Raw genomic sequence first — 110674 nt, forward strand, 5'->3', positions numbered from 1 at the left:
TTTGGTCTTAGCTTTCCGCCGTCAGGAGAGTCGGCCCGCAGGAAAAAGAAACGCGATCTTGGCCAGCGGCACGCCGCCGATGCGCTCTTTCACCCGGGCCTGCGGCACGCCGCCGAGCGCCTCGTAGAACCCGCAGGCTCGCTCGTTGTCCGCCAGCGCCCAGACCGCGACCCGGTCCATGCCGCGGTCGTGGAGATCGTTGCGCACCGCCTGGAACAGGCGCCGCCCCAGCCCGACGCCCTGATATTCGGGCAGGAGATAGAACTCGTCAATCTCGCCCTCGGCGGGCAGGGACCGGTCGCGGCACCGCCCGTAGGAGATGTAGCCCGCAACGCCCTGCCCGAGATCGATCACCACCAGGGGCCGCCCGCGGCTCACCGTGGAGCGCCACCAGCGCGGTCCGCGCCGGGTCAGCATCTTCTCCAGCGCCACGCCTGGGATGATGCCACGGTAGGCCTCGCGCCACGCGGATTCGAACACGTGGGACAAAGCCTCGGCGTCGCTGGGCTTGGCGTGGCGGATGCTGACGAGAAGGTCGCTCATGGAACGGCTTCGTGGAAGGAACGCAGGGTCGAAGTCTCCGACCGGCAGGGTTAACGGTGGGTTAATAGCTCGTCGCCCTTTGGTCGCAGAAGCCTGGCCTTATAAGCGGAACCGGGTCGTGGGAGGACAGGCAAAACGCCGCAAGTCGATCGTGGCTCCATGCTGCCTCGCGAGGTCGAACGGCCGGGAATCGCGGGCCGCCGATGCGATAAGGTCTTGCGACAGCGAATGGCAGTCTCTAGAAGTTATAACATAACCTAATCGAGCGCGCGTCATGACCCTGATCACCACCAGCCTCTCCACCACTGCCGATTTCGACCACGCCTACAGCCTCTCCGACGGCGAGAGCGTCACGGTCGGTTCCGGCCTGACGATTTCCGCAGGCGGCGCAGGCGCCGCCGCCCTGCACGCATCCGGAGCCGGTTCCGTGACGCTCGGATCCGATGTCATGGTCGTCAGCGGCCTCTTCGATGGGATCTCATTCGGCGGCGCCGGTCGTGCGACCATCAACGCCGGCAGCACCGTGTCAGCCCACGGCTTCGGCATTCTCTTTGCGGGCAGCGGCAACTCCCTGCAGAATTTCGGCTCGATCGCCGGCGGAACCGCCGTCCGTGCGAACGGGCCGACTCAGATCTTCAACGAGGGGGCACTGACCGGCCTGAACGGACATGGCCTTCAGATCGAGGGCAGCGGCGTCTCCCTCTTCAATTTCGGAAGTATCGGCGGAAGTCAGGCTGCAATCCTTGTCGGCGCGGCTGCAGGCGTCGCCGCCATTACCAACAACGGCACCATCACGGGCGGAAGCCAGGGGGCCATCCGCGTCGCCGGTGCGACTGCCGTCATGTTCGGCAATCACGGCCATGTGATCGGGGACGTCAGTTTCGGCGACGGGAGCGACATCTACGACGGCCGGGGCGGGTTCGTCTCGGGTTCGGTGCTTCTCGGTGGCGGAGACGACCGCGGTTATGGTGGCGAAGCGCTGGAGATTTTCGAGGGCGGATCGGGCGAGGACACGATCGACGGCGGAGGCGGTAATGATACCGCGCTCTATTCGGGAAGCCGCGCCGACTATGTCGTATCTGCCGCCAACGGCGTGACGACGATCGCCGACAAAAGGGCTGATGCCGACGGCACCGATACCCTGACCAACGTGCGCTTCGCCAGGTTCCTCGGAGACAACTCGATCAGCGTCCTCGCCAACGCCGCCCCCGACGGCGTGAAACTGTCGGTCTCGGCAGTGTCGGAGACGGCTCTGGTGAACACGGCGGTGGCGAGCGTGTCGGCGCATGACGGCGACGGCGATACGCTCACCTTTGCGCTGTCCGATCCCTCGGGCGCCTTCCGCCTCGACGGATCCTCGCTCGTGCTCGCCCGGGCGCTCGACTACGAGACCGGTCCCCGCCACTACGGCCTCACCGTCACCGCCAGGGATGCCTTTGGAGGAAGCACCACGCAGGCCCTGTCGGTGACGGTGGGCAACGAGGTCGAGTTCAACCCGCTGACGCTGATCGGCACGGCCCTGGCCGATGGCCTGACGGGCGAGGCCGGCGCCGATGTGATCAAAGGCCTGGCAGGCAACGACACGCTCAAAGGCGAGGCCGGCAACGACAGGATCCATGGCGGGCTCGGCAACGACATGCTCTCCGGCGGTCTTGGCAAGGACGTGTTCGTGTTCGATGCCAAGCTGGCGAAGACCAACGCACTCAACAGGAAGCAGAACCTCGACAAGGTGCTCGACTTCAAGGTCGTCGACGACACGCTTCAGCTCGCCAAGGGCGTGTTTTCCAAGATCGCCAAGAAGGGCGTGCTCGCCAAAGGCGCATTCCACATCGGCACCAAGGCGCACGATGCCGACGACCGGATCGTCTACAACAACAAAAGCGGCGCGCTTTTCTACGATGCCGACGGCATCGGCACCAGGCAGGCGATCCAGATCGCCACGCTCTCGAAGAACCTCAAGATGACTGAGAAGGACTTCTTCATCGTCTGAACAGGTCGCGGCGACCGACGGGAAGGTCCCCCACGAAGGGTGGCGGTCAAGAGAAAGGCCGATGGTGAGGTGAATGCCCGGCAGAGGCGATGGGCCGTCGGCTCGTTCCCGGGGCGTGAGCCTGGCCCTGGAAGGACTTGGGCGTTGGCCGGGAGTGGCGATCAGGACGCAAGCAGCCAGGTCAAGACGTCAGAATGCGGGATGGTAATGAGGCCTTGAACACGATAAAAGCAACGCTATAAAGTCTCATAAAGCCAGTCTCAGGCCATCCAAGCCCTAGGGACGCCCGCCAGCAATGAAGTCTACCACCGCGTAAAACCATATCACAGCCGAGAAAACCCTAAATACTAAAATACATTTCCCGAGGAGCAAGAGAATGACCTTTCCGGATCACTGGAGCTTTACATTAACGATCGGGGACACGCATACCAATACTTTCATCCCGATCCTGAATACAGCTATCCTGCGTGACGGCTGGATCGTTTCGACGTGGCGGGATGCCACGACCAAGACTTACAAATGTCAAATCGTCAGCGCCGACGGCAGTCCATTCGGTCAGGCCTTCGACATCGGCGTTCCGGGAGAAGCCGCCAACGAATGCCCCTCCATCGTCGCCATGCCTAACGGGCAGTTCATCGTCGCCTATGTCAAGGAGACTCAGGGCAATCTCACCATCGTGCAGGAAACATGGGATGTCTTTGGTGGCAAGGCAGACTCCAACGCAATATTCACACGTCCGATAAAAGCCGGAATAAAACTCGACCCAGCTATTTGCGCATTCGAGGATGGGTCGTTCTACATAACCTATACGAGCCTGGATGCCCAACAGATCGCTAATGGCGTGAGTTACTTTAGGTACGCCAACGATTCTGCCAGTTACGGGAAGCTGGACTCTACCCTTCAAGCTGAGAGCTTAGGAAAAATTGCAGCGAGCACGGACCGGTTGGCGAATTTGGAGAGAAGCTCCCAGGATGGCTACCTGTATCTGAATCTCGCAAAGTCCGACGGAACCGAAATTTCACGCACAGCCGTCGCTCCAGTTTCAACTGTTGCAGGCGAATACGCAAATGTTGCCGCACTGAAGAACGGTAATTTTGCAGTTACATATTCCGAGGCCGTGTCTGGGGGTGTTGTATTAAAGTCAAGCATAATTTCGCCGCATGGAACTGTCCTGCAAACATTTGATCTCCATACGATAAGCAACGGGAACGGTTTCGGTTCAATTTCGATAACCGCTCTATCGGAGAGTGATTTTGCTTTTGCCGCAGTGGATTTGTACGGCATTTATGTTGGAATTTACAAAAATGGCGTTGCCAACGTGACGCATATAGATGCGGAATATCCCCAAAATGCTGTGATCAAGTCCCTGAACGACGGCCGTATCCTGGTGGAGTGGACCGAACAGAATGGTTTGAATTTCGGAATTCTCAAGGCCCAGATCTACGATCCGCGCACGGACGCCGTCGACTGGCATGGTGGGGATATCGGCCAGCAATATGCCGGCACGAAGTTCGCCGACGGGCTCCATGGCGGCAGCGGGAATGACACCCTGTTCGGCGGTGCCGGCAACGACGTGCTCGAAGGCGGCGGCGGCAGCGACCGTCTCGACGGTGGCGCCGATTGGGACGTTGCCTCCTACCTCAATACCCCGGCGAACCAGGGCGGCATCATCCTCAACATGACCACGGGCGAGACCGGCGGTGCGGCCACGGGCGACGTGCTGGTCAATATCGAGGTCGTGCAGGGCACGAACACGGACGATACCATCACGGGCCTGGACCGTGGGAACGGCCTGGGCGTCGCACTCTACGGCATGGGCGGCAAGGACACCCTGATCGGCAAGGGGGGCGGCGATCTTCTCTATGGCGGCGACGGGAACGACTGGCTCTCCGGCGGCGCCGGGGGCGATGTTCTCGACGGCGGCGCCGACTGGGACATGGTGTCCTATCATGGGATGGCAACTGGCATCGTCGTCGACATGACCACGAACCAGAACAGCGGCGCAGCGGCCGGCGATACACTGACCGATATCGAGGCGGTGCAGGGCACCGAATCCGCCGACATCATCACCAGCATCCATCGGGGCAACGGCATCGGTGCCGAGCTCTACGGTGAAGGCGGCGCCGACACCCTGATCGGAAAGGAAGGCGGGGACCGCCTGTTCGGCGGCGCCGGCGACGACTGGCTCGTTGGCGGCGCCGGCAACGATTTCCTGGACGGCGGCGCCGATCAAAACACCGCAGTGTTCACAGGGGCCCGGCAGGGATACCTCATCACCAAGAACGCGGATGGCACCTTTACCGTCTCGGGCCAGGACGGCACCGACACGTTGATGAATATCAATTACGCAAGGTTCGACGACCAGACCGTGCTTCTTGCGGACATGACCGCAAGCCAGAACCCCGACGTCCTGACCTTCACGGACGGGTCCAACTCCAAGGCTGTCGACGATGACGATGTCATGCCCGATCTGGGAATACTGAAGGCGCACGATCCGGACGATTCTGAGAACGCGCTGCTATTTTCCATCGATGCCAGTGATCAGAACCAGGGCAAGTTCCACATCCTCAACGGCAACGTCCTTGCCGTGGCTTCCGGCACCCTGGCGGCCGGCACCTACACCGTGAAGGTGAGGGTCTCCGACATTCAAGGCGGCGTCCTGGTCAAGGACTTCACCATCACGAGCACACACGCCAACGTGGCGCCTGTGGTCGATGGGGTGGAGGGCTGGGGCTCTGGCCATGCCGGTTCCGGCGCGGATGCGGGTAAGATCCTGGTCAACGAGGATATCGGGCCCTGGATTGTCGCCCGGATATCGGCGCACGACACCGACGGCGGCACGATCGGCTACGCACTGGCCAGCAACCCCAACGACATCTTCAGGATTGACCAATCCGGCTACATTGCAGTCAAGAATACTGCGGCGCTGCAGGTGGCGCAGGACACCGACTACACGCTGAAGGTGCTGGTCTCCGACGGGCAGGGCGGCACCACGACCCAGGATGTCGCCATCAAGGTGAAGGACGTCAATCGCGCGCCGGTTGTGGATTCTCTCTCCAGCTCCCAAGTCGATGAAGGCTCCGATATTTCAACGCCCATCGGCGTCTTCTCGGTCCATGATCCCGAGGACGGTCAGACAGGCCTCGTGTTCGAACTCAAGGATTCGGCGGGGAACCCGGCTGATGCCAACGGCCTGTTCGCGGTCGACGCTCTGGGGCGCCTCACCGTGGCCCAGAAGCTTCCGGAGGCGAATGGCGATCAGGCCTTCGGCATCACCCTGAAGGTCTCGGACAAGAACAAGGGTCCGGGTTCCGTGGCGTCCTACTATCAAGTCCAGATCACAGTGAAAGATGTGGTGGACGGCAATCATGCGCCGAACCAGCTCACGCTGAACAACGGCACGTTCCTCACGATCAATGAGAATGCCGCCTTCACCGGCACTCTGTCGGCACAGGACAGCGACGGCGACAAAGGACTGACCTGGACCTTCGACAACACGGTCGCGGGCCATGCCAACAACCGGTTCGAGATCGTTGACGGCGGCAACGGCACCAAACAGCTCAAGCTGAAGGCGCCCTTGGACTATGAAGAGCTGCAGTTCGATCGGAAATACGTCACGGTCTATCTCAAGGCGTCCGACGGAAAGGAAGGCGGCACCAGCGCCACCCAGGCCTTCAGGATCTACGTCGCCGATGTCAATGAGACGAACCATGCCCCTTCGGGGGTGGCGCTGTCGGGGGGCCGGTCCGCGGCGGAATATGCCGCGGCGGGGACGCTGATCGGCTCCCTCTCGGCCACCGACGCGGACGGCGATGCCCTGTCCTATGCGCTCACCGACAATGCCGGCGGCCGCTTCGTGCTCTCCGGCCACAACATCCTGGTCGCCGACGGCTTCCGCCTCGACTTCGAGCAGGCCCGCTCCCACGCCGTCACCGTCCAGGTCTCCGACGGCCATGGCGGGGTCGCGAGCCAGACCTTCGCGATCGGCGTCACCGACGTCGCCCGCGAGGTCACGGCGGGCACGGCCGGCCACGACGTGTTCAAGGCCGGCAAGTACAACGACAGGCTCGGCGGCGGGCTTGGCAACGACAAGCTGTGGGGCGGGCTGGGCAACGACCAGCTCACCGGCGGCAAGGGCAGGGACACCTTCGTGTTCGACACCAAGTTCCATAAGTCGAAGAACAAGGACCTGATCCGGGACTACTCGGTCAAGGACGACACGATCTGGCTCGACAATGCCCTGTTCAAGGCGAACAAGACGCTCTACGCCGCGATCAAGAAGGGCAGCGAGACCAAGCCGCTGAAGATGGCGTCGAAGTTCTTCAGTCTCGACCACGCCAAGGACAAGGACGACTTCTTCGTCTACGACAGCCACAAGCGGGTGCTGTACTACGATGCCGACGGCTCCGGATCCAAGGCCGGCATCGCCATCGCCAGCTTCACCAGCAACAAGGCCTTGAAGAACTTCACCTACAAGGAATTCTTCTTCGTCTGAGCGCATCGGCCAAGACTAAAATGCCCGCCCCTCGGCCGAGGGGCGGGCATTTTCGTTCAGGAGGCTGCGGGCCGTTACGCCGCGAGCTGGCGCAGCACGTATTGGAGAATGCCGCCGTTGCGGAAGTATTCCAGCTCGTCGAGCGTATCGATGCGGCAGACGAGCGGGACCTTCTTCACCGAGCCGTCCGCGGAGGTGACTTCCATCTCCATGCGCTGGCGCGGCTTCAGACCTTCCGCGAGGCCGCGGATGGTGATCGTCTCGTCGCCCTTCAGGCCGAGCGATGTCCACGATGTGTCGCCTTCGAAGACGAAGGGCGCCACACCCATGCCGACCAGGTTCGAGCGGTGGATGCGCTCGAAGCTCTCGGCGATGACGGCGCGCACGCCGAGCAGGTTCGTGCCCTTGGCCGCCCAGTCGCGGGACGAGCCGGTGCCGTATTCCTTGCCGGCGAGAACGATCAGCGGCACGCCTTCCTTCTGGTAGCGCATGGCGGCATCATAGATGAACATCCGCTCGCCGGAGGGCTGGTGGATGGTGTAGCCGCCCTCGACCACGTTGCCGGTCTCGTCCGTCACCATCTGGTTCTTGATGCGGATATTGGCGAAGGTGCCGCGCATCATCACCTCGTGATTGCCGCGCCGGGTGCCGTACTGGTTGAAGTCGGCCACCGCGACCTGATGCTCCTGCAGGTATTTTCCGGCAGGGGAGTTCACGCGGATATTGCCGGCGGGCGAGATGTGGTCGGTGGTGATCGAGTCCAGGAAGAGGCCGAGGATGCGGGCGTTCACGATATCCGTGACGGGCTTCGGCTCCTTCGTCATGCCCTCGAAATAGGGCGGGTTCTGGACATAGGTCGAGCCGATGTCCCACTCGAAGGTGAGGCCCGGCTCCACCGTGACCTTCTTCCAGTTGGCATCGCCCGTGAACACGTCCGCGTAGCGGGACTTGAAGAGTTCGCTCGTGATCGTGCGGTCGATGAACTCCTGCACCTCGGTCGAGGAGGGCCAGATGTCCTTGAGATAGACCGGCTGGCCGTCGGATCCGGTGCCGAGCGGCTCCGTCGTGAGGTCGACCAGCATCGAACCGGCAAGCGCATAGGCCACCACGAGGGGCGGGGAGGCGAGGTAGTTCGCCCGCACGTCCGGATTGACGCGGCCCTCGAAGTTGCGGTTGCCCGAGAGCACCGACACGGCGACGAGATCGTTGTCGTTGATCGCCTTCGAGACATTGTCCGGCAGCGGGCCGGAATTGCCGATGCAGGTCGTGCAGCCGAAGCCGACGAGGTTGAAGCCGAGCGCATCGAGGTCCTTCTGCAGGTCGGCCTTCTTGAAATATTCCTCGACGATCTGCGATCCGGGCGCCAGGGAGGTCTTCACCCATGGCTTGGTCTTGAGGCCCTTCCGCACCGCATTGCGGGCGAGGAGCCCGGCGCCGATCATCACGCTCGGGTTCGAGGTGTTGGTGCAGGAGGTGATCGCCGCGATCACCACGTCGCCGTGGCCGAGGTCGAAATTGGCGCCCTCGACCTTCACCCGCTTGCCGATCTCGGCAGCCTTGCGGAATTCCTTCTCCATCGCATGGCGGAACTCGACGTTGGATGTGTCGAGCGTCACGCGGTCCTGCGGACGTTTCGGACCGGCAAGCGAGGGCTGCACGTCGCTGAGGTCGAGTTCGAGGGTGTCGGTGAAGACCGGGTCCGGCGTCTCCGCCGTGCGCCACATGCCCTGTTCCTTGGCATAGGCCTCGACGAGGGCGATGCGCTCGTCCGTGCGGCTGGTGGTCCTGAGATAGTCGATCGCCCGCTGGTCGATCGGGAAGAAGCCGCAGGTCGCGCCGTATTCGGGGGCCATGTTGCCGATGGTGGCACGGTCGGCCACCGTCATGTCGGTGAGGCCGGGGCCGTAGAATTCCACGAACTTGCCGACCACGCCCTTCTTGCGCAGCATCTGCGTGACCGTGAGCACCAGGTCGGTGGCGGTGACGCCTTCCTTGAGCTTTCCGGTGAGCTTGAAGCCGATCACTTCCGGGATCAGCATGGAAATCGGCTGGCCGAGCATGGCGGCCTCCGCCTCGATGCCGCCGACGCCCCAGCCGAGAACCGCGAGGCCGTTCACCATGGTGGTGTGCGAATCGGTGCCGACGAGGGTATCGGGATAAGCGACTTCATTGCCACCGGCGACATCCTTGCGGGTCCACACGGTCTGCGACAGGAACTCGAGATTGACCTGGTGGCAGATGCCGGTGCCTGGGGGCACGACGGAGAAGTTCTCGAAGGCTGTCTGGCCCCATTTCAGGAAGCGGTAGCGCTCGCCGTTGCGCTGGTATTCCAGCTCGACGTTGCGGTCGAAGGCGCGCGGCGTACCGAACTCGTCGACGATCACCGAATGGTCGATGACGAGGTCGACGGGGACGAGGGGATTGATCTTGCGCGGGTCGCCGCCGAGGTTCTTCATGGCGTCGCGCATCGCGGCAAGGTCCACCACCGCCGGAACGCCGGTGAAGTCCTGCATCAGAACGCGGGCGGGACGATAGGCGATCTCGACCTCGGCCTTGCCCTTGTTGACGAGCCACTCGGCCACGGCCTGGATATCGGCCTTCTTGACGGTGCGGCCGTCCTCGTAGCGGAGCAGGTTCTCGAGCAGCACCTTCATGGAGAAGGGCAGTTTCGAGATTCCCTTCAGGCCGTTCTTCTCGGCCTCGGCGAGGGAGTAATAGGTATAGGACTTGTCGCCTACCGTCAGGGTCTGGCAGGCATTGAAGCTATTGGAGAGCGTCACGGCGAATCCTCGCGTGCATTTGGGTTACGAACAGGTTGTTCGGCCGAAAGCGCGATAAGCGCGCGCCGCTCCGGGGGTGCCCGGACAGGGGAAAAGCGCGCGAAGCGGGTTGGACGCCATGGCGCGCGGCGCAGCCGAGGGTGGTATAGATCATTTCCGACGACCCCGCTACACGGTTTAGAACCATTCTGGGGTGGATTCAGGGCATGATGCGGAAAAGTGGTGATCGGCTTTCGGGCGACACCGTGCTCCGCCTCGTGAGCGAGGGGCAGGGGCGGCGGTTTGCGTCTTCACGTTGAGAATTTGGTGTGCATCCGGGGAGAGCGGCGCATTTTCGAAGGCGTCTCCTTTGCCCTTCAGCCCGGCGACGCCCTCGTGGTCCTGGGGAGGAATGGGGCCGGGAAATCGTCCCTTCTCGATATCCTCTCCGGGAGGCTCGCGCCTGCGGACGGGACCATCACGCTGGGCGAGGCAGGCGACCGGACCTTGCCGGAATGTCTGCACTATGTCGGCCATCGCGATGCCCTGAAGGCGGCGCTGACAGCGGAGGAGAACCTCGCCTTTGCGCGCGACTTCCTCGGCTCCCCGGCCTTGCCTCCCGGCGAGGCCTTGGCCGTGCTGGGCCTCGCCCATGCGTCCCGCCTGCCGGTGGCCTATCTTTCAGCCGGGCAGCGCCGTCGGGTGGCGCTGGCCCGCCTTCTCGTGGCCCGGCGATCCCTCTGGCTCCTCGACGAGCCGACGGCGGCGCTCGATACGGCCTCGCAGGAGATCCTCCACGGGCTGATCGCGAATCACCGGGCCGAGGGCGGCATCGTCATCGCGACGACCCATCAGCCTCTCGCCCTGACCGAGGCGAAGGCGATCCGGATCGAGCGCGTGCGGCCAGGGGCGCCGGAGGACGGCCTCCTGCAGGAGGAGCGGCCATGATGCGCCCGTTCCGCGCCCTCCTGATTCGCGACCTGAAGCTCGCCGCCCGCGTCGGCGGTTCCGGGCTCATGGGCCTGGTCTTCTTCCTTTCCATCGTGACCCTGATCCCCTTCGCTCTCGGACCCGATCTCAATCTTCTCTCGCGAATCGGCCCGGCCATTCTCTGGATCGCCGCCCTGCTCGCCACCCTCATCGGGCTCGACCGCCTGTTCCAGGCGGACCAGGAGGACGGCTCCCTCGACCTCCTGCGCCTTTCGCCGACCCCCATCGAGATGGTGGTGCTGGCGAAGGTGACGGCCCACTGGCTCGTGACCGGCCTCCCCCTCGCCCTTGCCGCGCCCTTCTTCGGGCTCCTCGTGGCCCTGACGCCGGATGCGATGCTGGCCATGGTCGCGACGCTCCTCGTCGGCACGCCTGCCCTCACCTTCATCGGCGCGGTCGGAGCGGCGCTCACGGCCTCCCTGCGGCGGGGCGGGCTGATCCTCGCCATTCTCGTTCTGCCCTTCATGATCCCGACGCTGATCTTCGGGGTCTCCGCCGCCAATGCGGCGACGGGCGGCACGGTGCCCTTTGCCACGCCCTTCCTGATCCTGATCGCCCTGTCCCTGATCGCCGCGGTGGTCGGCACCATTGGCGCCGCCGCCGCCCTGCGATCGGGAGATTAGGGCATGACAGGGAAGACCCGCCTCAGAATGACGGAGCATCCCGGGCGCATCAGGACAAAGTTCCCGCTTGCGGCAATCCACGCGTTGCAGGCGCACGCGCGGGTCGCTACATCGGTCCCATGATCCGCGATCTCGCCAACCCGACCCGTTTCATGTCGTTCAGCGGCCTGCTGCTGCCCTGGGTGGCGGGCGCGGCGGCGCTGGTGCTGGGCCTCGGGCTCTACATGACGTGGTTCACCGCCCCTGCCGACTATCAGCAGGGCGAGACGGTCCGGATCATGTATCTGCACGTGCCGGCGGCGTGGCTGTCCCTGTTCTTCTACATGATCATGGCCGTCTCGGCGCTGGGCACCCTGGTCTGGCGCCATCCCCTCGCGGACGTCTCGCAGAAGGCGGCCGCGCCCATCGGCGCCGCCTTCACCTTCATCTGCCTCGTCACCGGGTCCCTCTGGGGCAAGCCCATGTGGGGCACCTACTGGCAATGGGACGCGCGGCTCACCTCCATGCTGGTGATGCTGCTGATCTATCTCGGAATCATGGCCCTGTGGCGCGCCATCGAGGAGCCCAACCGTGCCGCCCGGGCGGTGTCGATCCTCACCCTCGTCGGAGCGGTCAACGTGCCAATCGTGAAGTTCTCCGTCGATTGGTGGAACACCCTGCACCAGCCGGCCTCCGTGTTCCGCCTCGGCGGCCCGACGATCCATCCCTCGATGCTGATCCCGCTCCTGGTCATGGCCGTGGGATTCACCCTCCTCGGCGTGGCCTTGCATCTCTCCGGCATGCGCACCGAGATCCTGCGCCGCCGGGTTCGTACCCTCACCATTCTCGAGGCCGAGCGCCTCGATGCGCAGGCCGCCTGACCATGTCCTCCCACGCCCTCTTCATCGCGAGCGCTTACGCGATCACCGCCTTGGTCGTGGCGGCGCTGATCGTCCGCGCCTTCGTCGATTACCGCATTCAGCGGCGCGCGCTTGCCGATCTCGAGGCGCGGGGCATCGGCCGGAGGTCGCGCCGTGGCTGAGGAAGCGGCCGCCGCGCCGCGCAACCGCCTGCTCTATATTCTACCGGTCCTCGTCTTCGTGGCGCTTGCGGCGCTCTTCGTCTTCCGCCTTGGCGGCGGCGATCCTTCGAAGATTCCCTCCGCCCTCATCGGCAAGCCGGTTCCGACCTTCAAGCTCGAACCGCTCGAAGGGCTGATGGCCGCCGGCAAGCCGGTGCCCGGATTCTCCAGCGAGGATCTCAAGGGCCAGGTGACGGTGGTCAATGTCTGGGCGTCCTGGTGCGCTCCCTGCCGTCAGGAGCATCCGCTCCTCGTGGATCTCGCCAAGGATCCGTCGATCCGCGTGGTGGGGATCAATCAGAAGGACAATCCGGACAATGCCCGCCGCTTCCTCGGCACGCTGGGCAATCCCTTTTCCGCCGTGGGCGTCGATCCCAACGGCCGCGCCTCCATCGACTGGGGCGTCTACGGCGTGCCGGAAACCTTCGTCGTCGGCCCTGACGGCACCATCCGCTACAAGCAGATCGGCCCGCTGACGCCGGAGAATTTTTCCGCGTTCAAGGAGAAGCTGAGGCAAATCCCGCGCGCCTGAGCCGGACGATTGCCAGATCGAGCGCGGAGAGAAAAGCCGAGCGATCCTTTCCCGAGAACGGTTTCGGTCCGCCAGTCACGTCGCCCATGGCACGCAGGTCCTCCATCAGGTTGCGGGTGGCCAGCGCCATGCCGATGGAGGCTTCCGTGAAGGGTTTTCCCGTGGGGCCGATCACATCGGCGCCGGCTGTCACGCAGCGATGGGCGAGGGGAATGTCGGCGGTGACCACGACCACGCCGCGCCGGGCACGCTCGGCGATCCAGTCGTCGGCGGCGTCGAACCCGTTGGTCACGAGGACGCGCTCGATCAGGGGGCTTTGCGGAATCAGCATGAAGCTGTTCGCCACGACATAGACCTTGGTCCGGTGGCGCTCCGCGACCTTGTAGATCTCGGCTTTGACCGGACAGGCATCGGCATCCACATGGATTTCGATGGTCCCTGGCGTTGCGGTCATGAATTATTCCCTCATCAATCGCGAAGTCGGCGCTGTTGTGCCAAAATCGGGTGACAGGCGCTTGGTGTAGAGGGGTTCGCGCTTGTGCGGAATCTCAAACCGCTCTGAATCCTCGGCCTGCCGCATTTTCAGGCGGAGAACCGGTGTCCGGCGTCCCTGAATTTGCCAGAGTTCGAATGGAAGTCTGTGCCCATGAAAAGTCGCGTTTCGTCCGCCTGGACATCGCTCCGCACCCTGGGGTCGAAGCACGCCCTGAGTGATGCGACAGACCGGCTCATGCGCGAGGCCGACGTCGCGGCCCTGCGCCGGGCCGGTTTCGCGCGGGTGGTCGTGTCCGGCCTCCTGCTCATCGCCGTTCTCATCGCCACGGAGGACGTGCCCTCCGGCAGCCTGATGGCCATCCACCAGATCCACGCTGCCGAAATGACGCTGACCCTGCTCGGGGCCGTCGGGCTCGGCAGCGCCTGGCTCGCCTCGCGCCGCGTGGCCATCACGTGGCTTCCCGGCATCACCGCCGCGCTGGATGCCCTCCTCGTCTTCGTCAATCTCGGCTACAGCCACTGGGTTCTCGGCGTTCCGGGAAGTTTCTTCTTCGCGTTTCCGGGGGTCTGGGTCATCCCGATCACCATGGCCGCCAGCGCCATCCATTACAGTCCGCGCCTCCTGGCCTTCGTCGCCGCCCTTTATGTGGGCGGCCTCGGAGCGCTGGCCTTCGCCGGCGCTTCACTGAGCTTCGAGGAGCGCCAGCGTGCGCTCAGCGAATTTGCCGGCCAGTTCGGCTGGGAGGCCAACACGGTGCGCATCGCCATGGTGCTCTCGGCGGCGCTCATCCTGATCCTCGTGGCGCGGCAGGGCCAGCTGCTGCTCGAGCGGGCGGTGCGGGAGACGACCCTGCGGCTCAACCTGACGCGGTATCTTCCCCGCGAACTGGCGCCGATCCTTTCGGAGCGCGCCTTCGCATCCTTGAGGGCAGGGCGGCGCATTCCGGTCACCCTTCTCTTCGTGGACATGCGCGACTCCTCCGCCTACGGCGAAACCATGGACCCGGCGCGGCTCGCCGTCTTCATCTCTTCGTTTCGCCGCCGCGTCATGCGCGCCGCGGCGAAGCATGGCGGCGTCATCGACAAGTTCACCGGCGACGGAGCATTGGTCCTGTTCGGGGTGCCGACCGGTTCCGGCTCGGATGCCGCCCGCGCCATCGCCTGCGGACGCACCCTGATCGAGCTGATCGCGCGCTGGAACGCCAAGCGCGGCTTCGCGCCGCCGGTGCGCGTCGGCATCGGCATCCATACCGGAGAAGTGTTCTGCGGTGTCGTCGGTGACGAGGACCGGCTCGAATTCACCGTGCTCGGCGAGGCCGTCAACACCGCGGCGCGCATCGAGCAGGCGACGAAGGCAGTGGATTGCCCGTTCCTCGTCTCGACCGAATGCATCACGGCCGCGGGCGAGAAGGACGGCTGGATCGCCATCGAGCATCCGCCCCTGCCCGGCGTGACGCGGCCGATCCAGTTGATGAAGCCGGTGTCGTAGCGCCATGGCCAGCGTACCCGGCTGCCCGCGCCCGTGTCTTTTCCGAGGCGGCCCCCGCTCTTGCAGAACGGATCCTCGCCGTCATCCCGGGCTCTCGCGCCACTCGCCCCGGAATGACGGCCGGGGGCCGCAGCTCAGGCCTCGTCCGCCTTCTTGCTGGAATCGTAGCGCAGGAGCAGCGGCGTCTGGGCGAGGGCGAAGACGATGGTGAGCGGCATGATGCCGAAGACCTTGAACCCGACCCAGAAATCGGTCGTCTGCGTCCGCCAGACGATTTCGTTGAGGATGGCGAGGGCGAAGAAGAACAAGGCCCAGCGGAAGGTCAGCTTGCGCCAGCCCTCCTCCGTCAGCTCGAACATGCTGTCGAGCACGAACTCGAGCAGCGGCTTGCGGAAATAGAGACCGCCGAGCAGGACAAGCCCGAACATGGCGTTCACGATGGTCGGCTTCAGCTTGATGAACATGTCGTTCTGCAGAAACAGCGTCAGCCCGCCGAAGACCACCACCACCACGCCGGAAACGAGGGGCATGATCGGCAGCTTGCGGATCAACGCGTAGCTGATGCTCAGCGCCACCAGTGTCGCGACGATGAACAGGGCGGTCGCGACATAGATGCGCTGCTCCTGCGCGAAGCCGAAACGGTCCGCATAGGCGTTCGCGAAGAAGAACAGGGCCAGCGGGCCGAGTTCCAGCACGAGCTTGACGAGGGGCGGGAGACGCTTCGCGTCCGACTTGGTTTCGAGGATGCCGTCGGTCATGCCGCTTCTTCCAATCCGGCGATGGCGCGGGCGAAATCCCGGGCCTCGAAGGGCTCCAGATCGTCGACGCCTTCGCCCACGCCGATGAAATGAACGGGCAGGCCGAACCTGGCGGCGAGCGCCACCAGGATGCCGCCCCGGGCGGTGCCGTCGAGCTTGGTCATCACGAGGCCGGTGACGCCGGCGGCCTTCTGGAACAGTTCGACCTGGCTCGCGGCATTCTGGCCGACGGTGGCGTCGAGCACCAGGAGAGTCGCATGCGGGGCGGTCTCATCGAATTTCTTCATGACGCGGACGATCTTTTCGAGCTCCGCCATGAGCCCTGCCTTGTTCTGCAGCCGCCCGGCGGTGTCGACGAGAAGCACGTCCATTCCGGCGGCCTTCGCTTCCTGCAAGGCGTCGAAGGCGAGCCCCGCCGCATCGGACCCTTGGGCGCGGGCGATTACCGGCACGCCGACCCGCTCGCCCCACACCTTCAGCTGCTCGATGGCGGCGGCGCGGAAGGTATCGCCCGCGGCGAGCATGACCTTGAGCCCCTGGGCCCGGAATTTCTGGGACAGCTTGCCGATCGTGGTGGTCTTGCCCGCCCCGTTGACGCCGACCATGAGGATCACGAAGGGTTTCCTGTCGCGAGCGATCGCCAGGGGCCGGGCGACAGGCATCAGCGTCTTTTCCACCTCGCCGGCGAGGATCGTCTTCACCTCCTGCGGGGAAATTTCCTTGTCGTAACGTCCTGCCGAGATCGCCTCGGTGATGCGCAGCGCCGTCTCGACGCCGAGATCGGCCTGGACGAGGGCATCCTCCAGCTCCTCCAGCGTGCCGGCGTCGAGCTTGCGCTTGGTGAACAGGCCGGTGACGCTCTCCGACAGGGAGGACGACGTGCGCCGCATCCCCTGCGTCAGGCGCTGCCACCAGCCCAGTTTTTCGGACGGAGGCGGGGCGGGGACGATCTGCGCCGGTTCCGGCTCGGGGGCGGGCTGCTCGGCCACAAGCTGGGGATGGATCTCCTTCAGGCCGGTCTCGGGCTCCGCGCCTTCGACGGGCTGAAGGTCGGCGCCGGTCAGCTCGGCCGCCACCTTGTCCTCCGCGGGCGTGTCGGGAGACGCGGCCGTGACGGTCGGGGGCGCCGGGATGAGGTCGTCGGCCGCCGTCGCGGGCGGAGAGGGCATCGCCTCGGGCTCGCCCCCCACCTGGGGCTCCGGCGCCGCCTGCGGGACCGTCTCGGCCTTGCGCCCGAACAGACGGGACAGGAATCCGGGCTTGTCGGGCTTCGGTTCGGCCATGGGTCTCTCGTTCGCCTCTTGCTTTAACGCCTTCGCCTCGATAGCCGAGGCATCATGAATGCGGAAGAGATAGTGTCGAAGATCCTGTATCGCGATGCCCTGATGCTCGTGATCGACAAGCCGGCCGGGCTGCCCGTGCATCCGGGCCCCAAGGGCGGCGAGACCCTGTTCCAGCATCTCGACGCCCTCCGCTTCGGTTTGCCGCGCCGCCCGGAGGTGGCGCACCGCCTCGACAAGGACACGTCGGGCTGTCTCGTCCTCGGCCGCCACCCGAAGGCGATTGCCCGCCTGAACGAGCTCTTTCGGAAGGGCGAGGTGGACAAGGTCTACTGGGCCGTGGTCGAGGGCGGCCCCGAAGGTGAGGAGGGCAAGGTCGACCTTCCGCTCGCGCCGAAATCGCCGGATCGCGGCTGGTGGATGAAGGCGGATCCGAAGGGGCAGCCTTCATTGACCAAGTGGCGGGTGCTGGGGCGGTCTGCGGGACTGACCCTGCTCGAACTGCGCCCCATCACCGGCCGCACCCACCAATTGCGGGTTCATTGCGCGGCGTCGGGCTTTCCGATCCTGGGCGATCCGATCTACGGCACGGCCCCGCGCTTCGGTGGTCCTGGCCTGCATCTGCATGCCAGACGCATCACGGTGCCGCTCTATCCGAAGAAGCCGCCGATCACGGTGGAGGCGCCGGTGCCGGCGCATATGCGCGAGCAAGTCGGATCATGTGGTGTCATCCCGGACGGCGGAGCCGATCCAGGACTGTCGGCAGGATAAGGCATTCCTGAGTGGCTTGTGCGTCCGGGTCCCGCTTCGCGGTCCCGGAATGACGGCGCGGTCACGCCGCCAGCAGATCCTTCCCGTCATGGCCGGCGATGGTGACCGGCAGGATCTCGCCGGGCGCGACGGGCTTGGCGAAGCGTACCACGGTGAAGCCCTCGGTGCGGCCGAGCTGGCCGGTCTCCACGAGGACGCTGCGCCGGGCTCCGACCTCTTCGGCCAGATGCTTCAGCAACGCTGCCTCGCCCATCTCGCGCAGGCGCCTCGCGCGGTCCTTCACCACGTCGCGGGCCACCTGCGGCATGCGCGCGGCGGGGGTGCCGGGACGGGGGGAGAAGGGGAAGACGTGGAGATGGGTCAGGCCGCATTCCTCGACGATGTCGAGGGAGCGGGCGAACATCTCCTCGGTCTCGGTCGGGAAGCCTGCGATGATGTCGGCGCCGAACACCATGTCCGGGCGAAGCCGCTTCACCTGCTCGCAGAAGGCGATGGCATCGACGCGCAGGTGGCGGCGCTTCATGCGCTTGAGGACCAGGTCGTCGCCGGCCTGCAGCGAGAGGTGCAGGTGCGGCATCAGGCGGCTCTCGTGCGCGATGGCGTCGAGCAGATCGTCGTCCGCCTCCACCGAGTCGATGGAGGAGATGCGCAGCCGTTCGAGCTCGGGGATGTGCCGCAGCAGGTTCTTCACGAGCGCGCCGAGCTTCGGCTCGCCCGGCAGGTCCTTGCCGTAGCTGGTGATGTCGACGCCGGTCAGCACCACCTCGCGGGAGCCGTGCTCCACGAGGGTGCGGACCTGATCGACCACCGCGCCCATGGGCACGGAGCGGGAATTGCCGCGGCCGTAGGGGATGATGCAGAACGTGCAGCGGTGGTCGCAGCCATTCTGCACCTGCACGAAGGCGCGGGTGCGGCCGCGCATGCCGTCGATGAGGTGCACGGCGGTTTCCTTCACCGCCATGATGTCGTTGACGAGAACTTTTTCACTCAGACCGACGCCGAAATCGCGCATCGAGCTCCAGGTGTCGGCTTTCATCTTCTCATGGTTGCCGACAACCTTCGCCACCTCCGGCATGGTTGCGAAGGTCTCCGGTTCGACCTGCGCCGCGCATCCGGTGACGACGATCCGCGCGCCCGGCTTCTCACGCGCGATCCGGCGGATCGACTGGCGCGCCTGGCGCGTCGCCTCCGCCGTGACGGCGCAGGTGTTGACGATCACCACTTCGCCGAGGCCCGCATCCTCGGCGTGGCGCTGCATGGCCTCCGACTCGTAGGTGTTGAGGCGGCAGCCGAAGGTGACGACGTCGACGCCCATCAGGCGGCCCCCGCGAACAGGGCCGGGGAGAAGACGCCCTCGTGCTCGAGTTCGGTCGGCCCGGTCATGAGCACGTGGTCGTCGGCCTCGCGCCATTCGATCTGGAGATCGCCGCCGGGCAGGGAAACCGTTGCCTTGCGCCCGGTCAGTCCCTTGCGCGCCGCGGCGACGAGGGTGGCGCAGGCGGCGGAGCCGCAGGCGCGGGTGATCCCCACCCCGCGCTCCCAGACGTGCAGGACGATGCGGTCCGGTCCGACGACCTGGGCCAGTGAGATGTTCGCCCGCTCCGGGAAGACCGGGTCGTGCTCGAATTTCGGTCCGATCCTGGCCAGGTCGTAGGCAGCCGCATCGGCGACCCAGAAGATGGCATGCGGGTTGCCCATGCTCACCGCCGAGGGACCGACGAGGTCCGGCGCCTCGGGCAAACGGGTCTTCAGGTCGATGGTCCGGGTATCCGCGAAGGGAATGCTCAGGGGAATGTCCTGCCAGCCGAAGCGGGGAGGGCCCATATCGACCGTGAACACGCGCTCCGAGACGCGCTCCGTCGGCAGGCGGCCCGCCTGCGTTTCCAGGACGAGGTGGCTGCCCTGGGGGCGGCTCATGACCGGATCGGCCGTCATGGCCCAGGCGACGCAGCGGGTGCCGTTGCCGCAGGCTCCGGATTCCGAGCCGTCGGAGTTGTAGATGCGCAGATAGGCATCCGTGCCAGGGCTGGCGGGATCGTGCAGCACCATCAGCTGGTCGAACCGCGAGCTCGGATCTGCGGCAATCGCGCGCGCCTCCGCGGCGCTGACGCGCAGGGGCGTGCCGCGCAGATCGAGCACGGTGATCTCGTTGCCGAGACCGTTCATCTTGAGGAAGCGGTGGTTTGCGAGGGCGCTCATGGCGGCTATATGGCCCAATTTCAGGAAAATCGCGAGAGGGAACGACGTTTGCGGCATGGGCGGGCGGATGACGACATGTCTTTCCCTCGTCCGGTCAGCCCGAAGGGCCTGACCCAGCGGCATGGCCTCGCCGCTCTCCCGAAAGGCCTCTATGGTGCGCCGAGACGTCCCTTCCTGATTCGGTGACACCCCCGATGCGGCTCCGTTTGTCTCTCATTTGTCTCCTGGCCTCGCTTTGCGCCGGGCCTGTCCTCGCGCAGGCGCCGATGCCCGCAGCAAATCCGCCGGCACCGTCGGGCGATGCCGGCCTGCCACCGCCGCCCGCGCCGGCGCCGGTGACGCTTCCGTCTGCGGACAAGGCGACTCCGACCGCGCAGGCGGAGAGCCCGGCCCCGGCGGCGCCCGCGCAACCGGCGCCACCCATGCCAGGGGCTCCGGCCACGGCGCAGCCCGTCCCGGCAAACCCTGCAAGCCCGGCACAGGCGCCCTCCGCTTCCGCGACCTCGCGACCGGCCCTGATCCCGACCCAGGGCGACCCGACGGGGGTCGAGGAGGTGGTCCTGCCCGGCAAGCCGGCTGCCATCGTGACCGGCATGAGCAACTGGGAGGATGCCTTCGCAAACCTCAAGGGCGTGTTCCGCAGGATCGAGGATTCCCTGACCCGTGCCGGCATCGCACCCGCCGGAAAGCCGCTCACGGTCTTCGTCCAGACCGACGACAAGGGCTTCCGCTACGAGGCGATGATCCCGATTTCCCAGGCGCCGGAGGGCAAGACCGAGCTCACGCCCGAGATCAAGTTCGGCAAGACCCCGGAGGGAAAGGCCATGCGCTTCGTACACAAGGACGCCTATGACGAGATCGATGGCACCTACGAAACCATCACCGCCTATCTCGACGCCAAGGACATCGTGGCAAAGGACGCCTTCATCGAGGAATACGTGTCGGAGATGACCGAGCCCTCGGACACCAATCTCGAAATCAACATCTACGTGCAGCCGAAGGAATAACGGCCCTCCATGATTGCCCTCTTCGACCTCGACGGGACTCTGACGGACCCGAAAGCCGGCATCACCCGCTCCATTCAATATGCCCTGGAACGGCTGGGCCGCCCGGTTCTCGACGCGGACGCGCTGACCTGGATGATCGGCCCGCCGCTGGTGACGGGCTTCACGAAGCTTCTCGGCGGAGCAGCGGACGTGCCCGAGGCCATCCGCCTCTACCGCGAGCGCTACAGCGATGTCGGCCTCTTCGAGAACGAAGTCTATGCCGGCATCCCGGCCGCGCTCGAGAACCTTCAGGAGGAGGGGGCGCTCCTCTACGTCGCGACGTCGAAGCCTCATGTCTATGCGCGGCGGATCGTCGAGCATTTCGGCCTGGCGTCGTACTTCCGCGAGATCTACGGCTCCGAGCTCGACAACCGCAACGCCGACAAGCGCGATCTGCTCCGCCATGTGCTCGGCATCGAGCGCTTTGACCCCGCGGCCGCCGTCATGATCGGCGATCGGGAGCATGACGCCATCGGCGCCCGGGCGAACGGCCTTGCCGCCATCGGTGTCACCTGGGGCTACGGATCCCGCCAGGAACTCCTGGAGGCAGGGGTCGCCTGTCTGGTCGACCGGCCGGCTGCCTTGGAGGTGCCCGTTCGGAACCTCACGTCGGCGCCCATGTCTCTCCGGGCCGCAGGGGCCTGAACCGCTCTGCCGGAACGGAGGCCTCTGCCAGGGCCGAGGCAAGGGCCCTTGGGGGCTCGTCCACGCCCTCGTTCGTCAGCCGGAAGGTGCCCCAATGGTGGCCGAGGGCCTGTTCGGCTCCGAGAAGCAGGAAGGCCTGAACCGCATCCCCGGGATTCATGTGCTGCGGCTTCATGAACCAGCGCGGCTCATAGGCGCCGATGGGCAGGTGTGCGAGACGCGGCGGTCCGAAACGCGCGCGCACGTCGCGAAAGATCTGACCGTCGCCGAAACCGGTATCGCCCACATGGTAGATAGTGCCCGATGGCGTGGTGAGCACATAGGCGCACCACAGGGCCATGCGCCGGTCCTTCATGCCCCGTGCCGACCAATGGTAGGCGGGGGTCAGATGGGCGGATACTCCCTGTCCGAGATCGAACGACCCGCCCCAGTCGCCCGTCTCGACGACGATCTCGGGATGCCGCGCGCGAATGATGGCATCGTTGCCGAGCGGCGCCAGGACCCGCGGCCGGTGATCGCGCCAGATCCGCGCGACGGCTGAAAGGTCGAGATGGTCGTAGTGGTTGTGGGTGATGAGCACGGCGTCGATGGGCGGCAGGTCCGCGAAAGCGATTCCGGGCGGATTGACCCGCTTCGGGCCGGCGAAGGGCACCGGGCTCGCCCGCTCGGCGAAGACCGGATCCGCGAGGACATTGAGTCCCGCCACCTGGATCAGGAACGATGCGTGGCCGATGAGCGTGACCCGCATATCCGCGACCCGGTCCGGCGGCCGGTCCTGAAACGGGCTTGGATTGCGCTTCGGCCAGGCCGTTCCTCCGCCCTCGCGCCGCCAGCGCAGCAGATCCTTCAACGTCTTGTCCGGCGGCTGCACCGGCGAGAAGAAGCGAAGGCCGTCGAAATGATCGCTGACGGGGCCCGAATAGTAGCGATTCTGGCGGGGTGAGGCTTGGGGAGGCTTGCGCAATGTCATCAGCGGTCAGGGGTGAGACGTGGCCTTAAGCGTGGGGACGCGATGGGGTCCCTGCAAGGGGAACGCTCACCATCGTCGTTCCGAAACCGGTCCCGCGGGCCGGGCTCGCCCGCCGCGCCCGGACTGCAGGACGCTACCCCTGCACCGGCGCGTTGAGGCTGCGGGCCAGGCGCTCGATGCGCTCGGCGGCTTTATGGACGCCTTCCGCAAGCCTCGCCTCGATGGCCTGGCTGCGCTCGTCGCCCTGGGAGGCGAAGCGCCGGAGCTCCGCCAGCTCGGCTTCCATGGCAGCGAGACGCTTCCTGGTTTCATGCATCTCGTCCGCGAGCGTAATGGCTGCCATGACGTGGAGGCGCATGTCGCCGATCTCGCCGAAGGACCGCCGCATCTCCTCGATCTTGGCATCGAGATCGGCGGCGAGGGATTCGAGATGCTGCTCCTCGCCGTCGCCGCAGGCGATGCGATAGGTCTTGCCGGCGATGGTCACCGTGACCTGGGCCATCTCACCCCTCCTCCGGCTCGAGCTGTCCCGCCTGGGTCAGGACGGACTGGATCGCCCCGATGGCCTGACGGACCCGGCGGCTCACATCGTCGGTTGCCGCCTCGAAGCGCTGAAGGCGGGTCACGGCGCCATCGAGTTCGACCGCGAGCCGGGCCCGGTCGTCCTGCATGAGCTGGAGTTCGGTTTCGAGGTCGCCGCGGCGCTTTTCCGCGTCCAGGCGGCGCGAAACCGAGGCCTCGAGGAGCCCCAGGGCTCCCTCGAGCCGTTTCAGCGCATCGTCCAGAATGGGGGTCATCGTGCCTCCGGGAATCGCTCACGACACTAGCGCATCGCGCGGAAAAGTGGACCTCCGTTTTCCGCAACCAACGATGCGCCACCCGAAGCGGGAGCATCGGATCGATCCCGAAAGGGGAGTCCCCCTTGGGCGCGGAGCTCCCGGGCCGCCGGGAATTTCAGGTGCTTGAGCTTTGACTCGCCCCTGCCCCGTGTTAAGGAGCCCACGCTCTTTTCGATAGGCCTGCCCCCTTTCCGGGCCGCCATCAGGATTTGTGGATCAAGCCGTGCCCCATACCGTTTCCGCCGATCGTGTCACCCACTCCGATCTGGCGAACGCCGTCCGCGTTCTCGCCATGGACGCCGTGGAGAAAGCCAAGTCCGGGCATCCGGGTCTGCCCATGGGCGCCGCCGACATGGCGACGGTCCTGTTCACCAAGTTCCTGAAATACGACGCCACCGACCCGACCTGGCCCGACCGGGACCGCTTCGTGCTCTCCGCCGGCCACGGCTCGATGCTGCTCTATTCCCTGCTGCACCTGACCGGCGTGAAGGGCATGACGATCGACGAGCTGAAGCGCTTCCGCCAGCTCGATTCGAAGACCCCGGGCCATCCGGAGAACTTCATGACCCCCGGCGTCGAGACGACGACCGGCCCTCTCGGCCAGGGAATCGCCACCGCGGTGGGCATGGCGCTCGCCGAGCGCATGCTCAATGCCGAATACGGCGACGATCTCGTCGATCACCGGACCTATGTGCTGGCTTCCGACGGCGACCTGATGGAAGGCATCAGCCAGGAGGCGATCGCGCTCGCCGGCCACCTGAGGCTGAACCGGCTCATCGTCCTTTTCGACGACAACGGCATCTCCATCGACGGTCCGCTGTCGCTGTCCGATTCCGTCGATCAGGTGAAGCGTTTCGAAGCATGCGGCTGGCGCGCCGTGCGTGTCGACGGCCATGACGAGAAGGCCATCGCCCGGGCCCTGTCGCGGGCCCAGAAATCGGACCGCCCGACCCTGATCGCCTGCCGGACCACCATCGGCTTCGGCGCGCCCAAGAAGGCCGGCACGTCCAAGGCCCATGGCGAGCCCCTCGGCGCCGAGGAACTGGCCGGCGCCAAGGCGGCGCTGGGCTGGACCTCCGCTCCGTTCGAGATTCCCGACGGCATCCGCGAGGCCTGGGCCAAGGCCGGCAAGAAGGGCCGCCGCCCGCGCAAGGCCTGGGCCGAGCGCCTCAAGGCGCTGCCGGCGGAGAAGCGCGCCGAGTTCGAACGCCGCGTGAAGGGCGTGCGCCCGCAGGGGCTCTCGGATGCGGTCGCCAGGCTGAAGGACCGGCTCATCGCCGAGCCGCAGGCCGTCGCGACCCGCAAGGCCAGCGAGATCGCGCTCGAGGTCATCACCGAAGCCGTGCCGGAACTGGTGCTGGGCTCGGCCGACCTGACGCCCTCCAACAACACCAAGACCAAGAACCTCACCGATATCGCGCCGGGTCAGTTCGCCGGTCGCTACATCCATTACGGCATCCGCGAGCACGGGATGGCGGCGGCGATGAACGGCATCGCGCTTCATGGCGGCTTCGTTCCGGCGGGCGCGACCTTCCTGGTCTTCACCGATTACGCCCGCCCGGCCATGCGCATCGCGGCGCTCGCCGGCATTCCGGCCGTCTATGTGATGACGCACGATTCCATCGGCCTGGGCGAGGACGGACCCACTCACCAGCCGGTCGAGCATCTCGCCGCCCTGCGCTGCATGCCGAAGATGCGGGTGTTCCGCCCCGCGGACGCCATCGAGACCGCGGAATGCTGGCAGCTCGCCCTGGAGCGCACGGACGGCCCGTCCGTGCTGGCCCTCACCCGCCAGAACCTGCCGCAGGTCCGCAAGGATTCCGGCCGCGAGAACCTTTCCGCGACGGGTGCCTACGAGCTGTCACCGGCACAGGGCAAGGCCCGCGCCACGATCTTCGCCACCGGCAGCGAGGTCGAGATCGCCCTCGACGCCCAGAAGATTCTCGCCGAACAAAGCTTCGCCGTACGCGTTGTCTCGGTGCCGTCGCTCGACCTGTTCCTGTCTCAGCCCGAGAAGGTCCGCGCCCGCGTCATCGGCGATGCGCCGGTGAAGGTGGCGGTCGAGGCGGCGGTGCGCTTCGGCTGGGATGCGGTGATCGGGCCGGACGGGATCTTCGTCGGCATGCACAGTTTCGGCGCCAGCGCGCCATACAAGGATCTCTACAAACACTTCGGCATCACCGCCGAGGCAGTTGCGGAGCATATCCTCAGGACCCACAATCTCTGAGGTTCAGGCGTTTCAAGCCCATCGCATAAGGGAGCTAAGGCTATGACGGTCAAGGTCGCGATCAACGGGTTCGGTCGCATCGGGCGCAACATTCTCCGCGCGATCGTGGAGAGCGGCCGCAAGGACATTCAGGTGGTCGCCATCAACGATCTCGGCCCGGTCGAGACGAACGCCCACCTGCTTCGCTTCGACTCCGTCCATGGCCGCTTCCCGGCCGAGGTGAAGGTCGAGGGCGAGTTCCTCGTCGTGAACGGCCAGAAGATCAAGGTCACCGCGATCAAGGACCCGGCGACGCTGCCGCACAAGGAGCTCGGCGTCGACATCGCCCTCGAGTGCACCGGCATCTTCACCTCGAAGGAGAAGGCCTCGGCGCACCTGCAGGCCGGCGCGAAGCGCGTCATCGTCTCGGCCCCGGCGGACGGCGCCGACCTTACGGTGGTGTACGGCGTCAACCACGACAAGCTGACGAAGGACCATGTCGTCATCTCGAACGCCTCCTGCACCACGAACTGCCTGGCCCCGGTCGCGAAGGTGCTCAACGACACCGTCGGCATCGAAAAGGGGTTCATGACGACGATCCACTCCTACACCAACGACCAGCCGACCCTCGACCAGATGCACAAGGACCTCTACCGCGCCCGCGCGGCGGCCCTGAACATGATCCCGACCTCGACCGGCGCCGCCAAGGCCGTCGGCCTCGTCCTGCCGGAACTCAACGGCAAGCTCGATGGTTCGTCGATCCGCGTGCCGACTCCGAACGTCTCCGTGGTCGACTTCAAGTTCGTCGCCAAGAAGACGACGACCAAGGACGAGGTCAACGACGCGATCAAGCGCGCGGCGGAGCAGGAGCTGAAGGGCATTCTCGGCTACACGACCCAGCCCAACGTCTCGACGGACTTCAACCACGATCCGCACTCCTCCGTGTTCCACCTCGACCAGACCAAGGTGATGGAAGGCAACTTCGTGCGCGTCCTGTCGTGGTACGACAACGAGTGGGGCTTCTCGAACCGCATGGCGGACACCGCCGTCGCCCTGGCGAAGCTCATCTGACGGAGGCTCGCATGACCGCCTTCCGCACGCTCGACCAGGCTGACGTCAAGGGGAAGCGCGTTCTCGTCCGGGTGGATCTCAACGTCCCGATGGAGAACGGCAGGGTCACGGACGCGACGCGTATCGAGCGCGTCCTTCCCACCATCCAGGAGATCGCCGACAAGGGCGGGAAGGTGATCCTCCTCGCCCATTTCGGACGCCCGAAGGGCCGCGATCCCAAGGACTCCCTGAAGCCGGTTGCGGAGGCGGTCGCGAAGAGCCTCGGAAAACCCGTCGCCTTCGCCGATGACTGCATCGGCGAAGCGGCGGCCAAAGCCGTTGCCGCCCTCAAGGACGGCGACGTCCTCCTCCTCGAGAACACCCGTTTCCATGCGGGCGAGGAGAAGAACGACAAGGCCTTCGTCGCGGAACTCGCAAAGCTCGGCGACATCTATGTCAACGATGCCTTCTCGGCGGCGCACCGGGCCCATGCCTCGACGGAGGGCCTCGCCCATGCACTCCCCGCCTATGCAGGCCGCACGATGCAGGCGGAGCTCGACGCGCTGACCAGGGGCCTCGAGGCCCCCAAGCGCCCGCTGGTCGCCATCGTCGGCGGCGCGAAGGTCTCGACCAAGATCGACCTGCTCGAAAACCTGGTCCAGAAAGTCGATGCCCTCGTCATCGGCGGCGGCATGGCGAACACTTTCCTGCATGCCACCGGCCTCAATGTCGGCAAGTCGCTGGCGGAGAAGGATCTCGCCGACACGGCGATGCGCATCATCGAAAAGGCCCGCGACTCCAACTGCGCCATCATCCTTCCCGTGGACGGGGTCTGCGCCTACGAGTTCAAAGCCGGCGCCCACCACCACACCTATGGCATCGACGCGATCCCCGAGGATCAGATGATCCTGGACGTGGGCTCGCAATCGGTCGAGCGCGTCAACGCGGCGATCAACGATGCGGCCACCCTCGTCTGGAACGGCCCGCTGGGCGCCTTCGAGATCACCCCCTTCGACCAGGGCACCGTCGCTGCGGCCCGCCACGCGGCAGAGCGCACGAAGGCCGGGAAGCTGGTCTCGGTGGCCGGCGGCGGCGATACGGTCGCGGCGCTGAACCACGCTGGCGTTGCCGAAAGCTTCACCTATGTATCCACGGCAGGCGGCGCCTTCCTCGAATGGCTGGAAGGAAAGCCGCTGCCCGGCGTTGAGGCTTTGAGAGCTTAAGCCACCGTTCAGCTTCGGCGCGCTTGATAGGCGCGCCCAATCAGGAGGAAGAGATGGCGCGCATTACCTTGAGGCAGCTTCTGGACCACGCCGCCGAGCACGATTACGGCGTGCCTGCCTTCAACATCAACAACATGGAGCAGGCGCTTGCCATCATGGCCGCGGCCAGCGAGGTCGATGCGCCGGTGATCATCCAGGCCAGCCGCGGCGCGCGCTCCTATGCCAACGACGTCATGCTCAAGCACATGATGGACGCGGTGACCGAGATCTATCCGCAGATCCCGGTCTGCGTGCATCTCGATCATGGCAACGAGCCTGCCACCTGCATGACGGCGATCCAGGCCGGCTTCACCTCGGTGATGATGGACGGCTCCCTCAAGGCCGACGGCAAGACCCCGGGCGACTGGGACTACAATGTCGGCGTCACCCGGAAGGTGGTCGAGATGGCCCATCTCGGCGGCATCTCGGTGGAGGGCGAGCTCGGCGTGCTCGGCTCCCTCGAGACCGGCATGGGCGACAAGGAGGACGGCCACGGCGCCGAGGGCAAGCTGTCCCACGACCAGCTCCTCACCAACCCGGACGAGGCCGTGAAGTTCGTGGCCGAAACCAAGGTCGACGCGCTGGCCATCGCCATGGGCACCTCCCACGGCGCCTACAAGTTCACCCGCAAGCCCGACGGCGCGATCCTCGCCATGAATGTCATCGAGGAGATTCACAAGAAGCTCCCCAACATGCATCTCGTGATGCACGGCTCTTCGTCGGTGCCGCAGGACCTCCAGGACATCATCAACACCTTCGGCGGCCAGATGAAGCCGACCTGGGGCGTGCCGGTCGAGGAGATTCAGCGCGGCATCAAGCACGGCGTCCGCAAGATCAACATCGACACCGACAACCGCATGGCGATGACGGGCCAGATCCGCAAGGTCCTGACCGAGAATCCGGGAGAGTTCGACCCGCGCAAGTACCTGAAGCCCGCCATGGAGGCGATGACCAAGCTCTGCAAACAGCGCCTCCAGGACTTCAACACCGCGGGCCAGGCTTCCAAGATCAAGCGGATCTTCACCCTCGCGGAAATGGCCAAACGCTATGCCGCGGGCGAGCTCGACCCCAAATTCGGCGCGAGCCGGCAGGCGGCCGAGTAGCCCATCAGGCTTTCGCCTCAATCCCATCCCAGAAACGGGGCCTCGCAAGACGGCCCCGTTTTCGTTATGGCGTAGCTGTCCGAAATTTCTTGAACCCGTGGATCATGGCCGAGTCGTCAGCCCGTCTTTATCTCGTCACGCCCGTCCTGGAGGACGCCTCCTTCGCGCCGCCCCTCGTCGAGGCCTGTGCCGGCGGCCATGTGGCCGCCGTGCTTCTGCGCCTCGCCGCTGCCGATGAACGGACGCTTATCAATCAGGTCAAGGCGCTGAGTCCCGCCATCCAGGAGACCGGGACGGCCGTGATCGTCACGGCTCCGGGCGAGGTCGACCTTGCCACTGTCGCGGCGCGAGGCGGGGCCGACGGGGTCCACGTCACGGCCAACGCGTCCGGGATCCGGGACCTGCGCGAGCGCCTCAAGGCGGAGCGCGCCCTCGGCGTCGGCGGCATCCGCACCAAGGACGATGCCATGACCATGGGCGAGGCCGGCGTGGACTACCTGATGTTCGGCGAGCCCCGGCCCGATGGATCCCTCCCGGCGCTGGACAGCGTGTCGGAAAGGGCGTCCTGGTGGGCGGAAATCTTCGAGACTCCCTGCGTCGCCTACGCCCCGAACCTCGAAGCCGTGAAAACCCTCGCGGCGACAGGAGCCGAGTTCATCGCCCTCGGCGACGCCGTCTGGTCCTCACCCGAGGGCCCCGCCAGCGCCGTGGCGGCGGCGGCGAAGCTGATCGGCGAGCAGGAGGCCCTTCCCTGATGCGCGTCGTATCGCTTCTCGCAGCCGCTCTGCTCGGCGCATTCGTGACGGCAGCCCAGGCCGAGCCCGATCTCGCCTATGGTGCCTATCAGCGCGGCCAATACCTCGCCGCCTTCCGCGAGGCGACCCTGCGGCTTGAGAAGAACAAGGACGATGCCCCGGCGATGACCCTGCTGGGCGAGCTCTACAACCAGGGGCTCGGTGTGCCCATGAGCCCCGAGAAGGCGGCCGACTGGTATCGCCTCGCCGCTGCGCGCGGAGATGCCCATGCTCTCGCCTCCCTCGGCCTGATGGCCCTCGACGGGCGCGGCATGAAGAAGGATCAGGCGCAGGCGAAGGCCTGGCTGGAACAGGCGGCCGCCAAGAACGAGCCGACCGCCTGCTACAACCTCGCGCTGATGCTCCTGACGAGCAGCAGCGACGATGACCTGCGCCGCGCCGCAACCCTGCTGCGCCAAGCCGCCGGGGCCGAGATCCCGGATGCCCAGCATGCGCTCGGCGTCCTCTATCTCCAGGGCCGCGGCGTCGAGCGCGACCTTGCCCAGGCGGCGCATTATTTCGAGCGCGCCGCCAGGAACGGCAGCTCCGTCGGCGAGGTGGAATACGCGATTCTGCTCTTCAACGGCGAAGGCATCGCCAAGAACGAGGCCAAGGCTGCCCGCTATTTCCGCAGCGCCGCGGCCAAGGGCAACGCCATCGCCCAGAACCGGCTGGCACGCATGCTGGCGGCGGGCCGGGGCGTCGCCCCCAACAAGGTCGACGCCGCCGCCTGGCATCTCCTCGCCTCGGCGCAGGGACTCAGCGATGCATGGCTCGACGATGTCCTGAAGGACATGTCGCCCGACGAGAAGACCCGCGCCGAAAAGGTCGCCGCCGAGCGCCTCGGGATGCGGTGACCCGCAACGCTTGACGTCCGCCCCCTGCCGTGGTCCATCCGGACCACATCCCTCCCGCCGTTTCAGGACTGTCCGACCATGATCCGCTCGCCCCTCATGACCGTCATGACCGATGCCGTAATGAAGGCATCGCGCTCTCTCAAGCGCGACTACGGCGAGGTCGAGAATCTGCAGGTGTCGCGGAAGGGTCCGGGCGATTTCGTCTCCGCGGCCGACCGCAAGGCCGAGAAGATCCTGCGCGAGTCCCTGGAGAAGGCGCGGCCCGATTATGGCTTCGTGATGGAGGAAGGCGGCGTCGTCGAAGGCAGGGATCCCACCCACCGATGGCACATCGATCCCCTCGACGGCACGACCAACTTCCTCCATGGCCTGCCGCATTTCGCCATTTCCGTCGGCCTGGAACGGGAGGGACAGGTGGTCGCCGGCGTGGTCTACGATCCGGTGAAGGACGAACTGTTCATCGCCGAGCGGGGCAAGGGCGCCTTCCTCAACAACCGCCGCATCCGCGTGGCGGCCCGCACCGAGATGGCCGACGCGGTCATCGCCTGCGGCCTGCCGCATATCGGAAAGGGCGACCATGCCCTGTTCCTGCGCGAATCCGCCCTCGTCATGGGGTATGCCGGGGGCATGCGTCGCTGGGGCGCAGCAGCCCTCGACCTCGCCTATGTGGCCTGCGGCCGCCTCGACGCCTATTGGGAGCGCGGTCTCAATTCGTGGGATGTATCCGCGGGCATCCTGCTGGTCCGCGAGGCCGGCGGCTTCACGTCCGACGCGGACGGGGGGAGCAATCCGCTCGTGGCGGGAAGCGTGGCCTGTGGCAACGAAATCCTGCACCGCGAGCTGGTGAAGCTCTTGAAGAAGGCAAAAGGCTGATATTTCTGTTTGTGGGACCCGGTGATCGAGCGGCGACGCTTGATCCCGATACCCCGTCCGGTCACATTGGAACGGTCGAGGGGCATCAGCGAGCAGGATCCAGATGGAAGACCAGACCCTTACCCCACCGCGGATCTATCTCATCCGCATGGCGGTTTTCCTGATTCTGGCGGGGTTTGTCGCCTTCATCCTCTACAAGCAAGTCTGGAATGCCTTTCTCGCCAATCCCGGCCTCAACAGCCTCATCATCGGCGTGATGTTCATCGGCATCGTCCTGGCCATCCGCCAGGTCTGGCGGCTTTTTCCGGAGGTGCGCTGGGTCAACACCCTGCGGCAGACCGAGGAAGGGCTGATCCAGCCCTCGTCTCCGGTCCTTCTCGCCCCCCTCGCCGCCTTCATCGGCAACCGGTCGTCGCAATCCTACCTGTCCGTCGCCGCGACCCGCTCGCTGCTCGATTCGATCGGCGCGCGCCTGGACGAGAGCCGTGAGATCCTGCGCTATCTGGCGGGCCTCCTGGTCTTCCTCGGCCTGCTCGGCACCTTCTGGGGCCTGATCGATACGGTTGGCTCGGTCGGCCGGATCATTTCTTCCCTCCGGACGGGCCAGGACACGGCGGTCCTCTTCGACGAGCTGAAAAATTCCCTCGCCGGTCCGCTGCAGGGCATGGGCCTGTCGTTCTCGGCCTCGCTCTTCGGCCTCGCCGGGTCCCTCGTCCTGGGGTTTCTCGACCTCCAGGCCGGTCAGGCGCAGAACCGCTTCTACACCGAGCTCGAGGACTGGCTCGCCACGTCCACCACGGACACGGCCACCCCCGACCTGTCCCTGCGCGCCGGCGCACCGGCCGACATCACTCTCGCCCTCAACCGCCTCACCGCGGCCGTCAACGACGGAGCCGGGGGCCGTGCTTCGACCCAGGCCATGGCCAATCTGGCCGAGGGCGTCCAGGGTCTCGTGCAGCATATGCGCGCCGAGCAGCAGATGATCCGCGACTGGGTGGAGGCCCAGGCGGCCCGTGAGAAGGAGCTCAAGCAGGTGCTTGATCGCATCGTCCGCGAAAGACTGCCCTGATGCCGACCTCCAGCATGGGAGGGCGTCGGCGTGGACGCCAGGGGCAGCTCAACTACTGGCCCGGCTTCGTCGACGCGCTTTCGACCCTGTTGCTGTCCATCGTCTTCCTGATCTCGGTCTTCATGGTCGGGCAGTTCTTTCTGTCGAGGGAATTGTCGAGCCGCGACACTGTCCTCGACCGCCTGAACCGCCAGATCGCCGAGCTGACCGACCTCCTTGCCCTCGAGAAATCGAGCCGTCGTACCACGGAGGAGAACCTCAACGCGTTGCAGAGCACGCTCCAGGCCGCCGAGATGGACCGGGCGCGTCTTCAGAGCCTGATCGACAGCGGCGGCGACGCGCAGGCGCGGGCGAGCGAGCTGAATTCAGCCCTCGACGCGGAACGCCAGGCGACAGGCCGTGCCCTCAGCCAGGTCGAAATCCTCAACCAGCAGATTGCGGCCATGCGCCGCCAGCTCGCGGCGCTGGAGGAGGCGCTCGCCGCCTCGGAGAGTCGCGACAAGGAAAGCCAGGCCCGGATCGCCGATCTCGGCAGCCGCCTCAACGTGGCGCTGGCGCAGCGGGTCCAGGAACTGGCTCGCTATCGCTCCGACTTCTTCGGCCGGCTGCGCCAGATCCTCGGCAACCGTCCGGACGTGCGCATTGTCGGCGACCGCTTCGTCTTCCAGTCCGAAGTGCTTTTCCCCGCGGGCCAGGCCACCTTGAAGCCCGAGGCTTCGGACGAGATCGACCGCATCGCCAGCGCCCTCGTCGAACTGCAGAAGCAGATTCCGCCGGACATTCCCTGGGTGGTCCGGGTCGACGGCCACACGGATTCCCGCCCGATCGCGACGTCGCAGTTTCCGTCGAACTGGGCCCTGTCGGCCGCCCGCGCCATCGCCGTGGTTCAGGCCCTCGCATCGCGCGGCGTCCAGCCCCAGCATCTGCTCGCGGCCGGGTTCGGCGAGTTCCAGCCCATCGACCTGGGCACGACGGAGGAGGCCTATGCCCGGAACCGGCGCATCGAGCTGAAGCTGACGGAGCGCTGACCGTCGCCTCGTCTTACCGTGTCTTGCCGAGCGCCTTGGCCACATCGGCCACCTGGACGCCGACGCGCCTGACCGTATCCATGAGCTGCTGGCGGGACACGTTCCACTTGCCCGTCCAGTAGCGGACCTCCCAGTCCTCGTGGATGTTGATCCGGGAGGCATCCTGCGGATGCCGTTTGCTCATGTCGTCCGTCATTTCCAGTCTCCCTGAAGCATGGCCGGGTACCTCCCGGCCTCTCTTCAACTTCCGGAAACTCCTACGGTTCGATCCGCCTATTCCGCCGCCTGGGCACGGCCGCCCTCGTCCGTGAACTGGAGATGGGCGAGACGGGCGTAGAGGCCGCTGGCGGCGAGAAGGCTGTCATGGGTGCCCTCCTCCACGATCCGGCCGCCGTCCATGACCAGGATCCGGTCGGCAGAGCGCACGGTGGCGAGACGATGGGCGATCACGAGGGTCGTCCGCCCCTGCATCAGCCGGTCGAGAGCCGCCTGGACCTTCTTCTCGCTTTCCGCATCCAGCGCCGAGGTCGCCTCGTCGAGAAGAAGGATCGGCACGTCCTTCAGGATGGCGCGGGCGATGGCGAGGCGCTGGCGCTGCCCTCCCGAGAGGGTGACGCCCCGTTCCCCGATCTGCGTCGCGTAGCCCTGCGGCAGGGCACGGATGAACCCGTCGGCCGAGGCGAGCTCGGCCGCGTGGCGGACCTCCGCCTCCGTGGCCTCGGGGCGCCCGTAGCGGATGTTGTCGAGGACGCTCGCCGCGAACACCGTCGGCTCCTGCGGCACGAGCGCCATCCGGCGACGCAGAGCGAGTGGATCGGCCTCCCTCACCGGTACCTCGTCCACGAGGATGGCGCCCTGCTGCGGATCGTAGAACCGCAGGAGAAGCTGGAGGACCGTGCTTTTGCCGGCGCCCGAAGGACCGACGATGGCGACCCGCTCGCCCGCCGCCACCCGGAAGCTCAGGCCGTGAAGGGCCCGCTGTCCGGACCGGGTCGGGTAGGAGAAGTGCACGTTCTCGAAGGCCATCGTTCCGAGGGGCGGCTCCGGAAGCGCCCTGGGATGGGCCGGGGCCTCGATGGCGGGCTCTGCCGCCAGGATCTCGCCCAGGCGCTCGGCCGCGCCCGCCGCCTGCGCAAGCTCGCCATAGACCTCGGAAAGCTGGCCGAGCGAGCTCGCGGCGAACACCGCGTAGAGCACGAACTGGGAAAGCTGGCCGGCGCTCATGGTGCCGGCGATCACGTCCTGTGCGCCATACCAGAGGACGCCAACGACGCTGGCGGAGACGAGGAAAAGTCCAATTCCGGTCAGGAAGGCCCGCATGGTCGTGGACAGGCGGGCCGCATCGAACGCCTCCTCCGCGGCCTCCGCGAAGTGTCGTGCCGTGGAAGTCTCCATGCCGAACGCCTGCATGGTCCGCACGGCCCCGACGGCCTCCGCGGCGTAGGCCGAGGCGTCGGCGAGCCGGTCCTGCGCCGCCCGGGAGCGGCGGCGAACGGCCCGGCCGGAGATGACCAGGGGCAGGACGATCACGGGAATTGCGAGAAGAACCAACGCGGAGAGCTTGGGACTCGTCACGATCATCAGGGCCGCGGCCCCGAAGAAGAGAAAGAGGTTGCGCAGGGCAATGGAGATGCTGGCGCCGAAGGCCGCCTTGACCTGGGTGGTATCGGCGGTGAGTCGGGAGACGATCTCGCCGCTCTTGGTCTGGTCGAAGAAAGCCGGATCAAGGGCGGTAAGGTGCCGGAAGACGGCGGAGCGCAGATCCGCCACCACGCGCTCGCCGAGGGTGATGACGAAATAATAGCGGGAGGCGCTGGCGAGAGCGAGGATGCCGACGACGAGGAGCAGGACGCCGAAATAGGCGTCGATGAGGCCTCGGCCCTGATCGGTGAAGCCGAGGTCGATCACCCGCCGGACCGCGATCGGCATGGCCAGGGTCGTGGCGGAGGCGACCATGAGCGCGGCAAGCGCTGCCAGGATCCGGCCCTTGTAGGCGAGCGCGTAGGGGACGAGCGGCCTGAGAGCGCTCAGGGCGGCTTTGGGACGTTGCGAACCGTCTGGGTCAGAGGCCATATCAGATATCGTTTCCGGGACGTCGGGCGCTCAAGGGGCTGGGTTCCTTGTCCCGGCTTGTTTCAGGGTTCCAAGTAAGGTATAGGCCCGCAACCTTTCAAGACAGGCTCGATTACAGGCTGCGGGCACCAGGCTGGCGGACCGCAAGAGGATATGGCAATGGCGCGCAAAGAAACCGATCACCCCGATTACCACTTCATCAAGGTCGTGATGACCAACGGGTCCGAGTTCACCACCCGGTCTACCTACGGCAAAGAGGGCGATACGCTCAACCTCGATATCGACCCGAACACCCATCCGGCCTGGACCGGCGGCCAGCAGCAGCTGCTCGACCGCGGCGGCCGTCTGTCGCGCTTCAACTCGAAGTTCGGCAATATTTCGTTCGGCAAGAAGTAAGCCGTTTTACGCATTCTGGGTCTTATGGCCCCGACGGCACAAGCCCCGCTTCGGCGGGGCTTTTCGTTTTGACCAGACAGGATGCCGCACCCCCGGTGCTCCCGAAAATGCCCTGCGGGCCGGGTCCGGGCGACGGTCGGGATCCGGGGACTGCGCCTGTGAGGGCGAGGATCATGCCGGCCACCGTGGGGGGCACCGTCCGGAATCGCCGGGTGGGCAGGCCGTGCCCTCCCGGGATGCCACCTTTCCTTGACTTTGCCGTGTTTCTCTCTTACGTGCTGCCCTCAAATCTGTAGAGCGAGCCCATGAGCCGCCGCCCAGCCCGAGAGGCTGGAGGTCAACGCCCGACAGCGCGATGCGCCCTCGGGCGCGTTCTCATTTGGGCTTTGGCCGAGAGGGATACGGATGTCGGACGACGCATTGCGCATCGAGGATGCGGTCAACGAGACCTGCCCGTGGTCGGGAAAGCCGATCGCGGCGGACTCGCTCACCCTTTATCGCGGTGCGGTCGTCGGCTTCTGCAACCCAGGCTGCCGCGACAAGTTCGAGGCCGCCGTCGAGCACTTTGAAAAGGCCCTCGCCGCACGCGATGTTCCTCTCATCGCAAAAGGATTGGATTGATCATGTTCGAAGGCCTCTCCGACAAGCTTTCCACGATCCTCAATTCGCTGACGCGCCGCGGCGCGCTGACGGAAGAGGACGTGAACGCGGCCCTGCGCGAGGTGCGCCGCGCCCTGCTCGAGGCCGACGTGGCGCTCGAAGTCGTGCGCTCCTTTACCGACAAGGTGCGGGCCCGTGCCGTCGGCGCCGAGGTCATCAAGTCGGTCTCGCCGGGCCAGCAGGTGGTCAAGATCGTCCATGACCAGCTCGTGGAGATGCTGGGCGCCCAGGCCGAGATCATCGACCTCAATGCGGCGCCGCCGGTCGGCATCCTCATGGTCGGTCTCCAGGGCTCGGGCAAGACCACCACCACCGCCAAGGTTGCCAAGCGCCTGACCGACCGCGACAAGCGGCGCGTCCTCATGGCGTCCCTCGACACCCGCCGCCCGGCGGCCATGGAGCAGCTCGCCGTCCTGGGCAAGCAGGTCGGCGTCGACACCCTGCCCATCGTGGCCGGCCAGTCGGCGGTGCAGATCGCCCGCCGCGCCATGGAGGCGGCGCGCCTCGGCGGCTACGACGTGGTGATGCTCGACACCGCCGGCCGCGTCACCGTCGACGAGGGCCTGATGATGGAGGCCGCCGACGTGAAGGCGGCCACGGGCCCGCACGAGGTGCTCCTCGTCGCGGACGCGCTCACCGGCCAGGACGCGGTCAACACCGCCCGCGCCTTCGACCAGCGTCTCGGTGTCACCGGCATCGTGCTGACCCGAATGGACGGCGATGCCCGTGGCGGCGCGGCGCTCTCCATGCGCGCCGTGACGGGCAAGCCGATCAAGCTCGTCGGCACCGGCGAGAAGGTGGACGCGCTGGAGGAGTTTCATCCCTCCCGCGTCGCCAACCGCATCCTCGGCATGGGCGACATCGTCTCCCTCGTCGAGAAGGCGGCGGAGAACATCGACCAGGAGAAGGCGATGGCCCTGGCGCAGAAGATGCGCAAGGGCAAGTTCGACCTGGAGGATCTGCGCGACCAGCTGGCCCAGATGGAGAAGATCGGCGGCATCGGCGGCATGCTCGGCATGATGCCTGGCATCGCCAAGATGAAGGCGCAGCTCGAGAGCGCCAATCTCGACGACAAGGTCATCAAGCGCCAGCGCGCGATCATCGACTCGATGACCCCGGCCGAGCGCCGCAATCCCGACATCCTCAAGGCCTCGCGCAAGAAGCGCATCGCGGCGGGCTCGGGCATGAAGGTCGAGGACATCAACAAGCTCTTGAAGATGCACCGCCAGATGGCCGACGTCATGAAGATGATGGGCGGCGGCAAGGGCAAGGGCATGGCCGGCGCGCTGGGCAAGATGTTCGGCCTCGGGGGCGGCGGCATGGGTGGAATGGGCGGCATGCCCCAGCCCACGCCTGAGCAGATCGAGGCGCTGCAGAAGCAGATGGGCGGCAAGCTGCCCGAGTTTCCGGGCGGCGCCGGCGGACTTCCGCCAATGCCGAAGGGCATGCCGGGCCTCCCCGGTCTCGGCGGGCCGAAGATTCCCGGATTGCCGGGCATCGGCGGCTCTCCGTTCGGAGGCAAGAAGAAGTGAGTTTCTGATATTCGCCGTCATCCCGGGGCCGCGCCAGCGGAGCCCGGGATCCATAACCCTGCCGGTTTCCGATCCGGTGCCGTCAGCGGTTATGGGTTCCCGCCTTTGCGGGAATGACGGGGAGAGGTTTGATCGAAGGACACTGATAAGGAGAAACCCATGTCCCTCAAGATCCGTCTGACCCGTGGTGGCGCGAAGAAGCGTCCCTACTACCGCATCGTCGTCGCGGATTCGCGCTCCCCGCGCGACGGCCGCTTCATCGAGAAGGTCGGCACCTACGACCCGATGAAGCCGAAGGACGACGCCGGCCGCGTCATTCTCGACACCGAGAAGGTCCAGGCCTGGCTCGCCAAGGGCGCCCAGCCGACCGACCGCGTCCTGCGCTTCCTCGACGCCGCCGGCCTCCTGAAGCGTTCGCCGCGCAACAACCCGCAGAAGGCGGTTCCGGGCAAGAAGGCCCAGGAGCGCGCCGAGGCGAAGGCCGCCGCGGCCGCCGCTCCTGCCGAAGGCGAGGCTGCGTAAGCGCCTATGCGGAGACAGGGTGAGCGCCATCACCCCTCCCGACAGGAGGGGTCGACGCATGCGAGTGCGGCGGGTGAGGGGCGTGTCCTTTCCGGACAGCCCTCACCCCTCACCCGGACCTCCGGTCCGACCTCTCCCCCTGGGAGAGGCGACACACCGCGGGACGATCTCGTCCTCGTCGGCGAGTTCGGCCGCGCCCATGGCCTCAGGGGCGAGGTGCGGCTGAAATCCTTCACAGGGGATCCGGCGGCGATTGCGACCTACAATCCGCTGGTCACGGCCCAGGGCCGAAAGCTTGCCCTGAAAAGCGTCCGCCCCGCCGGGGGCGCCGCGCCCGACATGCTGATCGCGCGCATCGACGGCGTTTCCTCGCGCGAAGCGGCGGAGGCGTTGAACCGCGTCCCGCTTTTCGTCGAGCGCAGCAAGCTTCCTCCACCCGAGGAGGAAGACGAGTTTCTTCTCGCCGATCTCATCGGCCTCGCGGTCGAGGACGAGGCCGGCGCGGCGGTCGGCACCATCGTCGCCGTGCCGAACTACGGCGGCGGCGATCTTCTCGACATCAAGTCCGCAGCGACCGGCGCGACCGCGCTGCTGCCGTTCACGAAGGCCTTCGTTCCGGTGGTCGACATCGCCGCCAGGCGCGTCGTCGCCGCGCTGCCGGAGGACTTTTTCGCACGCGCTCGTCCCGGACCCGAGGACGAAGCGTGACGTTCAGCGCGACGATCCTCACCCTTTACCCCGAAATGTTTCCCGGACCGCTGGGCCTCTCGCTGTCCGGTGACGCGCTGGCGCGGAGCGTCTGGTCTCTGGAGGCGCGCAACATCCGCGATCATGGGCTGGGCCGGCATCGCAACGTGGACGACACCCCGGCGGGCGGCGGCGTCGGCATGGTCCTGCGCTGCGACGTGATGGCGGCGGCACTGGACGCGGCGGTGGCGCCGGACGACCCGCGTCCGAAGCTGCTCATGAGCCCGCGGGGCAAACCGTTGACTCAAGGTCGTGTGCGCGACCTCGCGGCCGGTCCGGGCGTGGTGATCGTGTGCGGCCGGTTCGAGGGGGTCGACGAGCGGGTGATCGAAGGACGCAACCTCGAGGAGGTCTCCATCGGCGATTACGTGCTCTCGGGCGGCGAGATCGCCGCCCTGGTCCTGCTCGACGCCTGCGTGCGGCTTCTTCCCGGCGTCATGGGCAAGGAAGCCTCGGGCCATGAGGAGAGCTTCGAGGGGAATCTCCTCGAATATCCGCAATATACGCGCCCCCGCGAATGGGAGGGGCGGCCGATCCCCGAGGTCCTGCTCAACGGCAACCACGCCGCCATCGAGAAGTGGCGGCGGGCAGAAGCGGAGAGGATCACGAGGGAGCGCCGGCCGGACCTGCTGGACAGGCCCGGCGCTTAATCCCCCGCCGCGAGCGGCCGCAAGGGCCGGCTCAGACGGAGCTTCCATTTGAGATTGACGCCTGCGCTGCCAAGCAGAATCAGCGCGATGCCGGCCCACTGGGCCGGGGCAAGCTCGCGCCCATAGGCGACATAATCGACCAGGATCGCAACCGCAGGATAGACGAAGGACAGAACCGCGACGCGCGCCGTGGGCAATTTCTGAATGGCGGAATAAAGCAGGATATACATGATGCAGGTATGTCCGACGCCGAGGATCGCGAGATAGAGCCACTGGATCTCCCGGGAGGGAAGGGCCGAGAAATCGGCGAACGGCGCCAGCATCAGCGTGCCCAGGACTGCCTGCACCAGTGCGATCAGGTGCGGCGGGATCTCCTTCAGATGCTTGGCGACGATGGACGTGACCGCGTAGAGACCGGCGGCGCCGAGCGCGAGGCCGAGGCCCGCGAGATAGCCGCCGGCGAGCGAGAAGCCCGTGGCGTCGATCTTCACCACCATCAGTAGCCCCGCGAAGGCGATGGCAATGAAGCCCCAGGCGTCGCGGCTCGGATACTCGCCGAACAGGACCATGCCCAGCAGAATCAGGAAGAAGGGCTGCATGTTGTAGACGGCCGTGGCGATGGAAATGGAGGTCAGCGCGTAGGCCGAGAACAGCAGGACCCAATTCAGCACGATGGCGGCCCCACCCAGGAGGGCCAGAAGGAACGTCGTCCGGGTGAAGCGCCAGGGAAGGAGAAGCCCGCGCCAACTGCAATAGGCCAGGAGGCCGAACGCGCCGAAAAGGCAACGGAAGAACACCACGTTCCAGATCGATTGTCCGGATTCGATGACGAAGAAGCCGATGGTGCCCGACATCGCCATGGCGCCTACCATTTCCAGCCAACCGCCGCGCTCTGCCCGTCCCGTCATTGGAGCCTCCTGTGATCCGGCATGACTTTACCGGCGGAGCAGCGAGGCGTACCTTGGAGTTGTAAGGCGAAAGTCGGAAAGAGGTTTTGAAGCAATGGCTCTCTCGTCAAAAAGGCTTCGAAATGAAAGTCCGGTGCTCGATGACGTCGACAGGGCGCTTGTCGAGGCCCTGGCGGCCAATGCCCGCCTGTCCCTGGCCGATCTGGCCCGGGCCGTCGGCCTGTCGGCGCCGAGCATCGCGGAACGGCTGCGCCGCCTCGAGGAGACCGGTCTGGTGAACGGCTACACGGTCGATCTCGACCCCAGGGCCCTGGGCTATACTCTCACCGCCATCGTGCGCGTCAGGCCCCTGCCGGGCCAGCTTCACATGGTCGAGAAACTCCTGACCGAGAGCCCGGAGGTCATCGAGTGCGACAAGGTCACGGGGGACGACTGCTACATCGCCCGCTATGTCCTGCGCAGCATCGACGAGCTCGACCCGATCCTCGACAAGATCGCCCAGCGGGCGCAGACGAGCACCTCCATCGTCAAGGCCACGCCGGTCAAGCGCAGGCTTCCGCCTCTGGCCATCCCGTGAGGCAGTGATTGCCCATCGACAAAGCCCGGGAACTCCTGTATAGCCGCCCGCAATTCACAACAGGACGCCGAAATCCCGCAGGTCCCGAGATCGCTCGAGGCCATGCAACGGCAGGAGTTTAGACATGAACCTCATTCAGCAGCTCGAGCAAGAGCAGATCGCCAAACTCGGCAAGACCATTCCGGACTTCCAGCCCGGCGACACCGTGATCGTCAACGTCAAGGTGAAGGAAGGCGAGCGTTCCCGCGTGCAGGCCTATGAAGGCGTCTGCATCGCCCGCTCCGGTGGCGGCCTCCACGAGAGCTTCACCGTCCGCAAGATTTCCTACGGCGAGGGCGTCGAGCGCGTCTTCCCGATCTATTCGCCGATGATCGATTCCATCAAGGTCGTGCGCCGTGGCGCCGTCCGCCGCGCCAAGCTCTACTACCTGCGCGACCGTCGCGGTAAGTCCGCCCGTATCGCCGAGCGCGCCGAGCGTCAGGACAAGAGCGACGCCGCTTCCGCCGCCAAGTAAGCGGCTTTCGCGAACAGCGAATTCAGGAAAGCGCGGTCCAAAGCCGCGCTTTTTGCTTATCTGGCTTAGGCCAGCTCCAGGCTATCGCGGCGTTCTAAAAATTTTGTTGCGTGGCGCGGCTTGCCCGCTATGCATTGATTTCAACGCCGTGCGCTCCCGGGACGCCTTTTCGTCGTCCGCGAGACCGGCTAAACACCCGACCGTACTCTTTTGGCGTATGTTGGATCGAGAGAAACCATGGCAGACCCCCGCACCCTCTATGACAAGATCTTCGACGAGCATGTCGTCGACCGGCAGGATGATGGGACGTGCCTCCTCTACATCGACCGCCACCTCGTCCATGAGGTAACGAGTCCACAGGCCTTCGAGGGTCTGCGCATGGCTGGCCGGAAGGTGCGCCAGCCGGGCAAGACCCTGGCGGTGGTCGACCACAACGTGCCGACCACGGACCGCTCCAAGGGCATCGACGACCCTGAATCCGCCATGCAGGTGGAGACCCTCGCCCACAACGCCGAGGAATTCGGCGTCGAATACTACAACGAGCGCGACACCCGCCAGGGCATCGTGCACGTGGTCGGGCCGGAGCAGGGCTTCACCCTGCCGGGCATGACCATCGTCTGCGGCGACAGCCACACCTCGACCCATGGCGCCTTCGGGGCGCTCGCCCACGGCATCGGCACGTCGGAGGTGGAGCATGTGCTCGCCACGCAGACCCTGATCCAGAAGAAGGCCAAGAACATGCGCGTGACCGTGGACGGGCAGTTGCCCGCCGGGGTCACGGCGAAGGACATCATCCTCGCCATCATCGGCGAGATCGGCACTGCCGGCGGCACCGGCCATGTGATCGAATATGCCGGCGAGGCCATCCGGGCGCTCTCCATGGAAGGCCGCATGACGGTCTGCAACATGTCGATCGAGGGCGGTGCCCGCGCCGGCATGGTCGCCCCGGACGAGAAGACCTACGCCTATCTGAAGGACCGCCCCAAGACGCCGAAGGGCGACGCCTGGGAGGCGGCCCTGCGCTACTGGGACACCCTGCGCTCGGACGAGGGCGCCTTCTTCGATTCCGAAATCCGCCTCGATGCTGCGAACCTGCCGCCGATCGTGACCTGGGGCACCTCGCCGGAGGACGTGATCTCGGTCACGGGCGCGGTTCCGAACCCGGACGACATCGCGGACGAGAACAAGCGCCGCTCCAAGTGGCGCGCTCTCGACTACATGGGCCTCAAGCCAGGCCAGAAGATCACCGACATCGCCCTCGACCGGGTGTTCATCGGCTCCTGCACCAATGGCCGGATCGAAGACCTGCGCGCCGTCGCGAAGGTCGTCGAGGGCAAGCGCGTGGCGGAAACCGTCAACGCCATGATTGTCCCAGGCTCCGGCATCGTGAAGATGCAAGCGGAAGCGGAAGGCCTCGATCGCATCTTCAAGGCCGCCGGCTTCGAGTGGCGCGAGCCTGGCTGCTCCATGTGTCTCGCCATGAACGCGGATCGCCTCGCCCCGCAGGAGCGCTGCGCCTCGACCTCGAACCGCAACTTCGAGGGCCGCCAGGGCTTCAAGGGCCGCACCCATCTCGTCTCCCCGGCCATGGCGGCGGCGGCGGCGATCGCGGGACGGTTCGTGGATATCCGCAGCTGGGCTTGAGCCCGGGCTTGACCCGGGGACTGGCCGATTCACGACACAACAAAAAGCGGCGATCCGGATGGGTCGCCGCTTTTTGTTGTGAAGGGGAGCGAGGCTTAGTCGACGTAAACCCGACGTCCGCCGCCGACGACCTGGCGGCACACCTCCGTCGGGCGACGAACGACCACGCCGCTCGGGCGGACATGCTCGCGCATCACCGTGCGGCACACGGTGCGCGACCGGGCCGGACGCTCGACCACCCGCCGTTCGATGACACGCTCGCGATAGCCAGGACGATAATGGTCGCGCTCGATGCTCACGCCGCCGGGGCCGACGCGCACATTCATGTCCTGGGCCGAGGCAACGCCGGAGCCGAAGACCACCAGCCCGGCCGCAGCCAGGATTCCGAGAAATTGACGCATGAGAACCTCATCTCTGCTAAATGATAGTCGGGACGGACAACGTCAGGCTTCGCAACCCGTTCCCTAACGTCAGCGGGCGATGATGCGCGAGGAGGGCTTCATGGGCGACAGGCAGGAAGAATCCCGCAAGATCCTCGAAGGCGTTGAGCGGGATACGGAAACTATCGGCTCGTCCTCCCTCCATCGCATGAGCCGGCGCATGGCGGATCATTTCGGCGGGCGCGATGCCATCGGCGAAGCGGAGGGCGGCGGCACCGACCCTGTCGAGCTCTGGGGCCGCCGGATCGGACGCAGCTTGTCGGTGATCGGCTTCGTGGTTCTCGTCTATTGGCTCGCCGTTCAGCTCCGGCTTCTCTGATCCCTTACGACCATGAAACATCTCGCATCCCTGCACGCGCCGTCCATTGCCGATTTCGAGGCCCTCGCGCACGAGGCCTATGCGCGCCTGCCGCAGGAATTCCGGCAGCTCTGCGAGGGCGTTGTGATCCGCGTCGAGGATTTTCCCGACGATGAGACCCTGCGGGACATGGAATGCGAAACGCCGTTCGACCTGCTCGGCCTGTTTCGCGGCATCGGCCTCGCGCAAGGCCATGCCGTGATGGCGACCGGTCAGTTCCCGAACATGGTCTGGCTCTACCGCCGGCCGATCCTCGATTACTGGGCCGAGCACGAGGAAAGCCTGGGGGATCTCGTCACCCACGTGCTGGTGCACGAGATCGGCCACCATTTCGGTCTCTCGGACGAGGACATGGAAGCGATCGAGGCCGCAGCGGGGTGAGGCCCCGCTTGTCGAAGGAAGAGGATTTGTGCCGGGAGCGGCCGCGTCGAATTCTCCTGCTTCGAGATTCCGTCCGTCCTATCGTCCCGTCGCGATCCGCTCGAGAAATGCGGCCGGCTCCAGCCGGTTGGCAACGAGGAAGTCGCGATAGACGCCGGCGGCCTGCGCGCGATGTCTGTCATAGGCATCGGGATCGAACTTGATCAGGTTCCTGAGGCGCGTCCGTGTGAGGGGTGCAACGAGTTCGCCGGCCTCGACATGTGGCACGCCGGTGTTCTCGCAGAGCTCACGGGTACGGGAATCGATCGTGACCGTCAGGCCCATGCATTCGGCCTGCAATGCGAGGGCGACGCCATGATAGCGGCAGCCGATCGTCAGATCGTGGCGGCGAAGGGCGTCCATCCACGCCGGGACGTCATAGAATGACCGCATGTAGTTGCGGCACCACGCCTTGAACTCCTCCGCGGAATAGTGCGGAACCGTATGGTCGTGGATGGCTTGCAGGGCCTGAGGCTCGATGGCGTCGAAGAGACCGCGCGAGGCCTTGATCATCTCGCCCATGGATTGGACGACGTATTGGCCCGGAGCGATGGGATCCATCATCAGTCCGATGAGCTGATGTTCGATCTCGCGCGTCTTCAGCCAGGATTGATGGCCGGCCGTGACGGAGATCGCACGGGGCAGGGCGACGTGCTTCCAGCGCGCCGCGATCCTGCGGCCCAGCCCAGGCTCCTGATGGATGAAATAGGACGGGCAGCCGCCCGGCAGCGAGCCTTTGAGATCCAGCTTGTCGAGTTGTGAGCTCGTATAGGCGCCGCGCGTGTAGATGTTCGACGATGTCGAGGACGGATTGGAGCGCGCAATGACCTGGGCCCATCGCAACGTGCCCGGATTGAGCGCGATGTCATGGTCGTAGCTGTCGGCCTGGGCCCCAAGGCCGATGGCAACGACGGGCAGCCCCGATTCCTCGAGGTTCGTGGCCATGCGGCCGTAATCCGTATGGCGGCCAAGCTGATTGGCACAGGGGATCACGACGATGTCCGCGTTGTCCTGCAACGTCTTTGCGGAGACACCCCACCCATAGAACTTGACCGGATTGACGATCTGGCTTGCGACCGCATGGACGAATGCGAGATTGCCATTGTTATGCCCGATCCCGGTATAAAGCTCCTCGAACGAGGCATTGGAATAGAGGCCGAGAGACGGGGTTTTCCAGAGCATGGCGACGCGCCGTGGCGCCGAGGTCGGCTTCCGGATCGGCCTGTCCTGTCCGGCCACCGTCTCCAGCGTCGTTGTCTGCAGCATGTCCGCTCACCTCATCGCTTCCAGAAACACCTCTATGGAAGCTGGGGGAGGACGGCAAGTATCAATCCATCACATGGACTGTATTGACGCAGTAACAATGCTCCTAACAGGAAAATAGAAACGATTTAATTCGAAAATCGAAATAGTTTTCGGACATGGTTGCTGTTTTCAGGTCGTCCTGGCCGACACGGGATGCGGCCGCTGAGTCTACCGGGGCCGGCTTAACGCAGGCTCGATCTCATCGCCAATCGTTCCTCTTCATCGAGCTGTTCAAGCAGTGCCTTATGGCGCTCCGGAAGCTGCAATTCGGGAATATTCGTATAGTGCTCGCGGAGAAGATGGCCGATTACGAGGGCGACATGATTGCTTGGAACCTTGAGAGTATTGGGGAGTTGCAGCCCCCTGATCTGACTTTCATTCACCGGCATGGCATCGCTCCACCATTCTACTGTCGCTTGACCGTCAGTAAGCCAACTAAGACGATCCGGATCGGTTTCAGCGTAGCCGCCGCCAGACTTCAGCCTTGTCTTCGAGGGGGCCATCCGGAATGCGCGAGATCGAGTGCCGAGCGACCGGTCGAGTTCCGCTGCCGACCCGGAACGTTTCGAACGGGCAAATTTGCCTTCTGGCTGGATTGGATCCGCGCTCCTATCGGAGGAGACGATAGCTCACCGGATCGTCCGGGCAGATATTCGGACCGCATTCGACGAACGTGCCGACGACGTTTGCGAGGGTGATGGCGATGACGAGGAACACCGCCGTCGTCTCGAACGCACCAATGCGCGGCGCTTCGGCCGTCTCCTTGAACTGCCGGTCGGACAGGAGCACGGCGGCGATCAGCAGGATCGCGGCGGCGAAGCACAGAAAGGCCCATGTGTAATAGTGATAGCCGAGCACGGCGGAGCCGTAGCCCGGATCCCCCGGCATGATGTGCAGGAGAATCTGGCGCATGGCGATGCCCGCGCCCAGCAGGGCGGCGAGGAGCGACAGGGCGTAGTGGCTCGGTCTCGGACCGAAGCGGACATTGAGGATCGGCCCGACGGCGAGCCCCGCGAAGGCCACGCGCTGCAGGAGACACAACGGGCAGGGCAGTTCGTGCAGCCAGAACTGCATGACGAAGGCCGCCAGGAGGATCAACGCGACGGCATAGAGGCCGAGGGCATTGAGAGTGACGGCAAGGCGCGGCGTCAGCATCGGATCGACCTCAGAAGGACAGTGGCAGCTTGTCGGTGGCGTGGTGCAGGTAATCGGCCACGCTCAGAACCAGCGACAGGCCGAAGAGACCGAGCGTGACGGCCCGGTGGCCGAACCACCCGGTCAGCATCGCCAGCGCGAAGAGAAGAAAAAGAACTGTCTGATCCATGCGCCGCCCCGGGAAGCACCGTCGCTGTAGCATTTATTCCTTAACGGAAAGGATGCCGACGGCAACGCTCCTCCTCCGGGGGAGAGGTGAGGGAATGCGGACCCGGCTCCGCCCATTGTCCGGGAACGGCAATGGCAGCACCGTCCGGGCGCGACCGTGTTGGGCCTAGTCCTGGAGCAGCGCCTTTGATATGAGGCTGCAACGGCGGATCTGCCGCCCGAGGATGGAAAGACGATGGACAAGTTCACTGTGCTGGAAAGCGTCGCGGCGCCGCTGCGGATCATCAATGTCGATACCGATATGATCATTCCCAAGCAGTACCTGAAGACGATCAAGCGCACGGGACTTGGAACCGGGCTCTTCTCCGAGATGCGCTACCGTGAGGATGGCTCCGAGAACCCCGATTTCGTGCTCAACCAGCCGGCCTATCGCAAGGCGCAGATCCTGGTGGCGGGCGACAATTTCGGGTGTGGCTCCTCCCGCGAGCATGCGCCCTGGGCTCTGCTCGATTTCGGAATCCGCTGCGTCATCTCCACCAGCTTCGCCGATATTTTCTATAACAACTGTTTCCAGAATGGCATCCTGCCCATCGTCGTGAGCCCGGAGGACCTGGAAAAGCTCTTCGACGACGCGGAGCGCGGCGCCAACGCGACGCTCACGGTCGATCTCGAGAACCAGGAGATCCGCGGTCCCGATGGCGGCAAGGTCAGGTTCGACATCGACCCGTTCCGCAAGCATTGCCTGCTCAACGGCCTCGACGGCATCGGCCTGACCATGGAAAAGGCGAAGACCATCGACACCTACGAGAAGAAGCTCGGCGAGCGCGCCTGGGCCTAGAGACTGGCTTTGCCGGTCATTCCGGGGCCGCGCAGCCGGGCCAAGCGCGGCTCCGGCCCCGTTTTCACAAGATTAACCAAATTCCCTGCAATGTGCCGGGCATGAAGAACTTTCTTGCCCCCACTCTCTTCGTTCTCGCCGGCCTCGCTGCCGCGGCACCGGCATCGGCTCAGGCGGATTTCCGCTCCTGTCTGTCCTCCCTGCGCAGCCAAGCGGCGGCCAAGGGGATTTCCGGCCAGGCTTTCGATGTGGCGACACGCGGCGTCGAGCCGGACCTGAAGATCCTCGAGCTCATGGACAACCAGCCCGAGTTCAAGACGCCGATCTGGGACTATCTCGCTGCCCTCGTCGACGACGAGCGGGTCCAGGACGGCCGGTCCGCCATGCGCCAGTGGGGGCAGGCGCTGGCTGCGGCGGAAGCGCGCTTCGGCGTCGACCGATACGTGATTGCCGGTGTCTGGGGCGTGGAATCCAATTTCGGCAAGGATATCGGCGGGCGGCCCCTGGTCCAGTCGCTCGCGACGCTGTCCTGCTACGCGCCGCGCCGCCGCGAGTATTTCACCGGCGAATTGATGTCGACTCTCAAAATCGTCCAGGACGGCGATATCGACCCCGCCAACCTGCGTGGTTCGTGGGCCGGGGCCTTCGGCCATACCCAGTTCATGCCCTCCACCTTCCAGCGCCTCGCGGTCGACGGCGATGGCGACGGACACCGGGACATCATGATGTCCGTGCCCGATGCCGTGTCCTCGACAGCCAATTTCCTGAAAAAGGCCGGCTGGGTGAATGGCCTGCCCTGGGGCTACGAGGTGCGGCTGCCGTCCGGCTTCAACACGAGGCTGGCCGGCCGCAAGAGCAAGCGGCCGCTCTCGGCCTGGGCGTCCATGGGCGTTACCCATGTCGACGGCCGGCCTCTGTCCGGCAATTATGCCGCCGGCATCATCATCCCCGCCGGCGCGAACGGGCCCGCCTTCGTCGTGACGAGGAATTTCGACGCGGTCTATTCCTACAACGCCGCCGAATCCTATGGTCTCGCCATCGCGCTTCTCGGTGACCGCCTGAAGGGCCAGCCCGGCATCCGCGCAGCCTGGCCGACCGACGATCCGCCCCTGTCCCGCGCCCAGCGCCGCGAGTTGCAGAAGCTTCTCACGGCCCGCGGCTACGATGTCGGCGAGCCGGACGGCAAGATCGGCCAGAAGACCCGCGACGCCATCAAGGACGTGGAGCGCCAGATCGGCCTCGAGCAGCGCGGCCGTCCCGGCGGCAAGGTCCTGCAGGCGCTGCGAGGCTGATGCTGCGATGTCCCTGGCGAGTCTGTTGCTGTTCGTTCCAGCCTGCTTTGCCCTGAACCTGGCCTTTGGCCCCAACAACCTTCTGTCCCTCACCTATGGATTGCAGCAGGGGGTGCGCACGGCCATCCTTGCCTCGGGAGGACGACTGGTCGCCTTCGCGCTGATGATCGGACTCACGGCCCTCGGTGTCGGCGCGGTGCTCGCCGCGTCGGACATGGCGTTCACGATCCTCAAATGGGCGGGGGCCGCCTATTTGGTCTGGCTGGGGATCAAGATCCTGCGCGCTTCCGGCTCTGTGGTGGCCTCCATCGAGTCCGCGCCCCGGCGCTCCCTGAGGGACCTCGGCCTGCAGGAATTCTGGACCGCCATCGGCAACCCCAAGGCCATCCTGATCTTCACGGCCTTCCTGCCGCAGTTCATCGAGCCTCAGTCCTACTGGACGAGCTTCGCGCTGACGGGCCTGATCTTTCTCGTGCTCGAAGCGGTTGCCGTGCTCTTCTACGCGGTGCTTGGTCAGAGATTGAGCGCCCTGAGCCGTAACAGGCGCGTCTTCGGCTGGCTGAACCGGTTTTCCGGTGCGACCATGGTCGCATTCGGCATCGCTCTCCTCTTCACACGCAGACCCGCGTGAAGAGCGCAGCCATGAGGCCTCTCGCCTAGAGCAGCGCATCCTATGTTGCGAAAGTCCCCGTCCACTTTCCACTGATTTGGACCGCCGGTTCGGGACGGTGCACTAACGGATGGATTGCGGCGGCCGGGGATTCTGGGGTGTAGTGCCGCCCATGCTCATCGGAATCCTGACCGACATCCACAGCAACCGCGAGGCGCTTTCAGCCTGCCTGGCGCATGCGCGGGCGCATGGGGTCGATCGCTTCATTTTTCTTGGCGACTATGTCGGATACGGCGCGGATCCCGTGTGGGTCGTGGAGACGATCATGGCTCTGGCGGACGTGGGCGCCATCGCCCTTCTCGGAAACCACGATGCCGCTATCGACGGCTCCGACGAAAACATGAACGCAATCGCCCGGGAGGCGATTCGCTGGACGCGCACCCGGCTGAATCCGGACCATCGGAACTTCCTCTCGAATCTCCCTCTGGCTTACGAGGAGGGGGACACTCTCTATGTCCATGCCAACGCCTATGCCCCGGGCAATTGGGACTACATGTCCGGGCCGATGGAGGCCTCACGGCATTTCATGCGGGCCACCAACCGCATCACCTTCTGCGGTCATGTCCATGTGCCGATGCTGTACCACATGAGCACGACCGGAAAGGTGGCTGCTTTCACCCCGGTGGCCAACAACGATATCCCTTTGCTTCCAACGCGCTCCTGGCTGGCGGTGATCGGCGCCGTCGGACAGCCGCGAGACGGCATTCCGGCCGCGAACTACGCCATCTACGACACGGCGCAGCAGAACCTGCGCTACCTGCGTGTGCCTTACGACTCCGCCACGGCGGCGCGCAAGGTGCGCGAGGCGGGTCTTCCGGAAAAGCTCGCCGAGCGGCTGGAGCAGGGGCGATAGGATGCGCTCGCGCCTCAGCCGGGGGATGGTCATCGACGGCTTCGAGCTCCAGGAGCATCTGGGCACCGGAGGGACGGCCCAGCTCTGGATCGTGCGGCGCGCCGGAGATCCGACCCCCCTCATCATGAAGATCCCGCTTCTCGGCGACAGCGACAATCCGCTGCCCGTCGTTTCCTTCGAGACGGAGCAGATGATCATGCCGCGCCTTTCGGGGCCGCATGTCCCCCGCTTCGTCGCGGCAGGCGGCCTGGAGCCGCAGCCCTACATCGTCATGGAGCGGATCCCCGGCCCGTCGCTCAAGGAGCGCCTTGCGCAGGTGCCGCTGCCCTGGAGCGAGGTGGTCGGGATCGGGGCAAAGGTGGCCCGTGCCCTCCACGACCTCCATCGCCAACGGGTCATCCACCTGGACGTGAAGCCGAGCAACGTCATGTTCCGGGAGACCGGAGAGGCCGTTCTCATCGATTTCGGATTCTCCCGGCACGAGCTTCTGCCGGATCTTCTCGACGAGGAGTTCCGCCAGCCTTTCGGCACAACGCCCTATATGGCCCCGGAACAGGTCCTGCAGGACCGGTGCGATCCGCGCAGCGATCTCTTCGCGCTCGGCGTCATGCTGTACTTTTTCGTGACCGGGGAGCGCCCCTATGGCACGCCCAAGGGCGGTCAGATCCGCCGGCGCCTGTGGCGGGACCCGGTTCCGCCGCGAGCCCGGAATCCGGATTGCCCGCCATGGCTCCAGGAGGTCATCCTGCGCTGCCTGGAGATCGACCCGAACGACCGATATGCGACCGCGGCCCAGCTCGCCATGGACCTGGAGAACCCCGAGCAGGTCTCCCTGACCGACCGCGCTCAAAGACTCAGGCAGGACAGCGGGATGCAGGCCGTGAGGCGCTGGCTCAGGGCCCGCTGCGCGAAGCCCCTGGCCGCTCCCAATGTCTCCAGTCAGCTGTCGCGGGCGCCGATCATTCTCGCTGCCGTCGACCTCTCGCCGGAGGGCGAGGATCTGGCCGATTCCCTGCGGGTTCTGGTTGGGCGTTTCCTGTCCCTGCAACCGGGGGCCCGCGTCGCCTGCATCAATGTCCTCAAGACCTCACGCGTCGCCATCGACATTCTCGAGGACGAAGAGGGCAACAGCCTCCACGTTCAGCGGCTGATCCGGCTCAAGCACTGGGGCGCCGCGCTCGACGTTCCGAAGGAGCGAATCACCTACAGCGTGCTGGAAGCCCCCGATCCTGCGGCGGCGCTGATCGACTATGCCCGCCGGAACAACGTCGATCACATCGTGATCGGCGCGCGGGCCTCGTCCGCCCTGCGGCGCTATCTCGGGAGTGTCTCGTCGCAGGTCGTGGCCGAAGCGCCGTGTTCCGTGACCGTCGTCCGCAATCCCAAACAGAGCCGGCCGGGAGGAGAACGGGCGAGCTCCGCGCCGCCACTCGCCTAAGGGCCAACGCGACAAAGGCTTGCCAAGCTCGTGTCGGCGCGCCTAAACCCTCCCGTCACCGCCCGGCGGATCCCTGGCCATCCACGCCATTCCTGCGAGGGCGGCGTCACCCCGTGCTCCCGAAACCTTGCTTTGAGACGCAGCCCGAGGCTGCTCACCCAGGGTAAGGGCGGCCGGACGAGACAGGACTGCCCGGCAGGGTGCCGGGCAGGACGATCCATTTTCGAGCGAGGAAACCGCATCATGGCAACGCACAAGCTTCTCCTTCTCCCCGGCGACGGCATCGGTCCGGAGGTCATGCACGAAGTCGAGAAGATTGTGGGCTGGTTCGCCAAGAACGGCATCGGCTTCGAAACCGAGACGGATCTCGTCGGCGGGACTGCTTATGATGCCCACGGCGCCTCGATCTCGGAGGCCGCGATGGAGCGCGCGCAAGCGGCCGATGCGGTCCTTTTCGGCGCTGTCGGCGGACCGAAATGGGACAGCGTTCCCTACAACGTGCGGCCCGAAGCCGGCCTCCTGCGCCTGCGCAAGGACCTGGGTCTCTTCGCGAATCTCCGCCCGGCGATCTGCTATCCGGCGCTGGCCGATTCCTCCTCCCTCAAGCGCGAGGTGGTGGAAGGGCTCGACATCATGATCGTGCGCGAGCTGACCGGCGGCGTCTATTTCGGCGAGCCCAAGGAGCTGGTGACCCTCGAGGACGGCCAGCAGCGCGCCGTCGACACGCAGATCTATACGACGAGCGAAATCGAACGCATCACCCGCGTCGCCTTCGACCTCGCAAAGAAGCGCCGCAACAAGGTCTCCTCTGCCGAGAAGAGCAACGTCATGAAGACCGGCGTGCTCTGGCGCCAGATCGTCACGCGGCTCCACAAGGCCGAGTTCGCGGATGTGCAGCTCGAGCACGTGCTCGCGGACAACTGCGCCATGCAGCTCGTGCGGAATCCGAAGCAGTTCGACGTGATCGTCACCGACAACCTGTTCGGCGACATCCTGTCCGACATCGCCGCGATGCTGACGGGTTCGCTCGGCATGCTGCCCTCGGCGTCCCTCGGTGCTGTGGATCCGAAAACCGGCAGCCGCAAGGCGCTCTACGAGCCTGTCCACGGCTCCGCTCCCGACATTGCCGGCAAGGGACTCGCCAATCCCATCGCCATGATCGGCTCCTTCGGCATGGCCCTGCGCTATTCCTTCGGCCTCATCGAGGCGGCGGACCTTCTCGAGAAGGCCATCGCCAATGTGCTGGCCTCCGGCACGCGCACGAAGGACATCGCGGCCCCCGGCGCCAATGCCGTCGGCACGAAGGACGTCGGCGACGCGATCGTGAAGGAACTGAGCGCGCTGTCGTAACCTCTCCGGAATTGGCCGTGGCGGCGGAGATCGCCGCCCGGCCATCTTCAGCGGATGGAGCCCGTCGACTCGATGTTTGGATTGAAATCGAGCGGCGGGAACGGATTCCGCGCACCGACGAAGGGGCCGTTCGTAATCGGGTCGGGCAGATTGGCCGATCCGAAGCGCCCTCCCTCCGGCGCATAGGGCGGGCTCAGGAGATAGGATTGCGTCTGCCCCCGGCCGGTATAGCCGGGATTGATCGAGCCGGGCGCTACGACGTTTCCCGGATCGAGAAAGCTGCGGGGCGTGACCCGGAAGGTGAGGGGGCGATCTCTATTCTGCGCCTGCGCCGTGGCCGAAAAGGCGGCGGCCGCAGCCAGGGATGCCAAACCGAGGGTGACGAAGCGGCGCATCATCAATCTCCAACGTAGCCGTCAGCAAAGGCGCCATTCTGCTCCGCCCGCGCCTTTCCTCGAATTCGGCGGATACTTGGAAAAATGGCCCGGTCGCTTAAATTGTTCCGCTTTGGTGGCTGGGTCTTTCGGCGTGCGCCGTGAGGAAGGACGAAGTTTGGACCGACACGACGACATCATCGAACTGAAGGCGAAGGATCGCCTGTCCCTCCTTGGCCGGACTCCCCTCGTGGCCGAGACTCCAGAGGAAGGCCTCGACGATGAAACGACGCCCATCACCCGGTTCTTCGTCCGCAATAACGGTCTCGTACCGGAGGTGGGAGAGACGCCGGAGGACTGGAGCCTGTCGATCGACGGCGAAGTCGACAACCCGATCCATATCACTCTTGCCGAACTGAAGCGGCGCTTCCCCGTCAAGACCTTCCGCATGGTCCTGGAATGCGGCGGCAATGGCCGCGCCTTCTTCGACCCGCCGGCCGAAGGCAATCCCTGGACCAACGGCGGTGTCGGCTGCGCCGAATGGACCGGCATATCGCTCGGCGATGTCCTGCGCGCAGCGGGACTGAAGCCTTCCGCGATCTATACGGCCCATTACGGCGCCGATCCCGACAGGACCGGGAGCCGCGACACGCCGTCAATCTCCCGGGGCATGCGGCTGGAAAAGGCCCTGGAGGAGCACACACTCCTCGCCTTCGCCATGAATGGCGAGCCTCTGCCCCTGCTCCATGGCGGCCCCCTGCGCCTCGTCGTGCCGGGATGGCCGGGATCGCTCAGCCAGAAATGGCTGAGGCGGATCTGGATCCGCGACCGGGAACACGACGGGCCCGGTATGACCGGACTGTCCTATCGAGTTCCCGTGGATACGATCCCGCCCGGGTCGAGTGGGGAGGGGGTCCCGTTGCGGATCCTCGAATCCATGCCCGTGCGCAGCATCATCACCTTCCCTGCGGACGGCGCATATTATCCGGCAGGGACGGATCGGGTTGCATTGCGCGGAGCCGCCTGGGCCGGGGACGATACGGTCTCGCGGGTCTCGCTCTCCCTCGACCGGGGCGAAACCTGGGTCCATGCGGCGCTGGCGCCGTTGCGCAACCGCTACGACTGGACGCGCTGGTCGGCGGAACTCCCTGTTCCGGCCGATGGGTCCTACGAGATCTGGGCCCGCGCCACGGATTCGGCCGGATGCACGCAGCCGCTCCTCCCGGACAATTGGAACCCGAACGGTTACGGCTGCAACGCCGTCCACCGGGTTGCGATCAGGGTCGGAGTGGCGGCCTGACGCTGGCGGCGGCCGTACGGGCGGCCTGCGTGCAGGAATCGGTGCGATTGCGCTCGGCGCGCGCGAAAAGGCCTTTCAGGGTGGCATTCTCGGCGCTTGCCAGGGACAGCCTGTCGATGAAACAGGCGGTCTGCACCGGGTCGATGCTCTGCGGATCGCTGCCGCAGAGCCAGCCCTGGAAGCCGAACTTCGATTCGGGATCCGCGAAGCGGAAGGCCTGGCATGTCTGCTCGGTCGCGCCTGCGAGGGTCACCTCCGCCATTTCCACGGGCCCGAACTTGGTCGCCGCCATCCGGCTCTGCGCATTGCGGACGACCGAAAGGCCGGCCTCAGCGGCCCGGCGGACGATGTCGATGAAGAAACTGCGCGTCGCGTTTTCCGCGAGGCCCTGGACGAGGCTGACCCGGGCGTGGCGGGCGTGGCCGACCTGTCCGAGCACGAGCGTGTCCTCCCGCGCACCGGACCTGTGCTGACGCGCGACGAAGGTCGCCGGGGCAAATGCCTTGTCGAGGCCATAGACCGGTCCGGCCTGCGGCAGAGGCCGCCACATCGGCGGCGGTGCAACAAGGACCGAGGCCGGGACATCCTTCGGCTCGCCCGAGGGCATCGAGGGCCCGTCGTGGCGGGCGAAATAGACCAGGACCGCGATGCTGAGCCCGGACAGCAGGGACATCCGCAGCCAGGGCAGCCGGGACCGGGAACGTGACGCCGGCTGCTCGTCCCGATGGTCGAGCAGGTCGTCGTCATCCCAGTCAGGGTCGATCGCCCTTGCCATGATGCTCCAGTCCCAGGCGGAGGTCTTCCGCAGGGGATTGTTCTACCGTAGCATCCGCGCGCGTTCGAAAGCTTTCGTTCAGCATCCTGAATCAAGGGTTACCAGTGCCTGCCATGTCGACGACCTCTTCCCGTCTTCCGGTCAGCATTCGTCTCGCGGAGAGCGACGACGCCCCAACCGTTGCCGCCCTGATCGGCGCGATCGATGCGCACTATGCCAAGGACGGCTACCGCTCGGACCGGGACGCTACGCTCGCCATGGTGCGGCATTCCATGCAAACGGAGGAGGGGACCCGCTATGCCCTCGCATTCCGGGAAGGGCGGGCCATCGGTCTCGCATGCTTTGCCCTGCTGCGGCCGGGCTTCAGGCTTGGCGGGCTTCTGTTCCTCAAGGAGCTTTTCGTCGTCGAGGAGGCGCGTGGCCAGGCGGCCGGGGCGGCGCTGATGGCATGGCTCGCGGACTTCGCCCGTTCGCGCGGGATCACCCGGATCGACCTGACGACCGACAGCGGCAATGCCGGGGCGCAGAGGTTCTACGAGACGCTCGGAGGCGCAAGGCAGGACAAGGTCTATTACCGGTTCTTTCTCGACAAGGCGGCCGGGGAGGCGGTTCCGCAGGCTTGATTCGCAAGAATAACTTGACGGCGCTTCGGCTTTGATGTGTTGCTGAAACGAGCTTCGGCCCGGCAAGCGGGCCCTGCAATGGACGATGGCAATGACGCTGCTCACCACGACGAGCAAAACGAAAACCGTCACGACGGCCGCGAAAACGGCCGCCTAAGCCTCGTCGTCCCCGGTCCTCTCTCCCCTCGGGGCGAGAGGCGATACCCGAAACGGGTTCTCAAGATCTCCGGGGAGAGTGAAAACAGGAGAAGTCCAATGGGTTACAAGGTCGCCGTTGTTGGCGCGACGGGCAATGTGGGCCGCGAGATGCTCAGCATCCTCGCCGAGCGGGCCTTTCCGGCCGATGAGGTGGTGGCGCTCGCCTCCCGCCGCAGCCAGGGAACGGAGGTTTCCTACGGCGACAAGACGCTGAAGACCAAGGCGCTCGATACCTACGATTTCTCCGATGTCGATCTATGCCTCATGTCGGCGGGCGGCGAGGTCTCGAAGGAATGGTCGCCCAAGATCGCCGCCCAGGGCGCGGTGGTGATCGATAACTCCTCCGCCTGGCGCTATGACGCGGACGTGCCGCTGGTGGTCCCGGAGGTCAATGCCGAGGCCGTGCGCGAGATGCGCAAGGGCATCATTGCCAATCCGAACTGCTCCACGGCCCAGCTCGTGGTTGCCCTCAAGCCGCTGCACGACCGCGCGACGATCAGGCGTGTGGTGGTGGCGACCTACCAGTCGGTTTCCGGCGCGGGCAAGGACGGCATGGACGAGCTCGACCGCCAGACCAAGGCCCTCTATTCCCTCCAGGACGTGCAGGAAAAGAAGTTTCCCAAGCGCATCGCCTTCAACCTGATCCCCCAGATCGACGTGTTCATGGAGGACGGGTTCACGAAGGAAGAGTGGAAGATGATGGCGGAGACCAAGAAGATCCTCGATCCGAAGATCAAGCTCACCGCCACCTGCGTGCGCGTGCCGGTCTTCATCAGCCATTCCGAGGCGGTGAACGTGGAATTCGAGAAGCCGATCACGGCGGACGAAGCCCGCGACATTCTTCGCTCGGCTCCCGGTATCGTGGTCATCGACAAGCGCGAGCCCGGCGGCTACATCACGCCGCACGAAGCCGCCGGCGAGGACGCCACCTATATCTCCCGCATCCGCGAGGACATCACGGTCGAGAACGGCCTCGCCTTCTGGTGCGTCTCGGACAACCTGCGCAAGGGTGCGGCCCTGAACGCGATCCAGATCGCGGAAGCGATGGCGAACCGCAACCTCCTGCCTTCGAAGAAGAAGGCGGCCTGACCGCGGTTCATCGGTCGGAAAGGCAAAGCCGCTCAGGCATTCGGTCGGTCGCACTGCATTTCAATGGCCGGAATTTTCCGGCCATTTTCTTTTGCGCAGCGGCGGGCAACCTCAGACGATGAAGAAGTCCTTCTCGGTCATCTTGAGGCCTTTCTTGAGGGTGGCGATCGCGATCGCCGCCTTGGCGCCGGAGCCATCGGCGTCGTAGTACAAGGCCCCCTTCTTGTTGTCGTAGACCAGATAGTCGTTGGCGTCCTTGGCGTGGTCGCCGAGGGTGAAGAACTTCTTGGCGAGCTTGAGCGGCTTCGTCTCCGTGCCCTTCTTGGTGGCGGCGTAGAGCGCCTTGTTCGCCTTGAACAGGGCATTGTCGAGCCAGATCGTGTCGTCCCTGACGTTGAAGTCCGTGATCTTGTCGAGATTGGTCTTGCGGTTGAACTTCGTGTCGAACACGAAGATATCCTTGCCCTTGCCACCGGTCAGCGTGTCCTTGCCGGCGCCGGCGAAGAGGATGTCGTTGCCCAGGTCGCCCTTCAGGATGTCATTGCCGGCACCGCCATAGAGCTTGTCGTTGCCGAGATTGCCGAAGAGCTTGTCATTGTATTTGCCCGCCTTGAACACATCGTCCTCCGTACTGCCGGAGGTGATTTCCCGCGCCACGTCGGCGACGCCGACGGTGAAGGCCCGGATCGCGGCGGCGCCATGCCCGTCCATGACCTGCACGGTGACCGTGTGGGAGGTGGCCTGCTCGAAATCGAGGCGGAAGCCATTGTCGACGAGGAGCTGATTGCCGACGAGCTTGAAACGCTCGCCGGCAGTGTCGAGCAGGGTATAGGTGAGCTGATCCCCGGCATTGGTGTCGGAGGCGCCGAGTGTCCCAACCACGGTTCCGGACAAGGCATATTCCGCCGCTGCGAAGCTGGCGAGGGCAAGGCCGGATGGGCCGCGGTTTGCCGCGGCGGCCTCCACCTTGATGAAGCCGCTGGTGGCCGATGCTCCTTCGTCATCCGCAACGGTGAGGGTGAAGGTGGTCGTCTCCCTGTCGGCCACCGCGGCATCGGGCCTGTCCGTAGGATCGAAGATGAGGCCCTGCAGGGCATTCTGGATGGCTGCCGCCGTACCGGTCATCGTATAGGCGTGGGCCTGGGCATCATAGGCGAAGCCGTTCAGGCTCGTGGCGACGAAGGCTCCCTTCGAATCCGCATCGAGCGCGACGGTCGCAGTCACGATGGTGCTGTCCGTATCGGTCACGGTCACGCCCGAGAAGGGATTGACCGTTTGCGTGTCCATGATCGCCTTGACGATCGGATTGTCCGCGCTGCCGGCATTGCCGATCACCGGCGCCGCATTGGCCGATTTGTCGGCAATGGTCGTGACGACCTGCACCGCATCCGGATGGGCGCTCTCATTGTGGGAATCATCCTTCAGCGTGAAGGAGAACTGCGTCGTGAGCGTGCCGGAATTCGCGGTGCTGTTGGTTGGATCGAAGGTGACCTCGTCGAGGAAGGCCTGCAGATCAGAGGCCTTGCCTGTAAGGGTGATGACGCGGGTGGCCGCGGCGGGGTCCGGGTCGTTCACCGTCACGGTTGCGGTCGAGTCGATGTGTCCCAGCGCGCCATCTGCGTTCGTGAACGAGAGCGTGAGGGTGAGCGTGTCGTTGTCCGCATCCGAGAGGGTCACGCCCATGAAGGGCTTCACGGCGGGGCCGGTATCGGTGGCCGGGGTTGCGGGATTGCCGACGACGCCAAAGCTCGGCGCCGCATTTTCTCCCGCCGGATTCACCGTGATGAGAAAATCCTTGTAGGCCGAGACCGCGCCCGGTCCGCCGTTCTTGTCCGTAACCTTGATGGTGACCGTGTAGGTCTCGGGCTTGGTGATGTCCGAGAGCGCCGCCACCTTCAGCTGGCCGTTCTCGATCTTGAACCGTCCGCCCGCATTGCCCGCGCCGCTCGAGCCGCCGTTTCCGCTGGTATCGAAGGCGTAGATCAACTGGGTATCGCCTTCGGGGTCGAAGGCTTGAAGGACGCCGACAACATCACCGTCGGCCGCGCCTTCATTGATCGTCGCGGTCGTGGCGGTGTTGGTGAAGCTGAGGCCGGTCGGCGCCTCGTTCACGTTGTTGACATAGATTTTCACGGTCGTCGCCCCGGAGGACCAGTTGCTCACGTTCTCCGTGGCCTTCACCTGCACCAGATAGAACTTGCGCTCCTGGGGCGTGCCGGCGAATTCGGTCTGGAGGTCCGGGTCCGCCGTCGCCGAAGCCTCATAGTCCACGTCGCCGACGAGACTGATGGTGCCCGTCGTCCCGTCGACCATGAATTTGTCGCCGGGATTCGTCGCGAGGGAATAGGTCACGTCGCCGGCCGCCATGCCTGCCGATTGGACCGTCGCGACGAACGCAAAGCGCTCGGCATTCTCACTGATCGCCTTCACGCCCCCCTGCACGGTCGGCGCTCCGGGCGGATTGCCCGGCAGCGCGACGGTGCCGTCCGCGAATTGCAGGAACTCGATGCCGCGCAGTGTATCGGTTCCGTCGCGCCCGGCCTGACTGTCGTGGATCTCGACGCTGCCATCCGCCTTTCGGGTGACGACGTAATCGGCCTTCGACCCGGAGAACACGGCCCGGTCGAGGCCGCTGCCGCCGTCGATGAGGTCGTCGCCGCCGCGGCCCTCGAGAGTGTTGTTCCCGCTATTGCCTGTGATCGCATTCGCCAGGATGTTGCCGGTGCCGGCAAGGTCCGTCGTTCCGGTCAGGACGAGGTTCTCGACGTCGTCGCTGAGCGTAAAGGAGATGGAGGCGCGGACCGAATCGGTGCCAGCGTCCAGCCCTTCGCTCACCTGATCACTCACGTCATCGACGATGTAGGTATCGTTGCCGAGACCGCCTGCGAGAGCGTCGCCGCCCGTTCCTCCATCCAGCAGGTTGTCGCCGTCGTTTCCGTTGATCGTGTTGGCGAGATCGTTGCCGGTGCCGCTGACGTGATCAGTGCCGACAAGAATCAGGTTTTCGACATTGGCACCGAGCGCGAAGTTCACCGATGAGCGGACCGTATCGGTTCCGTTGCCCCGCGATTCGATCACGAGGTCTCCGAGATGGTCGACGAGATAGGTATCGTTGCCGGCGCCCCCTTGCATGATATCTGCTCCGGCACCGCCATCGAGGAGGTTGTCGCCGTCATTCCCGGTCATCGTGTTGCTGAGGTCGTTGCCGGTTCCGCTGATATGAGCCGTCCCGGCCAGAACGAGGTTTTCGACATGGGCGGCGAGCGAATAGGAGACCACGGCGCGCACCGTGTCCGTGCCTTCATCCGCGGCCTCCGTCACGACGTCGTCGGCGTCGTCGACGAGATAGGTGTCGTTGCCCGCGCCGCCGGCGAGGATGTCGGCGCCTGCGCCTCCGTCGAGGATGTTGTTGCCGTCGTTGCCGAGGATGGTGTTGGCGAGCTCGTTGCCGGCGCCGTTGATCTGCGCGGAACCGGTTAGGACGAGATTTTCCAGGTTGGTGCCGAGGGTGTACGAGATCGACGTATAAACGCTGTCGCTGCCCCGATCGAGACCTTCCGTCACGACGTCGTCGACATCGTCGACCACGTAGGTATCGTCGCCGTCGCCGCCCTCCATGTCATCGGCTCCGGCGCCCCCATCCAGATAGTCGTGCCCGAGGCCTCCGACGAGGCCGTCGTCACCGCCATTGCCGAACAGGGAATCCTTGCCGTCGCCGCCGATCAGCATCTCGATGCCGGCACCGCCATAGGCGACATCGTTTCCTCTCCCCATGTCGATGACGTCGGTCACCGTCCCGGTGCGCCCATCGTAGAGGTCATCGCCGTCGTTGAGCAGGATAGCGCCCTGGACGATTCCCTGGTTGAGGAAGGTGTCCCGGTCGAAGGAGCCCGAGACGGCCGTCTGTGCGGCGATCGTCCCGGTATTGCTCAAGAACGCGTCGCCGGCCCCGAAGCTCACGCCGACGCTGCCGGCCTGGATCAGACCGCTGTTGGTCACGTTGCCCGACAGTTCGACAAAGATCCCCGTTACGCCCGCGACGATTATGCCGCTGTTGAAAACGCCGTAGGGGCTGTCGGGGGTCGCGGTGGCGGCGGGGACGAGACCGGAGATGCCGGTGAGACGGATGCCAGTGTCGGTCGCCTCGATCCTGCCGGAACTGGCGATGTGGTTGAGATTGCCGTTGCCTTGATTTCCATCGCCGCGGATGCCGTAGAAGCCGGACAGGATCCCGCCGTTGAAAATATGATTGTCCGAGCCGTCGAGATAGATGGCCGCGCAGTTGGAGAATGTCAGCGAGCCCGAGATCTGGCCGTTGTTCATCACCACGTTGAAATCGTCGCCGAGGGTGATGCCGTTGAAGCTTCCTCGGACCGTGCCGGTGCTGCCGACGGCGATGGCGCAATTGCCCGGCCCGAATTCGATCGCGTCCATTTGCGAGCGGACCGTACCGTCGATAACGACCGTTGATCCCGCTTCCCCGGAAATCGCCGGGTTGGTCGTGACGATGGATCCGCCCGCTGTGACCTGAAGGTCGGTGGACGTTGTCGGATCGAGATAGACTTCCGTGGTTCGTGCGTTTGAAACGACTAACGTAGACATGACGGCCCCCTGAATTTCATGACATGTTATTACATGTCTTCAGGTCGTCAATCTCTAAACAGTCTAGGAATAAACGGAGTGCGGTCCCCCAACGGAAGCGCGGTCTGGCAAGGCCGCGCCGTCAGGGCGCATCGACACGGCGGGCCCTGAACATGGAGACCCGCTGCGGCAGGTCCTCTGCCATCGACTTGTACTCCCCGGTCTCCGGGTCGCGCACCATCAGCACGCCCGAGGCGACCCCGAAGAAGGCACCGTGGAGCTGCAGCTTGCCGCGTTCCACGAGGATACGCACGCAGGGGAACGTCATCAGGTTGTTGAGGCTGTTCTCGATGGCCGCGAGTTCAAGGCGCGCAAGGTAGTCGGAAAAATCGGTAGTGCCGCGCGGGCCGATCCGCTCGGCGGCGGGCGCGATCAGGTTCATCCAGCGGCCGATGAAATCGCCGGGCGAGAGCGGCGCCGTGTCGTCGGCGAAGGCGCGGATGCCGCCGCAGCGCGCATGCCCCAGAATCACGATGTGCTTCACGCGCAGGGCCTGCACCGCGAATTCGAGGGCGGCGGAGGTGCCGTGATAATCACCCCCCGTCTCGTAGGGGGGGACGAGATTGCCGACATTGCGGACCACGAACAGCTCGCCCGGGATCGCATCGAAGATCACCTCCGGCGAGACGCGGCTGTCGCAGCAGCCGATGATCAGGATTTCGGGGGATTGCCCCTGTTCGGCAAGCGTCTCGTATCGCCCCTTCTCCCGGGAGAAACGCTCATCGAGGAAGGCACGATAGCCATCGGTCAGACGCTGCGGAAACACGGGCACACTCCTTTTCCAACACTCGTTTCCTAGTCCCATTGCGGCGATGTTGGCAACTTTCGCGGTTTCCGGTCCCGCAACATGTTGAGAATGCGGCGCCAGATCTTTTCCGCCCGCGCAGGGCATGCCATGAAAATTTCCAGTTTTCCGCGGAGGCAACCATGGTCGAACCGACGACAATCCTGGCTTTCGCTCTGGTCGCCCTGGGCATGGTCCTGACGCCCGGACCCAACATGATCTACCTGATCTCGCGCTCGATCTGTCAGGGACGCATGGCCGGGCTGATCTCCCTCGGCGGCGTGGCGCTCGGGTTCATCTTCTACATGCTCTGTGCGGCCCTGGGCATCACCTCGCTCATCTTCGCGGTGCCCTATGCCTACGACGCCCTGCGGCTGACCGGTGCCGCCTATCTTCTCTACCTCGCCTGGCAGGCCCTCAGGCCGAACGGCAGGTCGCCCTTCCAGGTGCGCGACCTTCCGCGCGACAGCGTCCGCAAGCTCTTCACCATGGGGCTGGTCACGAATCTGCTGAATCCGAAGGCCGCGATGCTCTATCTCTCGCTGCTGCCGCAATTCATCGATCCGGCCCGGGGTAACGTGCTCGGCCAGTCCCTCCTGCTCGGAACGACCCAGATCGCGATCAGCATCTCGGTCAATGCCCTGATCGCGATCACCGCGGGAACGGTTGCCCTCTTCCTGGCAGGCCATCCGCGCTGCGTGCTCGCGCAGCGCTGGATCATGGGCACGGTGCTCGGAGGGCTCGCGGTGCAGATGGCCGTTCAGGCCAAGAAATAGAGAGCCTTCAGGCGAAGTCGCAGCCGGTTCGCCGACCGAACGGTCAACCGAGGGAACGCACCACGTCCTCGAGCTTCGACAGCTCCACATTGGCGCCGCAGAGCAGGACTCCAACGCGCTCGCCGGCGCGGGGCCGGTAGGCGCCGGATGTCAAAGCCGCGAGAGCCGCGGCGCCGCCGGGTTCGGTGGCGATGCGCCAGTCGCGCCAGAGCGTTCCCTGGGCCTCGCGGATGGCGCCGTCCGTCACCAGCGCCACGTGATCGACCGCCTTGCTGCAGATCGCATAGACGAGGTCGCCCGTATTGCGTGCGCCGAGCGAATCGGCGGCGACCGAATCAACCTCCACGTCCACCGGCCGCCCGGCTTCGAGCGCCGCATGGAGCGCCCGCGAGCCCTCCGGCTCCACGCCCACCACCTTCACGCGGCCGGCCCACCAGGCAGCGATGCCGCTGATCAGTCCGCCGCCGCCCACGGCCACCAGGACCGTGTCGAGGGGAGGGCCATCCTGCTCCCATTCGAGCCCGACGGTACCCTGGCCGGCCATCGTCGTGTCCGCATCGAAGGGGTGGACCCGCAGCGCGCCGCTTTGCGCCACATAGGCGTCGCAGGCGGCCTGCGCGTCCGCGTAGCGTGCGCCGCCGATCACCACTTCCGCGCCGTGGGAACGGATCACTGCCACTTTTGCCGGGCTCGAGATCTCCGGCACGAAGATGCGTGCCTTCAGCCCGAGCTGCTTCGCGGCATAGGCGACGGCCGCCCCGTGATTGCCGCCCGACGCCGCCGCCACGCCGGCAGCGGGCGCGGGCCTCGACAGCAGGGTGTTGAAGGCGCCGCGCGACTTGAACGAGCCCGCATGCTGCAGGAATTCCAGCTTCAGGCTGACCGGCCCGCCATGGCCGAAGGCCCCGGGCAGGGACCAGACCGGCGTGCGGCGGATATGCGGGGCAATGCGGCGATGGGCCTGTTCGATATCGGCGCGGGTGATCGGAAGATCGGCGGAGGAGGGGGCAGCGGACATGGGAGCCTGTGGCGAAAAGGTCCAGATGGCGATCGGGAGACTGTAGGCGTCCCGGTCGGGCGGGTCGGGAAAGGAACGTCCTCCACCTCTAGCGATGTCGAGGGCGACGGCCAACCCCGCCAGGGCATCGATCAGGTCGTCCTCCGCCGCGCCGCGTGGCGGCAGGGCCGTCACGAGGTCGCAGGGAATCCCGGCGCGGATGAGCAGATCGCGCCGCAGCGCAAGGCCGGGCGGATAAGGCCTGCCTTTGACCTTCTTCGGCTCTGGAAGCGGCCGCTCGCCGTTCATGGACCAGAAGGCGAGCTCCGGATGCACCTCCACAATTCGGGAAAGTAGTTCGGGCCGGGACCGAAGCAGCGCATCGACCTCGCGAATCTTGGGAAACAGATGAAAGCCCTGCCTCGAAACCTTGCGCGGAGGGTCGGAGGTCCGGAGAGCTGCGGCACTGGCCGCCCGATAATCCACCGCCTCGACGGCATGCCGCGAGGGAATTGCGAAGACCGAGGATTGGCGGGCGCCGAGAAGCGGGCGAATCAGCTGCTCCGGGCGTCGCCCTGAGCCCTCCGTCCGTTCCGGCAATCCAATGGGCATGTCGATCGCGACGACCTGGGGCCGCTCCGGCGAATCGACGATGTCGGCGATGCGGGAGACCACGCGCACTTTCGGCGGATGGCGGCCGTCCCGGTGCGCGAACACCGTGATCCATCCCGCCGGACAGCCGTCGACACCCGCTACCCACATCCTTCGCTCCCGCCGCCGTTCCCGATGCGCGCGTGCGCGACTACACTCGTGCACACGACCCGGAGGATCATCATGACCGACATTCGTCCGCGCCGCAGCGCCCTCTACATGCCGGGCTCGAATGCACGTGCGCTGGAAAAGGCCAGGACCCTGCCAGCCGACGTCCTGATCCTCGATCTCGAGGATGCGGTCGCGCCCGAGGCCAAGGCAAGCGCGCGCGAACAGGTTTGCGCCGCGGTTCGCCAGGGTGGTTTCGGATCGCGCGAGGTGGTCGTTCGCATCAACGCCCTCGAGACGCCCTGGGGCGAGGAGGATCTCTCCGCGGCGGTGGCCGCGGCGCCGGACGCGATCCTTGTCCCGAAAGTATCCTCGCCCGAGACGCTCGCCGCCATCGGCCTCCGCCTGCGCAGGCTCAAGGCGTCGGAGACCGTCCAGGTCTGGGTGATGATCGAGACCGCCCACGCCATCCTGCGCGCGGATGCGATCGCCAGCGCCGCGCATGACGTGGATACGCGCCTCTCCTGTTTCGTGCTCGGCCTCAATGACCTGGCGCGGGAGACACGCGCCCGCCTCGTGCCGGGCCGGGCGCCCATGCTGCCCTGGATGATGACGGCGCTCGCGGCCGCACGGGCCAACGGCATCGACATTCTCGACGGCGTCTACAACAGCCTGTCCGACGAGGCGGGATTGCGGGCCGAGTGCGAGCAGGCCCGCGATTGCGGCTTCGACGGCAAGACCCTGATCCATCCGAACCAGATCGCGGCGGCAAACGGCATCTTCGCCCCCACGACGCAGGAAGTGGACGAAGCCCGCATCGTCGCGGACGCATTCGAAAAGCCTGAGAATGCCAGCAAGGGCGCCATCGCCATCGGCGGTCGCATGGTCGAGCGGCTCCACGCGGACATGGCGAAGCGGGTGCTGGGCCTGGCGCAGGCCATCGCGGAGCGGAGCGTCTGATTTCTCCTCCGTCATTCGGGCGTTCCGCCCCGGAATGACAGGGAGCGTTTTACTCCAGCGGCCGCGCCTCTTCGGGGAGCATGATCGGGATGCCGTCGCGGATGGGATAGGCGAGCTTGGCGCTTCGGCTGATGAGTTCCTGCCGGGCGGGATCGTAATCCAGGGATTCCTTCGTCAGGGGGCAGACCAGCATTTCGAGCAGTTTGGGGTCGATCCGAGTCGCCTCGACGGGCTGGGCAGTGGTGTCGGTCACAGGCTTTCTCCTATTGAAGGGGTGTTTCGGAGCCGTTGGTGCCGCGGGCGAGCTCGATCTCCGTCAATGCGATCAGCACCTCGGCGCGGGCCTTGAGGTCCTGCGCCTCCAGCAGCGCCTGCTTCTCGCGGACGCCGAAGGGACTCATCATGCAGAGGGCATTGACGAGTGCCTCGTTCGGCGCCTCCTCGATGCCCTTCCAGTCGACGCGGACATCCGCCGCCTTCACGAAGTCGCGCAAGGCTCGCACGACGCCGGCGCGATCCACGTCGTCCTCGCCCGCACGGGCGACGAAATCGGTCCGGTACGGTTTGAAATCGACCTTGCACTGACGATAGAGCGTGGTTGTCGCCATCTCTTCCAGAATCCGGAAACGGGCGATGCCCACCAGGGTGACCAGGTAGCGGCCGTCACCGGTCTCGGCGAATTGGGTGAGCCGTCCGGCACACCCTACATGATAAAGGTGCGGGTTGTGCTGGCTGCCGCCCCCGTCCGCGTCGGGCTGCACCATGCCCACGATGCGGTCGCCCTTCAGGACATCGTCGACCATGGCGAGATAGCGCGGCTCGAAAATGTTCAGCGGAATCTGGCCCCGCGGCAGGAGAAGGGCGCCGGGGAGGGGAAAGACCGGAATGACCGATGGGCAGTCCTCAGGCCCCCGGTAGACCGCGTTCATTCCCATTCCCGTCTCCTGTCCGGTGATTTGGCATCACGCGAACAGGATCGAGGAAAGCCTTCTCCGTCCTGCGAGCGTCGCCTCATCCATCGGGCCCCAGGCCTCGAAGAACTGGACGAGCTGCTTGCGTGCGCCGTCCTCGTTCCAATTGCGGTCGCGACGGACGATTTCAAGGAGCTGGTCCACAGCTTCTTCGCGCTTTCCGCGGCCGTTGAGGGCGACGGCGAGGTCGAAGCGCGCCTGATGGTCGAGGGGATTGACCTGGACGCGGTGTTCGAGCTCGGCGATGTCCCCGAGGGATCCTGCCTGCTCCGCGAGATCCACGGCGGCCCTGGCGCCGGCTATGGCCGGGTCGTTGGCCTTGTCAGGGGGCGTCATGTCGAGGAGGCGCTTCGCGCCCTCGATGTCGCCCAGCTCCACATGCAGCTTGGCAAGGGCGGCAAGGGCCGGCGCATGGGAGGGATCCTGCGCCAGCACGCCGGCATAGAGCTCTGCGGCGCCCGCCGCATCTCCCTCTGCCGCCATGCGGTCGGCTTCGGCCATGACCTCCTCGGTGGCGCTCGGTCCCAGCGGGCCGACGAGGCGCTCGATGAAGGCCTTGATCTGGCTCTCCGGAAGGGCGCCCATGAAGCCGTCCACCGGCTGGCCGCGCTGGAAGGCGAAGACCGCCGGAATCGACTGCACGCCGAGCTGGCCCGCGATCTGCGGATGCTCGTCGATGTTCATCTTCACCAGCTTGACCTTGCCTCCCGCCTCCCGGACGACCTTTTCGAGCACCGGGGTGAGCTGCTTGCAGGGGCCGCACCAGGGCGCCCAGAAATCCACCAGAACCGGCTGCTGCATCGATTCCGTGAGGACGTCCTGGCGGAAGGCCGCCGTGGTCGTTTCCTTGATCAGGCCGTCGGGAGGGGTTCCGTTGGGGGGAGTGTCGGCAAGCATGCGATCCTCGAATCCGGTCCTGGGTTTTCCGCTCCCTCACATGGGAGCGGCGGGGCTGTCTGGCAATTCCACCGGGGGCTCCGGCAGGCGTAAAATCAGTGGATCGTGGCCCGTGGCGCGCAGGAACTTGAGCAGATCCTCCCGCGAGACGCCCGTGGTCATCGAATTGACGAGAGGATGGAAGTTGACCCGTTCGTGCTCCATCAGGTTCGCATCGAGGATCATCGTCACCTGGCCCTTGAGGTCATTCGCCACGGCGAAGGGCGTGACCGAGCCGGGCTCGACCCCGAGGAGGGCGCGCAGCTGGTCGGCGGATCCGAAGGAGAGGCGGCCCGAGGCGCCGATGGCCTCATGGGTCCGTTTCAGGTCGATGGCCGTCTCGTCCTTGGCGGTGATCAGGAAGAAGCGGCCCTTCTTGTCCTTCACGAACAGGTTCTTCGAGTGCGCGCCAGGGATCCTGGCCTTGACGGGGCGCGATTCGGCCACCGTGAAGACGGGCTCGTGCTCGACCGTCTCCGCCGCGATGCCGAGGGCGGCCAGCCGGTCGAGAAGCGCGCGGGGGGAGAGATGGGCCACGTGTCGAAGACCTCCGGATTCATCTGGCTTCTAGCCGCCTGTCCCGCGGCGCTCAAGACGTCGGACCGAAAGTTCTGCCGGCCCTCCGCAAGAACCCCCTTGCAATGCGGCTCGTTTTGAGGCACATCAGCGGCCTCGCAACGGCGCAAGCCGGGGAGCGCGGGTGTAGCTCAGGGGTAGAGCACAACCTTGCCAAGGTTGGGGTCGAGGGTTCGAATCCCTTCGCCCGCTCCAATTTTCAAAGCCAAGCTTCGAATGTCCAAAGGCCGCCCTCGGGCGGCTTTTTGCTGTGCGGCCGATCGCCGTCAGGTACGGACGGGCATGCCGATCCGTGCGTCGTGGCGCCTCAGCCAGCCGATCACCGGGATGCTGAGGATCACCATCCAGGCCTTTCCGATGATCTGCGCCCCCAGGAAGTCCAGACTGCCGAAGGCCAGGGACAGGAACACGATGCTGTCGATCACCAGCCCGACCAGGCTGCTCGCCACGACGGCCAGGACGAGTCCACGGCGCTGAAGGGGGGTATAGACCCCGAGATCGGCAAGTTCGGACAGGAGAAAGGCCGCCGTCGAGGCGCGGATCAGGGAGGGTGGCGCAACCGCGGCCGAAAGGATGGCCCCGAGAAAGATCGCCGCCAGGGCCCAGTAACGGCCCAGACGCCGCTGGACGAGATCCCGCAGGACGAGCGCCAGACCGACGACCAGGACGCCGCTCGGCGCTGCAACGCCCGGAGCGACCGGAATAAGGCAGGGGCCGTCGGGGACGCACACCGTGCCCACGTTTCCGATCATCCAGTTCGCGAGAGGAATGCAGGCGGCAAAGCCTGCCAGGAAGGCGAAACCCTCGATTTTGCGGCGTGTTTCCAGATCCATCGCGTCGGTCCTGCCGAGAACACGTTCATACGGAATCCCGGGCGCTCCTGCCATTGCCAGGACGATCGCAAGTCCGGCCGGCCGCGAAAGGCACGGCATGGATCTGGACCCGCCCACGGTTAGCTGTCACGCTGCGTCAACGGCCGCAAGAAGCCGAAGATATCCTGCCGCACATCTTAATCCAGTGGAGAAACGGAACCGATGCTGAGGAAGAATTTGATTGCCATGGCCGCTGCGATCTCGATCGTGGGCACGGCCCTGCCGGCGATGGCTGTGACCCTGCGCTATGCCAACCAGGGCGACCTCAAATCGCTCGATCCCTATACGCTCAACGAGACGACGACCAATGCCCATCTCGGTCATGTCTATGAGGGCCTGACCAGGCGCGGCAAGGACCTGAAGGTCGAGCCGGCCCTCGCGGAGCGCTGGGAGACCAGCGACGACGGCCTGCGCTGGCGCTTCTTTCTGCGCAAGGGCGTCAAGTTCCATAACGGCAGCGATTTCACCGCCGATGACGTGATCTTCTCGGCCGACCGGGTCCGGGCCAATGGATCGAATTTCGTGACCCGGCTTCCGACGAGCGCCAAGTTCGTGAAGGTGGACGACCACACCGTCGACGTGATCCTCACCTCGCCCAACCCGATCCTGAATTCGCAATGGGATACGTGGTACATCATGGACAAGGAGTGGAGCGAGGCCAACAACGCCACGGCTCCGACCCCCGCGGCCGCGACGACGCCAAGCTTCGCCTCCCTCAATGCCAACGGCACCGGGCCGTTCACGATTGCGAGCCATCAGCCGGGCGTGAAGACGGTCTTCAAGAAGAACCCGAGCTGGTGGGGCAAGCCCGAGCACAATCTCGACGAGATCGTGTTCACGCCGATCAGCAATGACGCCACGCGCGTGGCGGCCCTCCTTTCGGGCGAGGTCGATGTGATCGAGCCGGTGCCGCTGCAGGACATCCAGCGCGTCAATTCCAGTCCGAACGCCCGCGTCATGACGGGGCCGGAGTTGCGCACCATTTTCCTCGGCTTCGACATGGTCCGCGACGAGCTTCTGTCGTCGAGCGTCAAGGGCAAGAACCCGTTCAAGGATGCGCGTGTCCGCGAAGCCTTCTACAAGGCGATCGACATCAACCTGATCCGCGACCGTGTCATGCGCGGGCTCTCGACGCCGTCGGCGCTGCTGATCGCTCCCGAGCTCTTCACGCATTCCAAGGAGTTCACCCGTCCGAAGTTCGATCTCGACGGGGCCAAGAAGCTGTTGGCGGAGGCAGGCTATCCGAACGGCTTCGAGGTCGGGATGGATTGCCCGAACGACCGCTACGTTAATGACGAGGCGATCTGCCAGGCGGTCACGTCGATGCTGGCGCGGGCCGGGATCAAGGTGAATCTCATGTCGCAGCCCAAGGCGCTCTATTTCGCCAAGTCCGGCAAGTCCGGCGGCTATGGCGCCACCTTCTATCTCCTGGGCTGGACGCCGGGCACCTTCGATTCCCACAACGTGCTGCACGACATCATGGGCTGCCGCGACGTTCCCGGATCGAGCCGCGGCGAGACCAATTACGGCGGCTACTGCAACAAGGACCTCGATGCGCTCGCCGACAAGATCCTGGTCGAGACCGACAAGGAGAAGCGCGACCTGATGATCAAGCAGGCCTTCGAGATCGGCATGAAGGATTGGGGCTTCATCCCGCTGCACCAGCAATCCCTGGCCTGGGGCGTGGCGAAGAACGTCGATCTCGTTCAGCGCGCCGACAACCAGGTGCTGTTCTATTGGGCGCAGAAGAAATAGTTCGCCACTCCTGAAACAATGCGGGAAAGGAGCGACCTCCTTTCCCGCCCGGCGCGCTTTCAGGCCGCGCCGGTTTTTTCCGCCTCCATGGATTCGGCAATGCGCCGCTCGATCTCGGCCCGATCGACGATCCCGGACGGGTGGGCCTTGGACGGCATGAACTTGCGATAATGAAGGTAGCGTCCGCGGCTGACCTCCTCGAGGCGCGAGAGTTCGCCCAAAGGATCCGCGTGATCGTCGACCCGGATGTCGAGATAGGGGTATTCCTCCGCATCGTGGATCAGCATCGCCGCCGATTGCTTGCCCCGTTTGTCGCCTCCCGCCGCCTCGCCCGCCTTGAGGGCCGCCAGGAAGCGCCGGGCGAAGGGCAGGTCGGCGGAGTCTTCGAAGACACGCGCCGTCTCCGCGATCACCTGTTCGCCCGCCAGCATGTTGCCCGCCACCGAGAAGGTGTCGCGGACCAGGTGACCGCACCAGGGCACGCAATCCGCTCCCGTATAGGCCGCGAAACGGCCCTGGTTGTCCATGACATGAACCTGCCGCTGGCCACGGCCCTCGTCGGCCGCCGTGACGATGCGGATCACATCCTCGGCGGTCGCGCCCGCCCGCAACAGCTCAAGCCCGCGATAGCCGTAGAACGGATTGACGAAGGCCTGACTCGCGATGGCGCCCACGCCGGTGGAGACGAACGGAACCCGCGCTCCGACCGCGAAGGCGCAGGTCGACACGGCAATCCCGATCATCCCCGTCTTCCCGTCCCGCGCCACGATCGACCATGTCATGATTGTCCCTCCCATGCGGCCACGTCCGCTGCGGGCCACCCTGTTGCGAATGCGTCACGATGTCGAGTCGGTCCGCCTTATGCCGTCACCCTGAGCGTCGTTGCAATCGGCGTGCCCCGCTTGAGCGTCTTCGTCACCGGCGTCTTCTCGCAGATCTCGGCAAGGCGCGCCTGCTGTTCGGGGCTGAGAGCACCTCCGAGGCGGACCTCGCGGGTGATGGTCTCGGCGCCGTCGTCGTCGCGCTGGAACCGGGCATCGACCTCGATGCGGCCGAGATCCCAGCCCTTGCGGTCGGCATACATCCTCAGCGTGATGGACGTGCAGGCGGCGAGCGAGGCGAGGAGCAGGTCATAGGGCGAGAAGCCCCTATCCGTTCCCCCGAGACTTTCAGGCTCGTCCGCCACGATTTCGTGAGAGCGGGCACGGATCTGCTGCGTGAAGCCCGCTGTGCTGGCGGCATGAACGGAAGCCATGGGATCTCCTTGAGGGTGACGATTCTCAGTGTTCAGGCAGGGGAATGAATTCGCTCTCGTCGGGCACCGCGCTGAAGCGGCCGGTCTTCCAGTCTTCCTTCGCCTGCTCGATCCGCTCGCGGCGCGAGGATACGAAGTTCCACCAGATATGGCGCGGCCCCTCCAGCGCCGTGCCGCCGAGGAACATCATGCGCGTCGGCTGCACCGCACGGACCGTGATGCGGTCGCCCGGCCGGAAGACGAGCAGGCGCGGACCTTCGAACCGCTCTCCGGCGATCTCAATCTCGCCTTCGACCACATAGATCGCCCGCTCCTCGTGGTCGGCGTCCAGGGGGACGGTGAGGCCTGCCTCCAGCGCGACCTCCACATAGAACCAGTCGGACACGCGTTCCACCGGCGCGGTGACGCCGAAGGCCGAGCCCGCGATCACCCGCGCACGCAGGCCCGTGTCCTCGACGACGGGAAGGCTCGCCGCGTCGTAATGCTGGAACGACGGCGCAATCTCCTCCCTGTCGGCGGGAAGCGCGATCCAGCTCTGCAGGCCGAGCATCCTGCCGCCGTGGCGCTCGGCTTCGGGCGAGCGCTCGGAATGGGCGATCCCGCGCCCGGCTGTCATCAGGTTCATGGCGCCCGGCGCAATGTCCTGCACGTTGCCGTTGCTGTCCCGGTGGGTGATGCGGCCGTCGAAGAGATAGGTGACGGTGGCAAGCCCGATATGCGGATGCGGCCGCACGTCCATGCCTTTGCCGGCGATGAGCTGCACCGGGCCGAAATGATCGAAGAAGATGAATGGTCCGACCATCTGGCGCCTACCGTGAGGCAGGGCGCGCCGGACCGAAAAGCCGTCGCCCAGATCGCGGACGCGCGGGACCACGACGAGCTCGAGGGCATCGCAGGAGCGGGTATCGCCCAGGATCGGATCTTCAGTTGGAAGCCAGCTCATCGCGCTCCTCCGAGGGTAACGGTTGCAGGAACCGGACGGGGAGACAATAGGAGCTGCAGCTCCCAAGCCAAGCGCATTCGGGGAAAGCTGCCTTTGCATGGCTGCCATGTGGCGCGACAATCCGTGCCGGAAACGCGGGAGCTTCGCTCTCGGGTCCTCTCCCACTCTATGATAGAGGAACCCTCTCTCGCCGGCGGCCCGATGCGGCCGGTCCTCATGAAGGTTTTCGGACGTATGGAACTGCCGCCGCTTCTGCGACAGGGCGTGGACGCTGCGCTCGTGGGAATCAGCCTGCCGGAGCTCGGGCGGGCCGCAGGCGTCCTGTCGGCACGCTACAGGGCGGAGATCCGCGACGGGCGGTTCCATCTCGCCGACGATCTGGCGGCGCGCGCCTATCTCGCCACCCGCCTGCCGGCCACTTATGCGGCGATCCGGGCCGCGATGGGCGCCGTCGCCGAGGAGAGGCCGGACTTCGCTCCCTCGACCCTGCTCGACCTCGGCGCCGGGCCCGGCTCGGCCTTCTGGGCCGCCATGGATTGCTGGCCCGGTCTCGATCACGCACTCCTGGTGGAGGGCAGTGACGCCATCAGGTCCTGGGGAGAAAAGCTGGCGCAGGAGGCGCCCGTCCCAGTCGAGTGGCGCACGGGCAATGTCGCCGAACCGCTGGCCGACATGGAGCCCCGCGATCTGGTGACTCTCGCCTATGTGCTCGATGAACTGGACGAGGCTGCCCGGGGCCCTCTCGTCGACCGCCTTTGGGCTTTGACCCGCGAGACCTTGCTGATCGTCGAGCCGGGGACCCCTGCCGGGTGGGGGCGCATCCTCGCGGCGCGGGACCGGCTGACGGCCGCCGGCGCCACGCTCGTGGCTCCGTGCGCCCATGCGGCGGCCTGTCCGCTTACGAAGCCCGATTGGTGCCACTTCTCCCGCCGGGTCGCGCGCTCACGCCTGCACCGGCAGGCCAAGGGAGCGGAGGTGCCGTGGGAGGACGAGAAATTCATTTATCTCGCCGCCTCCCGGTCTCCCGGGCAGCCACCTTCCGCCCGTGTCATCGCGCCGCCCCGCCTCGGCAGCGGACAGGTGCGGCTGAAACTGTGCCGCCCCGACGGTCAGGCGGAGGAGCGCCTTTTCACCAAGCGTTCCGGAGCCGCTTTCAAACAGGCGCGCCGTGCCGATTGGGGCGATGGGCTGTAGGGCGTTTGCCGTAGGCGGCGGCCCCGTGCTAACGCCACGGGCGGTCGAACACGAGAAACGTCAAGGATACGATGGCTCGCAAGAACCCGCTCCTGCGCGGTGACACGCTCCCCCTGATCCGCCGCCTGTGGCGCGACTGGATGCGCCCGCATGCCAGAACCCTGGCCCTGGTCCTCGTCCTCGTCGCCCTCGTGTCGGGTGCGACCGGCCTGTACCCGGTCCTGATCAAGGCCGCCTTCGATGCCTTCACCGCCAAGGACCAGACGGCGATCCTGCTGGCGCCGCTCTTCGTCATCGCGGTGACCTCGGTGAAGGGGTTCTCGCTTCTGGCCCTCACGATCCTCACCAACCGGGTCGTGACGAAGATCGAGGCCGACATGCAGACGGCCCTCTACGGCCACATGATCGATGCCGATATCGCCCAGATCGGGCGCGAGAGCCCGGCTGCCCTGACCCAGCGCTTCACCACGGATTTCCTCTTCATCAAGGAAGCCCTGACGCGCATCTCGACGGTGTTCCTGCGGGAGGTGACGACGATCATCGCCCTCATCGGCGCGATGCTGTGGATCGACCCGGTCCTGACCCTCGTCGCGGGGGTCACGGTGCCCTTCATCGCCCATCCCATCGGCAAGATCGGCAAGAAGCTGCGCCGGGTCGCCATCTCCACCCAGGAGCAGACCGGGCAGATGGCGAGCCTGATCACGGAAAGCCTGGCCGGGACCCGAATTGCCAAGACCTATGCCCTCGAAGGCTATCTCAAGAACAGGGCGGCCACGACCTTCGACGAGGTTCGCAAGCTCAAGATGAAGGCCGCCAACGCCCGCGGGCGGCTCGATCCGCTGCTGGAAGCCGGCGGCGGCTTCGCCGTCGCGGCCGTGCTGGTGCTGATCGGCCAGCGGATCGTCTCCGGCGGCAGCACGGTCGGCGATTTCACCGGGTTCGTCAGCGCCCTCATCCTCGCCGCGCAGCCGATCCGGGCTCTCGGCAACCTCAACGCCATCGTCCAGGAGGCGGCGGCGGCCCTCCAGCGCACCTTCGCGGTCATGGACGAGAAGCCGCTCATCAAGGACAAGCCCGGTGCGGCGCCGCTCGCCGTGTCGGGCGGCGAGATCCGGTTCCACAATCTCGGCTTCGCCTACAATGCCGACCAGACGGCGCTCCACCACGTGGACGTGACGGTCGAGGCCGGTCGCACGACCGCCCTCGTGGGCCGCTCCGGTTCTGGCAAGTCGACTCTTCTGTCCCTCGTGCCGCGCCTCTACGACGTCTCGTCGGGCGCGGTGCTGGTGGATGGGCAGGACGTGCGCGACGTCACGCTCCAGTCCCTGCGCCAGGCCATCGCGGTCGTGAGCCAGGACGTGGTCCTGTTCGACGACACGGTGCGGGCGAACATCGCCTTCGGCCGGCCCGGCGCGACGGAAGACGACATCGTCGCGGCGGCCAAGGCCGCCGCCGCGCACGACTTCATCATGAGGATGCCGCAGGGCTACGATACCATCGTGGGGCCGGGCGGAGGACGCCTCTCCGGCGGCGAACGCCAGCGGGTGTCGCTGGCCCGTGCGTTCCTGAAGGACGCACCGATCCTGCTGCTCGACGAGGCGACGAGCGCTCTCGACTCGGAATCGGAGCAGCTGGTCCAGGAGGCCATCCGCAAGCTGATGAAGGGGCGTACGACCCTGGTGATCGCCCACCGCCTGTCGACGGTCCGCGACGCGGACAAGATCGTCGTGATGGAGGCAGGCCGCGTCGCGGAGATGGGATCGCACGAGGCGCTGATCGCGGCAGGGGGCACCTATGCCCGCCTCCATCGGCTGCAATTGTCGAACGATGCGGAGCCGGCCAGCCCGGCCGCCTAGGCCGGAGGTCCCATCCTGGTATATTATTACAATATTAAGGTGATCCTCCTAGGCTGGCTGCGCCTTCGAGGAGGAAAACCATGCTTCGCCCCGCCTTTGCAGCCGCAGCGCTGATCCTTGCAACCACGATCGCCGGACCGACCGGCGCGTCTGCCCAGAATCTCGTGCCCTGTGCCCGGGAGCACGGCTTCTGCCGGATCCCATATCCAACCCGCGTCGTCTACGGTGTTCCCGGACACGGGGTCGCGGTCGATGTGGCGGGGCGGGGCATTCCCTGCTCCAACGCGGCCTTTGGCGATCCCGCGCCCGGAACCCCGAAGCACTGCGCCTATGTCGCTCGCGGCCCTGGCGGCGGCTTCGAGGGGCCGGCCCCGTGGCGACATCGCGGCCGGGAGGCCTGGCGCGAGGAGGGAGACGGAGGAGCCGGCTATCGCTCAGCCGCGTACGGCGCGGGCTGGCAGACCTGTGCGGACGAGAACGGCTTCTGTGGCTTCAGGGGCAACAGGCGCGTCCGATATGGCGCCCACGGCCGCTACGTCGAGGGTGTCTACCGGGGCGGGGTCGGCTGCAACAACGGCACCTTCGGCGATCCGGTCCCCGGCGTGCGCAAGCACTGCCAGGTGCTCGACTGACAGGCGGGCCCGGAAGGGCCGTGAGGCCTATTCCCGTCGCATGATCCGATCGACGAGGACGTTGGACCAGAAGCCGGGGCGGAAGTCGCGCTCCAGGGCTTCCGGGTCGTAGACCGACGCGACCCAGGCGAGGAAGGGAATGCCCTTCGCCTCGCCTTCGGCACGGTAGCGTTCGAAGAAGGCGTCGAGGATGCCGGTCTTCGAGAAACGGAAATGACCGAAGCGGGCGGAGAGCTGCCGCAGGGCCTCCTCGACGCTCCGGCCCTCGTGGACGATCAGGTAGAGGGCGGCGACGAAGCCGGCCCGGTCCGCGCCCGACTTGCAGTGCAGGACCGCGGGGTATTCGATCGCCTCGAAAAAGTCCTTGGCATTCAGGAGGGTCTCCCGGTCAGGGGCGCCCCGTGAGCGGACCACGAATTCGACGAGATGGATGCCGAGCCGCTCGCAGACATCCTTCTGGAGCTGCCAGGAGCCATGCTCGCGCCCACCGCGCAGGTTGACGATGGTGCGCACCCCCTCGTCCTTGAGGCGCGAGATCTGGTGCGGAGCGGGCTGGGCCGAACGCCAGAGCCGCTCCGAGACCCGGTGCTTGTTGAGATAGAGCAGGCGGAAGACACCGTGATCGACCAGCAGCATGTTCGCCCAGGCGCGCACGCGGCCGAGCCCGCCCTCGAGGGGCTTGTCCCAGCGGGCGATCCGGGCCATGCGGCGGGCATAGCGGGTCTCAGGCTTGAGGAACCTGTTAATCACGTCGATCCAGTTGTCAGCGGTTTCGCCCGGAGAACCGGGCCCTGCAGCAGGGCGCCTTATCGGCGATCGGTCGCCATTAATCAATTGTGCCGCCGAAAGGACAGCGCGGCCGGTCCGCGCGGGGGGCGGCCGTGCCCGCAGCGGAAATCCCTGATCCGGTGCGGAAGACGACGATCCTATCTGTTGCCGCCCAGCCCCCTGTCGTGTAAGGGGTGCGTTTCGATACAACCCTCCTTGACGAAGCTGGCTGCCGGATCGGGCCCTCGATGCCCGAAGAAGCCGTAGCGTCGAGATCATGCAATTCAGGAGAGCGGCGTCATGTCGTCCACCTTCGAGACCGTCGCCGGCATCATTTCCGAGACCGCCGACATCCCGCGCGACCAGATCACGCCGGAAAGCCATGCCATCGAGGATCTCGGGATCGATTCGCTGGCCTTCCTCGACATCGCCTTCGCCATCGACAAGGCCTTCGGCATCAAGCTGCCCCTCGAGCAATGGACCCAGGAAGTCAACGAGGGCAAGGCTCCGGCCGAGGAATACTTCGTCCTGAAGAACCTTGTGGCCCGCATCGATGCGCTGATCGCCGCCAAGGCGGCGTCGGCATAAGCCCAGCCTGCCGGCCGCTCCAGGCGGCCCCAGACAGCAAGAGCGTCCGGTCCCAAGGACGCCGCAATCCCGGCGGGCCGGCTCTCGAGCCGGCTCGAAAGGTGACCAGGAAGAGATGCCTGATCTCAAGGATCGCTCCCTCCAGCCCGCCCGGGACGACATGAAAATGGTTCGGATCCCGGATGCGCCTCGAATATTTTGAAATGATCGATCGGGTGACGAAGCTCGACCGCGATGAGAAGCGGATCGAGGCGACGTCCACCGTCCCGACGCACAGCCCCGTCTTCGAGGGCCATTTCCCGGGCCATCCCCTGGTACCCGGCGTGCTGCTCACCGAGACCATGGCCCAGGCCTCCGGCTATCTCGTGCTGGGACTGATGAACTTCACCCACATGCCGTTCCTCATGGGGGTCGACAAGGCGCGCTTTCGCAGCTTCGTCGGCCCAGCTACGGTGCTGACGGTCACCGCCCAGCTCGAGCACGAGGGCTCAGGCTATGCGGTGACGAAAGCGAAGATCCTGGCCGAGGGCAAGCCGATCTGCGACGCGGAGCTGCGTTTCCGGATCATGCCGTTCCCGGCAGGCATGGACGAGCTGATGCGGGCCCAGGCGCGCCGCATGGGACTCTTGGCGGAGGAAGCCTGATGCGCGACGTCGTCATTACCGGAATCGGAATCGTTTCCGCAGCGGGCGAGGGGATCGAGGCACATCTCGACGCACTGAATGCGGCTTCCCCCCGTACCGATACCGAGACGTTCGCTCCCTATTCGGTCCATCCGGTTGCGGTGCCGGACTACGACAAGCAGATCCCCAAGAAATCCGACCAGCGGCAGATGGAGGCCTGGCAGAAGCTCGGCTGCTACGCGGCCGGGCTCGCCCTCGACGCCGCCGGCGTGAAGGAGGATGCGGAGCTCAAGAGCCGCATGCACCTGATCGTCGCCGCGGGCGGCGGGGAGCGCGACTACGCGGTTGACGGACAGATCCTGACCGGGCTGCGCGAGGCCGCGAATCCGGGGGTGTTCCTCAACGAGCACCTGATGGGCGATCTGCGCCCGACCCTGTTCCTGGCCCAGCTCTCGAACCTTCTCGCGGGCAACATCTCCATCGTCCACGGCGTGACCGGTGCGTCGCGCACGTTCATGGGCGAGGAATCGAGCGGCGTCGATGCGATCCGCATCGCCCATGCGCGCATCGCCTCGGGGCAGAACGACATCTTCCTCGTCGGCGGCGCCTACAATGCCGAACGGCCCGATGTTCTCCTGATTTACGAAATGGGCGGCTTCCTCTGGAAGAAGGCCCATCGCCCGGTCTGGGAGCGCCCCGCCGAGGGCGGCGGCATGATCCTCGGCTCGGGCGCCTGCTTCCTGGTGATGGAGTCCCGTGAGCATGCGCAGGCCCGCGGCGCCAAGCCCCTGGCGACCATCGCCGGCATCGCCTCCGACCGCAGCCGGCGCGAGCCCGGCAGCGTCGATCGGGCGATCCGTGCCCAGATCGATGCGCTCGGTGGCAAGCCGGACGTGGTCATCTCCGGCGCGACGGGCGTCAAGGGCGTGACGGATGAAGAGCAGGGAGCATTGCTCGCGGCCTTCCCGAATGCGGCGATCCATGCCACCGGCGACGTGACCGGGCACCTGATGGAGGGCCAGGCCCCGGCGGGCGTCGCCCTGGCGGCGGCGCTGATCGCACGACAGCAATCCAACGAGGCGCTCGTCACCTCCGTCGGCCATTGGCGCGGCGAGGGTGCCGTGCGGCTGACCAAGGCATCTTGAGGGAGATCGGCATGGCGCTTCGCGACAACCAGGGCCGTCCGCTCGTCGCCGTCACCGGCATGGGCGTCGTCACCTCCCTGGGCCAAGGCAAGGACGATACCTGGGCCGCACTAACGGCGGGGAAATCGGGCATCCACCGCATCACGCGATTCCCGACGGAAGGCCTGCGGACCACCATCGCAGGCACCATCGATTCCATCACGGTGGACCCGTTCTGCGCGCCGATGCTCTCGGAGCAGCTCGCCCTGCGCGCCGCCGAGGAGGCCGTGGGCCAGTCCGGCCTGAGCCACAGCGATTTTCCCGGCGCCCTGTTCATCGCCGTGCCGCCCGTGGAAATGGAATGGCCGCAGCGGGTCGCTCTCGCGAAGGCCTCGGGCGAGAACGGCGACATCACCTATCGGGACCTCCTGAAGGCTGCCGAGACGGGCCGGTTCAAGGCCTGGCACGACCTGTTCATCTTCGGTACCGTGGCCGATCGCGTCGCCGACAAATTCGGCACCAAGGGTTCGCCGATTTCGCTCTCCACCGCCTGCTCGTCCGGCGCGACGGCGATCCAGCTCGGCGTCGAGGCGATCCGGCGGGGCGAGACCGATGCAGCCCTGTGCATCGGCACGGACGGGTCCGTGAATCCTGAATCGCTCGTGCGCTTTTCGCTCCTGTCGGCGCTCTCGACGCAGAACGAGAATCCCGAGGAGGCATCGAAGCCCTTCTCGAAGAACCGCGACGGCTTCGTGATGGGTGAGGGCGGGGCGGCTCTGGTGCTGGAAAATGCGGATTCCGCGAAGGCCCGCGGTGCAAGGATTCTCGGATACGTGCTCGGCTGCGGCGAAAAGGGTGACGGCTTTCATCGCACGCGCTCATCGCCGGATGGCATGCCGGCGATCACGGCGATCCGGGAAGCGCTTTCCGATGCCGGTCTCGCGCCCCAGGATATAGACACCATCAACGCCCACGGCACCTCGACGCCGGAGAACGACAAGATGGAGGCCATGAGCTGCACCGCCGTGTTCGGCGAGCGTATGCCGACGCTGCCGATCTCGTCCAACAAGTCGATGATCGGCCACACGCTCACCGCCGCCGGCGCGGTGGAGGCGGTGATGTCGCTGCTCACCATCGCCACGGGCCGCATTCCGCCGACCATCAACTACAAGGTGCCGGATCCCACGATCCCCCTCGACGTGGTTCCGAACCAGGCGCGGGATGCGGATGTCCGCTATGTACTGTCGAATTCGTTCGGCTTCGGTGGCCAGAACACGTGCCTCGTGGTCGGGGCCGAGCCGAAAGGGGCTTGAACCATGACCCGTGTTTTCGTGACAGGCGGCGGCAAGGGTGTCGGCGCCGCCATCGTGCGGGCGCTGGCCGCTTCCGGCCATGACGTGGACTTCACCTATCGCTCGTCCGGCGGTGCCGCGGTGGCGCTGGCCGAGGAGCTGATGGCGGCGTATCCGGGCCGCACGGTCAAGGGACACGCCCTCGACCTCTCGCACAAGGGGTCCCTCGACGATTTCTGCGCGAGCCTCGAAAGCGAGACCTATTTCGGTTTCGTGCACAATGCCGGCCAGCCCTATGATGCGCTGGCTGCCATGATGCAGCAGGACAAGGCCGAAGCCGCCATGCAGGTGAACTTCTGGTCGTTCACGCGGATCGCGAAGTCGCTCATGCGCGGCATGATCCGGGCCCGCGCCGGGCGCATCGTCGCCATCGGCTCCGTCGCCGCCCTCCAGGGCAATCCCGGCAACGCGGCCTATGCGGCGTCCAAGGGCGCGCTCATCTCCTATTGCCGAACGCTCGCCATCGAGACCGCCAAGCGCGGGCTCACCGTCAACGTGATCGCGCCCGGCTTCATCGATACCGACATGATGGCTCCCTACGCCGCCTACCGAGAGGCGATGGAGAAGCAGATCCCCGCCGGCCGCTTCGCGAAGCCGGAGGAGGTCGCGGGCCTTGCCGCCTTCCTCATGAGCGAGCCCGCCGCCTACCTGACCGGCACGGTCCTTCCCGTCGACGGCGGCCTGACATCGATGATCGGCGTCCATCGCTAGAGCATCGGATCGTCCGACACCGAAAACCGGCTCCCTGAGAACGGTCCAGGCATCGGCCGGGGCTTTCGACACCGAAGGCGCCTTCCCGGCGCCTTCATGGCCGGATGACAGCGGCCGACGATTCCAGCCCGGGTCTTCAGGCTGCCGTCCCGGCCCAAGGCGTGGACCGATCCTCATCCTGCATCATCGCCGGACCCAGCTCGGAAAACCGGAAGAGCCGAAAGGCGCGGTCTCCGTTGACGTCGAGCACGCGCAGATCGTCGGTGTCGCGGGCATCGTTCAGCACAGCCTGGAAATGGGCGCCGTATCGGGCCGCCACCGTGTCGAGGGGAAGCTCATAGGCGATGAACTTGCTGGCGCCATGGGCCTTGAGCGCGCGCAGAAAACCAGGATCCGACAGGGATGGGTAGGAGGTCAGGATCACAATCGGTCCACTGCCGGTGAATATGAGGGCTGCTTTCATGGTGCTCCTCCTTCCTGCGCGGCCATGTCCCATCGGGGCAGGCGGCCACCGTTCGAGCCGGTACCGAAACGCTACGCTGCCGGTTCATCAACCGCGATCGCAAAAGGACCCGTGCCGGGCCCGGGGATTGAGTCGGGCGAACTCGACACCGTCCATATGGACGAGGGTGGTATGGTCGCCTCCCTCGAAGTACAGGTCCTGCTGCCGGTCGATGCTGTCGTCGATGATGACATCCAGCCCATAGCAGGGGCCGACCGCCGGAACGGCGCCGCGGTCGCAGTCGCGGAAGATCTCCGCAATCTCCGACTCGCTGGCCAGATGGACCTCCTCGCCGAGCTCCGTTTTGAGATCCGTCAGGCGAAGATGGCGCGAGGCGGGCAGCACCGCCAGCCTGTAGCCCCCGCCATCGCTGAGCATGACCGCCTTGGCGAGCTTGTCGCCGGAGATGTGGCCGGCGTGGGCGGACCCGAGGGCCGACATCGTCGGTTCGTGGGGGACGAGGTCGTACCGGATGCCTTGTTCGTCCAGGTATTTTCGAAGAGTGGGTGCGATGGTCATGACGCGTCTCCTGTCGGTGAGGGGACTCGGGCGTCACGTGGCGTGTCCGGACAGACCGTCGCTCCGTGGCGCGGTCGCTTCCTGTCCGGACAGGATATACCCCTTGGCCACAGGCGACAATTGCGTCGAGTCCCGCTGCGACCCGTCCGACGGCCGGCCGGGCAGTGCTGTCCGAGCGGACACGGGAATGTCCGTGCCGGATGTCGGCTTCCGGGGTATGATGAACCTTTGGTGAAGGGATCGGCGCGGCGATCGGACCGCCGAGCCAGTGACGCGCAGCAACGTCATCGGGGAGAGAACACTTCCGGAAGAAGCCTCGCCATCGAGGGTTTGGAAAAGGAGAGTGCCATGAACACAGCCGACAGCCGCACGGATACAGCCGTCAATGTCGCCAATGTCGTGCTCGGCGGAATCCTGTTCGCTACGCCATGGCTGCTCGGGTTCACGGACAGGACCTGGGCGTCGTGGAATGCCTGGTTCAGCGGAGGCATCGTCGTTCTCATCGCCCTCCTGGCGGTGGTTCGGGTGCACGATTGGGAGGAATGGCTCAACGCCATCGCCGGCCTGTGGATTGCCGCGTCGCCCTGGCTGCTGTGGTTTGACGATGTGCGTTCCGCGCTCTGGGCTCATGTGATCATCGGAGGTTGCATCGTCGCCCTGGCCGCCGTGGAGCTGCGCAGACTCTACGTAGCGCCCGAAGGCATCGCCGTTCCGCGCCGTTAGCCTCCGTTCGCGACACTGCGATAGACCGTCGCCGGAGGGCGGGCCGGGATGAATCCCGGTCCGCGATGCGCCTTATGCAAGCCTCCGAACGTCCCCGGGGCCAAGCTCCCGGAGGGCCTGCGCGACGGACCGGCCGTGAACGACGAGGTCGGGGGCGATGTCGACGAGGGGGACGAGCACGAAGCGCCGTTCCAGCATGTAAGGGTGCGGCAAGACGAGGTCCGGCATGTTCACCGTCAGGTCGTCGTAGGTGAGCAGATCGATGTCGAGGGTGCGAGGGCCCCACTTGGTGTCGCGGACGCGGCCGAGATCCCGCTCGATCCGCAGGCAGAGCGCCAGCAGAGCGCGTGGCGCGAGCGCGGTTTCGACGAGCACGCAGGCATTGACGAACCAATCCTGCGCCACCGGGCCCCAGGGCTCGGTGCGATAATCGGCGGATCGCGCCAGTACAGTCGCGCCACCCGCGTCGAGGGCCGCGATCGCCGCAGCGATGTTGGCGCGCTTGTCCCCGAGATTGCTCCCCAGGCTCAACGCGGCCCTAGCCATGCCGGGAGCGCCTGATCTCGATGGCGACGCTGTCGAGGATGAGGGGAATGGGCGCCTCCGGCTTTTCGACGCGGACCGTCACCCCGGTGATCCGCGGGAAGGCCTCCAGCACATCCGCCGCGATGGCTTCCGCGAGACCCTCGATGAGGTGGAAACGTCGCGTCACGGACAGCTCGTGAACGCGCTTGGCGAGAGTCGCATAGCAGACAGAGAGGCCATAATCGTCGGCCTGCCCTGCGGGCCTGAGATCGAGATCGCAGGTCAGGGTCACATAGAAGCGCTGCCCGAGCTGCGCCTCCTCCTGATGGAGGCCGTGATAGGCATAGATCGCGAGGCGCGAGAGAATGATGCTGTCGCTCATGTCCTGATCCGTATCAATGCGTCGGCGACCCGACAGGCTTCCAGATGGGCCCTCACGTCATGGACCCGGACGAGATCCGCGCCGCGGCAGATGGTTGCGACATGCGCCCCGATCGACCCGAACAGCCGTTCGCGCGGCGGCACGCCGGTATCGTAGAAGCGGCCGAGAACCGATTTCCGCGACGCTCCCACCAGCAGCGGAAAGCCGAGAGCCTTCAGTTCCGGCAGGCGACGCAGGGCGTCGAGATTCTGGTCTCCCGTCTTGCCGAAGCCGATGCCGGGATCGAGGACGATGCGGCTGTCGGGAATGCCGGCCTGTCTCGCCAGGGCGAGGGAGCGCTCGAAGAAGCGCAGGGCATCCGCGACGATGTCGAGATGGGGATCGATCTCGTGCCGGTTGTGCATCAGCACGGCGGCGGCGTCATGGTCCGCAACCACGGCCGCCATGTCGGGATCGCGCTGGAAGCCCCAGATGTCGTTGACGATCCGCGCCCCTGCCGAGAGGGCGCTGCGGGCGGTCGGCGCGCGATAGGTATCGATGGAGATCGGCACCGTCAGGCGGGAGGCGAGCGCGCGGATGATGGGGATCACCCGTCTCTGCTCTTCCTCGGGCTCGATCGGCGTGTAGCCGGGACGCGTCGACTCGCCGCCGATATCGACGATATCGGCGCCTTCCTGCGCGAGGGTCAGGGCGTGGGCGAGTGCGCGGGCGGGATCGTCGAAATCGCCCCCATCGGAAAATGAATCCGGCGTGACGTTGAGGATGCCCATGATCAGGGTGCGGGAGCCGAGATCGGGGAGAAGGCGGTGCATGGCAATATCAGTCCAGGGTCGGGCCGCCCGGTTCTTCCGCCGATTTGGGCCGAAAGTCGAGAGCGGAACGCTCTGCGCACCGGGACCCCCAGGACCCGTGTTGCGGGAAAAGACTCAGGCTTGTCATTCCGCCATCCGGGCTTTAAGCCGCCGGTTCAGGTTTCTCCCCGTCATTGCCGGACCTCATCCGGCTATCCACGCCATTCCGGGACGCCCGGTTCGAGGACGTGGATCCCCGGAACAAAAGCTTCGGATGACACCGAACAGGATGGTCTCATGCGTGCCCTTCAGCTCTTCGGCGACCGCGATCTCCGCATCACCGAGATGGATGCTCCCCCGCCTCCCGGGCCGGGCGAAGTCCAGGTGCGCGTGAAGGCGCTGGCACTGAACTACCTCGATGTCTGGGGCTTCCGCGGCATGGCCTTCGCCAAGCGCAAGATGCCCCAGGTCGTCGGCGTGGAGGCTTCGGGCGAGATCGCGGCGGTCGGCGAGGGCGTAACCCGGTTCAAGGCCGGCGATCCGGTCACCATGTACGGGGCCGAGACCTGTGGCCATTGCAAGGCCTGCCGGGAGGGCCGTGACAATCTCTGCGAGAACGTCGCGGGCATCATGGGCTTCCACATCGACGGCTTCGCCCGCGAACTGGTCAACCGCCCGGAGCGGCTGGTCATCCCGGTGCCGCAGGGCGTGTCCTTCGAAGACGCTGCCTGTGCGCCGATCGGCTTCGGCACCGTCCAGCACATGCTGTTCGACAACGCCAAGCTGGAGCCGGGAGAATCCATCCTCGTTCATGCCGGCGGCTCGGGCATCGGCACGGCGGCGATCAAGATGGCGAAGGCCATCGGCTGCACGGTCTACACCACCGTGGGCGACGACGAGAAGGGCGCGAAGGCAAAGGCTCTCGGCGCCGATCATGTCATCAACTACCGCACCGAGCGCTTCGAGGGCGAGGTGCGCCGCCTGACCAAGCGGAAAGGCGTCGACGTGGTGTTCGAGCATGTGGGCGCGGATACCTGGAACGGATCCCTGCTCTGCCTCAAACGCGGCGGCCGCCTGGTCACCTGCGGCTCGACGAGCGGCGTCTCGACCACCATGAACCTGATGCAGCTGTTCCAGCAGCAATACCGGATCTTCGGCTCCTTCGGCTGCACGATGCGCAATATCCGCGAATCGCTCGCCAAGATGGCCGGCGGCATGACCCCGGTGATCGATTCGGTGTTTCCGCTCGACGACTTCCAGAAGGGCCTCGAGCGCCTGGAAAGCCGCAAGGTGTTCGGCAAGGTGGTCGTGACGTTCTGAGAACTGTGTTCTTCGGGCCCATCCGCGGGCCGCGCCGGAAGGACAACGGTGGCAGTGGGTGAACCGCTACGCCCCGTGGAGAACGCGCTCGATCACCTCCGCCGTCTCGGCGGCCCTGACGTCCCAGGAATGCTCGGCGGCGATCAGCCGGGCGCCGGCCTCGCCCATGGCCCGAGCCTCGGCCGGGTTTCCGGCGAGACGGGCCACGGCGCGGGCGAGGGCCTCCGGGTTACCAGAGGGAATGACGAGGCCGCAGCCTCCGCCACGGACGATATCCGCCATGCCCTTGAAGTCGCTGACGACGACGGGCCGGCCGCAGGCCAGCATCTCGAAGAGTTTCAAGGGCGTGATGCCGTGAGCGGTAATGCCGCTCGGATCGACGCTCGGCACCAGGGCCGCCACCGCGCCGCGGATCAGGGCCGGCAGATCCCGCTGCGGCACTCGGTCCAGCCAGGTGACGGGGCCCGAGGCTCCTTCAAGGGCCTCCCGCAGGCTTTCGTCGACGATGGGGCCGGCCATGAGCAGATCGACGCCCTCGGGCCAGGCGGGGGAGCGGGCAGCCTGCAGCATCACCTCCACCCCGTGCCAGCGGGTCATGCCGCCGAAGAAGAGCGCGTAGGGGCGCTCCCGCTCGGCGCGCGGGCCGCCCGGGCTGAAGACCTTGGTATTGGCCCCGTTGCCCACGTGGAAGGCGCGGGCATGGCCTGCTTCCGCCGAACCCCAGGTCACGAGCTCGGGCGTCACGCCGATGAGCGCGCTCGCCCACCGGTATTGCAGGCGCTGGAGGGCGGAGAGAATGCCCCTCAGGCGCCTGAAGCGCGGATGGGTGACGAATGCCTCCGCATAGACCCCGTTGATCTCCTGGATCGTCGGCCTGCCGAGGAGCTTCGCCGCCAGCGCGATGGGGAAGGCGGCAAAGTGCGAGCGGAAATAGATCAGATCGGTCCGGGGCAGTTTCGCGAGCGCTGACAGGGTGATGCGGACGTAGCGGCCCAGTTGCCCCAGGAGGCCGCCGCGCGAGGCACCGTGCTCCGCCACCAGGGTCACGGGATAGTGGCGCTCCCTCAGCCCGTCGCAGATCTCGAGCACATGGGTCGCCGCGGCGCTGCCGGGGACGATGCGCTCACAGCAGATGTAAAGGATGCGGGGGGAGGCGGTGGAGGTCAGGTCGGGGCTCGCCGGTTCGGGGTCAGCGGCCTTGTACAAAGCCGCCGCCGCAACGTCGAGTGTGTCGCCGGGATTACTGGACATCCTTGCCCGTGCGGTCTATCGGCGCGGTTCAGGGATTTTCATCGCTCATGCGCATCGCCGTCCTCGACTTCCACTCCCTCGCCAACGATTCACGCGTGCTGCGGACCGCCGAGACCCTGCATCGGGCCGGCCACGAGGTGCTGCTCGTCGGCTATGGGCCGGCGCCGCAGAACGTGCCCTACCGCGTCGCCCTTCTGCCCGACCTGCCCCCGCCCTTCGTCATCCGCGCAGGGATCCTGCTGCGGCAGGCGCCCGCCAACCTGCTGCCGGCCTCGTCGCATTTCTTCTACTGGCTCCACGAGGGACGCCGCCGCGCCCGCGCGATCCTGCGCGGCTTCCGGCCGGAGGCGGTCCATGCCAACGATTGGACCACCCTGCCGCTCGCCCTCGACGCGAAGGCCCGTTTCGGCGCCCGCATCGTCTATGACAGTCACGAGATGGCGATCGCGGAATACGAGCACAGCCTGAAATGGCGGCTCGCGGCCCTGTCCCATGTCCGGACCATCGAGGGCCGCGGCATCCGCGCCGCGGATGCGGTCATCACCGTCAGCCCTGGCATTGCCGAGGCTCTGGCAGAGGCCTATCCGGGCCTGGCCCGGCCTTCCGTGATCCGCAACGTGCCCGACGCGACCCTGGCGCCGTTCCGCCCCGTGGGCGCGACCGTCGAGGTGCTGTTCCACGGCCTCCTGCGCAGCAACCGCGGCCTCGAGGCCATCATCGATTCCCTGCCCGATTGGCGCGAGGAGTTTCGCCTGACGCTGCGCGGACCGGCGGCACCGGCCTACCTGGCAGCCCTCAGGGCCAGGGCGGAGGCGAGGGGCGTCGCCGCGAGGATCCGGTTCGAGCCCGCCGTCGCGCCGCAGGAGGTGGTGTCCCGGGCATCGGAAGCGGATCTGGGCCTGTGCATCCTTCCGGATTCGAGCCGGCACAACCGTTTCGCCCTGCCCAACAAGCTCTTCGAATACCTCGCGGCAGGCCTTGCGGTCGTGACCTCGCCACTGCCGGACATGGCGGACATCCTGACCCGCTTCGAATGCGGGACCCTCGCCGCAGACGATCCGGCGGCCATCACGAAAACCGTCAACGGGCTCGACCGCACCACCCTCGACCGCATGAAAAGGCGGGCCCTCGTGGCCGCGGCCGAGCTGAGCTGGGACCGGGAGCGGGAGACCCTGATCGGCCTCTACGACCAATTACCGCGCGCCGTCAGGTCTTGACGAAGCCCGGCAGGCGCGGAAAGACGCGGTCGCCCTTTTCCCATGACGGCATTTGAGGAGACTCCGTGGTTCATCGTTCCCAACGCCCCCGCAGCCTGGTCTCGCGCCTGACCGAAACGGTCATGGTCGGCTTGGTCAGGGGCGTCTTCGCCCTGTCGCGGGTCCTCGGCCCCGAGCGCTCCGGCGCCGTGGGGGCGGCCTTGGCGCGCAGCATCGGGCCTCTGCTCCCAGCCCACAAGACCGCGCTCGCCAATATCCGGGCGGTCTTTCCGGGAAAGCCGGAGCGGGAGGTGCGGGCGCTGGCCCGGGCGGCCTGGGACAATCTCGGGCGCACGGGGGGCGAGTATCCCCATCTCGGCACCCTGTTCGACTTCGATCCCGACCGGACCGAGTCCGGCCGCACGGAGGTGGACGGGATCGAGCATTTCCTCAGCCTCCGGGACGACGGCAGGCCCGGCATCATCTTCTCCGCCCATCTCGCCAATTGGGAATTGCCGGCGATCTGCGCCGCCCGGTTCGGGCTGGACGCGACGGCGGTGTTCCGCGCCCCCAACGATCCGGCCATCGCCCGGGTCCTGCACGAGATCCGCTCCGAGACGATGGGCGGACTCGAGGCGGCGCGCCAGGGCGCGGCCTTCGCCATGCAGGGCGCCCTGGAGAAGGGCGGCCATCTCGGCATGCTCATCGATCAGCATTTCACCCGCGGCGTGATCGTGAATTTCCTTGGCCGGCCCGCTCTCGTGAACCCGATCCTCGGCAAGTTCGCCCGCCGTTTCGACTGCCCGGTCCACGGGGTGCGGGTGGTTCGTCTTCCCAATCATCGCTTCCGGCTCCAGCTTACGCCGGCCCTCGACCTGCCCCGGGATCCGGACGGCCAGGTCAACGTCCAGGGCGCCATGCAGGCCATGACCTCGGTCGTCGAGGGCTGGGTGCGGGAACATCCCGAGCAATGGCTTTGGATGCACCGCCGCTGGCGCGTCCCTGTGGGTGCTCAAGCTAACGTGAGTTCCCCTCGTGGGGAGATTCGTGTTCCATGAGGCCATCATGGTCCCATGTCTGAAATCGTTCCGTGCGAAGGCGACCCTCGTGATTCTGGGGCTCGCCGCCCCGATTCAGCCCGTCCTCGCCGATCCGCCGCGCGCCGTCGTCGAACTCTTCACCAGCCAGGGCTGCTCCTCCTGTCCGCCCGCGGATGCGCTCCTCGCCGGGCTGGCGCGCCAGCCCGATATCGTCGCTCTGTCGTTCCCCGTGGATTACTGGGATTATCTCGGCTGGAAGGACACGCTGGCGCAGCCCCTCTTCACGGCGCGGCAGAAGGCCTATGCGGAATCCCGCAGCGACCGGCAGGTCTATACGCCGCAGATCATCGTCAACGGCATGAAACCCTGCATCGGCTCCGATCGGGCGAAGATTGAGAAATCGATCCAGGCCACCGCCGAGGGGCGAACGGCCCTGCCCGTGGAAGTCGGGATCGCCGAGAAGGACGGGATCGTCACGATCACCGTGGAAGAGACCCCGCACACCCGGCAGAAGCACGGGGATGTCTGGGTCCTTCCCGTCATCCGGGAGCAGACGGTGCCCATCGGCCGCGGCGAGAACCGCGGCAAGACGGTCACCTATGCCAATGTGGTGCGCGGCATGACCCATGTGGGCGAATGGCAGGGAGGGTCGGCCCGATTCCGGCTTCCCGTCGCCTCGGCCCGGGGCGACGCCGATGGCTATGTGGTGCTTCTGCAATCCGGCGAGGGCGCGAAGCCCGGTCCGATCCTCGGCGCCGCGAAGGGCGGCGGGCTCTGACGGGTGCTTCCGTCAGAGCAGGATGACCTTGTTCGGCAGTTCGTCGATGTCGTCGAAGCGCGGTGGGGCATGCTCGGCGAGAATGGCGCCGGTGCTGCGGATGGCGGCGATGAGCCCATCCGTGATGCGGCCCTGCCGGATCTCCTCGACCAGCCTGGCGATGATGTCGCTCCAGACGTCCGGCGCCGTCCGGTCCGCAATGCCCGTATCGGCGAGGATCTCCGCATAATGCTCGGCCAGGGCAATGTAGATCAGGACACCGGTTCGCTCCTGGGTGCGCGTCAGGCCGCGGCTCAGGAATTCGCGCCGTGCCCCTTCGCGCGCCCGCGCCCGCTTGATGAAGCGCGGCACCAGGGCATGGCGACGTGACGGCCAGGACAGGAACAGGCTCAGGACAACCGCGACGAGAAGCTGGATCAGAAAGATCCGCGACGGGCCGAGGGTGGTGATCCAGATCAGCGGCCAGGGCGTGACCAGGGCCGCGAGGAGGGCCCAGAGCACGGGGATCGAGCGGTAGCTGCTCGCCTGTTCGGCGATCACGACCACGATCTCCCCCGTCGTGAGATCCTCGACTTCGCGGACGGCGTTGACGAGGCGCGCATGGTCTTCGGGCGAAATCATCTACCAGCTCCCTGACGCGCCGCCGCCCCCGGAAGAGCCGCCTCCGCCGGAGAATCCTCCACCGCCCGAACCTCCGGACCATCCGCCTCCGGAGCCGCCGGACCAACCTCCACCGGTGGGAATGATCCAGGGCCCGCTCCGACCGCTGCGGCGCAGGGGGCGCCCCCGTGCGTCCCGGATGATGCTGGAGACGACGATGAAGAGGATGACCATGACGAAGAGCGCCAGGAACGGGTCGATGGATCCGCTGTCGTCCTCGCGCACCTGCGCGCGGCGCTGCCATTCCTCTGCGTCGCCGGTGAGGATCGACAGCATGGCGTCGATTCCGGCACCGATTCCGCCGCCGAAGTTGCCCTTCTGAAACTGCGGCGCGATGGCGGTGGTGATGATGACCTTCGACAGGGCGTCGGTGAGCGCGCCCTCCAGCCCGTAGCCGACCTCGATGCGCACCTTGCGCTCCTTCGGCGCGACGAGCAGCAGGGCACCGTTGTTCTTGTCCTTCTGGCCCAGGTTCCACTGGCGGAAGAGGCGGTTGGCGTAATCCTCCACCGCGTATCCCTCGAGGGAGGGAACGGTGGCCACTACCACCTGGTCCGAAGTCTTGTCCTCATGGGCCTTGAGCTTGGCCTCGAGGGCGGCCTTCTCGTTCGGCTTTAGAAGGTTCGCCGCGTCGACGACGCGGCCGGTCAGGGGCGGGAAGGATTGGGCGAGCGCGGGCGCTCCGAGAAGAAGCGCAACACAGATGACGAGCGCCGCGCAGACGCTCTCCCAGGACGGGAGGGCAAGCGTGAGGAGAGAGAGTTTCCCCGAAAGGGCATGACCCCTCACCCGCACCTGCAGGCCGGCCTCTCCCATAGGGAGGGGTAGGCTATCGCGCTTGTCCGCCATGAATTTCCGTCATGGATGCTAGAACTTCACCGTGGGCGGGCGGTCGGAGTTCGGCGTGGCGGTGAAGGTCTCCATCGGCTTGGCATCCGGATAGAGAACGGCCGCGATCCAGCGGCCCGGGATGGTCCGCAGCTCGGTGTTGAAGGCCCTCACCGCCTCGATATAGTCCCGCCGCGCCACCGCGATCCGGTTTTCCGTGCCCTCGAGCTGGGATTGCAGGGCCAGGAAATTGGCGTTGGACTTGAGTTCGGGATAGCGCTCGACGGTCACGAGAAGACGCCCGAGAGCGCCGGAAAGCTGGTTCTGCGCCTCCTGGAACTGGCGGAACTTCTCCGGGTCCGTCACCGTCGAGGCATCGACCTTGACCTGGGCGGCCCTGGCGCGGGCTTCCGTGACCTGGGTGAGGACCTCGCGCTCCTGATTGGCGAAGCCTTTGACCGTCTCGACCAGGTTGGGAATCAGGTCCGCACGGCGCTGATACTGGTTCTGGACCTCGCTCCAGGCGGACTTGGCCTGCTCCTCGAGGGTCGGCACATTGTTGATGCCGCAGGCGGACAGCCCGAAGGCCATTGCCATCACGGCCAAGGCAGCGCGCATTCGCGCCGACAACAGCAAACCCATCATCTGTGTCACTTTCGAATCAGTCACGCTTCCAACGGCTTCACAAATGGAGCAAGGAGGCCCGTTCAACAAGCGGCTTCCCTATGGCCCGCAGGGCGGGTTTGCGGCATAATCCCCCGCAATTTCCGAACCGAAGCGATCCGATGACCTTTCTGCCCGACCTGAGCACGCTGCTCACCTATTCGCTTGCCTGCACGGTGCTGTTCATCACGCCGGGGCCGGACATGAGCCTGTTCCTGGCGAAGACCATGGCCGGTGGCCGCAAGGCGGGCATGGCCGCCATGCTCGGCGCCATGACCGGAAGCTGCTTCCACACCCTGCTCGCGGCGCTCGGCTTGTCGGCTCTCCTGGCTGCCTCGGTCACCGCCTTCACCGTGCTCAAGATCGTCGGGGCGCTCTACCTGCTGTGGCTGGCCTTCGACGCGGTCCGCCATGGCTCGGCCCTGCATGTGAGGGACGAGGCAAAGGCCGAGGTCTCGTTCTGGAAGACCTTTCTCGTCGGCATCGGGATCAACCTCACGAATCCCAAGGTCGTGCTCTTCTTTGTGACCTTCCTGCCGCAATTCGTCCAGGCCAGCGACCCGCATGCGTCGGAGAAGCTGCTGTTCCTGGGCCTGTACTTCGTCGCCCTGACGGCTCCGATGGCCGCGGCGATGATCATGGGCGCCGACAGGATCCTGGCGCTGCTGCGCGGTCGTCCGAAGCTGATGCGCGGCATCGACTATTCCTTCGCCGGTCTTTTCGGGGCCTTCGCGGTCAAGATCCTGACGGCGTCGGCACGGTGAGGCTTGCGCCCTGTGGCGCCGCGGGCGAAACCGCCCCGAAGGGCCATGCGAAGCGGGAAAACCCGTAAGCGCCAGCGGTCGGGCACCGCATGGCGGTCCCGGAAAGACCGGTGAGCCGTTCGCCGGAGCAAGGGACGGTCAGGACGCTGTCTCGCGAGGGAGTGGCGGATGGCTCGCCGCGCCACCCGCGTCGCGACCCGCGATCGCCCAATAGATCAGCCCGGCCACCGCGCCGGTGAGGCCGAGCACGGCGCTTACATGCAGTTCCGCCGGCGTTGCGACCCGGGCGCTGCCGCGCAGGATCCACGGCGTCGCCGCCGTCAGCGCGCCCATGGCGGCCATGTACCAGACGACGCTCCGGGCGCGGACGACCTCGCTCACCACCGCGACGAGAAGCGGCGGGAAGACGAGGAGCACGAAGGCGACGCGCCCGACGGCGAGGGCGGTCTCGGCGATCATCGGACCGGGATCGTCGGCTGAGAAGACCTCGTCCACGAAGACCCAGAAGCCGACGAGCAGCGTATCGCCGGTGAGGCTCCCCATGACCGGGTCCACGAGTGCCGCCATGAACAGGAAGAGGCTGCTCGCGCCGATGGCGATGAGCAGGGCGAGGGGGATGAGCAGGAGCCAGCGGAGCATGATCGCCTATGTCGGGTGGGATCTACGGAAAGTCCATGGCGGACAGGCCTGCCAGGATCCTACTCCCCGTCTCCCAGCGCGTAGACGCCTTCGGCCCCGATGCCCTGTTCGGCCATCATGCGGGCGCGGGCGCGCAGTTTTTCCGTCTCGCTCTTGAGCTGTCCGCAGGCGGCGAGGATGTCGCGGCCGCGAGGGGTGCGCACCGGCGAGGCGTAGCCGGCGCGGTAGACGATCTCGGAGAAGCGCTCGATCCGCTCCCAGTCCGAGCACTCGTATTTCGAGCCGGGCCATGGATTGAACGGGATCAAATTGATCTTCGCCGGAATGCCCTTGAGCAGACGTACCAGTTCGCGGGCATCCGCGTCGGAATCGTTCACGCCTTTCAGCATCACATATTCGAAGGTGATGCGGCGCGCATTCGAGAGGCCGGGATAGGCGCGGCAGGCATCGAGAAGCTGCTCGATGTCGTATTTGCGGTTGATCGGCACCAGCACGTCGCGCAGGTCGTCGCGCACCGCATGGAGCGAGATGGCAAGCATGGTGTTCGCCTCCGCGCCGAGGCGCCCCATCTGCGGCACGACGCCGGAGGTGGACACCGTGATGCGGCGGCGGGAGAGACCGAGACCCTCGTTGTCCGACAGGACGCCGATGGCCGCGATCACGTTGTCGGTGTTGTAGAGCGGCTCGCCCATGCCCATGAAAACGATATTCGACACGAAGCGCCCGCCGTCGGTCGGCACGAAAGCGCCTTCCGGCGGAGTCCCGTCCGGCCAGTCGCCGATGCAGTCGCGGGCGACGATGAGCTGGGCGACGATCTCCGCGGACGTCAGGTTGCGCACGAGGCGCTGGGTGCCCGTGTGGCAGAACGAGCAGGTCAGGGTGCAGCCGACCTGGCTCGACACGCAGAGGGTGCCGCGGTCGGTCTCGGGAATGTAGACGCACTCGATCTCGGCACCCTTGTCGAAGGGGCCGGTCGAAGGCATGCGGATGAGCCATTTGCGGGTGCCGTCCTTCGACACCTGCTCGGAGACCACCTGCGGGCGTTCCAGCGAATAGGCGCCTTTCAGCGCCGCCCGCAGGCCCTTGCCCACATTGGTCATCTCGTCGAAATCCCTGGCGCCACGGAAATAGATCCAGTGCCAGAGCTGGGCGACGCGCATCTTGTGCTCGCGCTCGGGCACGCCGATCTGCGCCAGCTTGTCCTTCAACTCGTCGCGAGTGAGGCCCACGAGGGAGGACTGGCCGGCGGCCTCGACCGTGAACTCGGCCTTCTTCTCGATGGAAAGGGCCTCCTTGCCGGCAGCGCGCGCGGCATCGCTCACGGGCATGGGGGCCGCGTTGGGGTTATGCTTGGCGATGTCGAGCGCCGTCGCCATGGGAAATCACGCCTTCGGTTGTGGGGACGAGGGCCGCTTATAACACGATTGCGTCGGAAACGTGAGGGGGCCTGACGATTTCGTGTCCGGGCTCCAAAAACCGTCTCCTACTGGGCGCATTCCTTGCGGGCGCGCTCGAGAGCCTGGCCGAAGCCGGTCAGGGAATACCGGTCGGTCAACTGGTTGCCGCGGGCCGATTGCGCCTTCACGATCACACTTCCCGACTTGCCCATGGTACCGATGGCCTGGCCCTCCTCGGCCGGGTTCTTCAGCCAGGCATTGGTATCCTTGGTGAGAAGTGCATAGGACGCCTTCCCGATCAGCGCCTCCGCCGGTCCATTCTCCTTGGCCGCAAAGCCAAGGACCACCGCCACCTCGTTCTTCACGTTCTCGGCGGGACGGAACGAGACGAAGAGATAGGCGGGATCGCGGTTGAGGTTCTTCGGCTGGCGATCCTTCGGCTGGCTGAGTGCGTAGCAGATCTCCGAGCGGCCCGCCTTGGCGGTGTAGACGCCCCAGTCGCCGTAAGAGGCAAGCAGGGTGGCTCCGCCCGGTCCCGTAGCGGCCTGGCTGCCCTTGGCAGCCGCCGCGCCGGCGCCCGCTGCCGCCGCCGCAGCTGCGGGCTTGCCCGCCGGGGTCTTGGCAGGGGCCTTTGCGGCAGGCTTGGCAGCCGGCTTCGCCGCAGGCTTGGCCTGCGCGGCAGGAGCCGGTTTCTTGCTGGAATTGGGCTGAGCCAGGGCTCCGGGCCCGATTCCGATGGCGAAAACGGCGGATATGACGCCCGCGGCCAGGCCGCGCTGAAGAGATGCGAGAATCATGAGGTGAACTTTAGGGCGAGATGGTTAAGAACTTTTCACCATCCCCGTTAAGGTCGATGCCGTCCTAAAGCGATGCGTCGAAACGCGGCGGCTGACTGTCCGCCGTCGAAATCTCGAGGGCCTCCCGCGCCTTCGCCCGGTGCGCATCGGTGATCGAGCCCGCCACCTGGGTGATCGCCGCAGCCAGCACGGCTGCGTCGTCGGCGAAGCCGATCAGGGGCAGGAAGTCGGAAACGGCGTCGGTCGGCAGCACGAAATAGGCGATGGCCGCCATGAGAATCAGCTTGACCCGCTTTGGCGTGGCAGGATCGGTGGCGCAATAGAACGCGGCCACGAGATCCTCGGCGAAGGGGATCTTTCCGCCCACGCGGCGCAGCTTGGCCCAGAATTTCCGGGCCGTTCCGGCATCGCCGCCGGTCTCCCGGCGGATCGCGTCCATCTCGGCCTTGGTGAATGGCCGTGTGAACTCGCTCATACCTCTACGCTCCTTCGGTGCCTCTCGTTTCAACCGCGCGAATCTTGGCTTATGACGATGCCGCGACACAGGAGAAAACGCATGAAGCTCGACAAAATGATGGCAGCCGTCGTCACGGGGGGCGCCTCGGGCCTCGGGGGCGCCACGGCCCGGATGCTGGCGGCCGAGGGAGTCAAAGTGGCGATCTTCGACCGGGATGTCGAGCGCGGCGAACGGCACGCAAAGGAGATCGGCGGCCTGTTCTGCGAGGCGGACGTGACCGACGAGGCTTCCATCGATTCGGCTCTGGCCAAGGCACGCGCCGCGAACGGCGTCGAACGCATCCTCGTCAATTGCGCCGGCATCGCGCCGGGCAAGCGCACCGTGACGAAGAAGCGCGAGACGGGCGAGCTCATCCCGCATGACGTTGCGAGCTTTCGCCGCGCCATCGAGATCAACCTCATCGGCACCTATGCCATGATCGCCAAATGCGCCGCCGCCATGGCCGGGCTCGATCCCGTGACCGAGGACGGCGGGCGCGGCGTCATCGTCAACACCGCCTCGGTCGCAGCGCAGGACGGTCAGATCGGCCAGGCGGCCTATTCCGCATCGAAAGGCGGCGTTCTCGGCCTCACGCTGCCCGTGGCGCGGGACCTTTCTGGCTTCGGCATCCGCGTGATGACGATCATGCCGGGGCTGTTCCATACCCCGCTCTTCGAGGGCATCGCCGAGGATTACCGCAAGGCGCTGGAGGCCAACGTGCCGTTCCCCTCCCGTCTCGGCCGGCCCGAGGAATACGCGACGCTCGTTCGCTGCATCCTCGAGAACGACATGCTCAACGGCGAAGCCATCCGCCTCGACGGGGCTTTGCGCATGCAGCCGAAATAGGGCGCCGCGTCAGACGAGGGCGAAAAACCGGGCGGTGTCGGGATCGAGGGGGATTCCGTTCCGCTCGCGTTGCTCCATGACCTTCCACTCACGATCGCCGGGCGCGAGGGTCGGCGCTCCGTCCTTTCCGGGCGAGCGCCGCAGGCCGGCCAGGTACTGCGCCATCAGGGTATCGTAGGCCTGCCGTCCGACGAAGCGCTCCGGATCGACGGCGAGGCAGAAATGGCCGATGTCGTGGAGCTTATGATCCCCCTCCTCGGGATTCATCGGTGGAACGAGATGGTCGGGCGTCGCGCCGGTGAGGATGGCCGACAGAATCGTCACGAGGCCGGCAAGGCCCGCTCCCTTGAAACCGAAATCCCGGCCCCCGAGCGGCATCAGCATTTCGGCACGATGGGGATCGCGGGTCGGCTCGCCCGTGAGATCCGCGGCGATGTCGGCGGGCAGTTCCCGCTGCAGCGACCGGAAGAGCAGGACGCGGTTGAAAGGGATTGCGGAGGTCGCCATGTCGAGGAGCCACGGCTGCGAACCGGCCACCGGCGCGGCGGCAGCGATGGGGTTGGTGCCGTGAAACCGGGTCGTGCCGCCATGCGGCGACACGATCGCTTCGGAATTCGTGGTCGAAATTGCGACGAAGCCGTTCTCGGCTCCGGCGAGCGCGTAGGCGCCAGCCGCCCCGTAATGGGTCGAATGGGCGATGCCGACGGCCCCGATGCCGCTGTCTTTCGCCATGCGGCACGCCTCTTCCATGCCGGCATAGGCGGCGGCGTGGCCGAGGCCGTGATCCGCATCGAGCATGGCCGTGGCGGCCGCCGTCCGCCGGATCCTGAATGTTGGACGGCCGTTGACCTGCCCGCTCCTCAGGGCATCGGCATAGAACGCGGTCAGCCTCACTCCGTGACTGTCGACCCCCAGGCGCGAGGCATGCATCATGGCACGCGTGGCGGCCTCCGCTGAGGGCTCGTCGGCCCCTGCATCGCGCAGGGCCGCGAACGTGCGCTTTTCAAGGATCGCTGCCGGAAACCGCAGATCCTCGCTCCGATGGTTCGCTGCATCCTGCACGATTCGCCTCCGTCGTCCGGCCCCTGCTTTCCCAGGACGCAGGCAGAATGGCAAGCCGCTCAGTTCTTCAGAAGGCCGGACGCGAACAGGTCCATGCGCTGCGCCAGTTCGATGTCGCGGCGGGTAAGGCCCCGGGCATCGTGAGTCGCCAGGGTCACGTCGACCTTGTTGTAGACGTTGGACCATTCGGGATGGTGATTCATCTTCTCCGCCGCCAGGGCGGTGCGGGTCATCCAGGCGAAAGCGGCGGCAAAATCGTCGAAGACGAAGTGCTTGTGGATCGCGTCCCGTCCCTCGACGAGGGTCCAGCCGTCGAGGGCGGGCAGGAGTTCGGCGCGTTCGATGTCGGACAGAGGTTTCATGGCTTTGGCTTCATCCGGGGAGGGCGGGTCTGTCGGTATTGATGAAGCACGTCCCCCGGGTTTCAAGTCCCGGCGGGCCCAAATACCCCGTCGTTCCAGCCGGGCTCACGCCACGCCGAGCACCCGGATCAGGGCGAGGCTGATGGCGAGGAGGACGACGAGCGACAGGCTCACCGCAAGCGTCACGCGTCCGCCGACGCGGCCGAGCACGCGCAGGTCGACGCCGAGACCCAGCGCCGCCATGGATATGATGGTGAGCGCCGTCGCCGAGGGAAGAACGCCGCGCAGCACGGCATCCGGAATGGCGCCGGCCGAGCGCAGGGCCGCGAGGGCCAGGAAGCCGAGGATGAACCACGGCACGAGGCGCTTGAAAGACAGGGTTGCGGTTCCGGATCCCGTGCGTCCCGCGACAACGGAGAGGAGGATGACCACGGGCCCGAGCATGAGCACCCGCACCAGCTTCACGAGGGTGCCGAGCTGGGTGCTTACCATCCCGACCGGCATCGTCGCGGCCAGAACCTGCGGCACCGCATAGACCGTCAGGCCGGCGAGGATGCCGTACTGTGTCTCGGACAGGTCGAGCAGCGGCACGAGAAGGGGCAGGGACAGGACGACGATCACGCCGAGGATCGCCGTGAAGGCGATGGAGGAGGCCACATCCTCGCTCTTCGCGTCGATCACGGGGGCCACCGCTGCGATGGCGGAATTTCCGCAGATGGAATTGCCGCACGCAACCAGAACTCCCATCCGCCACGGCAGGCGCAGGAGGCGGCACAGCCCGAAGCTTGCGCCGATGGCCGCGAACACCACCACGGCGATGCCGAGGATGAGGCCCGAACCGGCCTGCGCCACCGCCTGGAAACTGATCGAGGCACCGAGCAGCATCACGGCGATTTCCAGAAGCATCTTGCCGCTGAAGGCGATGCCGGGGAGAAACCGGCTGCCGGGGGTCCACGCCGTCCGGACAGCCGTGCCGAGAAGAATGGCGATGACGAGCGCCTCCAGATACGGGCGGCCGGTCCAGTGCTCCTCCGCGACCTGGAGCCCGAAGGCGATGAGCGAAATCGCCGTGCACAGCACGATTCCGGGCGCCAATCGCGCGATGGTTTTGCCGTTCATCCGTTTCCGCTCGTCGTCCGCTCGGCCCTGAGGTTGCCCGCTGCGAAGCCGCTAGTCCCAAGAGCGGCCGGATGCAAGCCTCAATCCAAAGAGGCTGTCTGCGGTCAGTCCATCGTGCGGACCCGGAGTCCGCCTGACCGATAGGGTATCCTAGCGAATGAAACCGTCGTCGATCACGCGCCAGTCGCAGCTGATGGCGAGGGAATTGCGGTCGATCACCAGGTAGCAGCCGCCGCCGGAATGGGACGGACGGCTGCCCTGGCCGATGGCGACCTTCTGGAGGTGGTCCGTCAACAGGCTGCCGACGCCGCCATGGGAGACGATGACGATGTCGCCGGAGGTCTCGTCCGCCGCGACGCGCCGGACCGCTTCCACGATGCGTGACTGGGCGTCCACGGCCCGTTCCCATCCGCGAATGCTCTCGTGGGGCCGCCCGAAGAACTCCGCCACGACCTCCCAGAACTCTGGCGGCGCGATGTAGCCGGTCGCCGAGCGGTCATTCTCGCCCAGATCCGGATCGACGACGACGGGCAGGCCGAGCCTCTCCGCCGCGATTTCGGCCCCGTCCCGGGCCTTTCTCTCGGCACTGGCATAGACAGCCGTGACCGCGCCGTTCGCGAGAGTCTCCGCGAAGCGTTCCATGCGGCTGCGCCCGACCTCGTTCAGGGGCCAGTCGGGAACCGGAACCTGCGGATCGATGACCACTTCGGGATGCGTGACGAAAATGAGCGATGGCATGGGCCGAGACATAGCCGACCTTGGCCATTCCGTCGACGGCACATCCGGCTATGGCACCTCGGGTGCCTTGAGCCTAGCCGAGCGGATAAGCGGCCTCGACCACGTATGGCCCGCCGCCGACCGAATCCCGTGACGAGAACAGCACGAAGCGCGGCGCGGTGAAGGTCAGTTTCGGAAAGGGAGCCCGCGCCGCGAAATAATTCGCGACGTCCAAGGGAGAAACGTCGCGCAGGCGTGCCAGGGTCACGTGCGGGGTGAATTTGCGCCGCTCGGGCGGCAGACCGATCCGTCGCACGAGACGCTCCTGTTCCGACTGAAGCTCGTTCATGTCCCGCGATGCGGACGCGCGGGCGAAGACCGTGCGCGGCCGGCCGCCACCGAAGGTGTCGAGGCCGTCGATGGTGACCGTCAGGGGCTCGCGTCGCCGTCCTTCGCCGAGAATCGAAAGGACGTCCTGCGCCGTCCGTTCGTCGATGTCGCCGATGAAGCGCAGGGTGATGTGGTAGTTTTCGGGATCGAGCCAGCGCGCCCCGGGCAGGCCGCCGCGATAGGACGAAAGGGCCTGGCTGATCTCGGCGGGAATCTCGATGCCGGTGAAGAGGCGGGGCATGGCGACCTCCCGAACTGGCGGAGTGGTGCGGGGATTGTGAGCGCCGAGCCCTTGCCCCGGCGAGGTTCAGAATCAGACGATCGGCAGCCCGGTTGGTTCCGGGCGGGTTCTCCCTGTCCTGGTAGGGAAGCCGCCGCCGTCATTCCGGGGCTGCCCCGGAATGACGGCCTTTGCGCCTATGGGCACGGATTGCAGTGTTCGAGATGGATGGCGTCGATGCGCTGTTCCAGTTCCGGCGTGATGGTCACATCGATGGCGGCGATATCCGTCTTCAACTGCTCCATCGAGGTCGCGCCGATGATGTTCGCGGCGACGAAGGGGCGCGAGTTGACGAAGGCGATGGCCATCTGCGCCGGATCGAGGCCGAACTCCTTGGCGAGCGCGAGATATTTGCGGATCGCCGGATCCGCGCCCGGTGTCTGATAGCGCTGGCCGCGATCGAAGAGGGTCGTGCGCGCTCCCGCCGGGCGCGCACCGTCGAGGTACTTGCCGGTCAGGTAGCCCTGAGCCAGGGGCGAATAGGCGAGAAGGCTCACCTGCTCGCGCAGGCTCACCTCGGCGAGCGCCACCTCATAGGTGCGGTTGAGGAGGTTGTAGGCGTTCTGGACCGATTGCGCCCGCGGCAGGGACGGATCCGCCTCCGCCGCCTTGAGAAAGCTCATGGTGCCCCAGGCGCTCTCGTTGGACAGGCCGAGGTGGCGGATTTTTCCGGCTTTCACGAGGTCGCCCATGATCGCGACCGTCTCTTCGATCGCGTGCGACTCGCCTTCCTGGTGGCGATAGATGGTCGGATTCGAGCCCCATGGCATCGGGCGATCCGGGAAATGGATCTGGTAGAGGTCGATATAGTCGGTCCCGAGCCGCTTCAGGCTCTTGTTCACCGCCTCCTCGATCTGCGACCGGGAGAGCTCGGTCGGGGAGCCATCGTCCCGGAACCATGTATTCCCCGAGCGTCCGACCACTTTCGAGGCGAGGATGATCTTGTCGCGCTTGCCGCGCGCCTTGAACCAGGAGCCGATGATGCGCTCGGTCGAGCCCTGCGTCTCCGGGCGCGGCGGGATCGAATAGAGCTCCGCGGTGTCGAAGAAGTTGATGCCCTGGTCGACGGCGTAGTCCATCTGGGCGTGGCCTTCGGCCTCGGTGTTCTGCTGGCCCCAGGTCATGGTGCCGAGGCAGATGAGGCTGACATTGAGATCCGTTTGGCCGAGTCGGCGGTATTGCATAGGCAGGACTCCTCGCGGCAGGGGCTGCCGCGTTCAGGCGGGTACAGGGCGCCGACGAAAATCAGCGCTGGGACAGGGTGGTGAGAAATTTCTCCACGGTGGGCAGGATGCGCCCGACGATGATCTCGATCCCCTTGGCCGTGGGGTGAAGGCCGTCTTGGAGATTGAGGCCGCTGTCGCCGGCGACTCCGTCCAGAAAGAAGGGGTAGAGCACAAGCCCGTGCCTTTCGGCAATGTCCCGATAGAGGGAATCGAACTTCCGGGCGTAGTCCGGCCCCAGATTGCGGGAGGCGACCATGCCCGCCAGCATGACCGGGATGTTGCGTTCCTTGAGCCGCTCGACGATGGTCTCGAGGGCCTGCCGCGGAATGGCCGGATCGAGGCCGCGCAGCATGTCGTTGGCGCCGAGTTCGAGGATGACCCCGTCCGTACCGTCCGGAACGGACCAGTCGAGCCGGTCGAGCCCGCCGGAGGCGGTGTCGCCCGACACTCCGGCATTGGCGATCCGCACATCGTAGCCCTTGGCTTTCAGGGCCCGCTCCAGCGCTGCCGGAAAGGCTGCGCCCTGAGGGAGGCCATAACCGGCAGTAAGGCTGTCGCCCAGGGCGACGAGCCGAACCGGCTTGCCCTTCTCCCCGCTCTGGGTTTGCGCGGCGGCGGGCAGGATGAGGCCGAGTGCGGCAGCACACGCAAAAATGATCGCCACAAGCGGGCCGGATTGGCGCTTCATCGACAGGCTTCCCATATGGTTCGGACTGAATCAGCTTGCGCCCGGACGAAAACGGTCCAGGCGCGTCGGACGGTTTTCCGAAAGATCGGGTGAATGGGGATGCAGGACAAGGCCATCGGGCTGCACGATGTGGATTTGAGCCTGGGGCGCGGCGCCGCGCGGGTGCATATCCTCAAGGGCGTCACCCTCGATATCGACCGCGGCGAGGCGGTGGGCCTGGTTGGGCCATCCGGTTCCGGAAAATCCACCCTGCTCATGACCATGGCCGGCCTCGAACAGCCCGATTCCGGCAGGATCCTCGTGGAGGGGACCGATCTTGCCGCCCTCGACGAGGATGCGCTCGCCCGCTTCCGGGGCCGGCGGATCGGCATCGTCTTCCAGTCCTTCCATCTCATTCCGACCATGACGGCCCTTGAGAACGTGGCGCTGCCCCTGGAACTGGCCGGGGAGAAGGACGCCTTCGAGCGGGCGGAGGCCGAGCTGCGGGCGGTCGGCCTTGGTCATCGGCTCCAGCATTATCCGGCCCAGCTCTCGGGCGGCGAGCAGCAGCGGGTGGCGATCGCCCGCGCCATCGTGCCGAACCCGGCCATCCTCGTCGCCGACGAGCCGACCGGAAACCTCGACGAGGCGACCGGCAGGTCGATCATCGACCTGCTCTTCGCCCTCAAGAACGATAGAGGCGCCACCCTCGTCCTCGTGACCCACGACCTCAACCTCGCCCGCCTCTGCGACCGCACGGTGCGGCTGCGCTCCGGCCGCATCGAAACCGATGCGGCGACGGCAGCTCTCTGAGGCCCGCCTTCCCATGCACGGCACCCTTTCCTCCCCATCCAAGAGACAGCCGCAGCGGGCCTCGTTCCCGCCCCTCATCCTTCGCCTCGCCATGCGGGAATTGCGCGCGGGCCTGCGGGGCTTCGGCATCTTTCTCGCCTGCATCGCGCTCGGTGTCGCGGCGATTGCCGGCGTTTCCTCCCTGTCGCATTCCCTTACGGAGGGCATCTCGAAGGAGGGGCGCCGGATTCTGGGCGGCGACATGGCCTTCTCGCTGCTTCAGCGGGAGGCAAACGCTCCTGAGCACGCCTATCTCGCCTCGAAGGGCGATGTCGCCGTCATTGCCTCGATGCGCGCCATGGCGATTGCCGGCGAGAAGGGCACCGCGCTCGTCGAACTGAAGGCGGTGGACGATGCCTATCCCGCGGTGGGGATCCTCGAAACGGACCCGCCGATGGTGCCGATAGATCTCTTCGCCAACCGGGACGGCGCCTATGGTGCGGCGGCCGATCCTGCCCTCCTGGCGCGGCTCGATCTCAAAGTCGGAGACCGGATCCGGGTCGGCGATGCCGCCATCGACCTTCGCGCCGGCCTTGTCTCCGAGCCCGACAAGATCGCCAGCGGCATCGGTTTCGGGCCGCGGCTCCTGGTCTCGCAGGAAGCCCTGAGGGCAACGGGGCTCGTCCAGCCCGGGAGCCTCGTGCGCTGGACCTACCGTGTCATCGTCCCGCCCGCGCTCTCGACGGACGACGGCCTTGCCGCCATCGAGGCGGACGCCAACCGCGCCCTTCCCGAGGCAGGCTGGAATGTCCGCACGCGGGTGAACGCCGATCCGCGCTTCGCGCGCAATATCGAGCGCTTCACCCAGTTCCTGACGCTCGTCGGCCTGACCGCCCTCCTGGTCGGCGGGGTCGGCGTCGCGAATGCGGTGCGCGGCTTCGTCGACCGGAAGCGCGCCTCCATCGCGACCCTGAAAAGCCTCGGCGCGCCGGGCGGGCAAGTGGTGGCACTCTATCTCACGCAGGTGTTGCTGATTGCCGTCCTGGGAGTCGCCATCGGCCTTGCCATCGGCGGGGCGCTGCCCTTTGTCGTCTCCGGCCTGTTCGGACACGTGCTGCCGATCCCGATCGAGCCGACGCTTGCCTGGCGCGAGCTCGGCATCGCTCTGCTCTACGGCCTTCTCACCGCCCTCGTCTTCGCGCTCCTGCCGCTGGGACGGGCGCACGACATTCCCGTCTCCGGCCTGTTCCGGGACCAGATCGAGCCGGAGCGGCGCTGGCCCCGCCGCCGCTATCTCCTGGCCCTGGGCCTGTCCGTCGCGGTCCTCGTCGGTCTCGCGGTGACCGCAGCCTATGATCGGCGCATCGCGCTGATGTTCGTGGGGGCGGCCGCTGCGTCCTTCGTGCTGCTGCGCCTCGTCGCGCTCGGCATCATGGCCCTGGCCGGCCGACTGCCGCGCCCGCGCCGCACGGCACCGCGCCTCGCGCTCGCCAACATCCACCGGCCGGGCGCGCTGACGCCCTCGCTCGTCCTGTCGCTCGGGCTCGGCATTACCCTGCTGGTGACCCTCGCCCTGATCGATTCCAACCTGACCCGCCAGCTCAGGCAGACGCTGCCTGAACATGCGCCGAGTTTCTTCTTCCTCGATATTCCGAATGCCCAGGCGGATGCTTTCGAGAGCTTCATCAGGCAGCAGGCGCCGGAGGCGATGATGGAGCGCGTGCCGATGATGCGTGGCCGGCTCGTGACCCTGCGCGGCGTGCCCGTTTCCGAGATCAAGGCGAATGAGGACGTGTCCTGGGTGCTCGACGGCGACCGCGGCATCACCTACGCGATGGCGCCTCCCGAAGGTTCGCGGTTGGTCGCGGGTTCCTGGTGGCCGGAGGATTACCGGGGCAAGCCCCTCGTCTCCTTCGACGCCAAGATCGCCGAAGGCCTCGGGCTGAAACTCGGCGACGAGGTCACGGTCAACGTCCTCGGGCGCAACATCACCGCTACGATCGCCAATCTGCGGCAGGTGGAATGGCGCTCGCTCGGCATCAACTTCGTGATGGTCTTTTCCCCCAACACCTTCGCCGGAGCCCCGCACACGCATCTGGCCACGGTCACGTTCGCCAACGGCTCCGATGCGGCGACCGACGCCCGCCTCCTGCGCAGCGCCGCGCTGGGATACCCGATGGTGACGAGCGTGCGCGTCAAGGATGCGCTCGAGGCCGTGAACGACGTGGTCTCGCAGCTCGTCACGGCGATCCGGGGCGCAAGCTCCATTGCCCTCCTGGCGAGCCTCCTGGTGCTCGCCGGCGCCCTCGCGGCCGGTCACCGGGCGCGGCTCTACGACGCCGTCGTCCTCAAAACCCTGGGCGCCACCCGCGACCGCCTTGTCCTCGCCTACGGGCTGGAATACGGCCTGCTCGGCCTCGCGACGGCGGTCTTCGGCCTCCTCGCCGGAACCCTGGCCGCCTCGCTGATCATCACGCATGTGATGAACTTGAGTTTTGCTCTCGATCTTTCGGGCGCTCTTCTTGCATCGGCTCTCGCCGTCCTCGTGAGTGTATGTCTTGGGCTGGCGGGGACCTGGCGAATCCTGAGTCAAAAGCCTGCCCAATACTTGAGAGATCTTTAAGCGCCTGCACCGGTAAAAGGGAACGCTCCGGGAGGTCAGGGCCCAGGCCTCGGCCGTAAAGCTTCACTGTTCTTTATCACGATAGGTTGAAGCTTGACTTTGCCCCTTGCGGAAGAGAGGGCGACCTCTCATATTTCCGATGTCGCCGGGAAATTCCGGCGGCCGAAGGCTGACTTCCCAGCCTTTCGAGGGAACATCGACGGGACACCGTGAGAAAGGGCTCCGATGCAACCGTATGAGCAAAACCAATACGCCACTGGCACCGGCTTTGCCCGGACGGCCGCACAGGTCGACCAAGGCCTGCGCGCCTTCATGCTCGGCGTCTACAACAACATGATCCTGGGCCTTGCCATCTCGGCCCTGGTCGCACTTGGCATCAACATGCTCGCGACGACGAGCGATCCATCGATGGCCGCGGCCCAGATGGGCAGCATCTATCTGACGTCGTTCGGCCGCGTGCTGTATGGCTCGCCGCTCAAGTGGGTGGTGGCGCTGGCGCCTCTGGCCTTCATCTTCCTGTTCTCGTTCCGCATGGACCGGATGTCGGCCTCGGCCGCGCGCGGCACCTTCTTCGCCTTCGCGGCGGTGATGGGCGCTTCGCTCTCGACGCTGCTCATCGTGTTCACCGGCGCGAGCGTCGTGCAGGTGTTCTTCATCACGGCGGCGTCCTTCGGCGCGCTGTCCCTGTGGGGATACACCACCGGCCGTAGCCTCTCCGGCATGGGCTCCTTCCTGCTCATGGGCCTTGTCGGACTGCTGCTGGCTTCACTCGTCAACATCGGCATGGTCGCGTTCGGCTATGTGGTGCCTGCGTTCCAGATGATCATCTCGATCCTCGGCGTGCTGATCTTCGCGGGCCTTACCGCCTACGACACGCAGAAGCTCAAGGAGATGTATCTCTACGGCAACTACGACGGCGAGGCGGCCGCGAAGGCGTCGGTCTTCGGCGCGCTGCAGCTCTACCTGGACTTCATCAACATGTTCCAGTTCCTGCTGGCGCTGCTGGGTAACCGCAACAACTAAGCGCACCGGAACGAACACGCATGGCAAGCCCCGGCCCTGAGCCGGGGCTTTTTCATGTCCGGACCTCGGGACGGCTGCGCAGGTCGGTCGTCATCCCGCAGGCCAGGTAGCCGAAGCAGGCGCTGGCGAGGGCCGCAATCGCGCAGACCGACGCCACGGCGCCAAAGCCGCCGATTGTGGCGCGCGCATAAAGGTCCGGAGCCATCGCGTCCGGGAGGGGGGCGCCGAAGGTCGCTCCGGCGAACGTCGCGACGAGGTCCGGCTGCGCGGATGCGCCTGCCCACTGGAACCCGAGGGTCGCCACGGTGCCGAGGCCCGCGACCGCCACGAGCCCGGCCACCCGCGACACCGCGTTGTTGATGCCGGAGGCGACCCCGATCCGATCGTCCGGGACGGCATTCATCACCGTGGTCGAAAGCGGCGCGACCGTGATCCCCATGCCCAGCCCCATCAGCGCCATGACCGGAACGATGGCGAGCCAGTAGCTCCCGCTCGCCGCCGCCGGCGCGAGCAGCGCGAAGCTCAGGCCTGTGATCAGCGGACCGATCGTCAACAGCATCCGGACGCCGAAACGATCGGCGAGAACGCCGCCGACCTGGGACAGGGAAGCCATGATGAGGGTGAAGGG

General features: G+C 66.1%; 114 protein-coding genes and 1 tRNA gene (1 of these 115 cut by a window edge). 62 read left to right on the plus strand and 53 right to left on the minus strand.

Annotated elements, in window-relative coordinates:
- Window positions 1–21: 21 nt before the first annotated feature.
- Window positions 22–543, minus strand: a complete 522-nt coding sequence (locus tag AC522E_RS20595; protein ID WP_500748086.1) for a GNAT family N-acetyltransferase — start codon at window positions 541–543, stop codon at window positions 22–24.
- A 274-nt stretch (window positions 544–817) separates the two neighbouring features.
- Here AC522E_RS20595 and AC522E_RS20600 point away from each other — a divergent pair, with 274 nt between their 5' ends.
- Both AC522E_RS20600 and AC522E_RS20605 read left to right on the plus strand, forming a co-directional pair.
- A complete protein-coding gene (locus AC522E_RS20600; protein ID WP_500748087.1) occupies window positions 818–2533 on the plus strand; it encodes a cadherin repeat domain-containing protein in 1716 nt (571 codons plus the stop codon).
- 376 nt (window positions 2534–2909) lie between these two features.
- A complete protein-coding gene (locus AC522E_RS20605; protein WP_500748088.1) occupies window positions 2910–7028 on the plus strand; it encodes a calcium-binding protein in 4119 nt (1372 codons plus the stop codon).
- Window positions 7029–7102: 74 nt separating this feature from the next.
- On the opposite strand, the gene acnA is transcribed toward AC522E_RS20605, so the two are convergent.
- Entirely contained in the window at window positions 7103–9808 is a 2706-nt protein-coding gene (gene acnA, locus AC522E_RS20610; protein ID WP_500748089.1) for an aconitate hydratase AcnA, read from the minus strand.
- A 282-nt stretch (window positions 9809–10090) separates the two neighbouring features.
- Between acnA and ccmA the strand changes: the two genes are divergently transcribed.
- From ccmA to AC522E_RS20635, 5 genes are all read left to right on the plus strand, one after another.
- Window positions 10091–10735, plus strand: a complete 645-nt coding sequence (ccmA, locus tag AC522E_RS20615; protein WP_500748090.1) for a heme ABC exporter ATP-binding protein CcmA — start codon at window positions 10091–10093, stop codon at window positions 10733–10735.
- On the plus strand, window positions 10732–11400 hold the full coding sequence (gene ccmB / locus AC522E_RS20620) for a heme exporter protein CcmB (protein ID WP_500748091.1): 669 nt from the start codon (window positions 10732–10734) through the stop codon (window positions 11398–11400). The genes ccmA and ccmB overlap by 4 nt, the downstream gene beginning before the upstream one ends.
- Window positions 11401–11519: 119 nt before the next feature.
- The gene (locus AC522E_RS20625; protein ID WP_500748092.1) at window positions 11520–12260 is read left to right on the plus strand and encodes a heme ABC transporter permease; all 741 of its coding nucleotides are present in this window, start codon (window positions 11520–11522) and stop codon (window positions 12258–12260) included.
- A 2-nt stretch (window positions 12261–12262) separates the two neighbouring features.
- Window positions 12263–12421: a heme exporter protein CcmD gene (gene ccmD, locus AC522E_RS20630; RefSeq protein WP_500748093.1), complete on the plus strand. Its 159-nt coding sequence runs from the start codon at window positions 12263–12265 to the stop codon at window positions 12419–12421.
- Window positions 12414–12992, plus strand: a complete 579-nt coding sequence (locus AC522E_RS20635; protein WP_500748094.1) for a DsbE family thiol:disulfide interchange protein — start codon at window positions 12414–12416, stop codon at window positions 12990–12992. Before ccmD ends, AC522E_RS20635 begins: the two co-directional genes overlap by 8 nt.
- On the opposite strand, the gene AC522E_RS20640 is transcribed toward AC522E_RS20635, so the two are convergent.
- Window positions 12958–13446, minus strand: coding sequence for a YaiI/YqxD family protein (locus AC522E_RS20640; RefSeq protein WP_500748095.1), 489 nt, complete (start codon window positions 13444–13446; stop codon window positions 12958–12960). The genes AC522E_RS20635 and AC522E_RS20640 overlap by 35 nt on opposite strands.
- A 192-nt stretch (window positions 13447–13638) precedes the next feature.
- Between AC522E_RS20640 and AC522E_RS20645 the strand changes: the two genes are divergently transcribed.
- A complete protein-coding gene (locus tag AC522E_RS20645; RefSeq protein ID WP_500748096.1) occupies window positions 13639–14976 on the plus strand; it encodes an adenylate/guanylate cyclase domain-containing protein in 1338 nt (445 codons plus the stop codon).
- A gap of 134 nt (window positions 14977–15110) precedes the next feature.
- Here the strand turns inward: AC522E_RS20645 and AC522E_RS20650 are convergent, their stop codons facing one another.
- Together AC522E_RS20650 and ftsY are read right to left on the minus strand one after the other, a co-directional pair.
- Window positions 15111–15734 (minus strand): septation protein A, encoded by a 624-nt coding sequence (locus AC522E_RS20650; RefSeq protein WP_500748097.1) that lies wholly within the window; start codon window positions 15732–15734, stop codon window positions 15111–15113.
- The gene (gene ftsY, locus AC522E_RS20655) at window positions 15731–17017 is read right to left on the minus strand and encodes a signal recognition particle-docking protein FtsY (protein WP_500748098.1); all 1287 of its coding nucleotides are present in this window, start codon (window positions 17015–17017) and stop codon (window positions 15731–15733) included. The genes AC522E_RS20650 and ftsY overlap by 4 nt, the downstream gene beginning before the upstream one ends.
- A gap of 54 nt (window positions 17018–17071) precedes the next feature.
- Between ftsY and AC522E_RS20660 the strand changes: the two genes are divergently transcribed.
- Window positions 17072–17785: an RluA family pseudouridine synthase gene (locus tag AC522E_RS20660; RefSeq protein WP_500748099.1), complete on the plus strand. Its 714-nt coding sequence runs from the start codon at window positions 17072–17074 to the stop codon at window positions 17783–17785.
- A gap of 61 nt (window positions 17786–17846) precedes the next feature.
- Here the strand turns inward: AC522E_RS20660 and mtaB are convergent, their stop codons facing one another.
- Both mtaB and dapF read right to left on the minus strand, forming a co-directional pair.
- On the minus strand, window positions 17847–19100 hold the full coding sequence (gene mtaB / locus AC522E_RS20665; protein ID WP_500748100.1) for a tRNA (N(6)-L-threonylcarbamoyladenosine(37)-C(2))-methylthiotransferase MtaB: 1254 nt from the start codon (window positions 19098–19100) through the stop codon (window positions 17847–17849).
- Window positions 19100–19984, minus strand: coding sequence for a diaminopimelate epimerase (gene dapF, locus AC522E_RS20670; protein ID WP_500748101.1), 885 nt, complete (start codon window positions 19982–19984; stop codon window positions 19100–19102). The genes mtaB and dapF overlap by 1 nt, the downstream gene beginning before the upstream one ends.
- Window positions 19985–20250: 266 nt before the next feature.
- On the opposite strand from dapF, the gene AC522E_RS20675 reads away from it, so the two are divergent.
- Window positions 20251–20991 (plus strand): GyrI-like domain-containing protein, encoded by a 741-nt coding sequence (locus AC522E_RS20675; RefSeq protein ID WP_500748102.1) that lies wholly within the window; start codon window positions 20251–20253, stop codon window positions 20989–20991.
- A 9-nt stretch (window positions 20992–21000) separates the two neighbouring features.
- A complete protein-coding gene (locus tag AC522E_RS20680) occupies window positions 21001–21675 on the plus strand; it encodes an HAD hydrolase-like protein (RefSeq protein ID WP_500748103.1) in 675 nt (224 codons plus the stop codon).
- Here the strand turns inward: AC522E_RS20680 and AC522E_RS20685 are convergent.
- The 3 genes from AC522E_RS20685 to AC522E_RS20695 form a co-directional block, all read right to left on the minus strand.
- Window positions 21635–22645 carry an MBL fold metallo-hydrolase gene (locus AC522E_RS20685; protein ID WP_500748104.1) on the minus strand — a complete coding sequence of 337 codons (1011 nt, stop codon included), beginning with the start codon at window positions 22643–22645 and terminating at the stop codon, window positions 21635–21637. The two genes, AC522E_RS20680 and AC522E_RS20685, sit on opposite strands and share 41 nt — an antisense overlap.
- 133 nt (window positions 22646–22778) lie before the next feature.
- Window positions 22779–23147 (minus strand): cell division protein ZapA, encoded by a 369-nt coding sequence (locus tag AC522E_RS20690; RefSeq protein WP_500748105.1) that lies wholly within the window; start codon window positions 23145–23147, stop codon window positions 22779–22781.
- Between the two features lies 1 nt (window position 23148).
- Complete coding sequence (locus AC522E_RS20695) at window positions 23149–23442, minus strand: DUF4164 domain-containing protein (protein ID WP_500748106.1); 294 nt, start codon at window positions 23440–23442, stop codon at window positions 23149–23151.
- Window positions 23443–23776: 334 nt separating this feature from the next.
- On the opposite strand from AC522E_RS20695, the gene tkt reads away from it, so the two are divergent.
- The 9 genes from tkt (at window position 23777) to AC522E_RS20740 (ending at window position 33726) form a co-directional block, all read left to right on the plus strand.
- Window positions 23777–25711 carry a transketolase gene (gene tkt / locus AC522E_RS20700; protein ID WP_500750791.1) on the plus strand — a complete coding sequence of 645 codons (1935 nt, stop codon included), beginning with the start codon at window positions 23777–23779 and terminating at the stop codon, window positions 25709–25711.
- A gap of 42 nt (window positions 25712–25753) precedes the next feature.
- A complete protein-coding gene (gene gap, locus AC522E_RS20705) occupies window positions 25754–26761 on the plus strand; it encodes a type I glyceraldehyde-3-phosphate dehydrogenase (protein ID WP_500748107.1) in 1008 nt (335 codons plus the stop codon).
- An 11-nt stretch (window positions 26762–26772) separates the two neighbouring features.
- Window positions 26773–27963 (plus strand): phosphoglycerate kinase, encoded by a 1191-nt coding sequence (locus tag AC522E_RS20710; RefSeq protein ID WP_500748108.1) that lies wholly within the window; start codon window positions 26773–26775, stop codon window positions 27961–27963.
- Between the two features lie 53 nt (window positions 27964–28016).
- Window positions 28017–29105 carry a class II fructose-bisphosphate aldolase gene (fba, locus tag AC522E_RS20715; protein WP_500748109.1) on the plus strand — a complete coding sequence of 363 codons (1089 nt, stop codon included), beginning with the start codon at window positions 28017–28019 and terminating at the stop codon, window positions 29103–29105.
- Between the two features lie 104 nt (window positions 29106–29209).
- Entirely contained in the window at window positions 29210–29860 is a 651-nt protein-coding gene (locus AC522E_RS20720) for a thiamine phosphate synthase (protein WP_500748110.1), read from the plus strand.
- Window positions 29860–30756 (plus strand): tetratricopeptide repeat protein, encoded by an 897-nt coding sequence (locus AC522E_RS20725; RefSeq protein WP_500748111.1) that lies wholly within the window; start codon window positions 29860–29862, stop codon window positions 30754–30756. The genes AC522E_RS20720 and AC522E_RS20725 overlap by 1 nt, the downstream gene beginning before the upstream one ends.
- A 78-nt stretch (window positions 30757–30834) precedes the next feature.
- Window positions 30835–31629 carry an inositol monophosphatase family protein gene (locus AC522E_RS20730; RefSeq protein ID WP_500748112.1) on the plus strand — a complete coding sequence of 265 codons (795 nt, stop codon included), beginning with the start codon at window positions 30835–30837 and terminating at the stop codon, window positions 31627–31629.
- Window positions 31630–31732: 103 nt separating this feature from the next.
- A complete protein-coding gene (locus AC522E_RS20735; protein WP_500748113.1) occupies window positions 31733–32698 on the plus strand; it encodes a flagellar motor protein MotA in 966 nt (321 codons plus the stop codon).
- 14 nt (window positions 32699–32712) lie between these two features.
- On the plus strand, window positions 32713–33726 hold the full coding sequence (locus AC522E_RS20740; protein ID WP_500750792.1) for a peptidoglycan -binding protein: 1014 nt from the start codon (window positions 32713–32715) through the stop codon (window positions 33724–33726).
- Window positions 33727–33739: 13 nt separating this feature from the next.
- Here the strand turns inward: AC522E_RS20740 and AC522E_RS20745 are convergent, their stop codons facing one another.
- Together AC522E_RS20745 and AC522E_RS20750 are read right to left on the minus strand one after the other, a co-directional pair.
- Window positions 33740–33922, minus strand: a complete 183-nt coding sequence (locus tag AC522E_RS20745; protein ID WP_500748114.1) for a DUF3606 domain-containing protein — start codon at window positions 33920–33922, stop codon at window positions 33740–33742.
- Window positions 33923–33999: 77 nt separating this feature from the next.
- On the minus strand, window positions 34000–35799 hold the full coding sequence (locus tag AC522E_RS20750; protein ID WP_500748115.1) for an ABC transporter transmembrane domain-containing protein: 1800 nt from the start codon (window positions 35797–35799) through the stop codon (window positions 34000–34002).
- 159 nt (window positions 35800–35958) lie between these two features.
- Here AC522E_RS20750 and rpmE point away from each other — a divergent pair, with 159 nt between their 5' ends.
- From rpmE to trmD, 6 genes are all read left to right on the plus strand, one after another.
- Window positions 35959–36195 carry a 50S ribosomal protein L31 gene (gene rpmE / locus AC522E_RS20755; protein ID WP_500748116.1) on the plus strand — a complete coding sequence of 79 codons (237 nt, stop codon included), beginning with the start codon at window positions 35959–35961 and terminating at the stop codon, window positions 36193–36195.
- A gap of 405 nt (window positions 36196–36600) precedes the next feature.
- Window positions 36601–36816 (plus strand): glutathione S-transferase, encoded by a 216-nt coding sequence (locus AC522E_RS20760; RefSeq protein WP_500748117.1) that lies wholly within the window; start codon window positions 36601–36603, stop codon window positions 36814–36816.
- 2 nt (window positions 36817–36818) lie between these two features.
- A complete protein-coding gene (gene ffh, locus AC522E_RS20765) occupies window positions 36819–38387 on the plus strand; it encodes a signal recognition particle protein (RefSeq protein ID WP_500748118.1) in 1569 nt (522 codons plus the stop codon).
- Window positions 38388–38546: 159 nt separating this feature from the next.
- Window positions 38547–38909, plus strand: coding sequence for a 30S ribosomal protein S16 (gene rpsP / locus AC522E_RS20770; protein ID WP_500748119.1), 363 nt, complete (start codon window positions 38547–38549; stop codon window positions 38907–38909).
- Window positions 38910–38915: 6 nt separating this feature from the next.
- Window positions 38916–39617 (plus strand): ribosome maturation factor RimM, encoded by a 702-nt coding sequence (gene rimM / locus AC522E_RS20775; RefSeq protein ID WP_500748120.1) that lies wholly within the window; start codon window positions 38916–38918, stop codon window positions 39615–39617.
- Window positions 39614–40306: a tRNA (guanosine(37)-N1)-methyltransferase TrmD gene (gene trmD / locus AC522E_RS20780; protein WP_500748121.1), complete on the plus strand. Its 693-nt coding sequence runs from the start codon at window positions 39614–39616 to the stop codon at window positions 40304–40306. Before rimM ends, trmD begins: the two co-directional genes overlap by 4 nt.
- Here the strand turns inward: trmD and AC522E_RS20785 are convergent.
- A complete protein-coding gene (locus AC522E_RS20785; protein ID WP_500748122.1) occupies window positions 40303–41214 on the minus strand; it encodes a DMT family transporter in 912 nt (303 codons plus the stop codon). The two genes, trmD and AC522E_RS20785, sit on opposite strands and share 4 nt — an antisense overlap.
- Window positions 41215–41308: 94 nt before the next feature.
- Between AC522E_RS20785 and AC522E_RS20790 the strand changes: the two genes are divergently transcribed.
- The 3 genes from AC522E_RS20790 (at window position 41309) to leuC (ending at window position 43949) form a co-directional block, all read left to right on the plus strand.
- A complete protein-coding gene (locus AC522E_RS20790; RefSeq protein WP_500748123.1) occupies window positions 41309–41791 on the plus strand; it encodes an Lrp/AsnC family transcriptional regulator in 483 nt (160 codons plus the stop codon).
- Between the two features lie 124 nt (window positions 41792–41915).
- Window positions 41916–42305: a 50S ribosomal protein L19 gene (rplS, locus tag AC522E_RS20795; RefSeq protein WP_500748124.1), complete on the plus strand. Its 390-nt coding sequence runs from the start codon at window positions 41916–41918 to the stop codon at window positions 42303–42305.
- Window positions 42306–42542: 237 nt separating this feature from the next.
- On the plus strand, window positions 42543–43949 hold the full coding sequence (gene leuC / locus AC522E_RS20800) for a 3-isopropylmalate dehydratase large subunit (protein WP_500748125.1): 1407 nt from the start codon (window positions 42543–42545) through the stop codon (window positions 43947–43949).
- Window positions 43950–44044: 95 nt separating this feature from the next.
- On the opposite strand, the gene AC522E_RS20805 is transcribed toward leuC, so the two are convergent.
- Window positions 44045–44350: a hypothetical protein gene (locus AC522E_RS20805; RefSeq protein WP_500748126.1), complete on the minus strand. Its 306-nt coding sequence runs from the start codon at window positions 44348–44350 to the stop codon at window positions 44045–44047.
- Window positions 44351–44450: 100 nt separating this feature from the next.
- On the opposite strand from AC522E_RS20805, the gene AC522E_RS20810 reads away from it, so the two are divergent.
- Together AC522E_RS20810 and AC522E_RS20815 are read left to right on the plus strand one after the other, a co-directional pair.
- The gene (locus AC522E_RS20810; protein WP_500748127.1) at window positions 44451–44708 is read left to right on the plus strand and encodes a hypothetical protein; all 258 of its coding nucleotides are present in this window, start codon (window positions 44451–44453) and stop codon (window positions 44706–44708) included.
- 12 nt (window positions 44709–44720) lie between these two features.
- On the plus strand, window positions 44721–45128 hold the full coding sequence (locus AC522E_RS20815; RefSeq protein WP_500748128.1) for a metallopeptidase family protein: 408 nt from the start codon (window positions 44721–44723) through the stop codon (window positions 45126–45128).
- Between the two features lie 78 nt (window positions 45129–45206).
- Here the strand turns inward: AC522E_RS20815 and AC522E_RS20820 are convergent, their stop codons facing one another.
- The 4 genes from AC522E_RS20820 to AC522E_RS20835 form a co-directional block, all read right to left on the minus strand.
- Entirely contained in the window at window positions 45207–46433 is a 1227-nt protein-coding gene (locus tag AC522E_RS20820; RefSeq protein ID WP_500748129.1) for a polysaccharide pyruvyl transferase family protein, read from the minus strand.
- 221 nt (window positions 46434–46654) lie between these two features.
- The gene (locus AC522E_RS20825) at window positions 46655–46975 is read right to left on the minus strand and encodes a hypothetical protein (protein ID WP_500748130.1); all 321 of its coding nucleotides are present in this window, start codon (window positions 46973–46975) and stop codon (window positions 46655–46657) included.
- Between the two features lie 106 nt (window positions 46976–47081).
- A complete protein-coding gene (locus tag AC522E_RS20830; RefSeq protein ID WP_500748131.1) occupies window positions 47082–47627 on the minus strand; it encodes a disulfide bond formation protein B in 546 nt (181 codons plus the stop codon).
- A 10-nt stretch (window positions 47628–47637) separates the two neighbouring features.
- The gene (locus AC522E_RS20835; protein ID WP_500748132.1) at window positions 47638–47796 is read right to left on the minus strand and encodes a DUF5993 family protein; all 159 of its coding nucleotides are present in this window, start codon (window positions 47794–47796) and stop codon (window positions 47638–47640) included.
- Window positions 47797–48030: 234 nt separating this feature from the next.
- Here AC522E_RS20835 and leuD point away from each other — a divergent pair, with 234 nt between their 5' ends.
- The 6 genes from leuD (at window position 48031) to leuB (ending at window position 54236) form a co-directional block, all read left to right on the plus strand.
- Window positions 48031–48633 carry a 3-isopropylmalate dehydratase small subunit gene (leuD, locus tag AC522E_RS20840; protein ID WP_500748133.1) on the plus strand — a complete coding sequence of 201 codons (603 nt, stop codon included), beginning with the start codon at window positions 48031–48033 and terminating at the stop codon, window positions 48631–48633.
- Between the two features lie 101 nt (window positions 48634–48734).
- Window positions 48735–49925 (plus strand): lytic murein transglycosylase, encoded by a 1191-nt coding sequence (locus AC522E_RS20845; RefSeq protein ID WP_500748134.1) that lies wholly within the window; start codon window positions 48735–48737, stop codon window positions 49923–49925.
- A gap of 7 nt (window positions 49926–49932) precedes the next feature.
- The gene (locus AC522E_RS20850) at window positions 49933–50556 is read left to right on the plus strand and encodes a LysE family translocator (protein WP_500748135.1); all 624 of its coding nucleotides are present in this window, start codon (window positions 49933–49935) and stop codon (window positions 50554–50556) included.
- Between the two features lie 151 nt (window positions 50557–50707).
- Window positions 50708–51448: a metallophosphoesterase family protein gene (locus AC522E_RS20855; RefSeq protein WP_500748136.1), complete on the plus strand. Its 741-nt coding sequence runs from the start codon at window positions 50708–50710 to the stop codon at window positions 51446–51448.
- A 1-nt stretch (window position 51449) separates the two neighbouring features.
- Window positions 51450–52886: a serine/threonine protein kinase gene (locus AC522E_RS20860; RefSeq protein WP_500748137.1), complete on the plus strand. Its 1437-nt coding sequence runs from the start codon at window positions 51450–51452 to the stop codon at window positions 52884–52886.
- A 243-nt stretch (window positions 52887–53129) separates the two neighbouring features.
- Entirely contained in the window at window positions 53130–54236 is a 1107-nt protein-coding gene (gene leuB, locus AC522E_RS20865) for a 3-isopropylmalate dehydrogenase (RefSeq protein ID WP_500748138.1), read from the plus strand.
- Window positions 54237–54283: 47 nt separating this feature from the next.
- On the opposite strand, the gene AC522E_RS20870 is transcribed toward leuB, so the two are convergent.
- Window positions 54284–54634 carry a hypothetical protein gene (locus tag AC522E_RS20870; protein WP_500748139.1) on the minus strand — a complete coding sequence of 117 codons (351 nt, stop codon included), beginning with the start codon at window positions 54632–54634 and terminating at the stop codon, window positions 54284–54286.
- Window positions 54635–54788: 154 nt separating this feature from the next.
- Here AC522E_RS20870 and AC522E_RS20875 point away from each other — a divergent pair, with 154 nt between their 5' ends.
- Window positions 54789–55910, plus strand: coding sequence for a sulfite oxidase (locus tag AC522E_RS20875; RefSeq protein ID WP_500748140.1), 1122 nt, complete (start codon window positions 54789–54791; stop codon window positions 55908–55910).
- Here AC522E_RS20875 and AC522E_RS20880 read toward each other — a convergent pair.
- On the minus strand, window positions 55888–56685 hold the full coding sequence (locus AC522E_RS20880) for a hypothetical protein (RefSeq protein ID WP_500748141.1): 798 nt from the start codon (window positions 56683–56685) through the stop codon (window positions 55888–55890). The two genes, AC522E_RS20875 and AC522E_RS20880, sit on opposite strands and share 23 nt — an antisense overlap.
- Before the next feature lie 113 nt (window positions 56686–56798).
- Here AC522E_RS20880 and AC522E_RS20885 point away from each other — a divergent pair, with 113 nt between their 5' ends.
- Entirely contained in the window at window positions 56799–57308 is a 510-nt protein-coding gene (locus AC522E_RS20885; RefSeq protein ID WP_500748142.1) for a GNAT family N-acetyltransferase, read from the plus strand.
- Between the two features lie 255 nt (window positions 57309–57563).
- A complete protein-coding gene (locus tag AC522E_RS20890; protein ID WP_500748143.1) occupies window positions 57564–58595 on the plus strand; it encodes an aspartate-semialdehyde dehydrogenase in 1032 nt (343 codons plus the stop codon).
- A 111-nt stretch (window positions 58596–58706) separates the two neighbouring features.
- On the opposite strand, the gene AC522E_RS20895 is transcribed toward AC522E_RS20890, so the two are convergent.
- Both AC522E_RS20895 and AC522E_RS20900 read right to left on the minus strand, forming a co-directional pair.
- Window positions 58707–63197, minus strand: a complete 4491-nt coding sequence (locus AC522E_RS20895) for a hypothetical protein (protein WP_500748144.1) — start codon at window positions 63195–63197, stop codon at window positions 58707–58709.
- 121 nt (window positions 63198–63318) lie between these two features.
- Entirely contained in the window at window positions 63319–64002 is a 684-nt protein-coding gene (locus AC522E_RS20900; protein WP_500748145.1) for a carbonic anhydrase, read from the minus strand.
- A gap of 161 nt (window positions 64003–64163) precedes the next feature.
- Here AC522E_RS20900 and AC522E_RS20905 point away from each other — a divergent pair, with 161 nt between their 5' ends.
- Window positions 64164–64796, plus strand: coding sequence for a LysE family translocator (locus AC522E_RS20905; RefSeq protein ID WP_500748146.1), 633 nt, complete (start codon window positions 64164–64166; stop codon window positions 64794–64796).
- Window positions 64797–64839: 43 nt separating this feature from the next.
- On the opposite strand, the gene AC522E_RS20910 is transcribed toward AC522E_RS20905, so the two are convergent.
- A complete protein-coding gene (locus tag AC522E_RS20910; protein ID WP_500748147.1) occupies window positions 64840–66555 on the minus strand; it encodes a serine/threonine dehydratase in 1716 nt (571 codons plus the stop codon).
- Between the two features lie 72 nt (window positions 66556–66627).
- Between AC522E_RS20910 and AC522E_RS20915 the strand changes: the two genes are divergently transcribed.
- On the plus strand, window positions 66628–67512 hold the full coding sequence (locus tag AC522E_RS20915) for an HpcH/HpaI aldolase/citrate lyase family protein (protein WP_500748148.1): 885 nt from the start codon (window positions 66628–66630) through the stop codon (window positions 67510–67512).
- A gap of 49 nt (window positions 67513–67561) precedes the next feature.
- On the opposite strand, the gene AC522E_RS20920 is transcribed toward AC522E_RS20915, so the two are convergent.
- From AC522E_RS20920 to AC522E_RS20935, 4 genes are read right to left on the minus strand one after another with little or no spacing between them, the layout of a single operon-like run.
- Window positions 67562–67765, minus strand: a complete 204-nt coding sequence (locus tag AC522E_RS20920) for a Trm112 family protein (protein WP_500748149.1) — start codon at window positions 67763–67765, stop codon at window positions 67562–67564.
- Window positions 67766–67775: 10 nt separating this feature from the next.
- The gene (locus AC522E_RS20925; RefSeq protein WP_500748150.1) at window positions 67776–68447 is read right to left on the minus strand and encodes an LON peptidase substrate-binding domain-containing protein; all 672 of its coding nucleotides are present in this window, start codon (window positions 68445–68447) and stop codon (window positions 67776–67778) included.
- 27 nt (window positions 68448–68474) lie between these two features.
- Window positions 68475–69380, minus strand: a complete 906-nt coding sequence (gene trxA, locus AC522E_RS20930) for a thioredoxin (protein ID WP_500748151.1) — start codon at window positions 69378–69380, stop codon at window positions 68475–68477.
- A gap of 36 nt (window positions 69381–69416) precedes the next feature.
- Window positions 69417–69956, minus strand: coding sequence for a prolyl-tRNA synthetase associated domain-containing protein (locus AC522E_RS20935; protein WP_500748152.1), 540 nt, complete (start codon window positions 69954–69956; stop codon window positions 69417–69419).
- 159 nt (window positions 69957–70115) lie between these two features.
- Between AC522E_RS20935 and AC522E_RS20940 the strand changes: the two genes are divergently transcribed.
- Window positions 70116–70190, plus strand: a tRNA-Gly gene (locus AC522E_RS20940).
- A gap of 71 nt (window positions 70191–70261) precedes the next feature.
- On the opposite strand, the gene AC522E_RS20945 is transcribed toward AC522E_RS20940, so the two are convergent.
- Entirely contained in the window at window positions 70262–70828 is a 567-nt protein-coding gene (locus tag AC522E_RS20945) for a VUT family protein (RefSeq protein WP_500748153.1), read from the minus strand.
- 201 nt (window positions 70829–71029) lie between these two features.
- Here AC522E_RS20945 and AC522E_RS20950 point away from each other — a divergent pair, with 201 nt between their 5' ends.
- Window positions 71030–72622, plus strand: a complete 1593-nt coding sequence (locus AC522E_RS20950; protein WP_500748154.1) for an ABC transporter substrate-binding protein — start codon at window positions 71030–71032, stop codon at window positions 72620–72622.
- A 59-nt stretch (window positions 72623–72681) separates the two neighbouring features.
- Here the strand turns inward: AC522E_RS20950 and AC522E_RS20955 are convergent, their stop codons facing one another.
- The 3 genes from AC522E_RS20955 to AC522E_RS20965 all read right to left on the minus strand — a co-directional run bounded on the left by AC522E_RS20955 (window position 72682) and on the right by AC522E_RS20965 (window position 74820).
- Complete coding sequence (locus AC522E_RS20955; protein WP_500748155.1) at window positions 72682–73404, minus strand: DUF1028 domain-containing protein; 723 nt, start codon at window positions 73402–73404, stop codon at window positions 72682–72684.
- A gap of 77 nt (window positions 73405–73481) precedes the next feature.
- Complete coding sequence (locus AC522E_RS20960) at window positions 73482–73877, minus strand: OsmC family protein (protein ID WP_500748156.1); 396 nt, start codon at window positions 73875–73877, stop codon at window positions 73482–73484.
- Window positions 73878–73902: 25 nt separating this feature from the next.
- The gene (locus tag AC522E_RS20965; protein WP_500748157.1) at window positions 73903–74820 is read right to left on the minus strand and encodes a pirin family protein; all 918 of its coding nucleotides are present in this window, start codon (window positions 74818–74820) and stop codon (window positions 73903–73905) included.
- A 234-nt stretch (window positions 74821–75054) separates the two neighbouring features.
- Between AC522E_RS20965 and AC522E_RS20970 the strand changes: the two genes are divergently transcribed.
- The 3 genes from AC522E_RS20970 (at window position 75055) to AC522E_RS20980 (ending at window position 78502) form a co-directional block, all read left to right on the plus strand.
- The gene (locus tag AC522E_RS20970) at window positions 75055–76014 is read left to right on the plus strand and encodes a small ribosomal subunit Rsm22 family protein (RefSeq protein ID WP_500750793.1); all 960 of its coding nucleotides are present in this window, start codon (window positions 75055–75057) and stop codon (window positions 76012–76014) included.
- Between the two features lie 71 nt (window positions 76015–76085).
- The gene (locus AC522E_RS20975; protein ID WP_500748158.1) at window positions 76086–77870 is read left to right on the plus strand and encodes an ABC transporter ATP-binding protein; all 1785 of its coding nucleotides are present in this window, start codon (window positions 76086–76088) and stop codon (window positions 77868–77870) included.
- Between the two features lie 80 nt (window positions 77871–77950).
- The gene (locus AC522E_RS20980) at window positions 77951–78502 is read left to right on the plus strand and encodes a hypothetical protein (protein WP_500748159.1); all 552 of its coding nucleotides are present in this window, start codon (window positions 77951–77953) and stop codon (window positions 78500–78502) included.
- Window positions 78503–78529: 27 nt separating this feature from the next.
- Here the strand turns inward: AC522E_RS20980 and AC522E_RS20985 are convergent, their stop codons facing one another.
- Entirely contained in the window at window positions 78530–79252 is a 723-nt protein-coding gene (locus AC522E_RS20985) for a protein tyrosine phosphatase family protein (protein WP_500748160.1), read from the minus strand.
- 318 nt (window positions 79253–79570) lie between these two features.
- Here AC522E_RS20985 and AC522E_RS20990 point away from each other — a divergent pair, with 318 nt between their 5' ends.
- From AC522E_RS20990 to AC522E_RS21010, 5 genes are all read left to right on the plus strand, one after another.
- Window positions 79571–79858 carry an acyl carrier protein gene (locus AC522E_RS20990; protein ID WP_500748161.1) on the plus strand — a complete coding sequence of 96 codons (288 nt, stop codon included), beginning with the start codon at window positions 79571–79573 and terminating at the stop codon, window positions 79856–79858.
- Between the two features lie 182 nt (window positions 79859–80040).
- Window positions 80041–80502, plus strand: coding sequence for a 3-hydroxyacyl-ACP dehydratase FabZ family protein (locus tag AC522E_RS20995; RefSeq protein ID WP_500748162.1), 462 nt, complete (start codon window positions 80041–80043; stop codon window positions 80500–80502).
- Entirely contained in the window at window positions 80502–81626 is a 1125-nt protein-coding gene (locus AC522E_RS21000; RefSeq protein ID WP_500748163.1) for a beta-ketoacyl-ACP synthase, read from the plus strand. The genes AC522E_RS20995 and AC522E_RS21000 overlap by 1 nt, the downstream gene beginning before the upstream one ends.
- A gap of 11 nt (window positions 81627–81637) precedes the next feature.
- The gene (locus AC522E_RS21005; RefSeq protein WP_500748164.1) at window positions 81638–82918 is read left to right on the plus strand and encodes a beta-ketoacyl-ACP synthase; all 1281 of its coding nucleotides are present in this window, start codon (window positions 81638–81640) and stop codon (window positions 82916–82918) included.
- A gap of 3 nt (window positions 82919–82921) precedes the next feature.
- Entirely contained in the window at window positions 82922–83668 is a 747-nt protein-coding gene (locus tag AC522E_RS21010) for an SDR family oxidoreductase (protein WP_500748165.1), read from the plus strand.
- 136 nt (window positions 83669–83804) lie between these two features.
- On the opposite strand, the gene AC522E_RS21015 is transcribed toward AC522E_RS21010, so the two are convergent.
- Both AC522E_RS21015 and AC522E_RS21020 read right to left on the minus strand, forming a co-directional pair.
- The gene (locus tag AC522E_RS21015; RefSeq protein WP_500748166.1) at window positions 83805–84131 is read right to left on the minus strand and encodes a cytosolic protein; all 327 of its coding nucleotides are present in this window, start codon (window positions 84129–84131) and stop codon (window positions 83805–83807) included.
- Between the two features lie 87 nt (window positions 84132–84218).
- On the minus strand, window positions 84219–84689 hold the full coding sequence (locus AC522E_RS21020; RefSeq protein WP_500748167.1) for an aminoacyl-tRNA deacylase: 471 nt from the start codon (window positions 84687–84689) through the stop codon (window positions 84219–84221).
- A gap of 348 nt (window positions 84690–85037) precedes the next feature.
- On the opposite strand from AC522E_RS21020, the gene AC522E_RS21025 reads away from it, so the two are divergent.
- Window positions 85038–85412, plus strand: coding sequence for an SPW repeat protein (locus tag AC522E_RS21025; RefSeq protein ID WP_500748168.1), 375 nt, complete (start codon window positions 85038–85040; stop codon window positions 85410–85412).
- 72 nt (window positions 85413–85484) lie between these two features.
- On the opposite strand, the gene folK is transcribed toward AC522E_RS21025, so the two are convergent.
- The 3 genes from folK to folP are packed head-to-tail and all read right to left on the minus strand — an operon-like array spanning window position 85485 to window position 87131.
- Entirely contained in the window at window positions 85485–85958 is a 474-nt protein-coding gene (folK, locus tag AC522E_RS21030; RefSeq protein ID WP_500748169.1) for a 2-amino-4-hydroxy-6-hydroxymethyldihydropteridine diphosphokinase, read from the minus strand.
- The gene (folB, locus tag AC522E_RS21035; RefSeq protein ID WP_500748170.1) at window positions 85951–86319 is read right to left on the minus strand and encodes a dihydroneopterin aldolase; all 369 of its coding nucleotides are present in this window, start codon (window positions 86317–86319) and stop codon (window positions 85951–85953) included. The genes folK and folB overlap by 8 nt, the downstream gene beginning before the upstream one ends.
- Window positions 86316–87131, minus strand: a complete 816-nt coding sequence (gene folP / locus AC522E_RS21040; protein ID WP_500748171.1) for a dihydropteroate synthase — start codon at window positions 87129–87131, stop codon at window positions 86316–86318. The genes folB and folP overlap by 4 nt, the downstream gene beginning before the upstream one ends.
- A 276-nt stretch (window positions 87132–87407) precedes the next feature.
- Here folP and AC522E_RS21045 point away from each other — a divergent pair, with 276 nt between their 5' ends.
- A complete protein-coding gene (locus AC522E_RS21045) occupies window positions 87408–88430 on the plus strand; it encodes a zinc-binding dehydrogenase (protein ID WP_500748172.1) in 1023 nt (340 codons plus the stop codon).
- A 66-nt stretch (window positions 88431–88496) separates the two neighbouring features.
- Here AC522E_RS21045 and AC522E_RS21050 read toward each other — a convergent pair whose 3' ends face one another.
- Window positions 88497–89681, minus strand: coding sequence for a glycosyltransferase family 4 protein (locus AC522E_RS21050; RefSeq protein WP_500748173.1), 1185 nt, complete (start codon window positions 89679–89681; stop codon window positions 88497–88499).
- Between the two features lie 47 nt (window positions 89682–89728).
- On the opposite strand from AC522E_RS21050, the gene AC522E_RS21055 reads away from it, so the two are divergent.
- From AC522E_RS21055 to AC522E_RS21065, 3 genes are all read left to right on the plus strand, one after another.
- Window positions 89729–90898 carry a glycosyltransferase gene (locus AC522E_RS21055; RefSeq protein ID WP_500748174.1) on the plus strand — a complete coding sequence of 390 codons (1170 nt, stop codon included), beginning with the start codon at window positions 89729–89731 and terminating at the stop codon, window positions 90896–90898.
- A gap of 65 nt (window positions 90899–90963) precedes the next feature.
- Window positions 90964–91935 (plus strand): lipid A biosynthesis lauroyl acyltransferase, encoded by a 972-nt coding sequence (locus AC522E_RS21060; protein WP_500748175.1) that lies wholly within the window; start codon window positions 90964–90966, stop codon window positions 91933–91935.
- Between the two features lie 7 nt (window positions 91936–91942).
- The gene (locus tag AC522E_RS21065) at window positions 91943–92695 is read left to right on the plus strand and encodes a DUF1223 domain-containing protein (RefSeq protein ID WP_500748176.1); all 753 of its coding nucleotides are present in this window, start codon (window positions 91943–91945) and stop codon (window positions 92693–92695) included.
- Window positions 92696–92707: 12 nt separating this feature from the next.
- On the opposite strand, the gene AC522E_RS21070 is transcribed toward AC522E_RS21065, so the two are convergent.
- From AC522E_RS21070 to AC522E_RS21080, 3 genes are read right to left on the minus strand one after another with little or no spacing between them, the layout of a single operon-like run.
- A complete protein-coding gene (locus tag AC522E_RS21070) occupies window positions 92708–93316 on the minus strand; it encodes a TPM domain-containing protein (protein ID WP_500748177.1) in 609 nt (202 codons plus the stop codon).
- Window positions 93317–94204, minus strand: coding sequence for a TPM domain-containing protein (locus AC522E_RS21075; protein ID WP_500748178.1), 888 nt, complete (start codon window positions 94202–94204; stop codon window positions 93317–93319).
- An 18-nt stretch (window positions 94205–94222) separates the two neighbouring features.
- Window positions 94223–94825 carry a LemA family protein gene (locus AC522E_RS21080; protein ID WP_500750794.1) on the minus strand — a complete coding sequence of 201 codons (603 nt, stop codon included), beginning with the start codon at window positions 94823–94825 and terminating at the stop codon, window positions 94223–94225.
- A 143-nt stretch (window positions 94826–94968) separates the two neighbouring features.
- Here AC522E_RS21080 and AC522E_RS21085 point away from each other — a divergent pair, with 143 nt between their 5' ends.
- Window positions 94969–95610, plus strand: a complete 642-nt coding sequence (locus tag AC522E_RS21085) for a LysE family translocator (protein WP_500748179.1) — start codon at window positions 94969–94971, stop codon at window positions 95608–95610.
- 138 nt (window positions 95611–95748) lie between these two features.
- Here AC522E_RS21085 and AC522E_RS21090 read toward each other — a convergent pair whose 3' ends face one another.
- The 4 genes from AC522E_RS21090 to AC522E_RS21105 all read right to left on the minus strand — a co-directional run bounded on the left by AC522E_RS21090 (window position 95749) and on the right by AC522E_RS21105 (window position 98918).
- On the minus strand, window positions 95749–96249 hold the full coding sequence (locus AC522E_RS21090) for a hypothetical protein (protein WP_500748180.1): 501 nt from the start codon (window positions 96247–96249) through the stop codon (window positions 95749–95751).
- 59 nt (window positions 96250–96308) lie between these two features.
- A complete protein-coding gene (gene rlmN / locus AC522E_RS21095) occupies window positions 96309–97577 on the minus strand; it encodes a dual-specificity RNA methyltransferase RlmN (RefSeq protein ID WP_500750795.1) in 1269 nt (422 codons plus the stop codon).
- A gap of 155 nt (window positions 97578–97732) precedes the next feature.
- Window positions 97733–98443 carry an invasion associated locus B family protein gene (locus AC522E_RS21100; RefSeq protein WP_500748181.1) on the minus strand — a complete coding sequence of 237 codons (711 nt, stop codon included), beginning with the start codon at window positions 98441–98443 and terminating at the stop codon, window positions 97733–97735.
- A 64-nt stretch (window positions 98444–98507) separates the two neighbouring features.
- Window positions 98508–98918, minus strand: a complete 411-nt coding sequence (locus AC522E_RS21105) for a YkvA family protein (protein WP_500748182.1) — start codon at window positions 98916–98918, stop codon at window positions 98508–98510.
- Between the two features lie 81 nt (window positions 98919–98999).
- Here AC522E_RS21105 and AC522E_RS21110 point away from each other — a divergent pair, with 81 nt between their 5' ends.
- Window positions 99000–99785, plus strand: a complete 786-nt coding sequence (locus tag AC522E_RS21110; protein WP_500748183.1) for an SDR family NAD(P)-dependent oxidoreductase — start codon at window positions 99000–99002, stop codon at window positions 99783–99785.
- Window positions 99786–99794: 9 nt separating this feature from the next.
- On the opposite strand, the gene AC522E_RS21115 is transcribed toward AC522E_RS21110, so the two are convergent.
- The 7 genes from AC522E_RS21115 to AC522E_RS21145 all read right to left on the minus strand — a co-directional run bounded on the left by AC522E_RS21115 (window position 99795) and on the right by AC522E_RS21145 (window position 105629).
- Window positions 99795–100847, minus strand: a complete 1053-nt coding sequence (locus AC522E_RS21115; RefSeq protein WP_500748184.1) for an Ldh family oxidoreductase — start codon at window positions 100845–100847, stop codon at window positions 99795–99797.
- A gap of 59 nt (window positions 100848–100906) precedes the next feature.
- Complete coding sequence (locus AC522E_RS21120; RefSeq protein WP_500748185.1) at window positions 100907–101209, minus strand: 4a-hydroxytetrahydrobiopterin dehydratase; 303 nt, start codon at window positions 101207–101209, stop codon at window positions 100907–100909.
- A 105-nt stretch (window positions 101210–101314) separates the two neighbouring features.
- A complete protein-coding gene (locus AC522E_RS21125; protein ID WP_500748186.1) occupies window positions 101315–102328 on the minus strand; it encodes a YeiH family protein in 1014 nt (337 codons plus the stop codon).
- Between the two features lie 150 nt (window positions 102329–102478).
- Window positions 102479–103066 (minus strand): histidine phosphatase family protein, encoded by a 588-nt coding sequence (locus AC522E_RS21130; protein WP_500748187.1) that lies wholly within the window; start codon window positions 103064–103066, stop codon window positions 102479–102481.
- A gap of 73 nt (window positions 103067–103139) precedes the next feature.
- Window positions 103140–103676 (minus strand): RNA 2',3'-cyclic phosphodiesterase, encoded by a 537-nt coding sequence (gene thpR, locus AC522E_RS21135; RefSeq protein WP_500748188.1) that lies wholly within the window; start codon window positions 103674–103676, stop codon window positions 103140–103142.
- A 176-nt stretch (window positions 103677–103852) separates the two neighbouring features.
- The gene (locus tag AC522E_RS21140; protein WP_500748189.1) at window positions 103853–104899 is read right to left on the minus strand and encodes an aldo/keto reductase; all 1047 of its coding nucleotides are present in this window, start codon (window positions 104897–104899) and stop codon (window positions 103853–103855) included.
- Window positions 104900–104960: 61 nt separating this feature from the next.
- Window positions 104961–105629 (minus strand): arylesterase, encoded by a 669-nt coding sequence (locus tag AC522E_RS21145; RefSeq protein WP_500748190.1) that lies wholly within the window; start codon window positions 105627–105629, stop codon window positions 104961–104963.
- 99 nt (window positions 105630–105728) lie between these two features.
- Between AC522E_RS21145 and AC522E_RS21150 the strand changes: the two genes are divergently transcribed.
- The 3 genes from AC522E_RS21150 to AC522E_RS21160 all read left to right on the plus strand — a co-directional run bounded on the left by AC522E_RS21150 (window position 105729) and on the right by AC522E_RS21160 (window position 110046).
- On the plus strand, window positions 105729–106421 hold the full coding sequence (locus tag AC522E_RS21150; protein WP_500748191.1) for an ABC transporter ATP-binding protein: 693 nt from the start codon (window positions 105729–105731) through the stop codon (window positions 106419–106421).
- Between the two features lie 13 nt (window positions 106422–106434).
- Window positions 106435–109023, plus strand: coding sequence for an ABC transporter permease (locus AC522E_RS21155; protein ID WP_500748192.1), 2589 nt, complete (start codon window positions 106435–106437; stop codon window positions 109021–109023).
- Between the two features lie 225 nt (window positions 109024–109248).
- A complete protein-coding gene (locus AC522E_RS21160; protein ID WP_500748193.1) occupies window positions 109249–110046 on the plus strand; it encodes a Bax inhibitor-1/YccA family protein in 798 nt (265 codons plus the stop codon).
- 52 nt (window positions 110047–110098) lie between these two features.
- Here AC522E_RS21160 and AC522E_RS21165 read toward each other — a convergent pair whose 3' ends face one another.
- Window positions 110099–110674: the end of an MFS transporter gene (locus AC522E_RS21165; RefSeq protein WP_500748194.1), read on the minus strand. 933 nt of this gene lie beyond the right edge of the window; 576 of the gene's 1509 nt are visible here — the last part of the coding sequence; its start codon lies off the right edge, out of view; it ends in the stop codon at window positions 110099–110101.

The organism is Microvirga sp. BF8, assembly GCF_059888585.1.

Coding starts and splice junctions, on each gene's coding strand:
- AC522E_RS20595 (WP_500748086.1), bottom strand. CDS start 543: ATGAGCGACCTTCTCGTCAGCATCCGCCACGCCAAGCCCAGCGACGCC.
- AC522E_RS20600 (WP_500748087.1), top strand. CDS start 818: ATGACCCTGATCACCACCAGCCTCTCCACCACTGCCGATTTCGACCAC.
- AC522E_RS20605 (WP_500748088.1), top strand. CDS start 2,910: ATGACCTTTCCGGATCACTGGAGCTTTACATTAACGATCGGGGACACG.
- ccmB (WP_500748091.1), top strand. CDS start 10,732: ATGATGCGCCCGTTCCGCGCCCTCCTGATTCGCGACCTGAAGCTCGCC.
- AC522E_RS20625 (WP_500748092.1), top strand. CDS start 11,520: ATGATCCGCGATCTCGCCAACCCGACCCGTTTCATGTCGTTCAGCGGC.
- ccmD (WP_500748093.1), top strand. CDS start 12,263: ATGTCCTCCCACGCCCTCTTCATCGCGAGCGCTTACGCGATCACCGCC.
- AC522E_RS20640 (WP_500748095.1), bottom strand. CDS start 13,446: ATGACCGCAACGCCAGGGACCATCGAAATCCATGTGGATGCCGATGCC.
- AC522E_RS20645 (WP_500748096.1), top strand. CDS start 13,639: ATGAAAAGTCGCGTTTCGTCCGCCTGGACATCGCTCCGCACCCTGGGG.
- AC522E_RS20650 (WP_500748097.1), bottom strand. CDS start 15,734: ATGACCGACGGCATCCTCGAAACCAAGTCGGACGCGAAGCGTCTCCCG.
- ftsY (WP_500748098.1), bottom strand. CDS start 17,017: ATGGCCGAACCGAAGCCCGACAAGCCCGGATTCCTGTCCCGTCTGTTC.
- AC522E_RS20660 (WP_500748099.1), top strand. CDS start 17,072: ATGAATGCGGAAGAGATAGTGTCGAAGATCCTGTATCGCGATGCCCTG.
- mtaB (WP_500748100.1), bottom strand. CDS start 19,100: ATGGGCGTCGACGTCGTCACCTTCGGCTGCCGCCTCAACACCTACGAG.
- dapF (WP_500748101.1), bottom strand. CDS start 19,984: ATGAGCGCCCTCGCAAACCACCGCTTCCTCAAGATGAACGGTCTCGGC.
- AC522E_RS20675 (WP_500748102.1), top strand. CDS start 20,251: ATGCCCGCAGCAAATCCGCCGGCACCGTCGGGCGATGCCGGCCTGCCA.
- AC522E_RS20680 (WP_500748103.1), top strand. CDS start 21,001: ATGATTGCCCTCTTCGACCTCGACGGGACTCTGACGGACCCGAAAGCC.
- AC522E_RS20685 (WP_500748104.1), bottom strand. CDS start 22,645: ATGACATTGCGCAAGCCTCCCCAAGCCTCACCCCGCCAGAATCGCTAC.
- AC522E_RS20690 (WP_500748105.1), bottom strand. CDS start 23,147: ATGGCCCAGGTCACGGTGACCATCGCCGGCAAGACCTATCGCATCGCC.
- AC522E_RS20695 (WP_500748106.1), bottom strand. CDS start 23,442: ATGACCCCCATTCTGGACGATGCGCTGAAACGGCTCGAGGGAGCCCTG.
- tkt (WP_500750791.1), top strand. CDS start 23,777: ATGGACGCCGTGGAGAAAGCCAAGTCCGGGCATCCGGGTCTGCCCATG.
- gap (WP_500748107.1), top strand. CDS start 25,754: ATGACGGTCAAGGTCGCGATCAACGGGTTCGGTCGCATCGGGCGCAAC.
- AC522E_RS20710 (WP_500748108.1), top strand. CDS start 26,773: ATGACCGCCTTCCGCACGCTCGACCAGGCTGACGTCAAGGGGAAGCGC.
- fba (WP_500748109.1), top strand. CDS start 28,017: ATGGCGCGCATTACCTTGAGGCAGCTTCTGGACCACGCCGCCGAGCAC.
- AC522E_RS20720 (WP_500748110.1), top strand. CDS start 29,210: ATGGCCGAGTCGTCAGCCCGTCTTTATCTCGTCACGCCCGTCCTGGAG.
- AC522E_RS20725 (WP_500748111.1), top strand. CDS start 29,860: ATGCGCGTCGTATCGCTTCTCGCAGCCGCTCTGCTCGGCGCATTCGTG.
- AC522E_RS20730 (WP_500748112.1), top strand. CDS start 30,835: ATGATCCGCTCGCCCCTCATGACCGTCATGACCGATGCCGTAATGAAG.
- AC522E_RS20735 (WP_500748113.1), top strand. CDS start 31,733: ATGGAAGACCAGACCCTTACCCCACCGCGGATCTATCTCATCCGCATG.
- AC522E_RS20740 (WP_500750792.1), top strand. CDS start 32,713: ATGGGAGGGCGTCGGCGTGGACGCCAGGGGCAGCTCAACTACTGGCCC.
- AC522E_RS20745 (WP_500748114.1), bottom strand. CDS start 33,922: ATGACGGACGACATGAGCAAACGGCATCCGCAGGATGCCTCCCGGATC.
- AC522E_RS20750 (WP_500748115.1), bottom strand. CDS start 35,799: ATGGCCTCTGACCCAGACGGTTCGCAACGTCCCAAAGCCGCCCTGAGC.
- rpmE (WP_500748116.1), top strand. CDS start 35,959: ATGGCGCGCAAAGAAACCGATCACCCCGATTACCACTTCATCAAGGTC.
- AC522E_RS20760 (WP_500748117.1), top strand. CDS start 36,601: ATGTCGGACGACGCATTGCGCATCGAGGATGCGGTCAACGAGACCTGC.
- ffh (WP_500748118.1), top strand. CDS start 36,819: ATGTTCGAAGGCCTCTCCGACAAGCTTTCCACGATCCTCAATTCGCTG.
- rpsP (WP_500748119.1), top strand. CDS start 38,547: ATGTCCCTCAAGATCCGTCTGACCCGTGGTGGCGCGAAGAAGCGTCCC.
- rimM (WP_500748120.1), top strand. CDS start 38,916: ATGCGGAGACAGGGTGAGCGCCATCACCCCTCCCGACAGGAGGGGTCG.
- AC522E_RS20785 (WP_500748122.1), bottom strand. CDS start 41,214: ATGACGGGACGGGCAGAGCGCGGCGGTTGGCTGGAAATGGTAGGCGCC.
- AC522E_RS20790 (WP_500748123.1), top strand. CDS start 41,309: ATGGCTCTCTCGTCAAAAAGGCTTCGAAATGAAAGTCCGGTGCTCGAT.
- rplS (WP_500748124.1), top strand. CDS start 41,916: ATGAACCTCATTCAGCAGCTCGAGCAAGAGCAGATCGCCAAACTCGGC.
- leuC (WP_500748125.1), top strand. CDS start 42,543: ATGGCAGACCCCCGCACCCTCTATGACAAGATCTTCGACGAGCATGTC.
- AC522E_RS20805 (WP_500748126.1), bottom strand. CDS start 44,350: ATGCGTCAATTTCTCGGAATCCTGGCTGCGGCCGGGCTGGTGGTCTTC.
- AC522E_RS20810 (WP_500748127.1), top strand. CDS start 44,451: ATGGGCGACAGGCAGGAAGAATCCCGCAAGATCCTCGAAGGCGTTGAG.
- AC522E_RS20815 (WP_500748128.1), top strand. CDS start 44,721: ATGAAACATCTCGCATCCCTGCACGCGCCGTCCATTGCCGATTTCGAG.
- AC522E_RS20820 (WP_500748129.1), bottom strand. CDS start 46,433: ATGCTGCAGACAACGACGCTGGAGACGGTGGCCGGACAGGACAGGCCG.
- AC522E_RS20825 (WP_500748130.1), bottom strand. CDS start 46,975: ATGGCCCCCTCGAAGACAAGGCTGAAGTCTGGCGGCGGCTACGCTGAA.
- AC522E_RS20830 (WP_500748131.1), bottom strand. CDS start 47,627: ATGCTGACGCCGCGCCTTGCCGTCACTCTCAATGCCCTCGGCCTCTAT.
- AC522E_RS20835 (WP_500748132.1), bottom strand. CDS start 47,796: ATGGATCAGACAGTTCTTTTTCTTCTCTTCGCGCTGGCGATGCTGACC.
- leuD (WP_500748133.1), top strand. CDS start 48,031: ATGGACAAGTTCACTGTGCTGGAAAGCGTCGCGGCGCCGCTGCGGATC.
- AC522E_RS20845 (WP_500748134.1), top strand. CDS start 48,735: ATGAAGAACTTTCTTGCCCCCACTCTCTTCGTTCTCGCCGGCCTCGCT.
- AC522E_RS20850 (WP_500748135.1), top strand. CDS start 49,933: ATGTCCCTGGCGAGTCTGTTGCTGTTCGTTCCAGCCTGCTTTGCCCTG.
- AC522E_RS20855 (WP_500748136.1), top strand. CDS start 50,708: ATGCTCATCGGAATCCTGACCGACATCCACAGCAACCGCGAGGCGCTT.
- AC522E_RS20860 (WP_500748137.1), top strand. CDS start 51,450: ATGCGCTCGCGCCTCAGCCGGGGGATGGTCATCGACGGCTTCGAGCTC.
- leuB (WP_500748138.1), top strand. CDS start 53,130: ATGGCAACGCACAAGCTTCTCCTTCTCCCCGGCGACGGCATCGGTCCG.
- AC522E_RS20870 (WP_500748139.1), bottom strand. CDS start 54,634: ATGATGCGCCGCTTCGTCACCCTCGGTTTGGCATCCCTGGCTGCGGCC.
- AC522E_RS20880 (WP_500748141.1), bottom strand. CDS start 56,685: ATGGCAAGGGCGATCGACCCTGACTGGGATGACGACGACCTGCTCGAC.
- AC522E_RS20885 (WP_500748142.1), top strand. CDS start 56,799: ATGTCGACGACCTCTTCCCGTCTTCCGGTCAGCATTCGTCTCGCGGAG.
- AC522E_RS20890 (WP_500748143.1), top strand. CDS start 57,564: ATGGGTTACAAGGTCGCCGTTGTTGGCGCGACGGGCAATGTGGGCCGC.
- AC522E_RS20895 (WP_500748144.1), bottom strand. CDS start 63,197: ATGTCTACGTTAGTCGTTTCAAACGCACGAACCACGGAAGTCTATCTC.
- AC522E_RS20905 (WP_500748146.1), top strand. CDS start 64,164: ATGGTCGAACCGACGACAATCCTGGCTTTCGCTCTGGTCGCCCTGGGC.
- AC522E_RS20910 (WP_500748147.1), bottom strand. CDS start 66,555: ATGTGGGTAGCGGGTGTCGACGGCTGTCCGGCGGGATGGATCACGGTG.
- AC522E_RS20915 (WP_500748148.1), top strand. CDS start 66,628: ATGACCGACATTCGTCCGCGCCGCAGCGCCCTCTACATGCCGGGCTCG.
- AC522E_RS20925 (WP_500748150.1), bottom strand. CDS start 68,447: ATGGGAATGAACGCGGTCTACCGGGGGCCTGAGGACTGCCCATCGGTC.
- trxA (WP_500748151.1), bottom strand. CDS start 69,380: ATGCTTGCCGACACTCCCCCCAACGGAACCCCTCCCGACGGCCTGATC.
- AC522E_RS20945 (WP_500748153.1), bottom strand. CDS start 70,828: ATGGATCTGGAAACACGCCGCAAAATCGAGGGTTTCGCCTTCCTGGCA.
- AC522E_RS20950 (WP_500748154.1), top strand. CDS start 71,030: ATGCTGAGGAAGAATTTGATTGCCATGGCCGCTGCGATCTCGATCGTG.
- AC522E_RS20955 (WP_500748155.1), bottom strand. CDS start 73,404: ATGACATGGTCGATCGTGGCGCGGGACGGGAAGACGGGGATGATCGGG.
- AC522E_RS20960 (WP_500748156.1), bottom strand. CDS start 73,877: ATGGCTTCCGTTCATGCCGCCAGCACAGCGGGCTTCACGCAGCAGATC.
- AC522E_RS20965 (WP_500748157.1), bottom strand. CDS start 74,820: ATGAGCTGGCTTCCAACTGAAGATCCGATCCTGGGCGATACCCGCTCC.
- AC522E_RS20970 (WP_500750793.1), top strand. CDS start 75,055: ATGGAACTGCCGCCGCTTCTGCGACAGGGCGTGGACGCTGCGCTCGTG.
- AC522E_RS20975 (WP_500748158.1), top strand. CDS start 76,086: ATGGCTCGCAAGAACCCGCTCCTGCGCGGTGACACGCTCCCCCTGATC.
- AC522E_RS20980 (WP_500748159.1), top strand. CDS start 77,951: ATGCTTCGCCCCGCCTTTGCAGCCGCAGCGCTGATCCTTGCAACCACG.
- AC522E_RS20990 (WP_500748161.1), top strand. CDS start 79,571: ATGTCGTCCACCTTCGAGACCGTCGCCGGCATCATTTCCGAGACCGCC.
- AC522E_RS20995 (WP_500748162.1), top strand. CDS start 80,041: ATGCGCCTCGAATATTTTGAAATGATCGATCGGGTGACGAAGCTCGAC.
- AC522E_RS21000 (WP_500748163.1), top strand. CDS start 80,502: ATGCGCGACGTCGTCATTACCGGAATCGGAATCGTTTCCGCAGCGGGC.
- AC522E_RS21005 (WP_500748164.1), top strand. CDS start 81,638: ATGGCGCTTCGCGACAACCAGGGCCGTCCGCTCGTCGCCGTCACCGGC.
- AC522E_RS21010 (WP_500748165.1), top strand. CDS start 82,922: ATGACCCGTGTTTTCGTGACAGGCGGCGGCAAGGGTGTCGGCGCCGCC.
- AC522E_RS21015 (WP_500748166.1), bottom strand. CDS start 84,131: ATGAAAGCAGCCCTCATATTCACCGGCAGTGGACCGATTGTGATCCTG.
- AC522E_RS21020 (WP_500748167.1), bottom strand. CDS start 84,689: ATGACCATCGCACCCACTCTTCGAAAATACCTGGACGAACAAGGCATC.
- AC522E_RS21025 (WP_500748168.1), top strand. CDS start 85,038: ATGAACACAGCCGACAGCCGCACGGATACAGCCGTCAATGTCGCCAAT.
- folK (WP_500748169.1), bottom strand. CDS start 85,958: ATGGCTAGGGCCGCGTTGAGCCTGGGGAGCAATCTCGGGGACAAGCGC.
- folB (WP_500748170.1), bottom strand. CDS start 86,319: ATGAGCGACAGCATCATTCTCTCGCGCCTCGCGATCTATGCCTATCAC.
- folP (WP_500748171.1), bottom strand. CDS start 87,131: ATGCACCGCCTTCTCCCCGATCTCGGCTCCCGCACCCTGATCATGGGC.
- AC522E_RS21045 (WP_500748172.1), top strand. CDS start 87,408: ATGCGTGCCCTTCAGCTCTTCGGCGACCGCGATCTCCGCATCACCGAG.
- AC522E_RS21050 (WP_500748173.1), bottom strand. CDS start 89,681: ATGTCCAGTAATCCCGGCGACACACTCGACGTTGCGGCGGCGGCTTTG.
- AC522E_RS21055 (WP_500748174.1), top strand. CDS start 89,729: ATGCGCATCGCCGTCCTCGACTTCCACTCCCTCGCCAACGATTCACGC.
- AC522E_RS21065 (WP_500748176.1), top strand. CDS start 91,943: ATGGTCCCATGTCTGAAATCGTTCCGTGCGAAGGCGACCCTCGTGATT.
- AC522E_RS21070 (WP_500748177.1), bottom strand. CDS start 93,316: ATGATTTCGCCCGAAGACCATGCGCGCCTCGTCAACGCCGTCCGCGAA.
- AC522E_RS21075 (WP_500748178.1), bottom strand. CDS start 94,204: ATGGCGGACAAGCGCGATAGCCTACCCCTCCCTATGGGAGAGGCCGGC.
- AC522E_RS21080 (WP_500750794.1), bottom strand. CDS start 94,825: ATGGGTTTGCTGTTGTCGGCGCGAATGCGCGCTGCCTTGGCCGTGATG.
- AC522E_RS21085 (WP_500748179.1), top strand. CDS start 94,969: ATGACCTTTCTGCCCGACCTGAGCACGCTGCTCACCTATTCGCTTGCC.
- AC522E_RS21090 (WP_500748180.1), bottom strand. CDS start 96,249: ATGCTCCGCTGGCTCCTGCTCATCCCCCTCGCCCTGCTCATCGCCATC.
- rlmN (WP_500750795.1), bottom strand. CDS start 97,577: ATGCCCGTGAGCGATGCCGCGCGCGCTGCCGGCAAGGAGGCCCTTTCC.
- AC522E_RS21100 (WP_500748181.1), bottom strand. CDS start 98,443: ATGATTCTCGCATCTCTTCAGCGCGGCCTGGCCGCGGGCGTCATATCC.
- AC522E_RS21105 (WP_500748182.1), bottom strand. CDS start 98,918: ATGAGCGAGTTCACACGGCCATTCACCAAGGCCGAGATGGACGCGATC.
- AC522E_RS21110 (WP_500748183.1), top strand. CDS start 99,000: ATGAAGCTCGACAAAATGATGGCAGCCGTCGTCACGGGGGGCGCCTCG.
- AC522E_RS21120 (WP_500748185.1), bottom strand. CDS start 101,209: ATGAAACCTCTGTCCGACATCGAACGCGCCGAACTCCTGCCCGCCCTC.
- AC522E_RS21125 (WP_500748186.1), bottom strand. CDS start 102,328: ATGAACGGCAAAACCATCGCGCGATTGGCGCCCGGAATCGTGCTGTGC.
- AC522E_RS21130 (WP_500748187.1), bottom strand. CDS start 103,066: ATGCCATCGCTCATTTTCGTCACGCATCCCGAAGTGGTCATCGATCCG.
- thpR (WP_500748188.1), bottom strand. CDS start 103,676: ATGCCCCGCCTCTTCACCGGCATCGAGATTCCCGCCGAGATCAGCCAG.
- AC522E_RS21140 (WP_500748189.1), bottom strand. CDS start 104,899: ATGCAATACCGCCGACTCGGCCAAACGGATCTCAATGTCAGCCTCATC.
- AC522E_RS21145 (WP_500748190.1), bottom strand. CDS start 105,629: ATGAAGCGCCAATCCGGCCCGCTTGTGGCGATCATTTTTGCGTGTGCT.
- AC522E_RS21150 (WP_500748191.1), top strand. CDS start 105,729: ATGCAGGACAAGGCCATCGGGCTGCACGATGTGGATTTGAGCCTGGGG.
- AC522E_RS21155 (WP_500748192.1), top strand. CDS start 106,435: ATGCACGGCACCCTTTCCTCCCCATCCAAGAGACAGCCGCAGCGGGCC.
- AC522E_RS21160 (WP_500748193.1), top strand. CDS start 109,249: ATGCAACCGTATGAGCAAAACCAATACGCCACTGGCACCGGCTTTGCC.